Genomic DNA, 115343 nt, shown 5'->3' with positions numbered 1-115343 from the left:
TGATGACCCCGTCCTTGCCCACCTTCTCCATGGCGTCGGCGATCAGGTCGCCGATGGTGCGGTCGTTGTTGGCGGAGATGGTGGCCACGTTGGAGATCTCGGCCTTGCCCTTGGTGGGCTTGGAGATCTTCTTGATCTCGGCGATCACGGTCTCCACCGCCAGGTCGATGCCCCGCTTGAGGTCCATGGGATTGGCCCCGGCGGTGACGTTCTTGATGCCCTCGCGGCAGATGGCCTGGGCCAGCACGGTGGCGGTGGTGGTGCCGTCGCCGGCGATATCGGAGGTCTTGGAGGCCACTTCCTTGACCATCTGGGCGCCCATGTTCTCAAAGGGATCCTCCAGCTCGATCTCCTTGGCCACGGTCACGCCGTCCTTGGTCACCAGCGGCGACCCGAATTTCTTATCCAGGACCACGTTGCGGCCCTTGGGTCCCAGGGTCACCTTGACGGCGTTGGCCAGCTTGTCCACGCCCCTTTTCAGGGCTTCCCGGGCCTTGACATCGTATTCTATCATCTTGCCGTTTGCCATATGATTTTCTCCTTATTCCTCTGTATGATTTTTATTTTTGCTTGTTAATGGAACACGGATGAACCGGATTTTTCTGATCCCCACGGATATTTTATTTTCATCAGCGGCGATCCGGTCGATCTGCGTCATCAGCGTTCAATTTACTTTTCGTGGATGATGGCCATGACGTCGTCGGACGACATGATCAGGTATTCCACGTCGTCGATCTTGACCTCGGTGCCGGAGTACTTGCCGTAAAGGACCTTGTCGCCCTTCTTGATGTCCATCTCCATCCTGGTTCCGGAATCGGATATCTTGCCCGGGCCCACCGCCACCACTTCGCCCTCCATGGGCTTTTCCTTGGCGGTGTCGGGAATGATGATCCCTCCCTTTTTGGTCTCCTTGGCCTCTGCCGGCTTAACCAACACCCTGTCGCCTAATGGCTTGATTTTGGTAACCGTTGACATACCGTCCCTCCTGAATTGTTATGGTTTTTATTCTTTTTTTGAATTTGTGAAATTGACAGCTTATAATTATAATCAAAAATAGGCCAAATTTCAAGCCCTATTATCTTTGCCTCAGACATCTTTGTGCGATTTTGCAGACTTTATTATTGCGATGATGGTTCCGTCAGCCGTCAGCTATAGATCTAACATTTTGTTTTGCAACGGAATACAGATCGATCCTCTCAATATCCGCCCGCCCCTTTTCAATGTCCTGGCCGGTGAGGGCATTGACTATCTGCCCGATCTTGGCCCCGCTGACGTTCATTTTTAGCCGGACGATAAAGCCTCCTTCCGCCATAATGACATCCATCACCTGTTTTTTGATATCGGCTTCGATCAGCAGGCTTTTTTTCATTATTTTGACCGGCCAGACAGGCCGGCCTTCAAGTTTCGACCTTATGGCCGCGGCATCGCCCTGCCATTTGACCATATAATCGGCCGCTTCGGCCAGCTCGGAGATGGACCGGGCGTTGCTCATGATGGGCTTGACGGCCGATATCTCCATCCCCCGGGGCAGATGCGCCTGCAGGGAGCCGATGGCCTCGGAGGCCGCCGGGCGGTCCAGCTGGATGTCCATATACTCCCCCCGGCTGGTGATGCCCAGCGGCAGCGGCGGCCCGAAGGAGACCTTGGGATGGGGGGAAAAACCCTGGGAATAGGCGATGGGCAACCTTGCCCGGCTGATGGCCCTCAGCCAGACCCGGCTTATGTCCAGGTGCGAGATGAATCTTATCTCCGACCCCTTGCTGTATTTCAAGCGGAAGCGGGTCTTGGCCAGCGGGGCGGCCTGGGGCAGCATCTTTCGCGCCCGCCCGAACCCGTCATCCTCTGCATTTTTTTTAACTTCTTGAACTGTTTGAACCTCTTGTGCCTTTACATCCTTGCTCTGCCCATCACCCCGGCACCCTATCCCGCAACCCGCACATTCCCCTGTCCGGCAATCCGGGGTGACGGAACTTTGATAGGCCCGCTCCCTTTCGGCCAGCAGGAATTTTTGACCGACCCCGTAATCGATATGGGCCCAGGCCGGCGGCTGTTTTGGATCCCTGGCTCCGGTATAAGCATGAATATCGGTGCCCGACCCGGCCAGGGCCTCCTGCCACTTGGGCCAGGAGAAATGCTCGCTCCACTGGTCGAACTTGCAGCCCTGGCGCCAGGCGGCTTCTATGGCAGCTGACAATTTCCGGTCGCCCCGCGACAATATGCCCTCCAGGGCCGACGATTCGGGATCGTGCCACTTGAATTGCACCCGGGCGCTTTTGAGCCCTTTGTTCAGATGGCCGATCTTGTCCCTGATGACCTGCAGATCGTCCTGGGCCTCCCACTGGAACGGGGTCTGCGGCTTGGGCACGAACGGCGAGACCGCCACCTTGATGCTGATGCCGAATCCGGCCGCCTTCCGGCACAGGGCGATCATGGCGTCCAGGTCTTCATAGGTCTCGGTGGGCAGGCCGATCATGAAATACAGCTTGACCAGCTTCCAGCCGTTTTCCCTGGCCATCTTGATGACATTCAAGAGATCATCGTCCGACAGCCCCTTGTTGATGACATCCCGCAGACGCTGGCTGCCGGCCTCCGGAGCGAAGGTCAGCCCGGATTTCTTGATCTTTTTCAGGGCCAAGGCCATCTCCCGGCTGAAGGAATCCAGCCGCAATGACGGCACCGAGATGGAGACCCGCTGGCTGGCAAAACAGCCGTTGAGCTTGTTGAGCAACCCCGGAAAATCGGGATAATCGTTGGTGGACAGCGACAGCAGGGAGATGTCGTCCCAGCCGCTGGCGGCAATGCCCTCCTTGGCCAGCTTGACAATGTCCTCCTGGGAGCGGGAGCGCACCGGGCGGTAGATCATCCCGGCCTGGCAGAAGCGGCAGCCCCGGGTGCAGCCCCGGGTGATCTCCACGGTCAGGCGGTCGTGGGTCACCTCCACCAGCGGGACTATGGGTGGATGCGGGGCATCCTCCAGCTTCAGGCTTGGGATGGTGCGTTTTTTTATTATGTCGTTGGACGAATGAAGGGCCGGAACATATACCCCCGATATCCTGGCCAGTCTCACGATTATCGATTTTCGATTCTCGTTTTTTTGCTTGGCTTCTCTGACCTGCCCCAATATCTCAACTATGACCTCCTCCCCGTCGCCGATGACCAGACAGTCGAAGAACTGGGCCATGGGTTCCGGATTGGCGCAGCAGGAGCCGCCGCCGATGACGATGGGGTGGCCCTCCTGCCGGTCGGCCGATTTGATCGGTATCTGGGCCAGGTCGAGCATATTGAGGACGTTGGTATAGCCCAGCTCGGTCTGCAGGGTGATGCCCAAAATGTCGAAATCTTTGAGCGGACGCTTGCTCTCCCAGGCCCACAGGGGAATGTTCTGCTCCCGGAGTTTGGCCTCCAGGTCGATATCGGCCGAATAGGAACGCTCGGCCAAGGCATAGGGCAGCTTGTTGACGATGGTGTACAAAATAGCCAGCCCCAATCCGGACATGCCGATCTCGTACAGGTCGGGAAAGGCCAGCGCCAGGCGCACCTCGGCCTGGTCCCAATCCTTGTGAACGGCATTGAGTTCGTTGTCGGTATACCGCCCCGGCTTGCTTATCTGGGGCAGTATGCCCTCTATGTGGCTTGAATTCTTCATGTTAAGTCGTTATTGTATCACATATAAGATGATTATGCAAATGCATTAAAAAACCGGGCGGCAATGCCCGGGCCGAGGGAAAAGATATCAGCATGGATTAAAATTTCAAATCGGCAATTTTGGTTTTATATCCAATACCTATGCACCATTGGGATCTATCCGCATTCCATATCCGGTTTTTCAGCGACTTCTCGATGGTGACAAATATTGGAGTTTTAGGAACCATGCCCTCCAGGCCTATTGAAATTTCATAGGCTGGGTCAAACCTATTTTGGAAATAGGGTTCGTCACTTTCCCAGGTGTGCATCGAATCATAAAAGGAGATGCGGGTGGTATATGAGTAATAGGTCTGAACCTTCTTAAATTTATATACAATGAAGGCATTGTACTCTTTCCCCGCCCTGAGAAACGATTTACCGCCATAGCTGTAGGTATGCCTGTTTTCATAAACGGTGGTCATGTTCGTAATGTAATCATCATACCAACTATAGGATTTTGAAGGAAATTTGTCAGTTTTCCCGAAATCGGCCGTTACCCCCATTCCAGCCTGCAACAACCCACCCCAGGATAAACCACATTCGCATTGATAAATTTCTCCCTCAAAGCCACCGCTATCCTCAAATTTACCCATGCCGATCTTGGAATCGAATGACAGGGGAAATGCCATCACAGCCATTGCCTGAAAAGGCAAAATCAAGGAGATCAAGATAATCTTTTTCATAGGGACTCCCTCTACGTTGCCGTATACTATAGGCCACTTAACGCATTTTTGTCAAGAACTTTATAAAAAGCCCGGGCCTTTTCCGGCCGGGCTTAATTTGATCGTTCCAACTCCTCCATCTTCTTCTTATAGTCGATATCCGGAGTCTTTGCGTAAAGCCGGGCATATAATTCCATGGCCGCCTTCCGGCATTGGCCGTCCTGGGTCAATTTGAACAGCTCATAATTAATGACCGCCTGCTGATCCGGCTGTTCGGACCCGGCCAAAAGCTCCCGGATAAGCCGGACGCCCTCCGCCCGGTCCTTGACTGCGGCCAGCTTGGCCTGGAGCAGGCGGCATTTGAAAATGGTATCCTGCCTGTTTATCGCCCGGGATATCTCCAGCGATTCCCGGCACAGCTCCCCGGCCTCCTGGTATTCTCCCAGTTCGAAATGCGCCTCGCCGGCCTCCTGCAGGTACATGGTCAGATAATATTTCAGTCCGACCTCCCGGGCCAGGCCGATGGCCCGGCCATAAGCCTCAATGGCCCGGGCATATTCCCGGTTGATGGAGTGAATGCCGGCCAGGTGGCTGTAGCTGAGGCTCAGGCCTTTTTTGTCGCCCAGCTCCCCGGCTATTTTAAGCCGGGCTCTGATGCCATCCATTGCCAGGTGATGCTGCCCCAGCATCACCTGGACCGCCGACATGTTGCCCAGGGCGATGCTCAGCGAATGCTTGTCTCCGAAATATTCCGCCCATCTGGTCAGGTGCTCCCAGCATTCCAGGGCCCGGCGGTGGTCCCCCAGGGACAGGTACACCCACCCCATATTGCCCCTGTCTATGCTGGCGCTCAGCCGGTCGCCGGCCTGCTCGTCGGCTTGGCAGGCTCTTTGGTAATACTCCAGGGATTTGCGGCTGTCGCCCATATCGCCGTGGATATTTCCCAGGTTGTTCATGGCGATGGACATCCCGGCCCGGTCCCGGCAACCGGTCGCCAGCTCCAGGGATCTTTCAAAGCATTCCAGGGCCAATCCGTAATTTCCCTGCTGGCTGTGGCTGTTGCCCATCTTGTTGAGGACCTCGGACAGGCTCCGGGAATCCCCGGTCGACTGGTAATGATCGCGGGCCGCGCCCAGCAGCTCCCTGGCCCGGCCCGATTCGCCCCGGTTGTGCAGCACCTTGCCCAATTTGCTCTGGCTTCGGGCCAGGCGATCGGAATCCCCGGCGGAACGGGCCTGCTCCAGGCTCCGGCCGTAGATCGACTCCGCCTCGGCCCAGCGGCCGGTCAGCTCCAGCACCTCTGCCTTCCTCAGGTGGACCTCAAAGGCATAGTATCCGGGGCGGTTCCCGCCGGAACTGAGCCAATGTATGGCGGGAATATATTTACGCATCGTTAGCCGTTTCCTGTATTTGGTGATCCTTGTCGTTTTCCGGATTGAATGATATGACACATCCCGGCCCTCTGTCAATGATAATTTGCTTCTTGGGGACTTGACAATGGCGACCGGGAAGCGTATAATTAGCATATGCTAATAATTATCCGGAGGGTCTATGCCCCGGCCCTGTAAATTCAGAACCGTCAGCCACCGACCGGAGGCGGTCTACTTCAAACCCCGGGCCATTCCGCTGTCCCTGCTGGACGAGGTGATATTGACCTTCGACGAGCTGGAGAGCCTGCGGTTGGCCGATCTGGAGGAGCGCTATCAGGAGGAGGCCGCCCCCCGGATGGGGATCTCCCGGCAGACCTTCGGCAATATCCTCAAAGTTGCCCATAAAAAAGTGGCCGATGCCCTGGTCAATTCCAAGGCCCTCCGGATCGAGGGAGGGAACATTGCTATTTCGGGTGATAAAAGAACCAACAACTGTATAAGGAGAATAAAATGAAGCTATGCATACCAACCAGCGATGACCTGGGTCTAAAATCGGCTGTCAGCGAACATTTCGGCGGAGCGCCGTTCTTTTTGATCGTTGACACCGAAACCTCGGAACTAACGCCGGTGAAGAACCAGAATGAACACCACTCCCACGGCATGTGCCAGCCCTTAAAATCTTTGGCCGGGAATGAGATAGATGCCGTGGTCTGCACCGGCATCGGGGCCGGAGCGTTGAACAAACTCAATGCCTCCGGGATAAAAGTTTTAAAAGCAACCGGGACAACCGTGGAACAGCTGGTGGCTGCTTTTAAAAACAATTCTTTGCCCGAGTTCTCGGTTCAAACGGTCTGCACCACCCACAATTGTCACTGAAGTCCGGACCGATCAAAAAAGCCGTTGGGGATACCCAACGGCTTTTTTATTATATACTGGCTAACCCAGGTTCTTTAATACCTTCTTGGCCACTTCCTTCAGGGTCTCGAACACCCCGTAGCCCTGATGGGCCACCGTTTCGAAATCCGGCACCCCCCATTTATTGAGCTGGGCCCGCAGCTCGTCCACCGAGGCGATGTTGGGCAGGTCCCGCTTGTTGTACTGGATGACGAAGGGGATGTTCTCGATGTTGAATCCGTTCTCGGCCAGGTTGTCCTGCAGGTTGGCGATGGATTCCAGGTTGGCGTCCAGCCGCTCCACCTGGGAGTCGGCCACGAACACCACCCCGTCCACCCCTTTCAGGATCAGCTTGCGGCTGGCATTGTAGAACACCTGTCCCGGAACGGTGTAAAGATGGAACCGGGTCTTGAAGCCCTTGATGCTGCCCAGGTCCAGCGGCATGAAGTCGAAGAACAACGTGCGGTCCAGCTCGGTGGCCAGGGAGATCAGCTTGCCCTTGGCCTCCGGAGACACCTTGGAGTAGATATATTTGATGTTGGTGGTCTTGCCGCACAGCCCGCATCCGTAGTACACCACCTTGCAGTTGATCTCGCGGGATGAGTAGTTGATTAAAGACACGAATTTTCCTCCCGCTCACTTGAAAAGGTTATCAAGCTCGGACTCGGCCTCCGAGGCGAAGTCGCTGCCCAGGGGGGACGGCCCGCCGGATCCCGGTCCGCCCTCCAGTTTGGAGAATATGGCCTGGAAAAGCTTGATCAGCTCGGCCACCGTCTGCTTGACCCGCACCCGGACCAGGCCCAAAGTGGTCCGCTGGTCGAATACCACCGCCAGCATCACCCGGGCCTCGATGGAGGCCACGTAGATGTTCTGCTTCTCGCCCTGGTGGAACAGGGTGGCGAATTCCTTCTCCCCCACCAGCATGGCCAGCTGGCTGGTGGCGGCGAAGTCCGCCGCCGACAGCGAGGCGAAGGAGGTGGTGTCCAGCTGGCTGATGTCCCCGGCGGTGGTGATCAGCTGGCCGGCCTTGTCGATCAGCAGCACCGACAGGGCATTGGTGTTCTTGAGAAGCTCGTTCAGCTTCTCGCTGATCGTCCAAAAATCGTCTTCGAAGACATTTACATTTTCCGACACTTTTTACTACCTCATTATAAAAGGTAAATTTTTACAGGGAACATTTCTTGTTCAGATGGTCCCAACGGGCGTCAATGTCCTGCTGGATCTGGGCGATGAGGGCCTGGTGTTCGGGCCTCTTCAAATGACGGAAGCGCTCCTGCTGGAACATCCATTCATCAATGGGCTTGCGCTCCTTGGGGGTGTAATTCAGCTTGTATTTGCCGTCCTCCACCTCATACAGCGGCCAGAAATTGGTCTCCACCGCCAGGCGGCCCATTTCGGCGGTCAGCTCCGGCGGATAGCCCCAGCCCAGCCGGCAGGGCTGCAGCACGGCGATGAAGGCCGGGCCGCCCTTGGCCAGGGCCTTCTCCACCTTTTTGGTGAAGTCGGACCAGTTGCCCACCACGCTCTGGGCCACGTAGGGTATGCCGTGGGCCGCCATGATCTCGGTCAGGTTCTTGCGGAACTGGACCTTGCCGGGGATCTTCTTGCCGTTGGGGCTGGTGGTGGTGGAGCTGCCCTTGGGGGTGGCCGAGGAGCGCTGGATCCCGGTGTTCATGTAGGCCTGGTTGTCGTAGCAGATGTAGAGCATGTTGTGGCCCCGCTCCATGGCGCCGGAAAGCGCCTGCAGCCCGATGTCATAGGTGCCGCCGTCGCCGCCGAAGGCCATGAACCGGATGTCCTCGGTGACCGTGCCCTGGCGCTTGAGCGACCGGTAGGCCGCCTCCACCCCGGAGATGGTGGCCGCCGAGTTCTCGAAGGCGCTGTGGATGAAGGGAACGTCCCAGGCGGTGTAGGGATAGATGGTGGAGACCACCTCCAGACAGCCGGTGGCGCAGGTGGCCACCACCGGCTTGTCGCCGGCCGCCAGCAGTGCCTGGCGGGCCACGATGGTGGCCCCGCACCCGGCGCAGGCCCGGTGCCCGCCGGTGAACTTGTCGCCCCGGGCTGCCAGTTCTTTGAGATTTGCCATTTTATATTATCCTCGTATAAAAATTCAAAAGATTTATTGAAACTGCTAAGGACTTTACCACTGAAACATTGAATAACGGAAAACACCGAACCCATTTAATTAATTCCTAGTTTCCTAACTTTCCGTGTTTCCGTGGTTGGTGCCAGAAAATATTAGCTTACTCCCTGACCCCCAGGTAGCTGACCGAATCGGCCTTGAATTTTCCGTCCTTGAGATCCATGAACAGTTTCTCTATCTGCTCCATGTCTATCTCGCGGCCGCCCAGGCCGTAGACGTATCCGGCGATCTGGGGCTTTTTGGCCGAGCCGTAGAGGGCCGAGCGGACCTCGGTGAACACCGGCCCGCCGAAGCCGCCCACCGAATCGGAGCGGTCCAGCACCGCCACCGTCTTGATGTTCTCCAGCGCTTTTACGATCTCTTCGGTGGGGAAGGGCCGGAAGACCCGGATCTTCAGCAATCCGGCCTTGACGCCTTTTTCCCGCAGCTGGTCGATGACCACCTTGGCGGTGCCGCAGGTGGAGCCCAGGGCCACGATGGCCACCTCGGCGTCGTCCAAATGATATTTCTCGATCAGGCCGTAATTGGTGTCGAACTTCTGGCCGAACTCGGCCCCCACCTCCTTGATGACCTTGAGGGCGTTGTTCTGGGCGTCCACCATGGCCCGGCGGTGCTCGAAGTAATAATCGGTCAGGTTGATGGCCCCGATGGTGAAGGGCTTCTTGACGTCCAGCAGATGCATCATGGGGTCGTACTTACCGATGAAGCCCTGGACCTCGGCGTCCGGCAGGGTGTCGATCCGCTCCATGCCGTGGGAGATGATGAAACCGTCGGTGGTGACCATCACCGGCAGGCGGACGTCCCTGTGCTCGGCTATCCGCATGGCCTGGATCATATTGTCGTAGGCCTCCTGGGCGTTCTCGGAGAAGATGTGGATCCAGCCGGCATCCCGGCAGCCCATGGAGTCGGAGTGGTCGCAATGGATGTTGATGGGGGCCGAAAGGGCCCGGTTGACATTGGCCATCACGATGGGCAGGCGCAGGCCGGCCGCGATGTAGACCATCTCGTACATCAGGGCCAGGCCCTGGGAGCTGGTGCCGGTCATGGTCCGGGCCCCGGCCGCGGCCGATCCGATGCAGGCCGACATGGCCGAATGCTCGGACTCCACCGCCACGAACTCGGTCTTGACCTCGCCGTCGGCCACGTACTGGGAGAATATCTGGACGATCTCGGTGGCCGGGGTGATGGGGTAGGCCGCCACCACGTCGGGGTTGACCTGCTTCATGGCCAGAGCCATGGCCTCGTTTCCGGTCTTGGCCAGAATGATCTTCTGCATGCTACTTGACCTCCTCTTCCATGGTGATGGCCTTGACCTTCTTCTTGCCCGGGCACTCGTGAGCGCAGATTCCGCAGCCCTTGCAGTGCTCCAGGTTGAACCCGGCGACCTGGCCGTCCTTCAGTATCACGGCCGAATCCGGGCAGTAGGCCCAGCAAAGGAGGCACTGGATGCAGTTCTCGGGGTGGTAGATCGGGCGGGAGCTTCTCCAGTCGCCGGTCTTGAAATCGACGGCGGTGCCGCTTTTTTCTATATTGCCGCCCAGGGCCAGTTCCTGGTATTTCTTCAGTTCGCTCATGCCGATTTCACCTCCTGTGCCGCCCGTTTCATGGATTGGATGTTGCCCTCGATCACCTCCGGCCGGTGGGCGAATTTCTTGGCCAGCTTCTTCTGGGTGTCCTCCAGCATGCTGTCAAAATCCAGCATTCCGGTGACCTTGACCAGGGCCGCCAGCATCGGGGTGTTGGGTATCTTCCGGCCGATGGTCTCCTCGGAGATCTTGGAGGCGTCCACCGTGAATATCTTGCCGTCGAATTTGACGCTTTTTTTGATCTCCGCCGCGTCCAGTCCGGTGTTGATGATCAGGGTCCCCTCTTTGCCCAGGCCCGCGGTGACGTTGATCGAGGCCATCAGGGTGGGGTCCAGCACCACCACCACGCTGGGAGATTTGACCGGGCAATGCATCAAAATGGGTTTGTCGTCTATTCGGTTGAAGGATTGCACCGGAGCCCCCATCCTCTCCGGTCCGTACTCTGGGAAGGCCTGCACATACTTGCCTACCGCCAGGGCGGCATCGGCAAATAGCAATGCGGCTGTCTTGGCGCCCTGTCCTCCCCGACCGTGCCATCTGATCTCTACCATTGTCGTATATCTAACTCCTGTAATAAGTTTCCAATACCGGGGGCATTTTTTCAAGAATTATTAGTATATTCCAAAACCGATCAAATGTCAATAAATTTCAGCAGGGGCAATCGGGATTCTGTAGTAGTGGCGTGTCTTAGGCCCGCCTTTATAACATTTAAAAATGTTACAGATCCAATCTGATATGCAGGTCCTTCAACTGCCTCTGGTCCACCTCCGAGGGGCTGCCCTCCATCAGGCCGCTGCCCGAGGTGGTCTTGGGAAAGGCGATCACGTCGCGGATGCTGTCCCCCCCGGTGATCATGGCCAGGATCCGGTCCACCCCGGGAGCGATGCCGCCGTGGGGCGGGGCCCCGTACTCGAAGGCCTCCAGCAGAAAGCCGAATTTTTTGGCGGCCTCTGCGGGGGGAAGCCCCAACACCTTCATCACCTTTTCCTGGATGTCGCGGCGGTGGATACGGATGGAGCCCGAGGCCAGCTCGGAACCGTTGGCCACCAGGTCGTATAACTGGCCCAGCACCTTGCCCGGATCGCTGTCCAGATATTCCAGGTGCTCCTCCTTGGGCATGCTGAACATGTGATGCTCGGCCTCCCAGCGTTTCTCCTCCTGGTTGTAATGGAACAGCGGGAAATCGGTGATCCAGGCGAAGGCGAACTTGCCCTGGGGGATCAGGTCCATCCGTTTGGCGCATTCGACGCGCAGCGCGCCCAGGGCGGCCGCCACCACGGATGGCTGGTCGGCCACGAACAGCATGATATCGCCGTCCCTGGCGGACATGGCCCGCATCAGTTCCCTGCCCAGCTCCCCGGCAAAGAACTTGGCGATGGAGCCCTCCAAAGATTCTCCGGAGACCTTGGCCCAGGCCAGCCCCTTGGCCCCGTATATTTTGGCCAACTCGGTCAGCCCGTCGATGTCCTTGCGGGACCATTTGCCGCCTCCCGGCACGCAGATGCCCTTCACCTGCCCTTGGTTCTCCAGGGCCTGTTTGAAGACGGTGAATTCCGACTTGGCGGCCACCGCGGCGATGTTGCACAACTCCAGGCCGAAACGCATGTCCGGCTTGTCCGAGCCGAAGCGGTTCATGGCCTCGGCGTAGGGCAGGCGCGGGAACGGGGTCAGCAAATCTATCCCGGCCACTTCCTTGAATACCTGCTGGAACATCCCCTCGGCCAGGGTGAAAACCTTGTCCTGGGTGGCGAAGCTCATCTCGATGTCTATCTGGGTGTGCTCCGGCTGGCGGTCGGCCCTTAAGTCCTCGTCCCTTAAGCACCGGGCGATCTGGAAATACTTGTCGAAGCCGGCCACCATCAGTATCTGCTTGTATATCTGGGGTGACTGCGGCAGGGCGTAGAACTTGCCCGGCTGGACCCGGCAGGGCACCAGGTAGTCGCGGGCCCCTTCCGGGGTGCTGCGGGTCAGCAGCGGGGTCTCGATCTCCAGAAAGTTCTGGGCGCTGAGATAATTGCGCACCGCCAGGATGAAATTGTGACGCAGGATGATGTTCTGGGCCAGGGCCGGGCGGCGCAGGTCCAGATAGCGGAATTTCAGGCGCAGGTCCTCCGAGGCGGTGGTCTGGTCCTCGATCACGAAGGGCGGGACAGCCGAGCTGTTGAGCAGTTTGACCTCAGCGGCCAGCACCTCTATCACCCCGGTGGCCATGCCGGGGTTGGTCTGCCCCTGGGGCCGGTTGCGCACCGCGCCCCTGACCGCGATCACGTATTCGGACTTGAGGTCCTTGGCGGCCTCGGTCAGCTCGGCGTTCTGGGCCGGGTCGAAAACCACCTGGGTGATGCCGTAGCGGTCCCGCAGGTTGATGAATATCAGCCCGCCATGATTGCGACTGCGGTGCACCCATCCGCAGAGGGTGGTTTGCTGGCCGATATGTTCGGAACGAAGCTCCCCGCAGGTGTGGCTGCGTTCCCAGTTGCCTAAAGTTTCGAGTTTCATAATGCTTTTATTTTATTTAATGGGAATTTATAATCAAGATGTCTATATCTAAATACGTCATCAGGCATAATACAAGACATAGCCCAACGGCGATCCATATCTATTTTACCTGTACCAAGATTAAGCTCTCCAACATCCCATTTAATTGCCAAATTGCCATCTGGCAGTATTTTTATATATGCTTCTTTTTTATTAATCAAGTTTTTACTTAGAGAATAATTACTCTGATAAATGCTTTTTAACTTTGCAATTTCCTTAAATTTTATTTGACTATACATGTTATTAACTGAAGTACCGACACGAATCATTTCAAAACTATCCTGTTTAGTATAATATGTAAAATATACGCATATCAGCAAACCATTGCCTTTAAAATCATCAATACATCTTATCCCTGTTCCCCATTTAAATACACATCTTCCCCATAATGAAGAATTATCATTATAATGGTCATTTGCATATTTATAACTTAACCGTTTTAAAGCTTTTGCCTGGACCAAATTGAAATTTGATTTTAAGTAACTTCCCCGCAAACCATATGCTTCCATTTTTCTTAAAACTTTATATTTCAAAAAACTAATGTCGACGGTATCGATTTTTGGCATCCAATTATGAGATATCGCCACTCTGTCATCGCAGTTGGTCTCAAGCACACCCTCTTTGCAGTCAGAAAATTTGAATTTATATTTATAAATATTATGGCAAGGATAACAGTCAGCTCTAAGGATCGTATCGTAAGACGACAAAACAACCGATGTGTCTTTTGGTGCCGTTAAACTATTTGAATGTCCGGGTAAATATTTATAATCTTTCCATGGCAAATTTGATATGAATAATTGTTTCTTATCAATATCCCATATTATATTATCCTCATATTTAACAGCATTCAGATGTCTCTCTTGATTCAATGTTAATAAACCTAATTGGGCTGTTTTAATATTGTTTTTCTTTACTATTTCGGCAACGGCATCGCAAGATTCTGCTTTTTCGATTAATTTATATATTCTTGTATTTAAAGAAGTGTGGCCCTGTGAGCAACTTTCTTTCCGCTTCCCATATCCATCTATTGCAAATGTAAAATTGTAGGTTATGCCGATTTTTGAAGATGCTTTATTTTCACAATTGAAAATCATTTCCTTTACATTACCCATTAATAACCCGATTATATCATTCCTGCCCCCAAATCCTTCCATATCATATTCTATAGATTTTACTTTGCAGTCATATAAACGCCAGGATATTACAGGGTTTAAATATATCGAATATCTCAATAAAAAAGGTTGCCATAATACTTTAGTAACAATCAAAACTAACGCGAATGACAAACAAAACAACGCAATACTTTTAAATTTATTAATAATATTCATTTCGCGTTCTTTCGTGTTCTTTCGACAGAGTTTACCATGAGCCGTCGAATGGCTCAGGACAAGCTTTCGTAGGGAACCTAGTCGTTATTCCCCCTCGTCCCACATCTCATACGCTTTGCGGATATGCGGTATGGTGATGGACCCGCCCACCACCAGCGAGATGTTCATGATCTCATCAAACTCCGCCTGGCTTACCCCCAGCTTCTTGCACTGGATGACATGATAGCTGATGCAGTCGTTGCAGCGCAGCACCACCGAGGCGCACAGGCCCAGCATCTCCTTGGTCTTGCCCGTCAGCGCCCCGTCCTGGTAGGCGGCGGTGTCCAGGTTGAAGAACCGCTTGATGCCGGTGTGCTCGGCCGCCAGTATCCGGTCGTTCATCTTGGTGCGGTAGGCGTTGAATTCTTTGATCTTGTCAGACATGCTTTCTCTCCCACTAAAGGACACTAAAGTTCACAAAATATTATTTAGACTATTTCGTGTGTTTCGTGGGTAATGGTCTCCTTGTAAGTCGCACTGGCAGTACTTCGGCACATTGATCACCAACTCATCAAAGGCCACCTCGGCCTGCTGGTGCTTGTCCATGTCCTTCAGCGTCACTACGCCCTTACTTATCTCGTCCTCGCCGATCAGAGCCACGTAGCGGGCATTGAGCCGGCCGGCCTCGCGCAGCTGGGCCTTTAAACTGCGGCCCAAGAGCTCCTGCTCGCAGGCCAAACCCTTTTGCCGCAGCTGGGCGCAAAGCAGGCTGCCCTTCTTCACCGCCTCATCGCCCAAAGTGGCGATGTAGACATCGGGCCTTTTCTCCGGCGGCAGGTTGACACCCTGATTTTTGAGCGCCAGAACATAACGTTCCAAACCTGACCCGAAGCCCACCCCCGGGGCCGGATCTCCCCCCAGCTCCTCCATCAGGCCGTCGTAGCGCCCGCCGCCGCCCAGGGCATCCTGGGCCCCCAGGTGCTGTGAGACCACCTCGAATGCCGTCCTGGTATAATAATCCAGCCCCCGCACCAGGTTCTTGTCCAGGGTGAACGGGATCTCCAGGTCCTTTAGCCGGTCCTGCACCGTCTGAAAATGCACCCGGCAGTCGCCGCATAAAAAGTCCTTCATCTCCGGTGCATTCATGAATTTCCCCTGATCTATCTTGCAGTCCAGGATCCGCAGTGGATTCCGGTCGTAGCGTTCCCGGCAGTTGTCGCAGAGCCCCGGCAGCATGGGCTTGAAATACTCCATCAGCTTCTGGCGGTAGGTCGGCCGGCACTGGGCGCAGCCCAGGCTGTTGAGCCTTAAGCTTAAGCCGCCCAGGCCCAGCTTCTGCAGGGTGAAGAACAACAGCGAGATCGCCTCTACATCGGCCACCGGGCTGTCCGTTCCGATGAACTCGGCCCCGAACTGGGTGTGCTGGCGCATCCGGCCGGCCTGGGGCCGCTCGTAGCGGAACATGGGAGCCAGATAAAAGACCTTGATGTACGGCTGTTCCTTGAGCGAGTTGTGCTCGATCAGGGCCCTTAAGACCGGCGGCGTCCCCTCGGGGCGCAGGGTGATGGAGCGCTGCCCCTTGTCGGTGAAGGTGTACATCTCCTTCTGGACGATGTCGGTGGTGTCGCCGGTTCCCTTGACGAACAGCGCGGTATCCTCGAAGACCGGGGTCCGGATCTCCCTGAATCCGTATAACCGGGCCTGTTCCCTGATCACCGTTTCAAGGTGCTGCCAGACATGGACCTGGTCCGGCATCACGTCATAGGTGCCCTTGCTGGCCTGAAACTTCATGTTTTGACCTCGCCCTTTTCGGCTTCCAGGAAGATATCCATCACCTTCTGGGGGTCGTCTGCCGCCAGCAGCCTGGCCCGGATCTCCTCCCGGTTCAGCAGGCGCGACACCAGGGCCAGGGCCTTGACGTGGTCGGCGATGATGCTCTGGGGGGTGGCGATGAAGAAGAATATCTGCACCGGCTGGCCGTCCAGCGAGCCGAAATCTATCTTGTTCCGGCAGAGGCCGAAGGCCCCGGCCATCTTCTTGAGCCCCTTGGTCCGTCCGTGGGGAATGGCCACCCCCTTGCCGATGCCGGTGGACATCAGTCCCTCCCGCTCCATGGCCGAGTCCAGCAGTTCCCGGCCGTCGCTTATCAGCCCGTCCTTAACCATCAGGCCGACAAGTTCGGCGATGATGTCCTTTTTGTTCTGGCCGGACAGGAAAACGCAGGTGCGTTGTTTGTTTAAAATATCTTCGATCTTCATGACAAAACTCCTTGAACCTGATGTCTTTTTGTTGTTGTCATCCTGGGAAGTTATCGTGCCCTGCTGGCTGAAGGATGACAACCAATTTTAAATATCTATTTTTATCGACCGTCATCCGTTCGGTTTGCCAAGCAAGATGCCTGGCTCAGGATGATAAACTTTCAGCAGATCCGCGGCAGGGCCTCGCCCTCCAGCATCATCAGCGGGCGCCGGCTGCCCAGAAAGGTCTTCAGCAGCACCTGGGGTTTGCCGGTCTCGACCTGGCCGATGATGGCCGCCTCTCTGCCCAGCGGGTCCTGGCGCATGGCCTTCAGGATGCCTTCGGCCTCCCCGCTGGGCACGATGGCGATCAGCTTGCCCTCGTTGGCCACGTACAGCGGGTCCAGCCCCAGCATCTCGCAGGCGCCTTTGACCTCCGGCTTGACCGGGATCTTTTCTTCCTCTATGGCAATGGCAACCTTTGATTGCCGGGAGATCTCATTGAGCGTGGTGGCTAGGCCGCCCCGGGTGGGGTCGCGCAGAACGTGGATGATCCCCGCCTTCAGCATCGCCGAGACCAGCCCATTAAGGGGAGCCACATCGCTAAAAAGATCGCCGCTCAGGCCGAAGTTGTTCCGGGCGTTGATCACCGCCGCACCGTGGTCACCGATACTTCCGCTGATGATGACAACATCGCCCGGCGCAGCCAGGGAACCGGAGACATTGACGCCCTCCGGTATCTCCCCCACCCCGGCCGTGTTGATGAACAATACGTCGCAGGCCCCCTTGTCCACCACCTTGGTGTCGCCGGTGACTATCGCCACGCCGGCTTCCCTGGCGGCAAAAGCCATGGAATCGACCACCTTCTCCAGGGTTTCCAGGGAAAGGCCCTCTTCGATGATGAACCCGGCCGAAAGATACAATGGCCTGGCGCCCTTCATGGCCAGATCGTTCACCGTGCCGCACACCGCCAGCCGCCCGATGTCCCCGCCCGGAAAGAACAGCGGTTTGACCACATAGCTGTCCGTTGTGAATGCCATCCTCGGTTTAGGATTTGGGATTTGGAATTCGGCGGCGTCGTCACCCTGGTTGAGCATAGGATTGGAGAACCGGGACTTGAAGACCTTCTCTATCAACTCGTGTGAAAGCCGCCCGCCTGAGCCGTGGGCCAGCAGTATTCTATTAGATACACTCAAAATATTTGATTTTTGATTTTTTAATTCCTTGTTCCGTACTTGTACCAGGCGGCGCAGGCCCCCTCGGAGGACACCATGCAGGGCCCCACCGGGCTTTCCGGCGTGCATTTCTTCCCGAACATAGGACATTCGTCCGGCTGATGAAGGCCCATCATCACCTGCCCGCAGATGCACCCCTGGGGCTCTATGGCCGGAGGAACTTCGACCTGAAATCGTTTTGAGGCATCGAAGGAACTGTATTCTTCCCTGAAGCAAAGCCCGGTCTCCGGTATATTTCCAATGGCCCGCCATTCGGCGGTGCAGGGCATCATCACTTTATCTATTATCGACAGGGCATGGGGATTCCCGGCATCGGGCACTCCCCGCCGGTATTCCGTCTGCACTGAGAAAGTCGAGCCATCTTTTTTGTGCGCCCGGATCTGCTCCAGCAGCATCACAATTGACTCCAGTATGTCAAGCGGCTCGAACCCGGCGATGACGCAGGGGATCTGATATTTGGCCGGTATGAACTGGTAAGGTTTGCTGCCGATGATGGCCGAGACATGGCCCGGACAGAGAAAGCCGTCTATCCTGGTCCGGCCTGATTCCAGTATGGCCTTCAGGGCATGGGGCACGGTCTTAAAAGCCGGGTAGACCGAGAAATTTCCGATCCCTTTCTCCTTGGCCTCCAGCATCGTGGCGATGATGGTGGGCGAAGTGGTCTCGAAGCCCACCCCGGCAAAGACCACCTGTCTCTGGGGGTTCTCGGTCGCGATCTGAATGGCATCCAGCGGGGAATACAAAATTCTGATGTCGGCCCCTTGGGACTTGGCTTCCCTTAAACTGGAATGTGAACCGGGAACCCGGATCATGTCGCCGAAGGTGGTGAAGATCACGTCCTTCTGTCCGGAGATGGCGATCATCCTGTCGATGTCGGACAAGGCGGTGACGCATACCGGACAGCCCGGCCCGGAAAGCAACTTTATGGATTTGGGGATCAGTCCCCTGATGCCGAACTGGGAGATGGCCATGGTATGGGTGCCGCAGACCTCCATGAAGGCCGCCGGGCCGTCGCAAAGGGCTTCGATCCTCTTGACCAGCTTGGCGGCCACCGCCGGATCGCGGAATTTATCGAGATCGATCATTGCCGGCGTCCGTCAGGATATGGTGATGCCGGTGTCTTCCAGCAGCTGGTAGGTTTCCTCGGCCTCCTCCGGATCGATCCGCTGGATGGCGAACCCGGCGTGGACCAGCACGAACTCGCCCACCTTGGCGTCGGGCATCAGTTGCAGGCCGATCTTTCTTTTAAGGCCCCGGATGTCCACCTCGGCCTTGGTGCCTTCGATGGTTTCGATCTTGGCTGGTATGGCTAAACACATATTTTAAAATCGCAATTTGTTAATCGTTAATCGTTTTGGCCTTCTGTTTATTGAGAAAATTTATATACCCATTAACAACTTTAAGAGCATTTTCTATCAATTTCACTCCCTAGCTATTATATTCTTCCTCAGTAATATAATTAAAGTGCAAGCAAGAGATCAGATGGTCCCAAAGTTCATATAATGAGCCCTTTGATTGTCGGCAATATTGGATGTTCTCTTGAAAGTGAAACCGACCATAGCCTTCTGCAATATTGGCCGTTATGGAAATAGCCGCTCTTCTTATATCTTCAGTGATGATGAATTTTTCATCCCTTGGTAGCTTCCTTGTAATTTCAAAGAAAAACATCTTCACATCAAAACATCGTTGCCAAGCATCCAAGTCACGGAAACTCACTATCTTTCGGTCTGCATTCTTTTCAGCGAAAGAACCACTTTCCACCGTGTTCCTCCTCTATTCCAAATTTACTTCTATCATTTTCAATCCACTATTTTCGATTTCCTGTTTTCTATTTTAAATAGGAGGCAAGCACCTGTCCCAATGCAATTCCCCCGTCATTTGCCGGGACCTGCCGGTGCGCCAGAACATCATATCCTTTCCGCTGCAAGCCCTGTGAAATCGCCGTTAAAAGGAAGCGGTTCTGGAATACCCCGCCGGAAAGGGCCACTGTTTTGATGCCGGTTTTTGACCTCAAATTATCGCACATCAGCAAAGTAAAGTCAACGATTGTATTATGGAACTTGGCCGAGCAGACGCCGGCATTCGTCCCTGCCAGAATATCCTCCGTTAACTGCCGCCACATCCTTTTGATTGATATTAATGTCATACCTTTTTCCTCAGTCAAATCAAACCCATATCTTTCGTTGATCCCCAAAGCCAGGCAGTTCTCCAGCAACATGGCCGCCTGGGCCTCGAAAGTAATGCTCCGGCAGACGCCTAAAAGAGCGCTGCCCGCATCGAACAGCCGGCCCAGGCTGGACGTCCAGGCCAGGTTAAAGCCGTTCTCCATTTGTTTTACTATCACCTCCAGCTCCGCCGGGCTATCTTGGGGCATCAGTTTTACGGGAATCTGATTGAGAAGATATTGGCTGTAGGCGGCGGCGATCCGGTAGGGTTTTTTTATTGAGATCTCCCCGCCCGGCAGGGGCAGATATTCCAAATGTCCCGCCCTTTCGATGTTTATGCCGTCGAACACAAAGAACTCCCCGCCCCATATCTTTCCATCCTGGCCGTAGCCGGTGCCGTCGAAAGCCACTCCGATGGCCGGCACCACTTTCCCGTTATCTGCCAACGTGCTTAGGATGTGGGCCTTATGATGCTGGACTGCCTGCAGGATCACTCCGGTCTGTTCCCGGGCCCACTTGGTGGTCAGGTAATCGGGGTGCAGGTCGTGAACAATAATTTCCGGCCTAATCTTGAACCACCTCTGGTACTTATCCGCCATTTCTTCGAAGAATTCCAGCGTGGCAGTGTTGTCCATCTCGCCGATATGCTGGCTGACATAGGCCTTGTCGCCCGAGGCCAGGCAAAAAACATTCTTCATCTCCCCTCCCACCGCCAGGGTGGGAGGCACCGGGACCGGGAGATTGATGGGATTGGGGGCATAGCCCCTGGAATGCCGGACTATCTGGGAATTGCCGGCCTTGGCGTCCCCGGCCTCGGTCCAGAAAACTATGGAATCGTCGTTTCGATTCTCGATCTCCCGGTCATTTAACAAAAAATGATCGGCAATGCCCGATAGTTTGTCCAAAGCCTCCCGATTGCCGATAATGACGGGTTCATCCTGGATGTTGCCCGAGGTCATTACTAAAGCCTTAGATGCCGGGGCTATTTTTTTCAGCGCTTTAAATAAAAGATGATGCACCGGGGCGTACGGCAGCATCACCCCCAGATAATTATTTCCCGGCGCCACTTTATCCGATAGTCTTCCCGGTTTCCTGTTTCCAATTTCCGATTTTCTAAGCAGGATTATCGGGGCCTGGCTGGACACCAGCAGCTTCACCTCTTGGTCGTTCACATCGCAAAAATCCCGCACATCCTCCAGTGACCCGCACATCAGGGCCAGCGGCTTGTCCGGCCGGCTCTTTGCGCTGCGAAGTTTTTTGACGGCCGAATCATTTCCGGCATCGCAGGCCAGATGGAAACCGCCGATCCCCTTGATGGCCAGGATCTCCCCGGCCAGCAGCAGCCCGGCCGTTCTGTCAACAGCCTCATCCGCTTCGGCAATTTTGCTTCCATCGCTGCCGCACAGCCGTACTTTAGGCCCGCAGTCGGGGCAGGCATTGGGCTGGGCATGGAATCGGCGGTCTTCGGGGTCATGGTATTCCTTTTGACACTTGGGGCACATAACAAATGTCGACATGGTGGTATAAGGCCGGTCATATGGAGTGTTTTTTATGATGGAGAACCGGGGGCCGCAGTTGGTGCAGTTGATGAAGGGGTATTCGTGGCGGCGGTCCTCCGGATCCAGCATCTCAGCCAGGCAGTCCGGACAGATGGAAATGTCCGGCGAGATCCGGGTGATGCCTTCGCCGCCCAGGCTTTCCCGGATGGTGAAACCTGAATGGTCGCCCGGAACTGCCTCGTCAACGGAAACTAGGTCGATGGCGGCCTGGGGCGGCAATTCGCCGGGAATGTCCGACAGGAATCCGTCTATGCCCTCAGATGATCCCTGGGCCAGGATCTCCACCCCCCGGCTGGAATTGAGCACCCAGCCGGCCAGATCGTGTTTTTTTGCCAGACGGTAGATGAAAGGCCGGAATCCCACCCCCTGGACTATGCCGTTGATGATTACTTTGACTGCTCTCATTTTAATAAAAATATTTTTAAAAAGGCCGCCCCTGTCGGGACAGCCTTAAGGTATTAACAGGAACTGATATTTGGTTGATTGATGGTTCCGATCAAGTGAACAGGCCGGATTTTTTGTCGATCTGGAGTTCCAGGTCCTCCAGGATCCGTTTCTGCTCGTCGATCTTGCGGGACAGTTCGCGGGATTCCTTCTTCAGGTTCTCCATCTCGGACATCTCCAGGGAGAGCATCTGGAAACGCTTGAGCAGGGAAGCCTCCTCGCTGGTCTTGGCGGCAATTGCCTCCTGCACCGATCTTAGTTTGGCCTGGGCGGACTCGGCCTCCGATGCCAGCTTATCTATCTCCAGCTGCAGGCTCTCCTTCCTGGTGCTGATGCCGGCCATCTCCCTATCGGTCTGGGCGTTCAGCTCCTGGTTGCGGTCCTTCAGGTCGGCCAGGGTCTTCTCCAATTCCTCCCGATGGCGCTCCTTGCTCTCAACCTCCGACACCACTCCCCGCAGTTGATCGCTGATGCCCTCCAGCTTGCGGCTCTTCTCCTCCATCTCCCGCTGGATCTCTTCGACCTGCTGTTTGAGCCGCAGTTTCGCGGCTTCGGTGTCCTGGGACAGGCTCTCCAGTTCACGGTTCTGCTGCTGCACCCGGTCCTCTAATTCCCTCCGGGTCGCCTCCAGCTGGGCATCCAGATTCTCCTTCTGGGTTCTGATATCGGCCACCGCGGTTGCTAATTCCTGCCGCTGGGACTTCAAATCGTCCATTTCCTCCTGCAGGCCGCTTATCCGGCCCGCCACGGCTTGGGATTCATCCCGTCCGGTCTCGATCTGCTGCCTGATCTTTTCCAGCTGGCCGCTTAGATCGGCCAGTTCCGATTCGGCGGTCTGGGCGCTGCGGGCCCTTTCCTGCATCAGGCGCTGGTTCTCGGAGTCGATATCCTCCAGTTCTTTCCTTCCCCGTTCCAGCTGCCGGGACAGTTCCTCCTCCCGGGTGCTCAAACCTTGGACCTCTTCCTTCAGTTTCCTGGACTTGGCCAGCTGTTCCTCAATGGAACTGCCCTGCTGGCTGCGGAACTCCATGGCTTCCTTGATCCACTGTTCCAGGCCGGTCCGTTTTTTCTGCAGGGCATCAAGCTGGTCATCCAGTTCTTCCTTTTCGGCTGTCAGCCGTCCGGTCATCTCCTCTTTTTCAGCCTTTAACCGGCCCAGCAGCGTTTTTTGCTGTTCGATATTCTCCGCCAAAACCTGGTTCTCCCGGCTGTCGGCGTTCAACTTCTCCTGAACATCGTCGTGCCGGCTTTGGACCGATTTGATTTTTGATTCCCAGTCCGACAATTCGTTCCGCCTTCGGCCGACTTCGGAATCCAGATAGGCCTGTTCCTCAAGCATGGCGGAATACCGCTGACGAGCCTCTTCTATCTGCCGGGCGGTCTGGGCCATCAGTTCGGCCTGGGCCTGCTGTTCCTGCTTGGCGCTGGCCAGCCGCTTCTCCAGTTCCTCCTGGCTGGACATGGCCAGGCTGATGGATTCGGATAGATGAAGGTGCTCCTGCTCCCGGCCTTCGATACGTTCCGACAGGTCTTTCAGCTCGCCCTGCCGGGAGGCAAGTTTCTCCTCCAGCTGGCTGATCTCGGCCTGCCTGGCCTTGATGGTGTTTTCGGCGGAGACGATCTGGGCCTGGTTGGACTCCACCGCCCGGGCGGTATCGCTCTTTTGTTTGCTGAGCTCATCTATCTTTTGGGCCATTGACAGACCGTTCTGCCGGAGCGATTCTATCTTCTGCTGAAGCTGGATGATTATCTCCTGCTTTTTCTCTATGCTCCCTTTAAGCTCGGCCAGCCCGGCATCCAGGGCGGACACCTGACGGTTCCTTTCCACCAGCAGGCTGTTGGAGCTGGTCAATTCTATGCTCAGGCGGTCCAATTCAGATTCATTCTTCCGGCGCTGTTCCTCGGTCTTCTCCAGCTCCAGCCTGGCCTGGTAGGCCTGCTGGTTGAGCTGCACCTTCTGGCTCTCCAGTTCGGTAAGCTCCTGGGCGGTGGAGTCCATCCGGGCCTGGTGCTGCTCCGCCGCCTGTTTCAACGATTCTATCTGGCCGGGCAACTCCTGCAGGGAGGCCTGCTTGACGGAGAGGTCCTTCTGCAGTTCGGCCGCCACCGTCTCCAGCACCGCCACCTGGTGCCGTTTTTCCTCCAGGGTTTTTTCCACCTTGGCGGTGGCCTCCGAGGCCATCACCCCCTGCTGAAGTTTGTCCTGTTTGTTCTGTTCGGCATGAATTATCTGGGAGTTCAGGTCCAGCAGGATATTCTCGTTCTCGGTCCGGCGTTTATCCAGTTCAGCCACTTCGGAGCCAAGTCTATCCACCCTTTGCTGGGTCTTCTCCATCAGTTCGTCAAGGGCCTGCTGTTCGTTCTGACGCAGGGCGTATTCGGATGCCACCCGTTGCAGGTTCTGCTCGGTGTCGGCGATCTCCTGCCTGAGCTGATCAAGTTTTGATTCCGAGGATAGGTTCTCCCGTGTCAAATTCCCCTGCCGGGCCGAATTTCTTTCGATCTCCTCCTGCAGAGAAAGGCTCTGCTTCTCCAAGATCTTGACGTCTGCCTCCCGGGCCTTCATGGTGGCAATGGTCTCCTTGAGCTGAGCCCGGTATTTCTCCAGGGAATCCAGGGTTGATTTGCGTTCCTTTTTACTGCGCCTTATTTTCCTGAGTAATCTGGCCTCGTCCTTGCGGCGCTGTTTTATCTGGCCGTCCAAGAAATTCTTCTCCAGCTTTTTTATCTCCAGCACCTGGTCGATCGGCTTCTCCTGCCGGTGAAATATGCGGGACAGGAGCCCTGGGGAGGTGATGGCGGAATCGTTCGGCGGCTCCTGGCTGGAAACGGGCTCCGGAAGTGTCTCCGGGAATACCGCTGTTCCCTGTTCCCCGGAGTCCCCGGGCTCCAGATATTCCTGCGAATCTTCCTCAGCAGGAGCCGGTTCACGGTTTTCCGGCTCTATTGGCTGTCCCTGGCCGGCGATATTCTCCTCGTCATCATCATCCCCATTCCCGGCCGGTTCCGGGGGGGCCTGATCCGGGGCAGGCGGGGAGGTTTTTTTGAACAAACTGCCCAGCAGCCGGGCAATGACGCCCTCCTTGGGCTCCCGGTCCGGTTCGTCACCCCGGGCAGGGTTCTGGTCCTCCGGCTCCGCCCGGGAAGATCCCTCCTGCTCCGGCAGTGCCCCGGGCTCCATGGAGGAGAGGGGTTCTTCCGGAGCCGCGGTTTCCTCTTGGGAATGGGACGGGCTTTCTTCGGAGGACATAGCCTGGGCCGGGCTTTCCGCAGGGGCTTCGTCATCGGCCACCCGGAACTCGTCCTTCACCGACAGGGCCCGGCTGATCCTCTGGGCGGACCGGGCCAATTTGCCGAAAAAGCCGCCCCGGGAAGCTTCCGCGCTATCCACAGGGTGAGCTCCGGACTGCTGGTTATCCGTCACCCGGCTGCCGTTCTCCTGCTGGTGAAAACCTTTCTGGTCCATAAGTTATTCCTCTCCCGACATTTCTTTTAATTTGGCCAGCCTGTTGAGGGCCTCAATGGGGGTCATGGTCTCGGGCTGCAGTTGTTTGATCTCCCGCAGGAGATCCTGCTCCTCCCGGCTGAAAAGCTCCAACCGTTCCTCCTCCTGGCGGATCTGCCCATGCCGGGCCAGGCGTGGCGTGGAATCGGACAGCAGGGCATCCTGTTCCAGGTTTTCCAGGATCTCCCGGGCCCGGGAGATCACCCGGGCCGGAATGCCGGCCAGCCGGGCCACCTGCACCCCGTAGCTCTGCCCGGCGCTGCCCTTGACCACCTGCCGCAGGAAGATTATCTCATCGCCCCATTCCTTGACCGCCATGGAATAATTCTGCACTCCCGGCAGCTGGGCGGCCAGCTCGGTCAGCTCATGATAATGGGTGGCGAACAGGGTCCGGCAGCCGATCTGATCGTGCAGATATTCGCTGACCGCCCAGGCGATGGCCAGCCCGTCGAAGGTGCTGGTGCCCCGCCCGATCTCGTCCAGCAGCACCAGGCTCCGGGCGGTGGCGTTGTTCAGGATATTCCCGGTCTCGTTCATCTCGGCCATAAAGGTGCTGACCCCCTTGGCCAGGTCGTCGGAGGCCCCGATCCGGGTGAAGACCCGGTCGGTGATACCGATATGGGCCTCCCTGGCCGGCACGAACGATCCCATCTGGGCCAGTATGGTCACCAGTGCTATCTGCCTGAGGTAGGTGGATTTCCCGGCCATGTTGGGGCCGGTCAGGATGATCAGCCGGTGGTCGCCGTCGTTCAGCAGGGCGTCGTTGGCCACGAACTGTCCCAGCTGGAAATTCCGCTCCACCACCGGATGCCGGCCACGGATGATGTGGATCCGGGGAGAATGGTCCACCACCGGTCGGACGTAGCGGTTATTGATGGCCGCCAGGGCCAGGCCGCAAACAACATCGATGGCCGCCACCGACTCGCCGGCCTGCTTGATCCGCTGGCCCCAGGCTGATATCTCCTGGTGCAGGCCGGCGAAGAGTTCCGCCTCCAGGGCCTTGATCTTTTCCTCGGCCCCCAGCACCTTGTCCTCGTAGGCCTTCAATTCCGGGGTGACGAACCTCTCGGCATTGCTCAGGGTCTGCTTTCGGATGTAGTCGTCAGGAGCCAATGCCAGATTGGTCTTGCTGATCTCGATATGATATCCGAAGACCGAATTGTATTTCACCTTCAGCGACTGGATCCCGGTGCGCTCCCGTTCGCTGTTCTGGTAATCGGCGATCCAGCCCTTGCTGTCGCGGACCAGGGAACGAAGCTCGTCCAGGGCGCCGTTGAACCCGTCCCGGATGACCCCGCCTTTGGACAACGACAGCGGCGGGTCATCAGCCAGGGCTTTGGCCAGCAGGTCGGTCAGACCGCCGAAATCATGCAGGCCCGCGGATAGGTCCTCCCAGTAGCGCCCTGGCGGCACTCCGGTTTTTATCCGGGGAACTACGGCCAGCGATTGTCCCAGGGCCAGCAGGTCCCGGGGCCCGGCCCTCTGGCAGACGATCCGCCCCAGCAGCCTTTCCAGGTCCTGCACCTTTCCGAGATGCCTCCCAAGTTCGTCCCTGGCGGCCCGGCCCTCCAGCAGGCTCTGGACGGCATCCTGTCGTAAGGTTATTTCATCCAGATCCAGCAGCGGGGCCGTCAGCCAGCGTCTTAACAGCCGACCGCCCATGGCAGTCACCGTATGGTCTATGGTGTTCAGCAGGCTTGTGCCCTGGGGATGCCCCTCGGGGAAAAGGTTGAGGTTTCTGATGGTGGCGTTGTCCAGCAGCATCTGGCCCTGCAGGGAGTAGGGCACCATTTTGGCTACGTGGCTGATGGCCGTCCTCTGGTTTTCCTCCAGATAGCCGATGGCCGCCCCGGCCGCCCCGACGGCCAGTGTCAGGTCCTGGCAGCCGAAGCCGGCCAGCGAGGCCGTTTTGAAATGCCCCAGCAGTTTCTTCAGCGCCCAGCCCTGTTCGAAGTGATGGTCCTCCCGGTCGGTCAAAGGGAACCCGGCCAGGGCCGGCCCGATCTTCGGGCGGCCGGAGACGGACACCAGTATCTCGGAAGGCTGGTTGCGCAGCATCTCGTCGGAAAGTTCCGCCAGGGACATCTCGGCCACCCTCAAATTGCCAGCCGACAGGTCGCACAAGGCCAGCCCGCAGCGGTCCTGATGGCAGTTGACCGCGGCCAGCAGGTTCTCCCTTTTCTCATCCAGCAGGGAGGACCGCATCACCGTCCCGGGGGTGATCACCTCGGTGACCTCGCGCCGGACTATGCCCTTGGCCAGCTTGGGGTCCTCCACCTGGTCGCAGATGGCCACCTTGTGCCCGGCCTTGATCAGCCTGGTGACGTAGCGCTCCAGGGCATGGTGCGGGATCCCGGCCAGCGGGACATCGTTCCCCTTGCCGTGGTTGCGGGAGGTCAGCACTATCCCCAGCACCTTGGAGGTCAGTACCGCATCCTCAAAAAATGTTTCGTAGAAATCGCCCACCCTGAAAAGCAGGATGGCCTCGGGCTGTTCCTGTTTGATCCGGTGGTACTGGGCGATCATGGGTGTCACTTTTTCCATATCACCTTTCGACCACCATCGTTTTCAGCCCGAATTTGTCCTTCAGGGACTGCTGGGCTTTTTTCAGTTCGGACGAATTCTCGTAGGGGCCGGCCTGCAATTTATATATCGTGCCCCTGCCTTCCTGGACCTCCTCCACTACGGTATCAAAACCTTCGGCCCGCACCTTTTTGGCCCAGCCGTCCATGATCGCCTTGTTATTGTATGCCCCTATCTGCAGGTAATAGAAGCTGAGGGGAGCAGGCTCCTCCGGAGCCGGCGGCTGATCGGCCGTTTGGGGTTGGTTCGTTTCGGTCTGGCTGGGGGAATTATCATCGGGCTCGGTCCCCGAAAGGCTCTCTTCATCCTGGTTTTCATGGGTCAGGGCGGCTATCAGATATTCCCGGGCGCTGCCGGATTCCGGAGTCCCGGGGAAAAGGTCCATGATCCTCCTCCAGTACTCCCTGGCCCTGGCATCATCGCCTTTTTTCTGCCAGTACCCGGCCAGGACGTTCAACAGGGCCGCCCCTCCCGGGGCCCGGGGATACTGGTCCAGGTAGGCATTGACATAGGCCTCGGCTTTGCTCAGACTGTCGCTGCCCAGGGCCAGCAGGGCCAGCCTGGACAGGCTTTCCCGTCCAGCCGGGGTGCTGCCGTACCGTGAATAGGTGTAGAGATACCGCTCCCTGGCCTGGGCGGCCGATCCCACGTTCTGCAGGTACTGGGCCGTGGCGTAGGATGCCTGGGAGGCCAAAGAATGTGCCGGATAATTATCCAGGATGAACTGGTAATGACCGAAGGCATTGTTGCCGCTGGTCTCGATACGGGCCAGGGTGAACCTGGCCTCGGGGATGAACTTCCCCCGGGGATGGCGGGAAAGGTATTTTTTATAGGCCTCGGCGGCCTGGGGATATTTTCCGGCCTGGCACAACTGCCAGGCCGCTTCGTATTCCTTCTCCTCGCTGACCCCGAAACAAAAAGAACCGTTCAACAGCAACAGCACGATCAACGGCCAGGCCGATCTCATCGCCGGACCAAATGCCTGCTTTATGTCAGAACCTTTAGTTTGCATCTAGGGTTAATATAGATTCCGGTTATTGGCCACGGTCTGCAGCACCCATTGGAAACCGATGGTCACATACCCTGCGCTCACGCTTCTAGAGACCGCAGTCACCCTGGCGTAATGTACCACATTGTCCGTTTTGACAAAATAACTGTAACCATCCGAAACCGTAACCGGAGAAGTGGTGTATCCGCTATCGGGAGCTGTTGTGCCAGATCCTTCCATTACTCCGTTAGCTTCAAACCCAACCACCTCCGATGATAAGTAAACCAGGGTGATCTTGCCGTAATTCACTCCGCCGCTGACGAAGGAATAGGAGTCGCGGTTATCGCCCAATGATACCGACAACTGGGCCGTCCCGGTTATCACGGTGGTGGTCGGCGCCTCGGTCGGTTTGGGGGTGCAGCCTTCAAAAGACAGGATGAAGGCCAGGGTCGTCGCCACTAATGGCAACAACCATAAAAGGGTGTATTTTCTTTTATCCATAATTGTTTATTCTATCGCATTAAGGGAATAAATTCAACAAAAAACTGTCCTTAAATATTTAATTCAAGGACAGTTACATCATCGAACCGGTCAGGGTGGATTGGGTGGACTTATTTACCCTTACTTTGACGATTTCTCCGGGGCTGACGCCCGATGCGCAGTCAAAGGCCACCGGCTTGTTCCCGGGGCTGCGCCCCATCATCTGCCCCCTCTTGGGGACGGCTTTTTCCACCAGCACGGCAAAAGTTTTGCCGATATCGGCCTGGTTGGATTCCTGCGAAATTTTCTGCTGGAGCGATATCATCCTCGCCAGACGGTCCTGTCTGACATCTTCGGCCAGCTGCCCCGGCATCTGGGCCGCCTTGGTGCCCGGCCGTAGGGAATACTTATAGGTGAAGGCCGAGTCGAACCTGATTTCCTGCATGACATCCAGGGTCATCCGGAAATCCTCTTCGGACTCTCCGGGGAACCCGGCTATCAGGTCGCTGGTCAGGACCAGATCGGGCATCAGCTTCCGGGCGGTGGATACGATCTCCCGGTATTGCCCCAGGGTATATTTGCGGTTCATCAGGGCCAGCACCCGGTCGCTTCCCGACTGCAGGGGCAGGTGCAGGTGCCGGCAGATCTTTTGATTCCCGGCCATGGTCTCCAGCAGTTTTATGCCGCAGTCCTTGGGATGGGAGGTGATGAAGCGCAGCCTCTCTATCCCCGGAACATCGGCCGCTTGGGTCAGTAGGCCGGGGAAATCCGTGCCACCGGAGAGGTAGGAGTTCACGTTCTGGCCCACTAAAGTGATCTCCTTGATGCCCCTCCCGGCCAGGCATTTTATTTCGCCGATGATGTTGCCGGACGGCCGGGAATACTCCCGCCCCCGGACATAGGGGACTATGCAGTAGCTGCAGAAATTGTCGCAGCCCCGCATCACCGCCAAAAAGGCGCTGACCTGATTATCGAACGACGGAACGAGGCTTTCATCGTCTCCGATTTTTTCCATCCCGGTGACGGCGGCCCTGGCCCCTGTTTTCAGGAAACCTTCCAGGTGATGGACGATCTCCCGATACCTCTCGGTGCCAAGGACCAGGTCCAGCTGGGAAAAGCGTTCCAATAAATTTTGACCATTCTCCTGCCCCACACAGCCCATCAGCACCATCAGCCTGCCCGGTTTTCCCTTTTTCCAGGACTTAAGTTCGCCTATGCGCCCCAGCACCCGTTCCTCGGCATGCCCCCGGACGGCGCAGCTGTTGATCACCATCAACTGCGCCTGCTCCGGATCTTCCGTCTCCCGGCAGCCCGTCTGGTCCAATAGGGTCCTCACCGCCGCCGAGTCATAGAGGTTCATCTGGCAGCCGTAGGTCTCTATGTGATATATCAGTCTCAGCATTGCTGGGATATATCCGAAAATTCCATCAATTCCCCCAAAACCCCTTGTTCATGGGGCTCGGACAATTTGACCCGGACCATCTGGTTTTTCATATCGCGGTCCGATCGGAAATACACCTTGTGATAATGCTCCCCAAACCCGGACCATATGCCTCTGTAGTAAGTCTCCGCCAGAACCAGCTCGGTCTTCCCCTTCAGGGCGCTAAAATATTCCTGCTGCAGTTTTTCGTGGATATCCTTCAGGCGGTGCAGCCGCTCTTTCTTGATCTCCTCCGGGATCTGCCCGGCCATCAGGGCGGCCTTGGTGCCCGGCCTTTTTGAATAGGTGAAAACGTGCAGGTGGGTGAACCCCAGCTCCCGGATGTTCCTGACACCCTGTCCGAAATGTTCCTCGGTTTCGCCGGGAAACCCCGCGATGATGTCCGATCCGATGGTGATGTCCGGCATAGCCCGCCTTAATTTGCCCAACAACTCCCGGTAATAGGCCATGCTGTAGGGCCGGTTCATCTTTTTGAGGATGCTGTCGCAGCCGCTCTGCAATGGCAGGTGAAGGTGTCTGGCCAACAGCGGTATGCCCTGCATGGTCTCCATCAGATCGTCGTTCAGGTCGTCGGGCTCCAGCGAGCTCAGGCGTATCCGGTCCAGGCCGGGAATATCTTTTAATGATCTCAACAGTATGCCCAGGGAAGGCTTGAAATCCCCCAGCCGGATCCCGGTGACCACCAGTTCGCGGTGGCCGGAGGCGGTCAGGTTTTGGGCTTCGGACAATATCTCGTCCAGGGGACGGCTGCGGGAGGCCCCCCGGGCCAGAGGCACGATGCAATAGCTGCAGCGGTGGTTGCAGCCGTCCTGGACCTTTATGAAGGCCCGGGTGTGCCCGCGGAACGTCTTGATCCCGCGGGGCAGTTTATCCTGGCTGATACCCAGCCAGCTCAGTACTTGTCCAGCGGCATCACTGCTGTGCCGTCCCAGCACCAAACCCACCCCGTCTATTTTAGCCAGGGGCTCTGCCGCCATCTGCCCGTAACAGCCAATGATGATGATCTTGGCTGACGGATTATTGCGAACGATCTTCCTGACCGTCTGCCGGGCCTGCTGTTCGGCCGCGGCAGTCACCGAACAGGTGTTGACCAGGAAAATATCCGCTTGGCCTTCATTATGGCGCAGGCCGGCATTCTCCAGGGTGGTCCGCCAAAGCTGGGAATCGTACTGGTTGGCCTTGCAGCCGAAGGTGGATATTTGGAACGAAATCTCAGACATAGTAGTGAATTATATTACATCGGCCGGATAAATGCAAACCTCTCCGGGTAAAATTGATTTATCACTTGAAATTAAGAGTTAAATCACTTATCCTTATCCCCGTTATGCCTAAAAAGAGAGATTCGAAAATCCAATCTAATGCTCTGCCGGACAAAGAACCCGGCCGGAGCCTGAAGATATCCATCATCGAGGGATCATTCGCCTCGGTGCACATCGCCATCACCATCGGGGCCCTAGTGACCGGATATGCCCTGATGCTGGGAGCCAACGATTTCCATCTGGGCCTGCTGGCCGCTCTCAACGCCCTATCCAGCGTGGGGGCCCTTTTCAGCGCCTATCTGGTAGGGCTCCTGGGGCATCGCAAGAAACTCACCGTCTGGGCAGCCACCCTGGGGCGCCTGCTGTGGGCGGCCTTGTGCATACTGCCCTTCCTCAATGTCCTGGCCGGATGGAAATTATTGATATTCTTCCTGGTGATCTTCATCGCCAATACCTCGGTCAATATGGCCAACAATGCCTGGCTTTCCTGGATGACCGACCTGGTGCCGATGAAACGCCGGGGTTCATATTTCGGTCTGCGGAGCACCATTCTCGGCGCGGTGACCATGGCCGCCAATTTCGGTGCCGGAAAACTGTACGATGTCATGAAAAGCCAGGCCCTGCAGCAGCAGGCTTTTGCCATCATCTTCGGAGCGGCCGCCTTTACGGCCGTGATCGCCGGGATCATTCTCTCCAAGCAATGGGAGCCACCCCTTACCGGTGAAAAAACCCTGCCCATTTCGGAGCTGTTCCGGCTGCCCTTTGCCAACCGGGATTTCCGCCGCCTGCTGCTGTTCTTCGTCCTGTGGTCCATGGCCACCGCAGTGGCCGGGCCCTTCTTCGCCGCTCACATGATCAAGAATCTCCACATGCCGTTCGCGGTGATCGCCTATTACTCGATCATCGCCGGGATCCTTAACTTCGCCTTCCAGCCGTTATGGGGCCGGATCATAGACCGCCTGGGCAACAAACCGGTGATGATCTTCAATATGCTGGGCATCTTCTCCCTGCCCCTGTTCTGGCTGTTCACCACCCCGGACTTCTACCTGCCGATATGGATCGACGCCTTCATCAGCGGCCTGGTGTGGCCCGGCTTCGCCCTGGCCACCTTCAACCTGCTGCTGGTGACCGCCCCCGAGGAGAACCGCACCGCCTATCTGGCCGTCCAGAGCATGGTCACCGGGCTGGCCATCTTCGCCGCCTCGCTGGTCGGAGGCTGGCTGGCCGACAGCCTGCGCGATTTCAAATTTATCATCTTGGGGCAGACCATCATCAACTTCCACCTGCTGTTCGTTCTGTCCTCCATCTGCCGGATCTCCCTGCTGCCCTTGGCCCTTAAATTGAGGGAGGACCAGGCCCAGTCGGTGGGAACCCTGCTGGACATGGTAGGGGACAAATCCTCCCAGCGTTTCAGCAAGATCCTGGACTCAGGCATAATGACCATAAAAAAGATCCGCAGCCAGCTGCAGTGAATTTGAAGGGCCCGGCGTTACGCCGGGCCCTTTTAGTTTGATCGTTCTTTCCGGTCCGGTTCCCCGGCCCCTATCTTATAAGCGTCAGCCTGCCGGTGGCCTTCTGGCTGCCGGCATCCAGCTGGTATAAATAAACGCCGCTGGGCATCGCCCGGTTCCGGCCGTCCCGGCCATCCCACCTCAGATCGTAGTCCCCGCTTGACAGACGGGAATCCACCAGGGTCCGGACCAGCTCTCCGGCGATGTTGTAGATCTTCAACGAGGTTCTGGCGCTGGACTTAAGCTGGAACCCAATGTTCACTTTCCCGGAAGCGGGATTGGGATAGGCGCCTTTTAACAGGCAGGTTGCCGGTGCAGATACAACGCCCGGCTTCCCGGCCACACCGGTAGGGGCATATCCGGTGATCAGGATATCGTCAACATACCAGCCATCGGCCACGTTGATGGTATCGGTCAACAGCCTAAAGCCCAGCCTGAAGAATTTTTTATTGCCGCAATAACTGGTGATATCAAGGGTGCGTTGGGTCCAGGCGCTAACCGTCCCGCTGTAAAAGGCGGTCAAAGTGCTCCAGGTTGTTCCCAGGCTGTCGGTGGAAACCTCCGGCTGGCACCTATCCCCTGACCAGACATCATACTTTTCATACCAGGTCAATTTTGCCCCCAGGCTGCTGCTCAGGTCCAGGGGATCGATCATCCGGATCCACCGGTTTTGCTTGTTGGCGTAAGTGCCGGATTCGGCGTTGACTATGCAGGTATTGGCGCTATGATAATCGGTCTGGGTGGTATCCCAGTCGATCCCGGTGGTGTAAGCGGTATATCCCACTTTCCAGTTTCCCAGGCCGCCTTCAAAATCCTCGGCATAGATCTGGGTGGGCGCCCCGATGATAAAGCTGACGGAATCCCGGGCGGTCATAGTGTCGTTATACAGGGAATTATAACTCTTCTTGTCGATATAAATTTTGACCAGGTGCCCCTCGGTCATGCTGGCCGATGATTTGATGACAATCTCAAAGGGAAGGGCAACATTGTCGCCCTGGTAACTGGTCCCGATCGGGCCGATATTCCAAAGACTGTTGTTGATCGTTACGAAGGTGTCGGCCGTAGTGGCTTCGACCAGGGCCATGGGTGAAGGCCCGCCCAGATTATGCACTGCAACCGAAAGGATCATGGTTTCCCCCGGCTCATTGAACCCGTCGCCATCATCGTCACCGGAAAGAGAATAGCTTTTTTGGACCAGGTATGATCCGGCCAGCGAAGATCCTTGGATGATCTCCTTGGTGCTTCTTTGGACGAAACCGACAAACTGGCATTTGTAAAAGTTCCAGGCGGGATCAATCAGATAATCCCGGGTTATAACCAGACTGTCCCCTGCCGGAATGGTTATTGATTCTCCGTTCTCATTCGGGATCATATCCCGCACCACGAAATCCACCTCGGTCATCCCCTGCCATATTTGCGGGATATTACGCTCAATGACTACAAAATGAAAATTTCCGGTTTCAGAAATGATCCCGGTGTTTTTGATCTTGATTGAAGCGGTCCCTGTCCTGGCATCCAGGTCGTAGCTGGTCAAATTGATCGTTATTTCAAACGGGCTGGGCACAGCTTTATGGGCATCAAACACCGGCCGATAATAATCATAGTTGTTGTACGCGGCGCCGGATCCCGCACTACCAACGATCGAATCCAGTCCATCAAAGATTACCGTCGGATACCCCGGGATCATGTCGCCGTACCAGACGATGCGGTTGTAGGTCTCGGTGGTCTGGTAGGGATCCCCATAATGGAAGGCCAGCACCACCAGGGAATCTCCTGTCTCATTATACAGCTGGTCCAATCCATTGGCGGCCGCCGGGCAATACTGGCACCAGGTGCCGGTGAAATCCTCGGCCACCACCACCCTTTGGGAGGCAAAAGAGCTGGTTGTTATAGTAACCAGCATAACCAAAAACCCAAGCACTTTTTCCCTGTTCATATTCACCTTCCTTTTATTGTTCGCAGGTAATTTTATACGACTTTATCCTGATTAGCAAGAGGAGTCGAAATTTAATTTTAATCAATAAAAAGCCCCGCTTTACAGCGGGGCTCTGCTATCCTCTTAACAATCGTAATACAACTCGAATTCATAGGGATGGGGCCGCAGGTTCAGGGCCGCCACCTCTTTGGATTTCAGGACGATCCAGGTCTCGATCAGGTCCTTGGTGAATACCCCGCCCTCCAGCAGGAACTTATGGTCATTTTCCAGGGCCCCCAGGGCGTCGGACAGCGAGGTGGGCAGGGTGGGTATCTTCTCCAGCTCGGCCTTGGGAAGGCTGAACAGGTCCTTGTTCAGGGGCTGGCCGGGATCGATCTTATGTTTGACCCCGTCCAGTCCGGCCATCAGCATGGCGGCGAAGGCCAGGTAGGGGTTGCAGGTGGCATCCGGCGGGCGGAACTCATAGCGCATGGTCTTGGGATCGGTCAGGTAGCCGGGGATGCGGACCGCCGCGGTGCGGTTGCCCACCGAATAGCTGGCCCGGACCGGAGCTTCGTAGCCCGGAACCAATCGGCGGTAGGAATTGGTGGAGGGATTGGTGAAGGCCAGCAGTGCCGGGGCATGTTTTAAAAGCCCGCCCAGATAATGCATCGCCAACTGGGACATGTGGGCCAGGCCGTCTTTTTTATAAAATAACGAGTGACCATCCTTGGCCAGGTACTGGTGGACATGCATCCCGTTGCCGGGCTCCCCCACCATCGGCTTGGGCATGAAGGTGGCAGTCAGTCCCGCCTTGAAGGCCGCGTTGTGGACCAAGTATTTCACCAGCATGCTGCGGTCGGCCATCTTGGTCAGGGTGTCGAACATCACCTCTATCTCCAGCTGGCCGGCACCGCCCACCTCATGATGGTGGTATTTGACCGGCACCCCGCATTTTTCCATGGTCAGGCACAGGGCTGAACGAAAGTCGAACGAGGAGTCGTGGGGAGGTGCGGCGTGGTATCCGCCCTTGTGGGGCATCTTGTATCCCAGGTTGGGATCCTCATCCCGCCCGGTGTTCCAGTCGGCCTCCCGGGAGTCGACCTGGTAGAAGCTGTTCTGGGGGAGATTGGCGTAGCGCACCGAATCGAACAGGTAGAACTCGAACTCCGGACCCCAGTAACTTTCGGGTGCGGCGCCGGAGGACTTCAGGTATTTCTCGGCCTTCTCGGCCACATACCGGGGGTTGCGCTCGAACTTCTGTCCGGTGGCCACGTCTATCACGTCGCCGATGAAGGTCATGGTCGGCAGTTCGGTGAAGGGATCCATGAATCCGGTCTCGGCAATGGGGATCACGATCATGTCCCCGGCCTTGACCTGGGTGAATCCGGCCACGCTGGAACCGTCAAAGCCGATGCCCTTGCCCCTTTCGAACAGGGATGGGTTCAGCTGGTGGGCCGGGACCGTTATCTGGTGCCACTTCCCCAGCAGATCTACGAACTTTACCGAAACGAACGCCACTTTGTTCCTTTTGGCGAACTCCAGTACCTGTTTCATGTTCATGGTCTGTTCTCCAGTTTATTGATTATATATTTGAATCGGTAATTCTAAAAATGTTTATATCCCTTATCGGGGATCTTGACGTTCTTGAGGTCGGATCCTATCATTCTTACTCCGTTACCTTTGACGACCTGGCCGATGACGGAACAGGTCGTCCCGGCCCGGCCCAAAATGATCCTGGCCTCGTTCGCCTGCCTGGCCGGCAGGGTGAAGAGCAGTTCGTATTCCTCCCCGCCGTACAGGCAATATTCCAGGGGATCTTTTTTGAGGATATTGGCCGCAGTGACGGCCTCCTCGGCCACCGGCAGGGCCCCCTGGTCTACGACTATGCCCACCCGGCTCTCCCGGGCGATATGATGCAGTTCCGATGCCAGCCCGTCGGAGATGTCTATCATGGCGTGCAGTTTGAACTTTGATGCCAGCAGCCGGGCTTCCCTGACCCTGGGCTCCGGCCGCAGATGCTTTTTAATTAATTTCGAATTTTGAATTTTGAATCCTGAATTAAGAAGATCCAGCCCCGCCTGCGCCGCTCCCAAAGTTCCGGTGACCAATACGGCATCCCCCGCCTTGGCTCCGGAGCGGAGCCCGATGTTATTTTTCCGGCCTTCGCCGTAAACCGCTATGGTCAGCGACAACTCCCGGCCGGCCACAGTATCCCCGCCGCATACCGCCACCCCGTGCTTTTTCGCCAGCCTCTTCATCCCGGCGTATATCTTCTCGATATCTTTAATCGTGCTGTCCCGGGGGATGGTGATTGATACCACCGCCAATACCGGCCGGCCGCCCATGGCCGCTATGTCGGAAAGATTGGCCGCCAGGGCCCTGTGCCCCAGATCCTCAAAGGAGGTATAGGCCAGATCGAAATGTATTTTATCCACCAGGGTGTCGATGGTCAAAAGGCCTGACCTGGTTTTACCGATGGCAAATACCGCGGCATCATCCCCGATTCCGACAATCAGGCCTTTGTTGGCGGTTTGATATCGCCTTTTTATTATATCGATCAGCCCGAACTCGCTGATCCCGGCCTTTTGGTCTTTCATTTTTTCACCAGCCGCTCATAATATTCTGGACGACGGTCTTTGAACAGGTCATTCTCCGGGGTGATCCTTTTGTTGCCTGCCTCTGCGGTATCTATTTCCACGATGCCCACGCTCTCCTTGTCGGCCGGCGCCCGGCATAGCACCCGGGAATCCGGCCCGGCGATGACGCTCTGCCCAATGAATTTCAGATCTTTCCCGCCGCGGTTCTCCCGGCCGGTGCGGTTGGCGGTGACGGTGAACACCCGGTTCTCCAAAGCCCGCACCGGCATGGAATCGGGACAATACGGCAGGACCAGATTAGAGGGATGGCAGATCACCTGCGCCCCCTGCAGGGCCAGGGTGCGGGCCGCCTCGGGGAAGATCCAGTCGAAGCAGATCATCATCCCTATTTTGACCATGCCGACGGAGAAGACCTTGAAGCCGGTATTGCCGGGGGTGAAATATTTTTTCTCGTTGCCGAACAGATGGGTCTTGCGGTAGACATCCGTTTTGCCGTTGGGCCTGACCAATACTGCCGAGTTATATATCCTGCCACCATCCTTTTCGGCAAATCCGGCCACAATATTTATTTTAGTTCGCTTGGATATTTCCCTGAAATGATTGACGGTTTTGCCCTGGGTTGTCTCGGATAAGGCCATGACCTCTTTTTGTGAGATGAAATTATATCCGGCAGTGCACAATTCAGGCAGGACCAATAGATCGGCCCGGCAGTGACCGATAAACTTTTCGATCCGCGACAGGTTTTTATCCACCTGGCCGAATATGGGATTGAATTGTACGAAGCCGATTTTCATTTTAATGATACTGGCCTTTTATTATTTCTATCATTCCCTCGCCATCCTGAGAACTGCCCCTTGTGTGCAAACGATAGATTCTTCGACAGTCAGATAAAAAGCAATCCTCAGAATGACAAATCCCCTAAATCCTACACGTTGAATTTGATGTTCAGTATATCCCCGTCCTTGACGATATACTCCTTGCCCTCCAGACGGACATAGCCCTTCTCCCTGGCCCCGGCATAGCCGCCGGTCTCGATCAGGTGGTCGTAGCTGACCGCCTCCGCCCGGATGAAGCCCCGCTCCAGGTCGCTGTGAATGGCCCCGGCTGCCTGGGGGGCCTTGGTATGGGCCGGAATGGTCCAGGCCCGGCATTCGTCCTCGCCCACCGTGAAGAAATTTATTTTGCCCAGTAATAGGAAGGAGGTCCGGATCATCTTGTTCAGGGCCGGCTCCTCTATCTTTAACTCGTTGAGGAACTCCTTGGCCTCGTCATCGGACATCTGGGCGATGTCCATCTCGATGGACCCGCACAAGGGAGTGATGGTCTCCCCGGTCTGCTTCTCAAATTCAGCGGCCACCGCAGAAGGACCCGCTCCCTCCGGATAATTCAGCACCAGCAGAATCGGCTTTTCGGTCAGCAGCTGAAAACTGCGCAGAGCCTTTGATTCCTCGGGGCTGAGGCCCAGCGCCCTGATGGGTTTCTCCCCTTCCAGGTGGACCCGGCATTTATCCAGCAGGGCCAGTTCCTTCTCCAGTTCCGGTTTTTTGATCTTTCCCAGGTCCTTCTTCACCTTCTCTATCCGGCGTTCGATCATGGCCATGTCGGAAAGCAGCAGCTCGGTGGCGATGGTGGTATAATCGTCCAACGGGTTGGCTTTGCCCTCGGATCCGTCAAAGCCCCGCAGGACCAGAATGACCGCCTCCATGCCATGCATCTGGGTCAGGAATTCCGTGCCCAACCCGCCGTGCCCGGAGGCCCCCTTGGACATGCCCCCGATGTCCACATAGGTGATGGTGGCCGGGACCTTTTTCTTGGGATTGAACATGGCGGTCAGCTTTTCCAATCGTGGGTCAGGCATTTTGACCACGCCAATGTGCACCTCGCACCCGGTGGAGTATTCGCCCACCTTGATACAGGATTTGGTCAGGGCGTTGAAGATGGTGGTCTTGCCCGACTGAGGCAGTCCGATTATTCCTAATTGCAATTATATTCTCCAGCTAAAATTATTAGTCTTCCATATCATCGTACAAATGCCGGCCCCGCCAGAAATACAGGACGAACCGGAACAGCCCGTATCCCAGCAGCAGCCCGGTGATCATCCAAAACCTTTCCTGCATGGGGTTGAAATCATAAACATAGCGCATGACCAGAAAGGCCAGGCCCAAAAGAATGATGATGGCGCTGGAGGTGATATTGAACCACCAGCGGATCCTTCGCCTTTTCTTTTCTACATCGTTTATCATGGAAAATATCGTTACGTAATTTCTGTCATTTTTTACCACGGAAACACCGAAATTTGGGATAATAATTATGAGGAAGATCTCTTTTTGTATTTTCAGTAGTTCCGTGTTTCAGTGGTTGGTTTCTCAGGGGTTTCGTTCTTTTTATTGGCTGTAATAGAGTTTTCTCGCTACGGCCCTGTTTGTGGCTCTGTGTGAAATTTTGGGAAACAAGAGAAATCAGGTCGTGGCCCATTTGGGACCACGACCTTATACTGTTCTATCATATTATCTGGCCAGCGATTTCAGGAACGGCGCGATCACCAGGGCCACCACGCTCATCAGCTTGATCAGGATGTTCAGCGACGGGCCGGCGGTATCCTTGAAGGGATCGCCCACCGTGTCGCCCACCACCGCCGCCATGTGGGCGCTGGAGCCCTTGCCCCCGTGCTGTCCGCCCTCGATGTGCTTCTTGGCATTGTCCCAGGCCCCGCCCGAGTTGGACATGAAGATGGCCAGCAGCACTCCGCTGACCGTCACCCCGGCCAGCAGGCCGCCCAGGGCCTCGATGTTCCACAATCCGAAGATCACCGGGGAGACCACCGCCAGCAGGCCCGGCAGGATCATCCGCTTGATGGCCGCCGCGGTGGAGATGTCCACGCATTTGGCATAATCGGCCTCGGCCCCCGGCTTCCCTTCCAGCAGGCCGGGGATCTCCTTGAACTGGCGGCGCACCTCGGCCACCATCTCGAAGGCGGCCGCGCCCACCGCCTTCAGGGCCATGGAGCTGAACAGGAAAGGCAGCATGCCGCCCATGAACAGCCCGGCGATGACCTTGGGCTGGGAGATATCGATCTTGTCGATCCCGACCGCCGCCTGAAAGGCCGAGAACAGGGCCAGAGCGGTCAGGGCCGCCGAGCCTATGGCAAAGCCCTTGCCTATGGCCGCGGTGGTGTTGCCCACCGCATCCAGCTTGTCGGTGCGCTCCCGGACCTCAGGCGCCTGGCGGCTCATCTGGGCGATGCCTCCGGCGTTGTCGGCGATCGGGCCGTAGGCGTCCACCGCCAGCTGGATGCCGGTGGTGGAAAGCATTCCCACTGCGGCGATGGCGATGCCGTACAGGCCGGCAAACTGGTAGGCGGCCACTATGGCTATGGAGATGCAGGTCATCGGCAAAGCGGTGGACATCATCCCCAGGGCCAGCCCCCCGATGATGGTGGTGGCCGGGCCGGTCAATGCCTGCTTGGCAATGTTTCTGGCCGGGCTTCTGGATTCCGAAGTGTAATATTCGGTCAGCAGGCCGATGGCGATACCGGACACCAGACCGACCACCACCGCCCCGAAGATCCCGCCGGCGTTCAGGGTGATCAGGGTGCCGGTGGGATTGACGCTGAAATTCACCGCGCCGGGCACCAGCCATCTTATCACCGGATACATGAAGATGATGGCCAGAGCCCCGGCCCCGAAGGTGCCCAGGTTAAGGGCCTTCTGGGGGTCGCCGTTGTCCTTCATCCGGACCACAAAGGTTCCCAGGATGGATGCGCCGATGCCCAGGGCGGCCAGCACCAGCGGCAGCATGACCAGGTTGATGCTGTAGAAGACCCCCAGCACCATGGCCCCCACGATGGCGCCCACGTAGGATTCGAAAAGATCGGCCCCCATGCCGGCCACGTCGCCCACGTTGTCACCCACGTTGTCGGCGATCACCGCCGGATTGCGGGGGTCGTCCTCCGGGATACCGGCCTCCACCTTGCCCACCAGATCGGCCCCCACGTCGGCCGCCTTGGTGTAGATGCCCCCGCCCACCCGGGCGAACAGGGCGATGGACGAGGCGCCCAGCGAGAATCCCGAGATCACCGACAGCAGCCGGGCCAGTTGAAATTCGTCGCCGGTGCCGAAACCCAAGACCTTGGTATACAGCAGGAAAAGGATGGTCAACCCGGCCAGGCCCAGTCCCACCACCGACATGCCCATCACCGTTCCGCCGGAGAAGGCCACCATCAGTGCTTTGGGCAGCCCGGTCTTGGCGCCCTGGGTGGTGCGCACATTGGCCTTGGTGGCCACCTTCATTCCGAAGTAGCCGGCCAATCCGCTACAGAAGGCGCCCACCACGAAGGACAGCGCCACCAAGATACTGGAGCCCTCCTGCTTCATATTGATCAGCCCCAGAATGATGGCCACCACCACCACAAAAATGGCCAGCACCCTGTATTCGCGGTTGAGAAAGGCCATGGCCCCCTCGCGGATATGCCCGGCTATCACTTTCATTTTATCATCTCCGGGATCCTGGCGGTCCACCCAGGAGGCCTTGAAAAATGCGAAAACCAGGGCAGCCACTCCGCCCGCCAGTGAAAGGATCAAGAATTTATCCATATGAAAACACCCTTCGCTGTTGTTAGTTGCCGGACCGTATTATTGCGGCCACAGTTTAATGATTCCACCTGCTATTCTACCAAAGAACCGGCCCTTTTTTCAATGTTTTTGTTGCCTGACTCCAGGCTTTGACATTCTCAGACCATCTGCGCAATAAACCCCGGGGGCCTGCGCACCCGGGGTAAGGCTAGATTTTTATCAGATGCCCGTCCACTATGGTCATAACCGCCTTGCCCTTGATCTTGCATCCCTTGAACGGGGTGTTCCGGCTTTTGGATCTGAACTTTGAGGGATCCACTTCCCATTCGGACAGGGGATCAAATATGGTCAGATTAGCCTGGGCTTCAGGCTCTATCGAGTTTTGGATCTTTAATATCCTGGCCGGATTGACGGCCATCTTCTCCACCAGCTGCGAGACCGTCAGGATATTCCTCTCCACCAGGTGGGTCCAGCAGAGCCCCAAGGAGGTCTCCAGCCCCAGCATCCCGCAGGGGGCCTGGTCGAACTCCACCTCCTTCTCCTCGGAGGAGTGGGGGGCATGGTCGGTGGCTATGCAGTCGATGGTGCCGTCCTTGAGGGCGTCGATGATGGTCATAACATCGGCCTTGCTGCGCAGCGGGGGATTGACCCGCATCATGGAATCGTAGCCGATCACCGCCTCCTGGCTTAATATGAAGTACTGGGGGCAGGTCTCGGCGGTCACCTTGATCCCGGCCCGCTTGGCCCGGCGGATGATGTCCACCGTCTCGGCGCAGGAGACATGGGCGATATGGACCCGGCCCCCGGTCAGGTCGGCCAGCATCACGTCCCGGGCGGCCATGGCGGCCTCGGCGGCATTGGGGATCCCCCGCAGTCCCAGCTTGGTGGCCAGGGCCCCCTCGTTCATGGCGCCGTCGGCCGACAGGAACTTGTCCTCGCAGTGGGATATCACCGGGATGTCGAACATCCGGCAGTAATCCAGGGCCCGGCGCATCAGGTTGGAATTGGTGACCGGCTTGCCGTCGTCGGATATGCCTACGATGCCGGACTGATACATGTCTCCGATCTCGGCCAGCTCCTCGCCCAGCGATCCCTTGGTGACGGCGCCCACCGGATAGACCCGGCATTCGGGGATCTGCCGGGATTTTATGAACTGAACCAGCCCCTGGCTGTCGATCACCGGCTGGGTGTTTGGCATGCAGGCGATGGCGGTAAAACCTCCGGCTGCCGCTGCCCGGGATCCGGAGGCGATGGTCTCCTCGTCCTCCCGGCCGGGTTCGCGCAGGTGGACATGCATGTCCACCAGGCCGGGGAAGACATACTGGCCCTTGATGTCGATGACTTCGGCCCGGGCGTTATCCATCTTGGCCCCGATCCCGGTGATCCGGCCCTCCTCGATCAGGATGTCCAGCACCTCATCCCGGTGATTCTGGGGGTCTATCACCCGGCCGCCCTTGAGGTGGATTCTGGATTGTGGATTCTGGATTGTGGATTTACTCATTGTTATGCCTCCTTCTTTATGGCTTCGGCCAGGGGGGCATCGCCGCCCGACAGCAGATAGAGCACCGCCATCCTGACGGCCACCCCGTTGGTCACCTGGTCCAGTATCACCGACCGCTCGCCGTCGGCCACATCGGGGTCTATCTCTATGCCCCGGTTCATCGGCCCGGGGTGCATGATGGTCACATCCCCCTTGGCCTTGGCCATCCGTTCCTTGTCCAAACAGAAGTGCAGTGAATATTCCCGCAGCGACGGCAGCAGGCCCTTCTTCTGGCGCTCCAGCTGAAGGCGGAGGACGTTGATGACGTCAGCCTGGGGGATGGCCTCATCCAGGTTGTAATACACCTTGACCCCCAGCTGTTCGATCCCGATGGGGATCAGGGTGGATGGGCCGCATACCGAGACCTGGGCCCCCAGCTTCAGCAGTCCGTTGATGTTGGAGCGGGCCACCCGGGAATGGGTAACGTCGCCCACTATCAGCACCTTCAGCCCCTCGAACCCGCCCCGTTTTTCCTTGATGGTGAACATGTCCAACAGGCCCTGGGTGGGGTGGGCGTGCTGTCCGTCGCCGGCGTTGATCACTCCGGCCTTGATGCGGCTGGCCAGAAAATGCGGGGCCCCCGAGGAGGAGTGCCGCATCACCACCAGGTCGATCTTCATGGCCTCCAGGTTGCGGGCGGTATCCAGCAGGGTCTCCCCTTTTTGGACGGCTGAGGTCTTGGGCGAAATGTTGACGGTGTCGGCCATCAGCCGTTTGGCGGCCATGTCGAAGGAGGCCGAGGTGCGGGTGGAGGGTTCGAAGAACATATTGACGATGGTCTTGCCCCTAAGGATGGGCACCTTCTTGATGGGCCGGTTGAGCACCTCCCGGAAGCTTTTGGCGGTGTCCAGGATCATGTTCATCTCCTCGGCCGACAGCGATTCCAGGTCCAGCAGGTCCTTTTTATTCCACTTCATCGCTCAGCTCCTTTATGATCACCTTCTCCTCGCCGTCCTCCTCCTGGGTGCGGACCGCGATTATCTCCTTGTGCGAGGTGGGGACGTTCTTGCCCACATAGTTGGCCCTGATGGGCAGCTCCCGGTGGCCCCGGTCTATCAGCACCGCCAGTTCGATGCTCCGGGGGCGCCCGAAATCCAGGATCTCGTCTATGGCCGCCCTGACCGTGCGCCCGGTATATAATACATCGTCCACCAGGATCACCGTCTTGCCGGTCACGTCCAGATGCAGGTCGGTCTGATTGACCACCGGCTGGTGGGCGATGGTCTGCAGGTCATCCCGGTAGAAGGTGATGTCGATGGCCCCGTAGGGGATATCCACTTTTTCGATGTCGCTGATCAGCTTGGCTATCCGCTTGCCCAGGGTATCGCCCCGCCGCTTGATGCCGATGATGATCAGGTCCTTGGTGCCCATGTTCTGCTCCACTATCTCATGGGCGATCCTGATCATGGCCCGCTCCACCTGTTTGGCGTCCATTATGACTGCTTTCTGTTTGGTCATACTGCCTCCGTTTATATGATTAATGTTTTGTCAATTACCCAGTTCTCCCGGAACACGGATTGCGCTGATTGCAACCGATTACATGGATGATAATCGAAAAATATCTTATATTATCGCTTCCCGTCATTACGAGGCTTGCTTTCTGCAATGCGGCCGAAGTAATCTCCGAAAAACTCACCCGTATGTAAGACAGGCATAGATCGCTTCGTTTGCCTTTAAGCATAGCCGCGCGTCATTCCCGCGCAGGCGGGAATCCAGGCATATCATTTATCCCCTTCGAAAACCGACATCAATATTGCTTGCGGTTTTATCCGCCCAGTATTTTTCCGGATGCCTGTTTGCACAGTCGTGACAAAATGTAGAGAGAACGGGCGTAAAAGTGAGCAATCATTGCTGATATCAATTTATGTCTGATTTATTCTGCAACTGATTTACCAGCAGGCATAAAAAAACCTCCACCCCTGTAATCCAGGGCTGGAGGCCAAAAAATCTTTGGGGATTTTCATATTATTTCCTTTCTGACCTCTCGGGATCAGTTTAAAGGGTAAGCGCAATTCAATATATGTATGATACTCTATTTCAGAGTAAAAGTCAAGGGGTAATATCAGAATGACAATTTGATCGGTTCATTTCTCCACCAACCGGTCGTAATGCTCCAGGGCCCCCTTGTTGCCCGGCTCCAGTGCGATCACTTTGGCAAAGGCGTCCCGGGCGCCGTCCTGGTCGCTGATGGCCTCCAGAGTGATGCCCAGATTGTAGTAGGCGTCGATGCACTTGCTGTCCAGGGCTATGGCTTTCTTATATTCCGCCACCGCCTCGTCGAATTTCTGGTTCAGAAAATAGAACTTGCCCACCTCGATGATGGTGTCGATATCCTTTTTTTTCTGGGCCAGTTTTTTCTCCAGTTCCTGGCTGTTGTCGCCGTTCATCAAAATAACCTGTTGGATTGATATTGTTATTGGATCCCCCGGACCTTCTGGATGCCTTCAAAACTGCCGATCATTATCAGGATATCCGAGCGGTTGATCTTCTCCTCGGGGGATGGTTTTATGTTGATCTCCTCACGGAACTCGGTCTCCCCCTCCGCTGTGACCACCGGCACCTTTCGCTTGATGGCCACTATGGATACCATCGCGTTCTCCTCAAATCTCAACTCAGAGATCTTCTTGGTCCAGAATTTTTTGGGAGCCACCAGTTCGACGATGCTGTGGGTATCGGAGATCTCGCTGTAATCCATGACATTGGGAGAGGCCAGGCTCTCGGCTATCCGCTCCCCCATGTCCCTCTCCGGGAAGACCACCCGGTCGGCCCCCACCTTTTTAAGGATGGTGCCGTGAATGGGGGTCACCGCCTTGGCGATGATCTCCTTGACCCCGATCTCCTTGAGGATCAGCACGATGGAGATGGAGGCCTCGATGTCCTCCCCGGTGGACACGATGGCCACGTCGATGTCCTTCATGCCTAAAGATTTCAGCGCTTTCTCGTCGGCGGCATCCACCGTCACCGACTGGCTGACCTGTTCCGAGATCTCATCCACCCGGTCCTGATCGCTGTCTATGGCCAGCACATCGCAGCCCTTTTCGGCCAGCGACAGGGCCACGCTGGACCCGAACTGTCCCAGTCCTATTACCGCAAATTGCCTCATAGTTCCCCGTCAAGTTGGTTATGATTATATCACTAAATCGGAATTATTAGCAATAGACCTTCCGGTCAAACACAGCCCAGGATTAACAATACTCTTCTGGATTCTCTGCCTTTAGTCATCACCCGATCAGCACCTTGGCCTCGGGGTATTCGAAAGGTTGGTCCTTGCGGCGCCATACCACCGCGCTGCCCATGGTCAGCGGCCCCAGCCTCCCGGCGAACATGGTCAGGATGATCAGCAATTTCCCCCAATTGCCGAAATCGTAGGAAAAGCTTAACAGCGGATTGAGGGACGAACCGATGGACAGCCCCACCGTGCCGAAGGCGGAGACCACCTCGAACAACACCGGCATCATCCTCTCGGCGGTAAAATGGGAGATCTCCGCCTGGAGCAGCAACAGGGTGACCAACACCAGCATCATGGCGGCTATGGCGCTTAATACGAAGGCCCGGTTGATTAATGCATGTTCCAGTCGCTTCTTGAAGATCAGCACCCGGCTGCGCCCGGTGAGGGTGGTCCAGATGGAGGCCATCATCACCCCGAAGGTGGTGGTCTTAATGCCGCCGCCGGTGCCGCCCGGCGAGGCCCCGATGAACATCAGGATTATTATCAGCATCAGGGTGGGGAAATGCATCAGGCCGATGTTGACGGTATTGAAACCGGCCGTCCGCGGCGTCACCGATTGGAACAATGCAGCCAGCCACTTGCCGGATGCCGATAAATTGATCAGGGTGTTATTCCGTTCCAGCATATATATCAATATCGTTCCCGTAATAATAAGGCTCAAGGTCATCATTATCACCAGCTTGCTGTGGGCCGTCAGCTTTTTCTCTGTCCTCTGGATGCCGGTCTTATAGATGTCGCTGATGGCAATGAACCCCAGCCCCCCTGACACTATCAGCCCACAGACAGTTAGAGACACCACCGGATCGGCGGCGTAATCCAGCAGGCCGTTGGAGAATAATGAAAAGCCTGCGTTGCAAAAGGCCGAGACCGAATGAAATATTCCCAGCTCCAAGGCTTTGGAAAGGGGGAACCCCAACTTCCACCAGTGCAGGCTCAAAATGACCGCCCCTAGGCCTTCCAGTACAATGGTTACCCTCAGGATCCTGGTGGCGAAACGGGCCAGGCCCTCCAGGGTGAGCACGTTATAGGCCTCCTGGATGATCAGCCGCTCCCGCAAGGATATCTTCCGGCCCACCATCAAAGACAGGACCGTGGCCAAGGACATGTATCCCAACCCGCCTATCTGAATCAGGAAAAGTATTATTATTTTCCCGGCCGGCGTAAAGTCCTTGGCGGTGTCCTTGACGATAAGTCCGGTGACGCAGACCGCCGAAGTGGAGGTGTACAGGGCATCGACAAAGCTGCAGCGGTGGCCGGCGGTGGTGGAGAACGGCAGGTACAGCAGTCCGGCGCCCAGCAGGATGGCAATAGAAAAGCCCAGGACTAGTATCCGGGCCGGGGTCATCTCCACGCGGAAGATCTGGTTGTATATTTTTCTTTCCAGCTTCATTCCTCGGCTTTCTTGAGGGCCTTATATAACGCCTTGGCATCCGGGGCTTCCAACAGCTGGGCGATGAATCCGGGCTTTTTGACCATCCGGGCTATCTCCGCCAGCACCGCCAGATTCTTCACCTTCTCCTCCTGGGGGATCAGCAAAAGAAAAAAAATATGCACCGGTTTGCCGTCCAGTGAGGAGAAGTCCACCCCGTTCTTCGAGCGGCCCAGCAGCAGCACCATCTCCTTCACCAGCTGATTCCTGGCATGGGGTATGGCCACCCCCTCACCGATGCCGGTGGTTCCCAGGGATTCCCGGTATTTGATCCTGTCGAACAGCTCGGTCTCGCCCCGCTGAATGATGTTCCGGCCCATCTGTGAGCCGACCCCGGGGACCATGTCCCGCATCTCCTCGGCCGTCTCCATGGCCGACAGCTTTTTGCTGCCGAAGGCCCTGGCGATAAGCTCCCGCAGGACACTGTCGGCATCCTGCGAGGCAAGTTCGGGGATGACCAGCGATTCGTCTATCAGGTTGAATAATTTTATGGCCATGTTCCTGTTGCAGTCTTATCCGGCTTATTGAGTAATTAGGTCGCTCCGAGTCCGGTATCGGAACGACCTATGGGGCGTATTATATCAGCCTGCTGTCTGTTTGTCAAGATAAATTGATGCCTCCCGAGTTGGCCAGGGTATCCCTCAGAAAATGCCGGTCGTCCTTCTCCGGGTGGTCCTGGGTGTAATGCAGGCCCCTGGATTCCTTGCGGTTGTAGGCACAATCTATCACCAGCCCGGCCAGGCTCACCAGGTTCCGCAGTTCCACCAGGTCGGCCGTCACCCGGTATTTCCAGTAATAATCCCTGATCTCACCGGCGATGGCCTGCAGCCTGTTTTTGGCCATGGACAATCTTTTATCGGAGCGTACTATCCCCACATAGTTCCACATCAGCAGCCTGACGGCATGCCGGTTATGGCTGACCACCACCCTTTCCCGGCTCTGGACCGAGCCCACGTAGTCCCAGGGCGGAATGCTATCGGGGGATCTTGATTCATCACTTGCCGCCCTGGCGGCCCGGACGGCGAAGACCAGGGCCTCCAGCAGGGAGTTGGATGCCAGCCGGTTGGCCCCGTGGGCCCCGGTGCAGGCGGTCTCCCCGGCGGAATACAGCCGGCTGATGTCGCTGCGCCCCCACAGGTCGGTCCTCACCCCGCCGCATAGATAATGGGCGGCCGGCACCACCGGGATCAGCCCCCGGCCCAGGTCTATGGCCCGCTGCTGGCAGCCCTGAAAGATATTGGGAAACCTTTTTTGGAATTTCTCCGGTCCGATGGAGGAGATGTCCAGAAAGACGCACATCTCGCCCGAGGCCTTCAATTCCGAATCTATGGCCCGGGCCACCACATCCCGGGGGGCCAGGTCGGCCCTGGGATGATAGCCGGGCATGAATTTCCGGCCGCCCTTGTCGCACAGCACACCGCCCTCCCCCCGCACCGCCTCGGATATCAGAAAGGAGCGTTCGTTCTCTTCAAATGATGACTGGTACAGGGTGGTGGGATGGAACTGGACGAACTCCAGGTTGGCGATGGTGGCCCCGGCCCGGTAGGCCATGGCTATGCCGTCGCCGGTGGCAATGGCCGGGTTGGTGGTATGCAGGTAGACCTGACCGCCCCCGCCGGTGGCCAGGAAGGTTATTCCGGCGGAATAGCCTTCGATCTCCCCGGTCCTGGTGTCCAGCACATAGGCCCCCAGACAGCTGATTCTTTCGCCCTGCCGGCCGGTGATCAGGTCTATGGCCAGGTGGTGCTCCAGCACGGTGATGTTGGAGTGCCCCCGGGTCTTGGCCACCAGGGCCCGTTCGATCTCGAACCCGGTGTAATCCTTGGCGTGGACTATCCTTCTTTTGGAGTGCCCGCCCTCCTTGCCCAGGTCCAGCCCCCCCTGGGTGTTCATGGTGAAGCCCACCCCCATTTGGGAAAGTTCCCGCACCAGCTCCGGCCCCTCGCTGACCATGGCCCGGACCGCCTCCTGGTTGCACAGCCCGGCCCCGGCCTCGATGGTGTCCCGGATGTGGTCCTCGATGCCGTCATCGGAGCCGAACACCGCCGCCACCCCGCCCTGGGCGTAGTTGGTGTTGGACTCGGTGTCGTCCTTCTTGGTGACAATGGTCACCATGCCGTGCTCCGCCGCCTTGAGAGCGAAGGTCAGCCCGGCAATGCCGGAGCCTATGACCAGAAAATCGGTTGCGGGCATAATAACAATTTATAATTTACGAATAAAGGATTTTACTACAAAGCTAAGAGATAGTCAAAAGGCATATAAGAAGACCCGCGATAAGCGGGACTTCTTTATTGAGCAATTAATTAAAATAGCTTATCACCCACCATCAATGCTAAACGATGCATAAACAAAAAAATATTAGCAATCCCTAAAAACAGGGTGATGCTAAAGCCGGTTAATATAAAAAATCCTGTAATGATTTGTGCATTAATGCTTTTCGATCGACCATATTTGTGTGTTATAACAATACATGCCGTAAAAGAAAGTAACCCAAAGATGTATAAAATAATGTTTCTAATTGCAAATTTTTTAACAGATTTCTTATGCTCTAATATTTCGCGATTTGTAAATCTAAACGCACCCTGTGAAAAAGCTCGTTTTTCAACCACTTTGCCAGATTTATAAAATACATCTATATAGTCACCGGGTTCGGTTTCCAACGGGATGGCATAAGATAACACTTCACTATAATCCATGCCTACCTTATATTTTAGATTGTTAGCCTTCTGCGGCTTTTTATTGAATAGCTTCGAAACTTCCTCTTTTGTCATGCCATTTTGAATAGTTAAATATCTCTTATATTGTTTATCGTAATTTCTAAATATGTACTGGCCATTTAATGATAGGCCGATACATAATAGAACTACTAAAACAATGCCTGTTATTGATAGCCAAAATATCGCCTTCATCTTTATTTACCCCACTTTTTATTACAACATTGTGTAATCCACCGTGCAGGCTCTCTCTTTGCACAAGAGAGGGGGACCAAAGGGGTTATGTCAACCAACAATTTACCCTATCACAAATAGCCGGAAATACCAGTAAACAAAGGGTATCACGAACAGCATGCTGTCGAACCGGTCCAGTATCCCGCCGTGGCCGGGAAGCAGAGTTCCGGTGTCCTTGACCTGTGCATCCCGCTTGAACAGGGACTCCACCAGATCGCCCAGGGTCCCCAGCACCGCCGCCCCGGCGGCCATGATCAGAGAATCAACCGCCGATATCTCCCACAGCCACCATCTCTGGAGCAGCACCGCTGCAACGATGGTCACTACCAGCCCGCCGATAAGCCCTTCGATTGACTTCTTGGGGCTGATATGCGGCGCCAGGGGATGCTTCCCCAGCATCATCCCGGCAAAATAGGCCCCGGTGTCGCACAGCCAGACCAGGGCCATGGAAAAGAACAGCAGTTTATATCCTGTAAAACTATAGTCGGTCCGCAGCAGCAGCATATGTCCGAACAGGAAGGGGATATACAGAACGCCCATGATGGTTATGCCGATGCGGCTGATGGATTCCTTGACCTCGTCCCTGAAGACCATCCGAGACATTATCAGCATCACCCACAGGACCAATAGGGCCAACAGAAACGGCCATCTCAGGCCCAGAAAGGCCAGCAGGATCATCCCCCCGGACAGGCCCCACCAGGCCAGGGGATGCAGCCCCTTGGCCCTGGCCAGTCCGTAGAATTCCCACAGGCCCAAAAACGACAGGACCGCCACCAGCCCGGCCAGCCAGAAACCTCCCAGGTAGGCCATCCCCAGCATCAGGGGGATGCCGGCCAATGCCACCAAAGCACGCAGTCCCAGGGTGGAGAATCGGCTTTGGAAGCTCTTATCCCTGGGCCTGAATTCTTGGCTGTTGTTTTGATCGGTCATATCTCATCCTATCACTTATTAACTAACCTGATCACTATTTATCAGGATTTTTACCACCAAGCATGAACCAAGCAACACCGGAGTGATACTACTGCACCAAATTAAATTTGTTTTTGATTATAGGTTTTAATATACTTTGTGTCTTGGTGCCTTCGTGGTTAAAAAGTCACCCTTTTTTAATATCCGCCGTAATTTGGATCAGATCCCGCCGAAGCGCCGCTCCCGGCCCTGGTATTCCAGCAGGGACCGCATCAGCTCCTCCCGGCCGAAATCCGGCCACAGTACTTCGGTGAAATAGAACTCGGAATAGGCGCTCTGCCAGATCAGGAAGTTCGACAGCCGGTGCTCCCCGGAGGTGCGGATGATCAGATCGGGGTCGGGGATCTCCGGATGATACAGGTGTTTCAAGATCACGGATTCATCTATCTTGTCGGGATTCAAATGTCCGGATTTTATATCCTTGGCCAGACTCTTGACGGCGTCGGCCAGCTCGGCCCTTCCGCCGTAGGAAAGCGCCAGATTGAGCACCAGCCCCTTGTTATGCTCGGTCCTCTTGATGCAGTCCCTGAGGATCTTCAGGGCGGTCTTCTCCAGGTCCTCGATCCGGCCGCTGGCCACGATCTTGACCCCTTTGCCGTCCAGCTCGTCGATCTCCCCCAGCAGGTATTCCCGCAGGATCCTCATCAGCCCGGTGACCTCGGCCTTGGGCCGCAGCCAGTTCTCCACCGAAAAGGCGTAGAGGGTCAGGTATCTGATGCCGATCTCCCCGCAGGAGTTGACGATCTGCTTGACCGACTTCATGCCGGCCCGGTGCCCGGCCAGCCGGGGAAGACCCCGGCGTTTGGCCCAGCGCCCGTTGCCGTCCATGATCACCCCCAAGTGGACGGGGAGGTTCCCGATATCCGGTAATTTTTGTTTGCTGCCGGAGGTCATTGATCTTCCTTTTTGTTTGTCTTGATTTGACAAAAGAGCAAAGGCGCCCCTTTCACCCCGGCCTTGATGCCGGGACCGGGAGCGCCCTTTTGGTCTGCGGTGGTTCTTTTAGCCTTCCTTGATGGCATTGACCGGGCAGGCATCCACGCAGGCCCCGCAGTCAACACAGTCCTCGGTGATCTCAAACTTGTCCTCACCCTCGATTATAGCTCCGTTGGGGCAGGAATCCACGCAGCTACCGCAGGCCACGCATTCTTCGGTTATCACGTACGGCATTTGGCTAATCCTCCAATTATTATACTTCCATTATTTCTTTTTCTTTTTTGGCCAGGATCTCGTCTATCTGCTCGATGAACTTGTTGGTGTATTCCTGGGTCCTGTCGTGGGCCTTTTTCGATTCATCCTCGGATACCTTCTTGTCCTTCTCCAGTTTCTTTACCTCGTCGTTGGCCTCCCGCCGGATATTGCGGACGGCCACCTTGCTTTCCTCGGACATCTTCTTTACCAGTTTGACCAGCTCGTGGCGCCGCTCCTCGGTCAGGGTGGGGATGGGCAGGCGGATCACCTTCCCATCGTTGATGGGGTTCAGGCCCAGTTCGGATTTCATGATGGCCTTCTCTATCTCGGGTATCAGGGTCTTGTCCCAGGGCTGGATCACCAGCATCCTGGATTCCGGCACCGAGATGCCGGCCACCTGGTTGAGGGCCGTCAGATTTCCGTAGCTCATCACCTTGATACCGTCCAATAGTGCCGGGTTGGCCCGTCCGGTGCGGATCCCGGAGTATTCCCCTTTCAGAACATCCACTGCCTTGGCCATTTTTCGTTCCAACTCCTGGTATAGCTGTGGCAACATGGCTTACTCCTTAACAATGGTTCCCAATCTTTCGCCCTGGATTATCCGTTTCAAGGTTCCCGAATTATTGAGATCGAACACGATGATCGGCAGATGATTTTCCATGCACAGCGATACCGCGGTCAGGTCCATCACCGCCAGCTTGTCGGCCAGCACCTGGCTGAAGCTCAATGTCTGGTACTTCTTGGCGGATCGGTCTTTCTTGGGGTCGGAATTATAGACCCCGTCCACCTTGGTGCCCTTCAGCAGCACCTCGGCCTCCATCTCCACCGCCCGCAGGGCGGCTGCCGTATCGGTGGAAAAATAGGGGTTGCCGGTCCCGGCGGCCATGATCACCACCCGGCCCTTGTCCAGGTGCCTGAGGGCCCGCCGTCTTATATAGGGCTCGGCGAACTTGGGCATATCCACCGCCGACATCACCCTGGTCTGGCAGCCTTTTTTGTCCAGCACGCTCTGCAGGGCCAGGGAATTGATCACCGTGCCCAGCATCCCCATGTTGTCCGCGGTGACCCGGCTGATGCCGTTGTCCCTGACCTGGGTGCCCCGGATCAGGTTTCCCCCGCCGATGACCACCCCAATGGAAACGCCCAGCTCCTTAATCGTCAAAACCTCGTCGGCTATCCTCTCCAGCGAGGGGAGATCTATCCCCCGGCCTTCGGCTCCGCCCATGGCTTCGCCAGAAAGCTTTAAAAGTATTCTGCGGTATTTTGAATCTGGGCTCAAAATGGGACCTGCGATTTTTGTTGCTGTTTATTCACCCAACCGGAAACGGACGAACCTTTTGACCGTGATATTCTCCCCCAGTTTGGCTATGGTCTCCTTGATCAGGGTGTCGATGTTCTTCTGCGGTTCCTTGATATAGGGCTGTTCCAGCAGGCATATCTCGGAGTAGAACTTGTCCAGTTTGCCGCCCACTATCTTCTCCACCACGTTCTCCGGTTTGCCCGAGCCGCGCACCTGCTCCCGGTAGATATCCTTTTCCTTTTCTACCATCTCGGCCGGCACCTGCTCCCGGGAGACCACCGTGGGATTTGAGGCAGCCACCTGCATCGCCAGTTCCTTGACCAAGCCCTTGAATTGTTCGGTGCGGGCCACGAAATCAGTTTCGCAGTTGACCTCTATCATCACCCCCAGCTTGCCGCCCATGTGAATGTAGGCTTCGACCAAACCGTCCCCGGTAGCTCGTCCGGTCTTCTTATCGGCCGAGGCAATGCCTTTCTTACGGAGGTACTCCACCGCTTCGTCAATATTGCCGTTGCAGGCTTTGAGGGCCTCTTTGCAGGCCATCATCCCGGCGCCGGTCTTGTCCCGTAGACTCTTGACATCCTCTGCTGTGAATGACATCTATCTGGTCCTTTCTATTCTTTCTTGTCGGCCGGCTTATCGGCCGGCTGTTTGGCTCTGGGTCCCGCACCCGATCCCCGCATGCCACCGCCAACTGCCCGCCTGGGGGCTCCGGTCCTGGGGGCGCCCCTGGGGCCCTCTTTGTTCTCCGGCCGGCGGGCTCCGCGGTCCGACAGGTGTCTGCGGGGCTTGGCATCTTCGCCGGCCCCTCCGGCAGCATGGCTTTCCTTGGACTGGGTCTCCATATCACGCTGATACTTGGCCCGGCCCTCTATGATGGATTCGGATAGTAAATTGACGATCATTTTTATGGAGCGGAGGGCATCATCGTTGGCCGGCACCGGGTAGGTCACCGGATCGGGATCCACATTGGTGTCCACCAGGGCGATCACCGGGATGTCCAACCGATTGGCCTCGGCAATGGCCAGGCGTTCCTTCTTGCAATCGACCACTATCACCGCTCCCGGCATCCGGCGCATTTCCTTGACCCCGGACAGCACCTTCTCCATCTTGGTACGCTCCCGCTCCATGCCCAAGGCCTCTTTCTTGGTGTATCCCTGATAGCTGCTGACGGCCAGTTTGTCCAGGTCCTTGAGCCGCTTGATGCTCTTCTGGATGGTGGAGAAATTGGTCAGCATGCCGCCCAGCCAGCGGTCGGCCACATAATGCATGCCGCAGCGCTGGGCCTCTTCCTTGATGACATCCACCGCCTGTTTCTTGGTGCCCACGAACAGAAACTCATCGCCGCTCTCCGACATCCGGCCCGCCGTCTCGATGGCGGTATTCAGGCATTTGACGGTCTTCTGCAGGTCTATGATATGGATCCCGTTGCGTTCGTCAAAGATGAACTTCTTCATCTTGGGGTTCCAGCGCGGGGCCTGGTGCCCGAAATGAACTCCGGCCTCCAGCAGGTCTTTGATGGTAAAACTAGCCACTTTCCCTTTTCCTTCCGATTAATATGTTGGTTGTTCCTCTGCCCGGCTGCCGCCAGAATCCGGTTTTAAAACCGGACACCACTGGCGGGATTTAACGCCGGACATGTGATTTGGTATTTAGAGGATCCCCTTCCCGCAAATCTAAATGATATTAACGCTTGGAGAACTGGAATCTCTTTCTGGCCTTCTTCTGGCCGTATTTCTTTCTTTCCTTCTCGCGGGGGTCCCGGGTCAACAATCCGGCCGACTTAAGCGGGGGGCGCAGCTCCTGCTCCACCAGGTTGAGGGCCCGGGATATTCCCAGCCTCAGGGCCCCGGCCTGGCCGGCCACCCCGCCGCCTTCCACCTTGGCCCAGATATCGAATTTTCCCAGCTGGGATGTAAGTTCCAGCGGCTGCTTCACCATCATCACCAAGGTGGGACGGCAGAAGTACTCCTCGCAGGTCCTGTTGTTGACCGTCATCTTCCCCTGCCCCGGGGTCATTTTAACCTGGGCTACAGACGATTTGCGGCGCCCGGTCGCCCGAATAACGTTCTGGGTCATCTAACCTCCTACAATAAAATCCATCTGGGCCGGAAGACCGGCCGTGATATTGGAAAATTTCTACTTAGCCAGGGCCTGTGGGGCCTGGGCCACATGGGGATGCTTGTCGCCGGCATAAACATGAAGTTTGCTGAAATTGCTGCGGGCCAGCTTGGTCTTGGGCAGCATGCCCTTGACGGCCATTTCAACCACCCTCTCGGGCTTTTTGCCCTGCAGAACCCTGCCGTAGTTGATGGTCCGCAAGCCTCCCTGATATCCGCTGTGACGGTAAGCCACCTTGTTCTCCATCTTGGCACCGGTCAGGCGCACCTGGGCGGCATTGATCACCACCACATGGTCGCCGCAGTCGGTGTTGGGGGTGAATTGGGGCTTTCCCTTGCCCCTCAACAGCAGGGCTATCTGGGTGGCCAGCCTTCCCAACGATCTTCCCTTGGCATCCACCAAGAACCAGCGGTGCTCTACCTGTCCTTTTTTGGCAACATAAGTCTTCATTAAACCTGCTCCTTATAAACAACTAATAAGCCCTCAAAAACATCCTTGAGGGCTGTTTTTCCAGAATAGACAGGAAGTATACATAAAAATCACCCTTTTGTCAAGAGGAAAAACGACTTACGGTGCCATTGGGTCATGCCCGGGAACCAGCTTTTCTCTTCGGCCGTACCATTTTGCTGAACTTTCGAGCAGTCTTTAATGAAATGATGCCTTTTGCAGCAACTATATATAAGGCTTAAATTTCAGGGGTCTTACATTTGGAGCAATTTTAATATATAATTCTGAACATAAAACGCCAACTCTAAAAATATCAAGGAACGGATAATCATGGATGTTTCAGCCAAAGCGTTGGAAAATTTCGATTCCGGATACAACTGCGCCGAATCGGTGCTGATGGCAATAAGCGAATACCTTAATATGCCCAACGGCCGCAGTTTGCCCAGGATCGCCACCGGATTCGGGGGCGGCATCGCCCGCAACGGAAACCTGTGCGGGGCGCTGACCGGAGGGATCATGGTAATCGGTCTGGCCCTGGGCCGGGACGACAACCAGGGCAGCCGGGATCCCTGTTATCCGGCGGTAGACCGTCTGTTCAACGGTTTCATGGAAAAATTTGGCAGTTCCCAATGCCGCGAGCTGATCGGAGTTGATCTTAAGACCCCCGAGGGTCAGAAGGCCCATGCCAACCGGGACCTTAAAGAGACTTGCCGCTCCTGCGTCAAGTGGTCAGCCCGGACTTCGATGGATCTGATAACCGAATTCTCCCGGGGGGCTTCGGCAAATGCCTGATTCATCTCTGAGGGGCCAAAATAATGACGTTAGCTTAATACTTAAAACCCCATTCCCGAAAATCCCGCTGGGCTGTCCGGAATTTGAAGTCAGACCAGCCGTCACCAGTGTCATTGAAAATGATTTTCTTCTGATCATCAGTGATGCCTTTGGCCCGCCGCCCATGACCCACGATCTTTTTGAACTGGATATCGCCGAAGGTTGGTATAAACGGATGGATTGCCTGGTGATGTATCAGGCCGGAACACCGGTGGCGGCTGGCCAGATCCGGACGGAGGTCGAGCCAAGCAACCAGCCGATGCTGAGACTATTATTGAAATTGGGTTTTACCCGGGCCTGATCAAAAACGAACAAAAGAAACCCCGTCTTAAGACGGGGTTTCTTTTGTTCTGGCGGGGCCGACGGGGTTCGAACCCGCGACCTCCGACGTGACAGGCCGGCGTTCTAAGCCAAACTGAACTACGACCCCACCAGAGACGATGAATTATACAAAATTTTATTCCCGCTGTCAATCTCAAACTAACCGCAAATCGGGGAAGATCATTATTTCTTGCGTTTGGTGGGCGATTTCAATTCCCAATCCGCCACCAGGGCGGAGACCACGAATATCGAGGAGTAGGTCCCTATCACCAGGCCGAACAGCAGCGGTTTGGTGAAGTCCGAAAGCACCCGGCCGGCAAACAACTGCAAAGCCAGCAGCACCAGGAACACCGTGACCACCGTGATCACAGTCCGGGACAGGGTTTCGTTGATGCTGCGGTTGATCAGCTCAGGATAGGTCTCCTTCTGCGATTTGCGCAGGTTCTCCCGGATCCGGTCGGCCACCACGATGGAATCGTTGATGGAATATCCGATGATGGTCAGCAGCACCGCCACCGACTGCAGGTTGAATTCCATATTGGTCACCGAAATGAAGCCCAGGGTGCACAGCACGTCATGGAAGATGGCCACCACCGCGGCCACCCCGAAACGGAAGTCGAACCTGAAAGCCACGTATATAAGGATCAGTACGCATCCTATCAGCACCGCCCAGATGGCGTTCCGCTGAAGCTCCTTCCCTATCTTCGGCCCCACCGTCTCGTTGCTGTCGATGGTGACCTGGTTCTCCGGGAATCTCTGGCCCAGTACGGTCTTTATCCTCTCGCCTATCGAACTTGGTTTGACCTCCTCCTGGCCGGATTTTTCCTCGATCAGCCCGGTGCGGATCATGAAAGCATTTTTGATATTTTCGGTATCCTTGACCTTTTGTATCTCCGTATTGGGAATGCCCCCGTCGTTCAAGGCTTTTCGCAATTGGTCGGTGGGCACCGGAGCCGCAAAGTGGATCTGCATCATGGTCCCGCCGGTGAAATCCACCCCCAGCTTCAGACCGCCGTGCAGGATGACCGAAACGATGGTGACAATCAAGAGGGCGATGGAAAAAGCATAGGCCTTATAGCGGTTCTTGATGAACCCGAAATTAGATTGATGATGGAAAAAAGAAATCATTGTCATATCTCCTTAAATCGGCAGCTTCTGCAGGTTCCACTTGACGGTGATCCAGTCAAAGATCATCCTGGTCACCAGAATGGCGGTATACATCGAGATGGCCAGACCTATCATCAGGGTCACTGCAAAACCCTTGATCGGGCCGGTGCCGAAAAAGTACAGGGCCACCGCCGCCAGCACCGTGGTGATGTTGGCGTCCAGGATGGTGGAAAAGGCCCGCTCATACCCGGCATCTATGGAGGCCCGCACCGTCTTGCCGGCCCGCAGTTCCTCGCGAATGCGCTCGAAGATCAGCACGTTGGCGTCCACCGCCATACCGACCGTCAGAGCGATGCCGGCGATGCCCGGCAGGGTCAAAGTGGTGCGGAAGGCGGCCATTACCGCCAACAGCATGATGATATTGAAGGACAGAGCCAGCACCGCCACCAGACCGCCCAGGGCGTAATATATTACCATAAATAAGATCACCGCAATGGCGCCGATGATGGAAGCCTTTACGCCGTTTGAGATGGAATCCATCCCCAGGGTCGGGCCCACCGAGCGTTCTTCGATGATGGATACCGGGGCCGGCAGGGCGCCCGCCCGCAGGATGATGGCCAGATCCCGGGCCTCCTCGGTGGTGGCGTTACCCATGGTGATCTGCCCGCTGCCGTTGGGTATCCGGCCCTGGATGACCGGGGCCGATTTGACGGTGCCGTCCAGCACGATGGCCAGGCGACGTTTGATGTTGGCGGCGGTGATGCGGGAAAAGGTATTGGCATACTTGCGCACCAGGGTGAAGTCGACCCGCAAAGCGGAGGGATCATCATTGCTCCCCACACCCATCCTGGCCTCGGCCAGAGCCGCTCCGGTGATCTCCGGCTGTTTTTTCAGCATATATAGGGGATAGCGGCGATAACCCTCGCGATCCTCCTTGATCCCCCAGGCGAATTCGAAATCGGGTGGAATGGCGGCCTGCACCAGGGGGTCCTTAAGCGCCTTCACCACCAGTTCCCGGTCCTGCTCCATGACCGACATCTCACTGTTGCTCACGAACTGCAGCAACGAGCTAAAAGGTTTGTCTCCGAACATGGTGCTGTCGGACATCAGGGCCTGGCCCTTTTCTCCCAGCAGGGCCTTGTCTATTTTGTCCAAAACGTCCTGGAGAACCTTGTCCTCCTGCACCAGTTTGAACTCCAGCATGGCGGTGGTGCCTATCAGGGCCCGGGCCCTCTCCTGGTCCACACCGGGCAGCTGCACCACGATGCGATCGTTGCCCTGTTTCTGGATGGACGGCTCGGCTACGCCGAACTGGTCCACCCTGTTGCGGATGATCTCCAAGGCCCGATCGGTGGCATCGGACAGCTCCTTATCGGTGATCTCGTTCGGCTGTTTGCCAGTGGCCTTGGCCATGCCCTGGCGATCTATCTCCAGCACTATGTGCATGCCGCCCTTGAGATCCAGCCCCAGATGGATGGCCTTGGAATAAAGCTTGTTCAGTTCATCACGGGACATCTCGGCCTTCTGCTGTTCGGTGAGGCCCTGCAATTTAAAAGTGGGCACCAGCTGCCAGATGGCAGCCACCAGCAGGACCATGGTCAAGATGAACTTCCACAGATTAGATCTTCTCATCTTGTGTATGCTCCTAAGATAAAATAATAATTTTCAAAGGTTTCAATATTATAGAATTTGTAATTTTATCCTAAATACCATCGCTTTGTCAAGTATAATCGGCCTAATCCCCCTGCGATCAAACAGTGTCCAACAAGCGGGCGGCCTCGTCCAGCAGCAACTCTTTTTTGTTGTTCTCGGGGTGATCCAGCACATAGTCCAACAGACGCCTCAATATCCGCCCCACTTTCGGGCCGGGCCTAAGGTGAAACTCGGCCATGATAATGTTCCCGTCCACCTCCAGATCGTTGATGGTAAATGGGGGATTTTTGTTTATCACCTCAGTGACGGCCTGTTCGAAATGGCCCAATTCGCGACCGTCCTCCTCGGTGCCGCGTCCCTGGGCACGGATATCAGCCCGCCGCAGTTCTATCAGATCGTACACTCCCTTGATGCCGGCCTTGGCAATCAGCCTCCTCAGGCCCTTCTCGGTCTCGGGAAAAGCGAACATGTGCCGGCGTACCAACAGGGCCACCCGGGAGATGATCTGGCCGGAATATTTCAGCCTTTCCAACAGTTCTTTGGCGATCTTCTCTCCCAGCTTGTCGTGTCCGTAGAAATGCGCCCCGCCTTCGAAGACCTCCCGGCACCGGGGCTTGGCTATATCGTGCAGCAGGGCCGCCAGCCGCATCTCTAAACTCTTTGGCGCATAGTCAACGGATTTAATGGAATGCTCGAATACCTTGTAGCGGTGATAGCCTCCCGGCTGGGTGACATTCACCCCGGCCTCCAATTCCGGGAATACCTCTTTGAGCAGTCCGCTGCGCTGCATCAGCCAAAGCCCGATGGACGGTTGGTCGGCCTTGAGCAGCATCTTGTTCAGCTCCTGTTGCACCCTTTCCGGCGAGACGGTCCGGATAAGCCTGGCGTTCCTTTTGATGGCCTTGAAGGTATCCCGCTCAATGGAGAACTGGAACCGGGCGGCGAACTGACAGGCCCGCAGCATCCTCAAAGGGTCATCTTCGAAAGCCCGGGGGTTTACCATCCTGATCAGTCGGTCCTTGATGTCCTGAAGCCCGTTATAGGGATCGATCAAATTTGGTGTTTGGGATTTGATATTTGCCGTTCTCAAAGCAATGGCGTTGACGGTAAAATCCCTCCGGCCCAGATCCTGTTCCACCGGCAGATCGGGGTCAAACTCTATCTCAAAGTCCCGGTGGCCCAAACCGGTGCTGGTCTCTCGGCGCGGCAGGGCGATATCCACGGTTTTCGCTTGACAATTTGCAATATGCAATTTAAACTTTATCACGCCGAAAGATCTTCCCACCAGCTCCACCTGGCCGTAATATCCAAGGCCCGATATCAGGTCATCCATCGGCATGCCGGTCACCAGGTAATCGGCCTCCTCGGCCGGGTAGGACCAGAATTTATGATGGTCAATCATTCCGGCGTCCAGCGACAAGCTGTGGCGGATGCGATCCCGGACCACTCCGCCCACTTCGTAGATCTGACCGAGGGAGTTTACGGAGTCCAATATTTTTTGAGGCAGGTACATATCGGCATTTTAGCGGATTTATCGATCCTTTACAAGCAAAAAACCCGGCCGGAGCCGGGCGGTCGGAGTGTTTTGGCAGGGGTCTCTCATATTTACCGACGGTTGGGCGTTCAGCAGTGGAACACCTTCCTGAAGTGGTAGCCGTAGATGGTCATGGTGATGGCGGTGGGGAACAGCCGGGGTCTTTTGAACAGGGTCCAGAAGACCAAGCCCCAGTACTGAAACCGTTCCTTGCTCCACAACCCCAGCACCACAGTGGAGCCGGCCAGGGCCGCCAGCCGGGAGAAGCTAAACCTGGGCTTTTGTGCTTTGACCGGCCGGTATTCCCGCAAAAAGGTCCTCACCCGCCGGTAGTAGTTCCTCGGGGAGTAAATTGTTTTGACAATTTTCCGGTATCCCTCCAGCAGCGGGCCCGGGCCCATCTTGGGCACGAAATTCAAGTTAAAATCGGTGTTATCGCCGGAAAACTCTTTGGTCAACCGGTCCTGGTCCTTTAGCCGCCAGTAGAGTTTTGTTTTTGGCAGGATGTTGAGCAGGCTGACCATGGCAGTGGCGATGCCGCTCTGCTGGATGAACTTAATCTGGGTGTCAAAGATGCTTTTGGGATCGCTGTCAAAGCCCACGATGAATCCGGCATGGACCTGGATCCCATGGCCCTGGATCTTCTTGACCCCGGCGATCATGTCCCGGTTCTTGTTCTGAAATTTGCTGCATTCCTGCAGGCTGTTCTCATCCGGGGTCTCGATCCCCACGAACACCTGGTCAAATCCGGCCCGGGCCATCAGGGACAGCAGGTCGTCATCGTCGGCCATCTCTATGGAGGCCTGGGTGATAAAGGTGAACGGGTGCTTATGCGCATCCATCCAGGCTATAATCTGCGGCAGGACCTCGCCCTTGAGCCGGGCCTTTTTACCCACGAAATTATCGTCCACGATAAAAACACCGCCCCGCCAGGCCATTTTATAAAGGGCCTCCAATTCGTCCAATACCTGTCGGGTGCTCTTGGTGCGGGGGATCCGACCGTACAGGATGGAGATATCGCAAAAATCACAGTTGTAGGGGCAGCCCCGGGAATACTGCAGGTTCATGGAGGAGTATTTTTTGATATCGGCCAGTTGCCACATCGGGCGCGGGGATTTATTAAGATCAGCCCACTGGTCGGTGGTGTAAATGTGCTGAGGCTGGCCTTTCTCCAGATCGGCCAGGAACAGGGGCAGGGTGATCTCAGCCTCCTTGAGCACCAGATGATCTATTCCCGGAAAATCCTGGGGGTTGGCCGAGAACAGCGGCCCGCCGGCCACGGTCCTGACATTGTGCTTATGACATAGTTCCACGATCCGCTGGACCGATGGCCGCTGGGCGTCCATGGCGCTGATCATTACCATATCGGCCCAGGCGATTTCTTTTTCTTTCAGTTTCCTGAGATTGAGGTCGATCAAGCGCAGGGTCCAGTCTTTGGGCAGCAGGGCCGCCACGGTCAACAGTCCCAGAGGCGGGACATTGGCCTTTTTAAGGATGAACTTTAAGGCGTGCTTGAAACCCCAGAAGGTATCCGGATACTCCGGATAGATAAGAAGGGTGTTCATGGGGTGGCTTTCTATGCCGGGGGATTATTATGGTCAGACCGGGATGGAGCCTTTGCTGCTTTTAATATAGACCCGCGGGGGTGATTTGTCAAGGGCCTTTGAATTAATTTATTCGACCTCCCCAATCATCGTCGTATAAAGCTTCTCCAGACCGCATTTCTCATAAAATTCAATTCCATTCTTATTGTTGACCGAGGTAAAAAGCGCGTACTGCTTGATTCCCTTTCCCTTGAAATAACCTACCGCTCTTTGCAGCAGTTTTTTGCCGATCCCTTTGCCACGATGCTCTTTTTGCACCATCAGCCCGGAGATATCCCCCACATTTTTGATTTTCCAAAAATCAGCTTGTTCCTTGATATAGACTGATATGTAGCCGATTATAGCATCGCTCTCAACCGCCACAAAGGCCTTACGGTCATCAGTACCGATGAACCTGGCAAAGTAGCTGATTATGTCGTTATCCTCTATCTTGTCGATCTTGAAGAAATACGGATGGTATGATTCATATTCATAGAAGAAATCCCTGGATAGCTGCACCAAGGCTTTGAGGTCGTCCCCTTTTTTCAGCTCGCGTATTTCCATTTATAACCATTCCTTCTTGAAGCATTTTGTTTTTCATGGATTCCCGTTGGAATTTATCCCGCGCTTAGACGCGGGTCGGGCCTGCCCGCTTATATAGATTCTTTGCCAATGGCGGGGTGACGTCAAATCTACATTATCTCCTCCAGCGTCTGTTTGCTTGGGTCGAAGTTAAAGAATCTTATAACCGAGGGCACGAATACCAGCACGAAGAAAGCCCCGAAGGTCAGGATGAAGCACCCGGACATCAAAGGCCTTATGGGAAACACTTCGCCCAGCCATCCGCCCACCGCAAAAGCAATGGGGGTCAGGCTGCCGGCCATGGTGCCCAGCAGGCCGAATACCTTGCCCCGCATATCCTGGGGCACCGTTATCTGCATCACCGCGCTGATCAGGGCATTGACCACCGCGATTGACAGCCCTATCAGGGCCGCCATCGCCGACATGTAGATCATGGTGACATGCGCCGGGAACAGGGCCATGCAGGCTGCGCTCATCAGGGCCCCCAGATAAAAGACCAGGAACCTTTTAGCGGTGGGTATTTTTATGGTCGAAGCCAGAAGATAGCCCAAAAATGACCCCCCGGTCAGCACCCCCATCACTATCCCGTATTTACCGGCTCCCAGGAAGGATATCTTCTGAAACATGGGCAGGATCAAAAAGAACCCGATATTGGCGAAAAAGTTCAGCACCCCGAAGATCAGGAAAGAGTATCTGAGCCCTTTGAATCTTTTGACAAACAGCAGCCCGCCCTTCATGTCCTGAAAGAAGCTCAGCTTCTGGGATTGGTGCCTGACGGCCGGGATCTTCATGAAAAGTATGGCCGCCGCCGAGAAGACGTAGGAAAACCCGTCGAACAGGAACATCAGCGGGGCTTTGAGCGCCTGGTACAGGAAGCCGCCGCCGGCCGTGCCGATGATGCTGCTGCCGTTGTAGGCCAGGCTGAACACCGAGTTGGCCTGGACGATCTGCTCCGGCGGCACGATGTCCGGGATGGCCGAACTGACCGCCGGCCCGAAGAACGAACCGCAGACGCTTAAGACTATGCCGGCGGCGAAGACCATCCATATTTCAAGATGCCCGGCAAAGGCCGCCAGACCGATCCCGGCCGAGGCCACTCCCCGGATCACGTCCATGGCGATCAGCAGCGACCGGCGCTCGGTCCGGTCCACCCACACCCCGGCGAAGGGAGAGATCAGCACCCGGGGCAGGGTGGAGACGGCCATCAGGGTGCCCATCAGGCCGGTGGAGCCGGTCTTCTCCAGCACCCAGAAGCCCAGGGCAATGGCGTAAAAATTGTCGCCCAGGGAGGAGACCAGCTGGCCCTGCCACAGCAGCAGGAAATTGCGGTTCCAGAGCGATGGTGTTTTTTGATCAGCCATAAATTGATGTCCTGTTTTATGCTGCTTCTATTTGGGTTTATGCCCTTTTATGGCAAAAAGCTGCCGGGCATTGAACCAATAATATGAACCGTTCTTTATTTGTTGTTCATAGAGTTTTTCCCTTGGCTTATTTTTTTTACGCAATTTCAGGTACTTATCATAATCAGACTGGGTTCCTCCCCCGGCAAAAAATGTTTTTCTGAAGTGTTCATTTGCCTGTTTTTTATAACTGGGCTCCTTGCTCCTGCGAATCGATTCCTTCCTCTCGGCGATTTCATGTTTTTGCCTGGGTGTTTCATATGGCGAAATCCCCAGCGATGCCTGGCTTGCTATCTTGGCGTCAATCTGGCTGAACCCGGCAGCTTTCAGCCACAGCGGCACCCGGGGGGCAGCATTAAAATAACCCTGCCCCAAATTTGCCCTGCCCTGGGTATAAATAAAATCTATTTTCCGGAAAAACATTTCATCCTCCACTGGTAATTCCGGAAGTGACGTGAATGTGTGTTGTAACGACCAGGACAGATTGTCCGGCTCCTTACACAAAACGGTACCACCCGGTTTTAATATCCTATACATCTCATCCACTGATTTCTGAGGATCGGCCAAGTGCATCAGAAGGGTCTGGCACATTACGACATCTGCAGATTCATCTGGATATGGTAATTTATAGGCGTCGCCAACCTTGAATTCCGCTTTCCCGCCCTTGGCCCAGCTTTGGGAAAGCTTCGTGGCCTGGGCTACCAGCTTCGGGCTGACGTCCACCCCGCAATATTTACCACCCTTGCCAAAATGGGGCCAGTATAACGTTCCTAGATATCCTAAGCCACAACCCACGTCAACCACCGTTTGGCCCGGTTTGAAACCCACCCATTTAGCTATAAGGGCAACGTATTCCGGCTCCCACATGAATTTTCTCTGGTCTATGATCGCCTTCTTGTGCAGGCCTTTAGACCATTTGTTCTTGGCCGGTTTTTTCACCGCTGTCTTTTGATTTTTCCCGATCATGTCCCCTCCTCAGGCGATATATTTCAGATCATAGGCCTTGCCCATCCAGGCGGGGGCCTGGGCAACCTTCTCAAATGAGATACCCGGAATATCGCCGGCCCTCTTTCTGACGCTCTCGGTGACCAGGACCTGCCCGGCCTCCGCCACGTCCTCGCCCAGCTTGCTGGCCGCGTTGACCTCGGCCCCGAAGATGTCCGAATCCCCTATCCTCAGCATGGGGCCGTAACCCAGCCCGATACAGAGCAGCACTTTTTCCTCCTGGGACTTGTCCATATTGAATGTTTTGAGTTTCCTCTGCATGGCGACGGCAGCGGTAATCGCCTGGGGCACGTCCCGGAAGACTATCAGCAGGCTGTCCCCGTCGAACTTGAGCACCAGGCCATCGTTCTCATCAATTACCGGCGCCAGGACACATTCCGACTGGTAGATGGTCTGCAGGAAGTGAATTATCCCGAACTGGGCCACGTTGCGGGAGAATCCGGAAAGATCGGTGAACATCACGCAGTACTCCCCGCCGAACAGGTCCCATATCCGGCGGTCGATCTCCTTTTTGTCGGCGCCCGCCGTGAGCCTTTCCTTGACCAGCTTCTCCAGTTTGTCCTCGGAGGATCCCGGTTTGATCTTTTTCAGGTATATCATCAGATACTACCTTTTAATATGTTTGCGTTTATTCCCGATCTGACCTGATCTATCGGTCAGCATTTTCCCGGTTGCTGATCGGCCTCCATCTTCCCACTGGTCGCCCCGGCCCGCCTCCAGCGCATATCTCTGTTTCAGCTTCCCGGCCGCAGTCCGCTCGACGAAAAGGTCTTCACCGGTATAGGGATTTTTACCAGTATGGTACATGGCGGCCGAGGTCGTCATGGGCAGGGGGATAAAATCCTGGACCTGCTCCACGGCTAGGCCGTGCTTCTTAAGGAAGCGCTTCAGCTCCAGCATGTCCTCCAGCCGGCAGCCGGGATGGCTGGAGATAAGATACGGCACCAGGTATTGTTCCTTTTTACTTAAATGGCGGAAGATATCCAGAAACTCAAGGAAAACTTTTATCCCCGGTTTGTTCATCTGCTTAAGCACCAGGGCCGAGCAATGCTCGGGGGCGACCTTGAGATGCCCCCCGGTGTGCTTTTGCACCAGTTCCCTGAGATATTTGTGATCGTGCAGTGCCAGGTCGTACCGCACTCCCGAGGCTATGAAAATATTTCTGACCCCCGGCACCTTCAATGCTTGGTGCCACAGCTTGACGCTGGCATGCTGGCCCGGTTTTAAATTTTCGCACAATTGTGGCGCCAGACAGCTGGGCTTCCGGCAGAATTTCTCCCGGCCACTGACTTTGCACCCGGTGCCGTACATGTTGGCGGTGGGCCCGCCGATGTCGCTGATGACCCCTTTGAATTTTGGGTCTCTGGCCAGCAGTTCGGCTTCATTTATAATTGATTCAATACTGCGCGATTGAATGATAGGCCCCTGGTGAAAGAACAAAGTACAGAAACTGCAGCCACCATAACAACCGCGATGGGAAGTTACTGACCATTTGACGGTTTCAAATGCCGGTATGGGCTCGGTGTAGGACGGATGGACCCGGCGTTGGAACGGCAAGGCATATACGGCATCCAGTTCTTCGGAGTTCATCGGCAGGGCCGGGGGATTGACCAGCAGGTACCGGTCCCCGTGCTTTTGCAGCAGCCTTTTGCCGAAATACGGATTGGCCTCGTGGGAGGCAATGACAAAAGCCTGGTTGAACGCTTCCTTTGAACTTGACACTTCCTCAAACGATGGCAGCTCGGCATATTCCAAAGTTCCGAACTTCGGAAGCTCCGAACTTCGGCAAATAGCCGCCGTTCCGGGTATGCTTTGTAATTCTGCATTTTGCATTCTGCATTCTGCATTCAGCAGTTGAGCTATCCTGCCCACCGCTCTCTCCCCCATCCCGTAGACCAGCAGGTCGGCCTTGGCGTCGAACAGGATCGATCGCCGCACCGCATCATCCCAGTAGTCATAGTGTGCCAAACGGCGCAGGGAGGACTCTATCCCGCCTAAAACGATCGGGACATCCTTGTAGGCCTGGCGGATCAGGTTGGAGTAGACTATGACCGCCCGGTTGGGCCGCAGGCCGTGGCGGCCTCCGGGGGAATAGGGATCGTCGTGGCGCAGTTTCTTGTTGGCGGTGTAATGATGGAGCATGCTGTCGATGTTGCCGGAGGTGACCCCGAAGAACAGCCGGGGCTTGCCCAGGCGGAGGATGTCGGCGGTGGAATGCCAGTCGGGCTGGGCAATGATGCCCACCTTGAAGCCCTGAGATTCCAGCACCCGGCCGATCACCGCCGGGCCGAATGAGGAGTGGTCCATATAGGCATCTCCGGAGACCAGGATGATATCGCACTGTTCCCAGCCCAGGGAGTCCATCTCCGATCTTGTCATGGGCAGATAATTCATAGCTGTAAGGATAGCATCCGGCGTAGACAAATGCAATAAAAAAAACCGCCGGGATCGGCGGTTAATTGCTCATTAAAAGATATCAGAACCCCCCTTTTAATATCTCCTTGTTCCCTATCAGCCCCACCAATTTACCATCCTCCACCACCGGGATCTCCTGCATGTCGTTCTTGATCAGGTGCATCAGGGCCAGCGACAGGCTGTCATCGGCCTTGACCTGGGGGACCTTTATCATCACGTCATGGGCGATAATCAGCCCGCCGGTCTGCTCGTCCTCCAGGAACAGCCGGAGCTGCGACCAGTTGACCGAGGCCAGATACTTATTGTTGTCGTCTATCACCGGCAGTATCAGCTGGTCGGTCCGGCTGATGGCCTTGATGATGTCATGCAGGGACATCTGGGGCAGAATGGCCAGGATGTCCCTTTTCATGGCCTGGCGGCAGGTGGCCGAGGAAAGGTGGCTGTGGCGGCGCAGCTGGTCCACCGGCAGTCCGGCCTTGAACATGGCCTGGGTGTAGACCGAAGAACCCTTCATCCGCTTGGTTATCATGGCCGAGATGGCCACCACGATCATGGCCGGCAGCACTATCTTGTAAGTCCCGGTGATCTCGAAGATGATAAGCCCGGCGGTCAGCGGAGCGTTTAGGGCCCCGGCCACCACCCCGGCGGCCCCGGCCAGGGCGAAGGAGGCATTATAAACAAAGAACCCGGGAAACAAAATCGCCAGCAGCTGGCCGAAGGCCCCGCCCAGCATCGCCCCGATGAAAACGGCCGGGGCAAACGACCCCCCTGGCGCGCCGGAGCCCAGGGTCAATGAGGTGGCCAGTATTTTGGCAAAGACCAGCAGCAGGGCGGTCCACCACAGTATGTTTCCATTCAAAATGGCGGTTACCGAATGATACCCTTCGCCCAGGACCTGGGGCAGAGCCAGGCCCAGCACCCCCACCATCAAACCGCCCACTGCCGGCTTCAGCCAGGAGGAGAATTTATACCGGCCGAACATGGACTGCCCCTTGTAGAGGACATTGATGAAAAGCACCGATATCAGTCCGGATAAAAGGCCCAGGACCAAAAAGGGGATGATGTCATAGAGCGAGCCCAGCGAGGTTACCGCCGTCACCTGGAAGGCCGGCTGGTCGCCCAAAAAGGTACGGGAGATGACCGAGGCCGCCACCGCCGAAAGCACCACCGGTGCAAAGGTATTGATGGCGAATTCGCCCAGGATGATCTCCAGAGCGAAGAACACCCCGCCCAGAGGCGCCCCGAAGACCGCGGCAATTCCGGCAGCGGCTCCGCATCCCGCCATCAGCCTCAATTCATTGCCGGTCAATTTCAGTTTCTGCCCCAGATATGATCCCAGCGAGGAGCCGATCTCCACTATCGGGCCCTCCGGACCGGCCGAGCCGCCCGAGCCGATGGTGATGGCAGAGAGCAGGCTCTTAAGGCCCATCCTGGGATTGAGCAGGCCGCCTTTCAGCGAGACTGCGGCCATCACTTCGGGAACTCCTGATAACGGCTCCTCCTGGCGGAAGAAAAGGTACATAATGCCGCCCACCAACAGACCTCCGATGGCCGGTATCATGAAAGCCAGATAGCGCCACCACCGGCCGATCAGGAATATCTGATGCGGATCGTGGGGAAAGAACAGGCTGTTGGAGAAGATGATCAGGCTGCGGAAGGCCACCGCAGTCAGACCGGTGATGATCCCCAAGCCGACCCCCAAGAGCAGTATCCTGGTGGGGCGGCCTATCTGAGAAATACGCTCGGTAGCCCTAAGAGCATATTTTTTAAATTTGGCGATCAAGGAAGTCCTTTCGATTGAATCAGGGATTTTAAAAATGTCAGCACTTTGGCCGGGGATGCCAGCCGGAATTCTGCTGCGGTCCGGCCCTGGGGTTTCTCCCGGTTCTCCACCAGCAAGGTAAGGCCGACCCCCCGCAATGCCCGGAAGGCGTCCTCGTCGGTAGTATCATCGCCGATATAAATTGGGAATGGCTTCTTATTATAAAGTTTTTTCACCAGCAGTTTGACGGCCCGCCCCTTGTCCCAGGATACATTGGGCCTGAAATCATAGACCTTCCGGCCCGGCTGGCAGAGCAGACGGGGATATTTTTTTTGCAACCCGGAGATCTGTTCGTTCATAGAAGGAATATATTCCCCGGTCACGTTACGGAAGTGGAGGGCCACCGACAGCCCCTTGTCCTCTATCAAGGCCCCTGGCAGTTTGCTTTCCAAACCCTTCAGATCTTTGAGCAGGGATTTCAGATGGGGGATGGCCGCCCTGGCCCGGGGATGGGTGAATTTAAATCCCGGCCCGCTGATCTCCAGGCCGTGACATCCGGCATAATACATGCCCCGGACCGGCACCAGTTTTTTCAGCTCGGCCAGCTTCCTTCCGCTGATGATGGCCAGTGTTATATCAGAAGACCGGCCCAGGCTGTCAAGCAGTTTAAGGGTGCCGGACGGAAGCCTGGCCATTTCGGGGCGGGGGCGGATGGGGGCCAGGGTCCCGTCGAAATCCAGCATCAGCAGGATCATAGGTATATCTTCTTTTGCCCGGAGAACCTGGTGGAAAGCATCACCAGCATATAACGGCGCAGATGGCGGGTGATCAGGAAATTGCCCCGGACGAACTCCTTGCCGGCCTTGCCCAGGGCCGCAGCCCAGTCCGGATTGGCCAGCAGATAGCGGATGGAATAGGCAAGCCCCTCGGTGGAATGGACCAGCAGACCGGTGACATCGTGCAGCACCTGCTGGGTGATGCCCCCCACCGGCCGGCTGATGATGGCCTTGCCCTTCCACAGGGCCTCGGAAACCGTCAGGCCGAAGCCCTCCTTGATGGAATTCTGAACGATGATGGAGGAGCCCCTCACCAAGGCGTTGATCTCCAGGTCGGCCCCCGGGGCCAGGTGGAGAATATGGATGTCCGGACGGCCTTCGGCCTCGGCCTTGACCTCCTCCAGCACCAGCAGGCCCTCGGGATCGTCGGTGGCCCCGCCCCCGGCCAGCACCAGCTGGCAGTCCAGTTTTTTGTGGGCCATCTTAAAGGCTTTGATCAGGCCCACCGGGTCCTTCAGGCGGTCGAACCTGGAGATCTGGGTTACGATCGGCCGCTGGCGGTCAATACCGTATTTTTCGAATACCGAATTGATGAATCGCGGCTCCAATTCCTTATTCTTGTCGGCCAGCGGATCGATGGAAGGCGGGATCAGAAACTGGGGAACCGACAGTCTCTGGGAAAAGCTGGGAGACGAGATGACCGCTCCCTCATACCGCTCAACGTAATTTTTAAGGAACTGCCACAGGTCGGGTTGGGGGGTGGAAATATCGATATGGCACCTCCACACCCAATGGGCCTTGGATTTGGTCCTTTTCTCTATCAGGCAGATGGGCTGGGGATCGTGAATGAAGACAAAATCGTCCTGCGAAAAGTCCATCTCCTCGGCATTTTTACGGTTGTAATCCGCAAAGACCCGCAGCATCTCCGATGTTATATTTTCCGCTTTGCCGTGGAGGGCATTATGAAAAGCCTTGGTGATATTGAAAAAATCGTCGCCTCCCTTGATCACCTCCCACCTGGCCAGTATTCCCATCTCATTGAGCAGCGGCACCATCCGGTGCAGGATCTCCGCCACTCCACCGCCCACCGAGGTGGAGTTGATATGTTTCATCCGGGCGCCCTTCAGCTGGCGGGCAATGGCACGCATCTCCTCAATTTCGGGATCGCCCACCACCTGGCGATAATCGTCCAGTTTGGCTAAAGCCATATCACTTATCACCTCCCTTTCGGTTATTGCCTCTGGCCCGGAGATCGGGCAGGTCCTTTAGTTTTATCTGGTCATCAAAAAAACGGTTAAGGCTGCGGGCCGGATAGGATATGGTATCCATCAGCAGTTCTATCATCTCGGCCGGCAGCTGGACCACTTTTTTCACCAGCTCCCTGGGAGGCACGCCCCGGTGTCTCCCCAGGATGATGAACAGGTGGCCCCTGATCTGCTCCAGGCTGTACACCGAAATGTCCAGCTTGGAGATCTCATCGGCTATTTCCGGGGCCTCCAGGTGCTCCCTGAGCCAGATGGAAAAGTCGTTGTCAAAACGGTGCAGCCTGATCCTGGCCTCGAAAAGGTGGTAATACAGGGAGCGTCGGGTGATCATTCCCAGGGCCTGGATGAATTCATCCAGGTTCCCGGCCTTGGTGCCGGTATCCAGGATCACCGAAGTTGACTCGCAGAAATTGAACTGGCTCCCCGGGGGGGCCTGGTTTATTATGGGATCGCTGGCCAGATGCTCTTCAATTATTTCCGCCAGGCGGTTTCGGAAACTCCTGATGTCGTCGTACTGGGTGGGGTCCACCGCCGCCAGCCTTTCCCCCAGCCCCTTTTCCCGGATCACCTCACCCACCCAGTATCCGAAATCGTGGATGGGCGGACGTCCGAAGGTCTGCCATTCGCGGTATACCTGGTGGCTGTGGTGGTAGATGGACGACCCGCTGACCTCGCGGATGCCCTCCAGCAGCTCTTTGATATTGCCAGCCCGGCGGTCGGTGATGGTCACCAGGGAGGACGAGGTCATGAAAATGAAGGGGCTTTGGGCCGTGTTTCGCATATCATCACCTGAATAATAATATTATACTCTTACTGCACTGAGCTCTCTGATCAGGCTGGCCGCCCAGAGGTAGATGTTATGCTTCAGCAGATGCTGGCGCATGTTCCCCATCCTCTGTCTCCTCTCCTCTGACGGCATCTCCAGGGCATACCTGATGGCCTCGGCGGTGCGTTCGATATCGTAGGGGTTGATTATCAGGGCATCCCTCATCTCCCGGACCGCCCCGGTGAACCGGCTCAGGATCAGCACCCCGTCGCCTTCGCTGCGGGAGGCGATGAATTCCTTGGCCACCAGGTTCATGCCGTCATGCAGTGAGGTGACCATGCACAGGTCGGCCGCCTGGTAATAGGGGGCGATCTGCTGGTGGCTGTGATGCTCCTTCAGGAACAGGATCGGCTTCCAGTCCTTGCCTTTGAACCGCCAGTTTATCCTCTCGATCTCCTTCTCCACCTCGGACACCAGGTCGGAATAACGCTTGATATGGGTCCGGCTGGGAGCCCCCAGCTCCACGAAGGTGAATTTACCCTGATATTCGGGACATCTCTCCAGAAAATTCTCCACTGCCAAAAACCTCTCCATCAGGCCCTTGGTATAATCCAGCCGGTCGACGCCCACCCCCATGAATTCGGCCTTGATGCCGTGTTCCTTGAACAGGTCCTCCTTGGTGGCCTGATGTTCTGGAACCCGTTCCATATCCAACAGGGTAAAGGCGATGCTGATGGGAAAGGGTTTTACCAGGGTGGTATGTCCGCCCACCCTGACGGTAAAATTATCCCAGTTGATCTGGGATTCCACGGCCCGGGCCATGGTATCAAGAAAATTGTTGCAGTGGAACTGGGTATGAAACCCTATCAGGTCGGCCCCCTGCATGCCGTACAGCAGCTCCCTCTGCCAGGGGCAGATCCCGAAGGACTCGGGATTGGGCCAGGGGATGTGCCAGAAGATGGCCACCCGGGCATCGGGTCTTTTAGATTTCAGCATCTGCGGCAGCAGGGCGAAATGGTAGTCCTGGATGAGGATCAGCGGCTCCTCCAGCCCTGCGACCTCATCCAGCACGGCATCGGCGAATTTCTGGTTGACCTGCTGGTAGTACTGCCAGTCCTCCTTGCGAAATATGGGACGGGTGTGGGCGATATGACACAGGGGCCACAGCCCCTCGTTGGAAAAGCCGTAATAAAATCCCTCCTCCTCCTCCTTGGACAGCCACAGCCTCTTCAAATTATACCGGGGATCATCGGGCGGCACCCGGACCTTGTCGTCCTGATCTACCACATCCCGGTCGGCATCTCCGGTGCCGGAGGCTATCCAGGTCCCCCCGCAGGCTTTTAGGATCGGCTCTATGGCGGTGACCATCCCGCTGGCCGGCATTATCCATTCGATGCTCTTGCCGTTCCGGTTGTGCATGTAAGGCTCCCGGTTGGAGACCACCACCAGCTGCTTGTCATCCAGCAGGGTCCGCATCTCTTCCTTGAGCCTTTCCGGGGTCCATACCGATTCTCCCATGGCCCGGAGCCGGGCCTCCTGCTCGGCCGCCTCCCTGGCCTCCAGAATACTCTCGGCCATGTGGGACACCTCCCGGCTCAGGGGGGAGAAGAAATCCTGGGAGGGCATCACGGCCCCGGCTGAAGGCTTTTGTTCCCTCAGGTTCTGCATCCATTCCACCATCCGGGTCATCGGTGCGAAGATGCTCCACCGGATCACCAGCATGGTCACAGAAGCAACCGCCAGAGCCAAAACCAGCAATCGGATGAAATTATTTCTCCAGATATCTTCAAGCCTCTTTTGTACATAATCGATATTCTGCAATATTACAGCGGCTCCGACCAGTTTGTCCTCATCATGGATAGGCATGGCGTATAAATAAAAATGCAGGGAATCTAATTTGTGTTGCCGGCCGAAACTTTTGTCGGAATCCAGTGCTACCTTGAATGGATCCTGGGTAAATGACAGGTATGCTTCAATGCCGGGAGATAGTCCCACCAGGCTGTCCTTGACGTTATAAATAGCCAAACCAAGCAGTCTTTGTTTCTGATTGAACTTGGTCACCAACTGTCTGATTTTTTTATAATTTTCTTGGGACAGTTGATCGGATATACTTTCAGACAAAGCTTCACCCAGCAGGTTTGATCTTTGTTCCAGTTCAATATCCAACCTCTGCCTTTCCTGGTAGACCTGAGCCAGGGTAAACCCCAGCACCACCAGACTGACGGCGATGAATATCGAAATTATTATGGTAAAGTTGAACTTCATATTATATTATCAAAATAAGATTTTTAAGGGATTCACACTTTCTGCAAACCCTCCGCACCCAGCGGCGTAGGATAGATGAAGACCACCAGGTAGGAGGAAATGACCATGGTGAAGATGGTCACAATCTGTATCGTCTGCCAGGCCCTGCCGTCTATATGGCCCAACCCGAACAGTGCGGCGGCGATGATCAGGGCGAACTCGCTGGACTGTGAGAACCTGACGCCGGCCTCCCGGGAAAATTTTTTCGTCTCCCCCGCCAGCCGGAAGAGTGTTTCAAAGCTGAATATTTTGATGGCCATTACCGCCAGGGACAGCATCAGGGCCGGAATTATTATGGAAAGGGATTGGGCAAAATTGAACTGGGCGCCCAGTACGAAGAAAAAGAAGACCAGGAAAAAGTCCCGGAACTGCTTTAGCCCCTCGGAAAGGAACAGAGCCAGCGGTTCCCTGGCCAGGGCCACCCCGGCGATGAAGGCCGCCGCCTCCGGGGAGAATCCTATCAGGTGCGCGGCCAGGGCCAGCCCCAAACCCCATCCCAGGGCCATCAGGAAAAGAACCTCATGAAAGTGCTGGACCCGGCTCATTATTTTTCGCAGCAGAAAGTGTTCAAAAGCCAGGGCCGCCGCCGCCAGAACCAGCCCCTTCACCAAAAGCCACAGAGGATGGCCGGTGCCGCTGATCAGCGCCAGAAAGCCGACCGCAATGATATCCTGGGCGATCAGGATGGCGATGGCGAAGGCCCCCATCCGTTGGTGGTGCAGGGTGGTGGTGGGGATCAGTTTGACCACCAGAATGGTGCTGCTGAAGATCATGGTCAGACCGATGATGATTCCGGACTTCAGGCTGTAGCCGAAAAGCAGGGACAATAAAAACGCCCCAGCCCATACCAGCAGGCTCTGTCCCAGGGTTATCAGGACCGCCGGCCTGAACAGTTGTTTCAGGCGCCGGGGATGCAGGACCAGTCCGGCATGGAATAACAGCAGGATTATCCCCAGCTGGGAGACTGCGTTGACAAAGCTTACGTCCTTCACCAGTTTAAAGCCCCAGGGGCCGATCAGGGCACCGCAGACCAGATAGCCTATGATCAGCGGCTGCCGGGAGATTATCGCCAGCCACGACAGCACCGCCGAAAACACCACTATCACGCTTATGTCGCTGATGTATCTTTCCATCGATGATGATCCTGCAATGTTTGCTTAATTGATCAACCCAGGGTCAGGCCCATCTTGAAGATAACATATATCCCCAAAAGGTACAGGCCGAAAATAACCGCCGCATCCCAGCCCACCTTGATCAGCCCCTTTCTCTTGGCTGGAAACAGCAGTCCGGTCAGGGCCACTCCCATCATGGCCAGCGTCAGGAAGGCGGTGAATATGTGGGTGGGAGAAGCATCGGCCATTATTGCACCATGATAGAAGATGTCATCAATGAAGATCAGGCTGATGTTGAATATGCAGCTGCCGAAGAGGTTACCCAGGGCCATTCCGGCCTGGCCCATCCGGAGGGCGCTGATGGAGACCACCAGTTCCGGGCTGGTGGTGGCCAGCGACATGAATACGGTGCCTACGAAAGACCGGCCCCAGCCCATGACCCCGGCCAGTTCATCAGCCACCATCGGCAGATACAGTCCGGCGGCCACGATCACAGCCGCCGCCAGGCAGAACCGGATCACCGCCCCTCTCAGGGTGATATGTGAATACTGGACCTCACCCCGCTGGCTGGGATTCTCTTTCTCGTGCCGGAATATCATCTGCTGGGCCACCAGATAGAATATGAATATGGCGAAGGAGAACAGGCCCACGTCGAACAGCGATATCGGCAATATCCGCCGGCTGACGAACAGGCCGATACCGGATAGGGCCACGGCGATTATGCCCAAGGCGGCGCTCAGCGACTGCTCCCGGCCCACCCTGGCCGATATCGGGCCCTCGGTATGCAAGGTGCTGATCACCGCCACCACCACCAGGTTCATCACACAGGCCCCGTAGATGTTTCCCAAAGCCAGATCCGGCTGGCGCACCAGGGCCGAGGAGGAGATGCCCGAGAACAACTCGGGCAGGGAGGTCACCGCTGCCAGCAGCACCACTCCTATCCAGCTGCCAGAAAGCCCCAGCTTCTCGCCCAAAATGTCGCCGTAGCGCGACAGTCTGGAGCCGGCGAGGACGATCACGGCTACCAGCAATACCAGTTTGAACCAAATTAAAAACATATCAGGGCTCTTTAATGTTTAACATTTCACAATTTGACATTGGTTTCAATTAGCGCCATCCTTACAATAATTGATCCCGTTGCAAAAGAAACGCCACAGATGTTCGAATTTGCTGATGGGCGGAACATCGTAGTTCCGCAGGGCAAAATCGGTGGCCGCGGTCTGGATCAGCCCGTAAAACATCAGGCTGGCATCCTTGATGCCCATCTCCGGCTGGACCAGGCCCCTGGATCGGGCCTCGTTAAGCAGCCCCCCGATGCGGTTTGTATAGTTGTCTATCACCTTCAGTATCTTTTTCCTTAACTGATCATCATTCAGATGGATGCATTCCGAGGTGATGACGAACAGGCCCCCTTTCCTCTTCTCGGTAAAAATTAGATGGGACCTCATGATATCCTTCAGTTTTTTGAAGGGATCGGAGTCCCGGACCACCGCCTGGTCAAAGGCTTCCATCATTTTGACCTCCACATCGTCAATGATGGCTGCCAGTATATCCCGCTTGCTCTTGAAATGCCGGTATACTGCCGCTTCGGATATCCCGTTAAGGCAGGCGATATTCTTAAGAGTGATAGCGTAAACCCCCCGCTCCATCATGAATTTCTGGGCGGTGGCCACGATCTCCTTCTTTCTGGTCTCTGTTGGTTTGCGGGTCTTGGGCTTCGGCATGGGGATCTTCCCTATGTTAGTTAACACTTACTTACATTATATCAAAAGACTCAAGCCATGTCAACCCAGATAGAAAAGAGCCGCTTTGCAGCGGCTTCATTTTACCCTCACGATTGCATCATCTCCCGCCCTTCAGCTTGAAATCACGGAACCACCCGAACCCGAAGTTTTCAAATTGCTTTAGAAAACGGTCATTCCCCTGGGCCATCAGATCGGCCACGTAGTGCAACCCGAAATAGCGCTGCACCGGGCTGAAATATCCCTGTTTTTTGACCCGGCCCAGGCATTTATCCGCAAACTTCCTGCCCCCCACCTTTAGACAGACTTTTTCGAACCGCTTCAAGCGCTCGGGGGTTATTTCGATTTTTACCTCCGGATATTTATCGCTAAAAGCCTTCAGTAATGAAGCATCCGCCAGTTCTGAATATTTTTCGTTATGCACCACCGCCGAAGGGGTAAGTTTCTTCCTGGGTTTCGGTTTGATCTTGGGATAGCCCATGGTCAACAGGACCACCGGAAACACCCCTTTCGGGAGCTTGAACATTTTTTTCAGCGTCGGGAAAAACTCCATCACCGTCCCGATGTACACCGACCCCAGGCCCAGGGAATCGGCCGCCGTGCAGATATTCTGGGCGCAGATCATGGTGTCTTGAATGGATATCCAGAAATGACGGAAGGAGTTATGGGCGGTAAACGGCGCGCCCTCCAGTTTGGCCCACCGTTCCAGGCGCCGCCAATCTATGCAGAACAACAGGTTGACCGGAGCCTGCCCTATAAAGGGCTGCTGGCACATTTCGGCCAGTTTTTTATTGGTCCCGGCCTTGTCTATTTTTATGATCGAATAGGGCTGCAGGTTGCCGCCGGTGGCGGAGTGAATCCCGGCCCTTAATATATGATCCATGATCCTGGGCGGGATCTTTTTACCGGTGAAATTCCGGCAGCTTCCCCGCTCTATCAGCAGTTTGAGGGTAGGGTTGGGATATGTGGCCCTGATCTCTTCCTTAATGCCATGATGAGACGGCATTTTGTTGCTTGGCATTTGATTCTCCTGCTTTTATCTTTTATTCCTTCGACAGTAGTTGTAGATGTCGCCGTAGGAGTGAAACAGGGCCCCGGCCAATATGTTCCTTTTCCCGGCCCCGGCGTCATCCCGCCTGAGATAATTATTGATCACCTTGCCGCTGCCGGTCTTTTCCCGGTAGGGGGAATTGAGGTTCATCCTAAGCCTTTGGACCCCGCCTGCGCTGTAGTGCAGTACGATGACCGTGCCGTCGGGCTCAATTTCCTCAACCAATCCCATATGGGTTATCCGATCGTAGACCACATCAGTGGTATTCTTGAAGAACACCGCATCCCCTATATGGGGCTGATATTCCTGGTAGGCCAGGCCTTTATCCTGCAGGCTTAAGAACAGCATTTCAGACAGGGACCGGTTCTTCCGGTGCGATCTGATATCCACCCGGTAGCCCATCAGGCGATATACTCCTATGGCGAAACCGGAGCAGTCGTTCTTGAAGCACTTGTTCAACCCCGCCAGATCCCTGGTTCCCACCAGTCCTTTGGCGCATTCCACGATCTCCTGCCGCCGCTGCATCTCCTCCCGGGGCATCTCCCGGCTCCTGATATACGGCCCGGCGCAGGATGCCGTTAATAAAACCCCGACGGCAAATGATACGCTCTTCAATGATCTCATGTTTTTATTGTAACTTATTTACTGGCAGAATACAAGGGAAAAGCCGCCGGTTGGCGGCTGTCAAGCTATCGGGATTCATCCAATCCCAAGGCGGATTTTATGCGACCCAGGGCAAATTCATCCGGATCGAAATGCCATTCATCGGTCAAAAGTTTTTCCAGATATTTACCCGCTGCGGGATTTTGGGGAAAGGCCGATATCAGTTTTTTATAAATATCCGGCGTGTATTGATAGACCTTGGCCAGATCCTCCAGCCGGTACTTGGCCTGAGCGATATCAGCCGGGGCGGCCATACATTTCTGGGCCATCAGCGGACAGGTGATGTTAGCACGCTGGGTGGAGAACTCGAAGAATTTGCGGCACATGGGACAGTGGTACTTTCCGGACGGGGCATCGCCGGTGACCTCCAATTCGTCGAGGTTGATTGTCTGGCTGATGCTCAAAACATCCTTGAATAGGGAAATTACCGGGTTCAGCAAAGCGAACAGCTTATCCTTATCCCAGATTTTTCCCAGGTCGGTGATTATAAAAGTGACCTCCTCCGCCGTTACCCGCTGGGCTGTTTCACAGCCGCTCACCATGATGATGAAGCTTTTTATGGTCTGAAGTTTTTCGTTCCGGTATTTTACCCCCCAGTCGTTCAAAAACCCCAGGTAGGCGTTAAACAATCCGTCACCGCTCTGGCCAAAATCGCCGACAACCAGAAAGGACATTATTTTCTGGGGGATCTTGGGGTAAAAAAGTCCCAGTTTTTCCAGGCAGAGGGACGACTCCAGGGGCATCACCTCAATGGGGATGGGAGTATTGATGCACATCTTGGGCATGTAGGGGCATACCGGATGATCGATGCTGAACAGCATCTTGCAGGTAAGACACCAATAGCGGCGGCTGGGCGAAAGGCTGCCCTTGGGGAGTGACGCCACTTTCTGCATCAGTTTTTCCTTGTTATCAAACATAACTCCTCCGTTAACATGGTTAGAGGCCGCTGATGCCGGCTTAAAGGATCAATCGACCGGGGCGGGTTTTCTCCGGCCGTCCTTTTTAAGCCCCTGAAGATGTTTCCCCTCCAGCCGTTTCAGCTTGGATCGATAGCTGGGCCTGGTAGCCACCCTTTTTTTAGGGCTGGCTGATGCCCTCAGGATCAGGGCCCGCAGACGGTCAAAGGCGTCCTGTTTGTTGCGCTCCTGGGTGCGGTACTTGCGGGCATCAATTATTAGGATACCCCGGGCATTGATCCGGTTCCCGGCCAGCTTGAAGATCCCCTGTTTCACCGCCTCGGTCAAGGCCCGGGTGCGGACAATGTCGAATCTCAGCTGGACCGCTGTGGCGACCTTGTTGACGTTCTGCCCGCCCGGTCCGGAGCTGCGGACAAAATGATATTCGATATCACTGCTATCCGGTTTGATCTCGCTAAAGGACATTTTTATTTCAGCCCCGGTCCTTGCGCACCCCGGCGATGCCGGCAAATACCACCACCAATATGGCCACTTTCAGTGACGTCAGCCAGGAGATGCTTTTCACCACCAGTCCCTGCTCCACCGCGCCGGGGAACAGGTCGGGGATGGTCCAGGCCCACAATATTTTTACTATCAACAGGGCCACCACCAGAGAGATGGCCATCAGCGCCAAAGCGCCCGGGAATACCGCCAGCAACCAATTTTTCTTCATAAAAGATCCTTTATTATATTTTTCATTAAAATACCACGTATCTCAAATGATTTCAATAGTAAAAATAAAATCGCCCTAAAGATAGGGCGATTTCAAGCATTACAGATTACTTAAGAATGCTCAGCTTCCGGGTGACCCTTTGATTGCCATAAACCAACTGATATAGGTAAATCCCGTTGGGCAGAAAGTTTGCTTTATTATCCCTGCCATCCCAGGGCACAGCATTAGGGCCAGACTGGCTGTGGCCAACATGAATCGTTCTAACCTCCTGCCCCAGAATGTTGAAAATCTTGATGGCCACATACCCCTCTTGCGGCAAGGAATATCTGAACGTTACACCACCCCGGCTGGGATTGGGATAGCAGGGCAGTAACGCCAGTTCCGATCTTTTCACAAAGGACGAAACCACGATATTCACCGGTCCGAAGGGTGTTTTTTCGCCGTTGACATCCACCTCCGTAAGCAGGTAATAATAGCTCCCTCCCTCCGACAGGCTTTCATCGGTATAACTGTATTCCTGAGGCTGGTTGGAGGTCAAACTACCGGGTATCTTGGCCAGCAGTTTGTATTCCCCCTCAGAATCCTTGGTCCGGGATATCTCCCACTGTGAACAGTAATACTCGCTCTCGGTTCGCCATGATAGCAAGGGCTTATTGCCGGAGATCGTACCGGTAAAATAGCTCAGTTCCACGGCTTGAACCGGCGGCTGCCCCGGTATCACATACAAGGTGCAAAACATGGCCTTGCTGAAATCCCCTCCCTTGCCCGCCGCCGGTATCTTGCGGACCGCGGTACCGGAACGGCTGGTCCCGTCGTTTAAGTAAGTAATTGGATATGCCGTGCCGGTGCTGTCGAAATTGGCCTGGGTGGTGCTGTTCCACATGTCGGCCGCATCGCCCTGGTTGGTGCCGTTGTACAGCTCCGAGGTATAGCTGGCCGAGGTCTGGTCGGTTTCCTCCAATGCCACGCCGTAGGCCCGGGTATTTGAAGCGTTGACGGTATTGGCATTCAGATAGGTGGTGGTAGTATAGGTGCTGTCGATATGGTAAATTGCCAGTCCGGAACTGTAAATATACTGATCCCAAGCCACTCCGCTCACCGGGCCGGTGGCCACCGAACGGCGGTCCTCAATAAGCCAGAACTGAGCGGTGGCCATGCTGCCAAGTTTTGAAAGCCGGGCGGTAGTGTGATGGGAATCGGACAGGGTGGCGCTGAAAGAAAAACCCTGGTTTTTGGTGATATTCAAGGGCGTGATCCAGCCCAAAAAGCGCTTGCACCAGACGTCCATCTGGACCGGAGTGGCGTTGGTGATGCCATTGCCGCCCCAGCTGCCGCCTGCCATGATGGACCAATTACCGATCCCCGGTCCGCTGTCTCCTGTGTCGTAAAGATCCGGCAGTCCCAGGGCATGCCCAAACTCGTGGCAGAAAACACCAGCCCCGATCATTTCGGTGGTTCCGCTGTTGCCATCGGCGTAATTGGTACGCTCGGGCATTATGATATAGTCATTTATCCGCACCGCAGTGCCGGTGTAGGGGCTGATATCTTTGGTGGTGTAATAAGTACCCCCGGTGAATCCTGTCAGATAAAAGCTGTGGGACCAGATGGTTGTGACACCCTCTTCGGCCCCTTTGCCGGCATGAACCACCCACAGCACGTCAACATAACCGTCGTGGTCTTGATCAAAATTGGCGTCGGCAAAGTTAGTGAATGAATCGGCATGAACCAATACTTTGTTTATAAACTCATATGTGTTCTGGGTGGTGCCGTTTTTCATACCATAATAGGTTCCCTGGGTATAATAAGCAACCGTGTTGTTGCTGGTGCGCCAGTTGTCCACCTTACCGGAACAGCTCATGGCGTTGTAGGACATATCCCGGTAATAATTGTTGACCGACTTGACCCCTGTGCCCCGGTTGAACAGCATGGCCTGAAACTCGGCCTGGGTGTTGGTGGCCGCCAGGTCGGTGAAATATCCCAGTATCACCGGATAACTGCGGCTGCCCGAGATCTTGGCCTCGCCGCCCTTGGCTATCAATTGCTGAAGCAAGCCACGCTTGGGACTGTCCATTCCTTTCAGCCGCATAGCCTTTAAGGCCTCTGGTTCCTTGATCCCCTCCAGTGGGGGCATAGCCCAGGATAAATTAGTCAAAGCAAACAAAAACAGCAAAGCAGACATTACTGTTTTCATACTTTTCTCCTTAAAATAATTTCAGTATTGTAAAAGTTTTCTTCATTATTAAAATATTCATGCATATTTTATGCCCATATCAATTATTAATGAACATATAACATTATGGGAATTAACACGTTAATAATATAAAAAACGCCCTGAGATAAAGGCTACTACTCCCAAGGCTTGCAATATATATACACTTGTCAACACTATATCATAACCATATGGGAATAAACGGTTTATGATGCAAGCAGATTTTGCATTGCTTTATTATATTTTTACCACTTTGGTTCTTCGGTGATCTGATAGGTCCCCATGCAGTAGGGGCAATTAATGAATACGGCTCCTTCCTTGACCTCCACCGAGTTCCTGTCCAACGGAGCCCCGCATTGTTTGCATTTCATCTCCTCGGGCTTGACCGAACCGGAGAGTTCTATCTTCTGGATGATCTCGATCTTCTGTTTTGGCTGGTTGCGTTTTACCATCACCGCCCCAAATATGCCGGTCCCTATCAGTACCAGACCGGTGATGATCCGGCTTCCCGGATTAGCGGTGTACTCGGCCCGGGCCGACATCAGGAACAATATTCCGAAGAATATCAATACCCCAGCTATGATATATACCGCCACTGATTTTCCAGAGACTGACATACTCATCCTCCGATCTTGTTATTTTCCGATTAACGCTAAGGCCTGTCTTTTTAGGCCCAGAAAGAACCTCACCGCCTCGGGATCCCGGAACTTCTGGCTCCAGAGATGCTCCGCCAAGCCCGCCTGGCATAGGCCGTAGTATCCGAAAACGATCTGTCCCACCGCGATGTAGCCGGTGGCCAGCTGCCCCATCCCGAACAGCAGGGCTACCGCGATCTGGGCGATGGCCGTGGTTCCCAGGATGATCTGCCCGAAGCCGAACACTATCCCCACTCCGAACTGGGCGATGGTTATGGCGCCGATGCCGAACTGCCCGATGGCGATCCAGCCCCTGGCCACCCGAAGCTTGCCGTGGCGGTCCTTGCCCACCGAGATGTGGACCAGCGGCCAGCCGTAGTAGGAGGTTTTGGACTTCCAGTCGAACCCCCACCCGTTCCAGCTTTGGTTGGCCGGCTGGGGCGCCCCGCAATGGGGGCAGCTCCGAGCGTTGGGGCTGACCGTCTTTTGGCACTCCCGGCAGGAGATCAGATCGTTCGGCGTCCGGTCCATGAATTACTCCTTAGGCTTGTTATTTCCTTGGGAAGAATTGTCCGATATGTCCAAGGCCGGCTGCAGTTCCTCCCGGGCCTCCTCGATAAGCTGACGGATCTTGGGAGCCATGGATTGCTCCTCGATCTGATGACCGGCCAGGATCTGGGACAATATTTTTATCTGTTCCTGCGGCCCCAGCCGCTGGTTGATGATTATCCGCTGGCTGTCCTTGACCCGGCACCAGCCGCCCCGCCCGTCGAATTCGTCGAATTTGATATTGAGGCCCAGTTTTTCGGCCAGCAGGGCCATTTCTTCGATGATCTGTTTTTGTCGCATGATGATATATTTTATATTTTATTTTTTGAATTCTGCATTTATCTGATATCCTTTTCCTCCAGCACTTCCGCCTCAAACACAAACAACTTCGTCTCCTTATCCTTCCAGGCGTTGGCCGGCAGACCGGCCTTGTGCAGGCACAGGTAGGACAAGGTCTCCTCGCGGGTCCAGCCCTCCTCGGCCGCCACCTGCGGTAAAAACACCCCTGAGCGCCCTCCCCGCTGGACTATGATCCCATGTTTGCCTACCATGAACTCCTCGGGCGAATCTATCTGCCTCTTGGGGGTCAATACCGATATCTCATACTCCAATTCCGGCAACTCTCTTGTTGTCACCGGAGGGAAACGGGGGTCCCCGGTGGCCGCCGCTACCGCCATCTCCGCCACCGCCTGATACAGCGGCCTTATGCCCTCTATATATCCGATGCAGCCCCGCAGATTGCCGCCCTCTTTCAGGGTGACGAAAACGCCCCGCAGTTCGGCCAGCCTGGCGGTCAAAGGCTTGAATTTTGGCGCATCCTTCCCCTTAACCTCGGCTTCTATTGACTGGTGCGCTATCCGGAAAAGCTCCCTTTTCTCTTCCGCTGTCAACCTGTCTTTCATTTCAACCTTTCGAACCTTTATAACTTTAAACCTTTGCTACCCTGCTTTTATAAAGCCCCGCCGCCAGGTACCCCACCACCTGGCCCTTGTCTCCGGTCACATCGCCGGAGGTCCGGTAGTCATAGACCACGGATTTATCCGCCCCCAGATAACGGCATGCCAGCATTACGGTCACTATCGGGCCGCCTCCGCAGGCCTCGCATTTTTCAAAGGCCAGGTCTCCGGCCAGCTTTTCCGGGTCATATTTCTTCACGTCGTCCACTACCAATTTATCGAGCTTTTGGGCCTCGGCCTGGGAATGGTAGTGCGACAGGTCGCTAGAGGCCAGCAGCAGGACATCGTCCCGCCCCTTGACCGTCCCGGCCATGGCCTGGGCCAAGCGGTCGCAGGAGGCCAGTGACTGGTCGTAGAGCATTATGGGCACGATCCTGAACCCCGACCTCAACACCGATTGCAGGAACGGAAGCTGTATCTCCAACGAATGCTCCTTAGCATGGGCTCCGGGATTGTCATTGATATATTTTGGATCATGGGAAATTATCTCTTCGGCCAACTTGGAGTCTATCTCGGTCTTTCCCAGCGGCGTCTCCCAGGCACCGAAGCCATAGACCGCCGCCCCCTCGAAATAGGCACTATGGCTGGGGCCCACCATGATAACGGTGGAGATGTTTTCAGGATCGATGTTCTTGTAGGCATAGGCCGCGGTCGGTCCGGAATACATGTATCCGGCATGGGGGACTATGATGCCCGTCAACCGGCCTTCGCTTTCGACCTTCGTTGCCGCAGCAAGATATTTTTTTATCTGGGCCGACAGCTTATCGGCTTCTCCCGGATACCAGCTCCCGGCGATGATGGAACTTCTTATATCCATTGCTTGTACCTCCTTATCGGGTTGAGCGCTGCAGAACCCCAGCCATAAAAAAGTTAGGCACCACTGGCAGGCAAATATATTTCATGATCCACAAAAACAAGGGTAATATATCCGGGAAAATCTCACCCGATCCGTGTTATCCGTGTGCAATTATGCCCTATCGGCGAACTTGGGGTAATCCATGCCGAACCGCCATTTGTGGTAGAACTTCAGGGCCAGGAAAGTAGCTATCAGTATCGGAATAAACACCGGGAATAGCATGCCGGAAAGGACCACCAGCATCAGCGAGCCGGCCTGGTAGGACAGCATGGTCCATTTCATATTGCCCGAGATCACGGCCATCACGAACAACGGCAGGGCCGCGCCTGAAGCCGCCAGGCAGAGATGGTCTTTAAAGTGGATCGACAGCAACAAGCTGCCCAGCATCAGGGCCAGGGCCAGCCAGCGGGTGGCTTTGATGCCCAGAAAGACCCCGGTGGTGATATTGTTGGTGGCCTTGTCCGAGCTATGATCCGGGATGGTGGTGTTCAGGTATACTGCGGAGACAGCCAGCACATATGGCATGGAGAACAACCATAGATTGGCATTGTCGCGGCCGGCCGATAGCCAGCCGACGGCAAAGGCCAGCAGGCCGTATCCCAGGCCGTTGGCCAGCATATCCAGGAAAGGTTTGGCCTTGAACTTGAACGGCGGCACCGAATAAAGCAGCCCCAATATTCCCGATAGCGTGATAATGACCCCGAACAGAACGGAGTATCTCCAAAAGCCAACGATCAACGCCAGGGCAAAAAGCAGACAAGCCTCAATAATAATGGCCTTTTTGCTGACATAGCCCTCGGCCACCAGGAACAGTTTTTTATTCAGCCGGTCGGTCTCCACGTCGAATATCTGGTTGACTATGTAGACCGCCCCCATCAAGCCGCTGTATAGCAGCATGGCCAGCCAGAATTTGCCGGGCAGCATAAGGGTGATCGAAAGATGCCCCTGCGCCTGGCAATAGCCCACCAACAGCATGGTCCAGGCCGGCACCAGCAGGATGGGACGCAGGACGAAAAAATAGTCCAAGAAGTGTGATTTTTTGCGGTCCATGATTTTATGTGTATAAAAATTTACGAACAATCATAGTAGGATTATATCAGCGGGCCCCTATGTTGTCAAGAAAAGAAGAACCGCATCTCTAGCAGAGGGTCGACGGAAAAGCAAAGGCCCGGTTTTAACCGGGCCTTTGGCTATGACCCCAGCCATGGACACCGCCGGGGAATGATTATAAAGAAGTATTCTATACCTATTTCAATATCATTAGTTTTTTCACCGATGAATAATCTTCGGTCGAGAGTTTATAGAAATATATCCCATTGGACAATTTTTGTCCATTATGGCCGTACCCTTTCCAATTTATTTTATGAACCCCGGCCTCCTGCCTTTCACTCACCAAGGTCTGCACCAACCGTCCGCAGATATCGTAAACTCTCAGGTCGACCTGTTGGGAGACACCCAGATCATAACTGAATACCATCTGACCGCCGGAGGGGTTGGGAAAGCACGGCAACAATTGGGTCCTTGATTCCAGGCTTGAATCATTGGGTTTGCCGGTCACGCCGGTAAGCTCCGATAATTGGATCTCCCCAGCCTGCAGGTTCTCCTTGAGCCCGCGGCTCTCGGCCCAGACCACAAAGGACAGTTCACTGGCATTCCATCCCGCATTTATTGTGAAAGGATAGTTCCTGCTGACCGTTCCCCCGGTCACACTGAAGGTGTCGCCGGCCGAAGCCGGCAGTACATCGCGCACGAAGTCATATATACTGTCCTGTGGTAAGGCGCTGGCCACCGTCGGCCAGTGGGTGTGCTTGCTGGCTTCGATGACGGCCACCCAAACGGTGACCGGGATGGGCGTGGCTCCGGGATAGTTGGTGGTAACATTCAAAGTTCCGGTGCCTCCGTTATATGTGCCGTCAAGCGTGAAATTGAAAGGGGATCTGATCATTTTCCGTTTATCAAAGCTGGAGCGAAAAGCGTTGTACTGCCCGAGGCCGGCTCCGGAGGTATCCGAGCCGACCCAGGTGATCATCCCATCCATAATGGAGGTCGGCAGTCCGGTGCCAAGGGCATAATAATTTTTCAGATCGGCACAGTGGGCCACATAAAAACTGTCCCCGGTGCTGCTGGAATGAAGGCCCATCACGCACAGGGAGTCGCCTACCTCCTCCTTTAACATCTTCCAGGCCACCTGGTGCCAGGGGCACCAAGTGCACCACAGGGCAGTATAATCCATGCCCAGCACCGTCCGCTGTTCGGTGTAGCTGTTGAAACTGCAGGCCAGGGTATCGTTGCCGGGATCTCCGTCGCCTGCCAGAAGAGTGTTGAAGGTAGCGGTATAGATGTTGCCATTGCCGATGGCCGGAGCGTAGGATGCGAAGACCACGCTCTGCTGGGCCCCGGACGCCAGGCTGCTGACAAATTTTGAATCGGCGTAGACTTCAGTTCCCGCCGAGTCGATGGTGCAGATTACCTCGAAGGTCTCGGTCCCCGCTCCCTTGTTGACGACCACGGCCGCCGGGGAGGCCTCTTCCGGCATGGATTTCCCGGGGGTCAAGATGCTGACCATTCCCACATCCTGAACCGGGCGCCTGCCTATCCGGACCTCGTCGAGGCTCATATTGGAGGCTCCGTAATCGCTCTTGGCCCGGAACCTGACCTGGATGGTCTGCCCGGCATAGGAACTTAAAGAAAGGGCTTGGTAAGACCACGCATTGATATCACCGGTCACCAGCGCCAGGTTGGACCAGTTCCCTCCCCCATCCCCGGTGATCTGAACGAATAGGGAATCGAAATTATAGCCCGGGGTGGAGTAATAATGATTCCAGACGTAAAAACTCAGGCTGCAGTCATCAGCCGGATTGGGCAGTGTGATCTCCGGGGAGATGATATCACCGATCACGCCCACCGCAAAGTCCCAGGAATCGAACTCGGCGAAGTTCAGGGTCCCTTGGCAGCCGCTGTCCGGGGAGACCCCGCTGCCCATCTCCAGGGACCCCTGCAGCCAGGCCCCGTCACCCGAGATCGGATCCATCGTCCATCCGCCGTTGGGAGGCCAGGCACTGAAGGAATTGGCGGTATAATCCCCGGCCTTGGCCCCGGTTGGCCCGGCGTCAGCCAGATATACTTCAGGGGAGAAAGTTTTATTTACGGCACCATTGATGCCGATCGCCATGATCGGCGAAACACCAACCGCTAAAAGAATGGCCGCTACCAATATTCGTCGCTTCACAATGCTTTCCTTCATTTTATTCTCATGGATTGCTGTTGACAGGTCATCCTCATTAGAACTTCCAGTTCCAAACCGCCTTAAACCCCTTGAAGGCCGGCTCCCAGCGGCAGAACCCGCCGGAACAGACCAGCCCGCCCTTGGTCCGGCCGGCCGAGACCTTCAGCTGCTGGCGGCCCTGGTCGAAATCTATGGTGCATCCGGCCTCACCCCAGCTTTTCTGATCGTCATACTCGGCAATGGGCTTGTCGGCCAGATCGGCGGTGGCGAAGACATTCAGCCATCCCAATGGCACCCAGCCCAGTTCGGCCAGAACCTCGTCATAATAAAGTTTTTCGACATCGTAGATGTTCCTATAGCGGTTGCCTCCGGCCTTGACCGATAGAGTTCTGGACCCTTCGTATTTCCAAACCACACCGGCCGAAGCCCCCATATATTCTTTTCTGATGATATCAGGCTGCAGGTTGTCCTCCTGCCTCTGGCGTCCTTCGGCATTAAGAATGATATCCTCCCGGGCCTCCCACCGCCCCTCCACAAAAACATCCTGCCATTTCTGGGTGCCGGGGTAGACTTGTCCGTCGGATGTTATCAATTCGCCCCTTGCCTCGCCGGTCCGGGCCCAGGAGTAGTTGCCCCGGAATTCCCAGGCCATCCAGGGAGTGGCCGTCAGGTCGGCCTGAAAACCGTATTCGTCCTGACCGTTGTTCAACAGTCGGCCCTCCCGGTTGCAGGACGGCGGCGCATTTATGGCGGCATCGAAGTCCTGATATTTTTTAAAATCCATCGCCACTCCCAGCCCGGTGTAGGCGGCCGTCAGGCTGCCATAAAAGGCGTGGCCGTTAACGTCCTCTATCCCCACCCAGCCGGCCGAAGGTGACAACCTCCCGTAGGTGCGCCGGCCGGCGTACTCCCCGTAAAGGTCCACTGGGCCGAACGTTCCGCCCAGGATTCCGCTGTATTGCTCGTCCGCCGGTTTGCCGAAAGAAGGATCCAGGGCCGGACCGGCGGCGTTAGCCCTCAAATAAGTCAACCCCGGAGTAATAAAAGCAAATCTGGTCATCTTTATTTCTGTCCCAAAATACGTCTTTGACGTATCCAGTTCCACAGTATTCTCCCTGATCCGCCCGAAAAGCAAACGGGCATCACCCAGGTCTTCCAAAGAAGCGGAGACCAGCGCTCCGTCCAGATAACGGTCTATCTTGGCGGCCTGTTCGTTGGCGCAGTTCAGCACCAGGCCCCGGCCCAGGGTGGCGTAATAGGTCCCGGCTCGGGCCGATAGATCTTCGGTCCTCAGCTGAAGATACCGTTTGGAGATCCCGGAGAACACCGGCTGGTCGTCCCAGCGCTCCTGGTCGTATAAAAACTTCAACCCGGCTTCAACCTTGATGTCATCCTTGAGACTGCCGGACAGCCGCAGGTCGCAATCTTCCTTATAATGAAGCACATTATAGGCATTAGTGGAATCGGCCTGCGAGGCCCATATGGTCGCTTGGTTGCCTCCGGAAATATCCCAGGCCCGGGCGCTGCCAGATAACATAATCAAAGCAGATAGGGTAATTATTATTCTCATGGAGTCACCTCAAGATAGAGATTGCGACTCATGACTAGGCTGGGGTTATCTGTGGTCCATGCTAGTAATTTAAAACTATACATTCCGGCTGGAGGATATTGAACGGTAAAAAATATATGCACTGTCCAATACTGGGTGCTGTTCCCGTTAATCTGAGAAGAAAGGGGGAAACCGGATGGTCCGCAAATCCCGGAAACACACAATTGTCCTCCCGGCATCAGCACCGTGTCGGAACAAAGTTCTTTGGGTGCGTGATTATATAAGGTAAGACGGGTAGACTTCAGGTTCGTATAATACATATTGAATCCGGGAATCTCTGGATGCGTAAGAGTGTCCTGAAGGTTGAAGGTAATGAGAGTGTCAGGCAACCAGCTTATCGTATCGGGCACGATGACACGAGAGAAACTGTAACCCCGCGATTCGGTGAAGGCCCGGGACGCTGACCAATTTGATGTTCCGTTTGCATTTGTAGCGTTGACGCGCCAGTAATACGTAGTCAGGGAGTCAAGTCCGGTGCCGGTTCGGCTGGTATCAGGCAATCCGCCTTGATTGTAAACTAAACCCCTGAAATCGCTGTAAGGCGAGATATGCAAAGTATAACTGGAAGCTTCGTAACTTGCATTCCAGACCAACTCCGGACTGGTGCCTGAATTCAGTTCGCCATTGACCGGCCAGATCAAGGCCGGAGGTTCGGGGGCCGGATTGGTAGTGGTGGTAAATGACCAGGTCTCCGACCAGGCTGAAGCCCCGGCGATATTAGAGGCGTTGACCCTCCAGTAATACGCAATCCCGGGATCAAGCCCCAAGATCGATTGAGTGGTGCCGGTCAATCCTGATCGGGAATAGGTCATGCTGGCGGGATAGAATGAATTGCTGGTGGCCACCTGCAGGCCGTAGCTGGTGGCTCCGTTGACAGCATTCCAGCTTAGGGCCGGGCTTTTGCTGACCCCGGTGTCGCCGTTCGCCGGCGCGGCCAAGATGGGATTGCCCGGCAGCAGAGTGGCGGTGGTGGTAAAACAACGAATTGCCGACCACCCTGATGCCCCGGCATTATTGCTGGCATTGACCCGCCAGTAATAGGTGGTGGCATTGCTGAGGCCTTTGATCTGCAGGCTGGTCCCGGTCAGCCCGCTCTGGGAAACCGCCCCGCCGAAGAGGCTGTCGGTGTCGTATTGCAGGGTATAGCTGGCCGCTCCGCTGCTGGCCAGCCAACTCAGAGTCGGGCTCAGGGCCAGATTTAGCGCATTGTCGGCCGGCAGATTCAAAACCGGCACTGCCGGAGCGGTAGTGGCGGCATAGATGCGGACCCTGGCCGCCTGAACGATCTCCCGGGTGTCATTGTTGCGTACGTAAGCTATAAGCGACAGCCGCCAGGGCAGCCATCCTGAATTTTTGGGGATGCTGCCCGATCGGGAAACAGTCGTTGCCGGCAGAATATCCAACTGGTCTCCTTGGGTATTGGGGGTCAGCGAACGAGCCACATAACGGAACACCTTGCCGTAGGCATTCACCGAATCCTCCACCACCAGCAGGACCAGGCCCAGGTCGCCGGTCGGCGACAGGGAGCCGTCGGCGGTTATCTGGGCGGAGTAGATTATGGCATCCTGGTCCAACTGAGCGGTAAGAGCTATTTTGAACTGACTTTTCTGTAATTTTCGAACATCAACCATCTCCCGATATTTTTGGTAGGCTTCATCGATAGTAAGCGCCCTGAACCGTTTGTCAAGCCCGTCGCAGACGAAAAGTGGCAATGAGCCTGCCTCGGCCTCGCCGCTCCAATATTGGGTAATCAGTTGATCGGTCGCATCAATTCCTATACTATCGCTAAATGGCGGTAATTCTTTTGGGTGCATCTCTACCAGACATAACGAATCACCCATCTCCGTAGACAGGCTTTCAGCGGCGGCGTCAGCGTTGGGGCAGTTGGAGCAATTTTCCGAGGTGAACAGCTCCACCAGCACCGTGCGGGGATATCCCTGACTGGCAGTCACAGCCGTGGGAAGTTTTTTGCCGCAACTGATAAGGGACAACGCCAAGGTGATGGACAGCACTACCGTCGCCAGGGTCTTTTTAAAATTCATTTATCCTCCTTGACCGGACAACAGGAAGAATCTGCTCCGCAGGCCACCGAATCACAAACAGCGGGAGCGATTGATCTCGGAGCGAGTTTAATGATCGTTCTGACGTTCTCCTCCAGGGCTGCCTCGTCTCCGGGCTTATAGCCGGTATGCTGATAAAGCAGCTTCCCGTCCCGGCCCAGGATATAGACCCCGGGAACGTTGGCCAGGCCGAAGTTCCTCATCGCCTCCTGCTCGGGGTCCAGCAGGATCGGCAGGGTGAACCGTTTCCCCTTGGCCACCGCCTTGACCCTGCCGGCGGTCTTGGCGTCGTCGATGGAGACGGCGTAAAATGACATCCCGCTGTCGGCGTACATCTGGTAAAGCTTTTGGATGTGGATCAGCTCCTCCTGGCAGGGATGGCACCAGGTGGCCCAGAAGGCAATCAGGGCCGGGCCGCTTTCCAGCACCCGGGCCAACTCGACCTTCTTCTTCCCCTCCAGCGGTTTGAGCTTGAAATTGAGCTCCCCGGCGGTGGAGATGGCTGTGATTGTCACCAGTAGTCCTGCCACCGCGAGCATGATTGATGCGAATTTTCTCATCGTATCCTCCGATCCTACCTGAGCACCGTGATCTTCCTGGTAGCGGTGTGTTCCCCGGCCGTCATCCGGAAGAAGTAGACCCCGTTGGCCGCCGGTTTTCCGGTGTTATCGCGCAGGTCCCATACCGCCTGCTGAAGCCCGGCATTCTGTGGGCCCATCGGCAATGTGCTGACCAAACGGCCGCAGATGTCGAAGATCCTGATCGACACCTCGCCCGGCTGGGGCAGGGCGTACTCAAAAGTTGCCTGGTCCCGGCAGGGATTGGGCCGCCCGGCGGCCAGCCAGAACTTGGTGATGGCCACCCCCTGGCTGGTGATCAGCACCGTGCTGTTCCAGGTGATTTTGCCGTGGATGTCCTTGTCACCCAGGCGATAATAATAGTCGGTGTAGGGCTGGGTGGTCCGGTCGGTGTAGCTGTAAATATGCCCGTTGGGATTGTTCTCGGCCGCAACTTCGGCTATTCGAATGAACCCCTCGCCCGGAGAGGTCGATCTCTCGATGAGCCATTCGGCATTTTCGAACTCGCTGGATGTCCTCCACTGCAGGGCTATCCCTCCGTTCACCGCCATTCCGGTAAAGGCGCATAATTCAACGGCCGAGGGTGGTATGGCATTCAATCCACAGGTGGCGCTCTGCAGCACCTCCTTGGTGACATCGTTCTGTACATAGACCACAAACTGGCAGTTCTTCTCGGTCCAGGTGTAGGGAACCACCCCGCCGGTGTATATTGTGTACTTTTGCGAATTGACCACGGTCTGGTCCTTGTCGATGGCGATCGGGACCCCGTTGTTATCCGGGATCATATCGCGCAGCACCTGATGATGGATCGGGTCGCCGTTGGTACCGGTATAGAGACTGCTGTCCTCGGTAATGGCATAGCGCAGGGTAAGCGAGGCTTTGGAAGCCGCGAGGAATCTTCCGGTGGCTTTTATTACTGCAGTTATGACCCCGGAATCCCCGCTGGCGTCATACCAGCCTTCCAGGCTTATTGTCAGGGGCTGGGCGATCTTTTTTTGGCTTAATATATAAGCTCTGGCTTCGGTGTAATTGGGATGAACTATCCCCCCCACCGTGATCCAGGGCACATAGGAAACGGTGTTATAGGTCCGGCGGGCCCGGTTCTCCATGGTATCCGGTCCCCGTCCCAGGTAATAGGGATCGTTGTTGGTGGGCCACCAGACATGGGTGCGGATCAGGGTCAGGGAGTCCTTGAGGTCCCGGTATACGTCGTTCATGGTGTCGTTCCCCGCTACGCAAGGGGCACAGCTGGTGCAGGTGAACTGGTCCACCATCACCCGGTTGGGGGAATAATAGGCCGAGGGGGTGCTTTGGTTGGTATCATTGGCGGCATAAAGGTCCCCGGCCAGGCTGGTGATGCCGGAAACTGTGTACATCTCCCCCGAGTCGGGGGACCAGCTGGGAAAGGTCAGGGTCTGGGTGGCCCCGGCCGCCAGGTTGGTGACCGGCAGGGTCTGGCTGTAGACCTGGCTGCCTCCGATCGGAGCGATGTTGCAGGTGGTGTTGAAACTCTCGGTGTTCTGGCCCATGTTCTTCACCAGCACCTGGGGTGACACCGACGCTTTGGGAGTGATCGGTCCGGCCGGAGCCCGCACGCTCATGGCGCAGACGTCATGGGCCGGGGAGGGCGAGGAGATCTTGACGTTGTCTATGTACAGATTATTCCCGGCGGCCGATTTCGCCATGAACTTTATCTTGTTGGTCCCGGTCGGAATGGTGTACATCTTGGTGGCCCACTGGGCGGCGGTGGGAACAAAATCAGTCGCGGTATATCCCCCGGTATTCAGGGGCCCCAGCCGTCCCCCGATCAGGGTTATCAACTCAGTCCAATTCGAACCTCCATCGGTGGAGGTGGAGATCCTCAGGGTGTCCTTCTCTCCCCCGCTGGCTGAAGAATAGCAAGCATAGGCATGATCGAATTTAAGCGAATCGCTGGCCCCGGTCGGCGGCACATCCAAAGTTATCAGGTCCTCCCATCTGCCCGCCACCGTCCATATGTAATACGTATTGTAAAAATCAGCCTTGGCGGACGCCACCCCGGTGCCGTAGCCGCTACATTTGGTGGAGCGTGACCAGATGGGAAAGTTATAGCTTTTCGACCAGCCGTCAGGCGGAAAGGTGGCCGGCTCGAAATCCTCCACCCAGACCCCGGCCAGTGCCGGCAAAACAGCCAGCGTTACGAGGACCATTGCGATCAAGGTTTTTTTCATGGTTCCTTCTCCTTTGTGGTTTTTTATCATAAACCCTATAGCTGCCGGCTGTGGTTATTTATCGGATATACTGCATTTTCTTTACAAAGCTGCGGTCCCCGGTGTTCAGACAATAGATATACAACCCGCTGGCGACCTTTTGCCCCTTGTTGTCCCGGCCGTCCCATCTGGCGGTATACCGCCCGGCAGGCTGGGTGCCATCGGCCAGGGTCTTTACATGCTGCCCGGCGATATTATAGATCTTCAGGCTGACCGTTCCCGGCTTGGGGATCTGATAATTGATGGCTGTCTGCCCGGTGAAGGGGTTGGGAGCGTTCTGATAAAGTCTGAAGTCCGTTACGACAGGTCCGCCATCCGGCCTGCCCCCTGCAACCCCGGCCACGCACGAAAGCACACCGGAAAGATGCGTTTCGTAGCAGGTGTCGATCGAACTGACCGCAGTCACTGCGTAGTAATATTCGGTATCGTCATAGGTGGTGGTGTCGGAGTAACTGGTATCGGAAATAATGTCCTGGTTGACCCGGGAAAACGGACCGGCCATATTTTCGGCCCGATAAAGGTTATATCCGGCACAGGCCGTGTCCACCCAGAAATCATGCCAATAGACATCGATCAGGCTACCGCCGTATTTTGAGCCGTTGGTGGTCAGGGACGACATCTCCGGCAGATAGTCCTCCCATTCTTTTAAGACCCAGCTGTCAGGATCTAATTTGATTTTAAGGATCGGCTGGTCATCGTTGACCAGAATATCCTGAACCGCCAGGCTGTCCCAGACCACAATGGTGCTGTCCGGGCCGACGCCGGTACTGCAGGCCAGGGCCAGCGGCATCATGTAAAGCTCGCCGGTGTTGGAGGTGTGCTTCAGATTGACCCAGGCCGAGTTGCTGTCATCATGGGTCTTGTAATAGATGATGGTGGAATAGATGGGATGCCCCGCCCGGTACACCCACTGGTCAAAGAACCAGTTCAGCGAGTCTCCGTAGTGTTGTTCGGCGATCCTCTGGAAATCGCTGGTGACGGCGTTGCCATAGCTGAAGCTGTCGCGGTAGGCGGCCAGGGTTTCAAAGAACGGAGCATCGCCCATCACCCAGCGCAGGCCCTGCAGCACCCAGGCCCCCTTGGCATAGACCATCGATGAGGCGAAAAGCGACTCGGGCGGCGGATTGTAGATAGCATAGCCGGTGGCGTTCAGGGCCTTGGTGAAGGTCTGCATCATATAGATGCCGGGCTGGTTGGCATTTTTGTATTCGTCATAAATGGCCTCGCTATAGCTGGCGAATCCCTCGTTGAGCCAGATATCCGACCAGTATCCGCAGGTGACCTGATCGCCCCACCACATGTGGGCCAGTTCGTGAAGGATCCCCCTCTGGGAATTCCCGGTCACCCAACTGCGGTTGATGGTGGTCATGTCCTGGTGCTCCATTCCCCCGAAGCCGAACGGGTATGCCGCCGCCATCCCGTATTTCTGGAAGGGATAGTGCCCGAACTTTTGCGTCAGGCATTCCAGCATCACCGAGACCGAATCGAAGACCAGGGCCGCCTGGAGGGAATCCTCCGGCCATACGAAATAGTTCAGGGGGATGGTGTCCCCGATCGAGGTATAGGCGGTATCGGACCAGAAAGCGTAATTGGAGACGGCAAAGGACATCAGGTAGGTGGCTATGGGCCTGTCCTCCTGCCAGTGCCAGGTAAGGGAATCTCCGGAGCGAACGGTGTCCACAAGGATCCCGTTCGATGCCACCTTATAACTGTCGGGAACCGTGATATAAAAACTGCAGCCCTGGGTGGTCTTGAACCAGGGCTCGTCCATGCAGGGCATCCAATACCGGGCATCCTGCGGCTCGCTCATGGTGTAAGCCATGGTATGAAGCTGGCTCCCGCCCTGCAGGAAATGATGATATCCCTTGGCAAAACCGCCGCCCCGGTAGTAGATATTCACCACAAAACAGCTGGGGGTTTTGAAACTGACATTGATATTCATCACTCCGGCACCGGTGTCGTAATCGCAGGGGAACCCGTCCATGTCCATCACCGAGTCGATCACCAGGTCGCCATAGTTAAAAGTGACGGTCACCGCCCCGCCGACATTGGTGCACATGGAAACGGAGGATCTCCCGTAGAGCGAATCGTTGTACATCGGCAGGTTGAGGTAAAGTTTGTAATCGTCGATGAAGTAATCCAGCGTGGTGTCGAATTTGGCCCCTCCGGGGTCCAATGAATAATTGTAAACCGGTGGACGGGTTTCCAGATCACTGGCCGAGGCCGCCAGCGGGGCCGCCAGCGCCAGCATTACTAACATTAAAATTCTTTTCATGGTCCCCCTTTGTGATTGTTTGCTTGAACGCCTTTATTGCTCAGAGAATATAATCTGTCATTTCCCGGTAAGATAATCGTCGAGCTTGGTGGTCTTATAAGCTCCGGAAGAAAAGAAATTCAACATCTTTAAAAAATTGGTGGCATCTATATATCCGGCCCTCTGCTCCAGGACCTTGCCCTCCTTGTCCAGGAACATAGTGGTCGGGAACCCTTCCACCTTCATGCTCAGGGTGAAGTCCGACTGGGTCACGGTCTTGCCCAGATAGGTTATCTTCTCGGGGCTTTCCCCGTCGATGGGGACCGCCAGGAATTTTTCTTCGATGGCCTTGACCACCTGGGGATCGGTGTAGGTCTTGGCCAGCATCACTTTGCACCATTTGCACCATTCGGTGGAAAAATCAACGATCACGATGCGGTCCTCCTGGGCAGCCCGGGCCATGGCCTGGTCGAACCCGATCCACTCGGTCTGGGCTCCGCCCTCCCCAGCTCCGGCCGTCTTGTTCTCGGCCGCTTTCTTGCCGGTGCAGGAGATGACCAGGGCCAGAGAAGCCGCTAATGTCGCCAGTAACAGAGACCTTTTCATCAATCGCGCCTTAATCAATGGTATTATAAATAACTATTGAGACCTGTTTAGGACCGGTTTATGGCCTGCTTGATGATGGCGACCACCTTGGATACATACGCAGTGGAGGCCGGGATCACCAGCACCGTGCAATACCCGCCGATGGTGGCCAGGATCTCCTTGCGGTTGAGCTGTTCTACATACCGGGCCACCCCCTGAGCCCGGCCGGCTAGGGTGTGGATCACCACCATTGATTCGTTGTTCCTGACGCTCAGGATCTCGGACCTCAGCAGCTGGTCAATATGCTTGCCCGTCTCATCCTCGTCCATCAGGTAGCGCGGCCCGTCGGGGGTGACGGTGCGCATCACGCCCATCTCGGCGAAGTCGCGGCTGAGGGTGGCCTGGGTGGCCTTGATGCCCATTCCAGCCAGGGCCCGGGAAAGCTGGCCGTAGCCGGAGATCACCCGCTCGCTCAAAAGTTCCTTGATGACGTTCTGTCTTTTGATCTTTGCTGACATAAACTCGCTTTACAATCATTTTGGGAAGTATATTATAATACCCATATCGTGTCAACATCTTTTTGCAATTAATTGCAGTTAATTTATTTATATATACATTTTAAAACAAGAAAAATGTAATTTATTGCAATAGCTGGGCTTAAACAACCGACCCTGCCATTTTCGCAGATCTGCCGATCCCTGGAGAGCAATAAAAAGGCTCCGGGATATCCCCGGAGCCCCGATCCACACGGTCGAAACTATTTGCCTGCCCTCAGCACCAGGCTGTCCGGCGAACTGCCGTCCACCCGGACCATCCGCACCCTGGCGGTGCTGTCGCCGACCTCCACCTGGCAGTAATGCAGGCTGGACTCGGCGTGAAAAGTGGAATCTCCCGGGTTGACGTCGTACAGGGGGGCCCCGCCCCCGCCGGTGATGATATAGTTGACCCCGCCCCGCTGCTGCCTCTCGTAAAAATGCTCGTGCCCGCAGAACACCACATCCGGCCGGTATTTCCGGAACAGCGGTTCCAGATTCTCCAGGATATCCTGGTCGCTGCCCCGCTTGCCGGAGGAGTAGGTCTGGCGGTGCTGCAGGACGAACAGCCACTTGTACATCGGCCGGGTACGTTTTATCTCGGCCTCGAACCACCGGTATTGCTGGGAACCCTTTTGGTAATGCTCCTCGTTGTTCAGCACGATGAAGTGGGCGTTCAGATAATCGAAGGCATACCACCGTTCGTTGCCGGGCAGGGCGAACAGTTTCACGTAGTTGTCGTAGGTCCGTTCGTGGTTGCCGATCACCGTATACAGGGGGATGAAGGAGGAGAAGGGCCGGCTGGCGTCGAAGAACTCCTGCCACATGGCCCAGATCCGCCCGTCCTGGATGTAATCGCCGGTATGGATCAGGAACTCCGGGTTGTACTGGGTTATGGCCGCGATCACCTTTTTGTGCTGCTCCGGAAAGGTCCGGGTGTCGCCGTAGATAACGAACTTGAAGTCCCGCATCTCCCGGGGCGCGGTCCTGAAACTGCAGACCGGGGCCGACAGGTTCAGCAACTGGTAGTAGTAGCGGGTGTCGGGCTTGAGGTCTTTTATCCTAAGGTGGTGCAGGGTCCCGGCCTGGTCGTCCCGCAGGATGTAGTTCATCTTGCCCCGGGGCCCGTAGGCCAGTTTCCCGGAAACAGGAGTATTGGTCTCCCAACTGACGGTCATGGTGGTCCGGGGATCGTCGTCCCAGGAAAGGTAGGGGCCTTTCTGGATGGCTGGTTTTGGCTGTTTCCCGAATGACCCGGCCAGGGCCAGGGAGACAAGCCCGGCAAGGAAAGCCGAAATTAAAATGTTCTTTTTCATATCTGGATATCAATGTTATTCATTAAATTTAATAGGATTATAACAACCCCGGCGCGGCATGTCAAGCCAGGATCTGCCGCATTGCGGGCATTAAAGATATTGACTAACCCTCTATCGATATGTTATCATTACCGCACTTTGTGGGCCCTTAGCTCAACGGTTAGAGCAGCGGACTCATAATCCGTTGGTTCAGGGTTCGAATCCCCGAGGGCCCACCAGTTTGACTTCTCGCTAGGCAGTAGTCCGCCTTGAGCGGGCACCAGAAATATTTAAGGGACGATCATTTGATCGTCCCTTTTTATTTGACCTCACCCCTGCCCCTCTCCAATGTGGAGAGGTGTTTATTATTACGCACAATAACGTTCAATTAAAATATGTCATCTAATAGTCCCCCTCCGCAGCGGAGGGGGTTAGGGGGCGGTCAAATACCAAGATGTATGTGTATTGCCCCGCATTAAGCGGGGCAATACATTACCTATTTGCTAATTCTACCAACTTTTCTTTTAATAAAACATAACCTTTTAGATTTTTTATTTGTGGCATTTTATCTATCTTTTTTATGATTTCTTTTACTTCTTTTGGGTCTTCTGGTGTTGTATTATAAATAATTCTTACACTCTCTGAATCCGGTAAGTTGATGACGGCCTTAATGAAATCTTCCTCTGGTTTTTGCCAATGCTTTTCAATCATATCCGCGAAAATCTCACCTAATTCAGCATTGTTTTTATTGATAAGAGCCATTTTTATTGTATAGGTGATATTTAAATTGCCTTTTAAAATTATACCAATAAATGTATTTAAGAGTTGTTCGTCTTCTTGCGTTTCTGGGAATGACTTTGCTTTGCTTCCAATTTTATTATTTTCATTTAATTCATAATACTTTATAACAGAATCAATATTATTTGACGTATTATGTGCTATTGTAAAATTTTCAAGATTGTATTTTAAAGCACAATATATTGTTGAGTCTTGTATAGTTTGCGCATTACTTTTAATATCAACTTTTGTATTATTATTTTCTTCTATTTTACCGCACGAATAAAATATTGCTGCGATGATTACGAATATTATTGTATTTCTCATATAACCCCCAATAATTAATATTTTAAATTTCTCTCCCGCCGATGAAAGTCCTCCTCACCTTTATCTTATGAATCTCCTCAGGCTTAACTTTGAAGATATCTTCCGAAAGACAGATGAGATCCGCCGCTTTGCCCGGCTCCAGCGTCCCTTTCCAGCCCTCATCCCCCGAGGCATAGGCCGCGTCCACGGTATAGGCTTTTATGGCATTCCATAATGAAACCCTTTGCTCCGGATGGAACGGCGGACGGTCCGGCGGGATCCTCTGCCGGGTGACGGCCGCCTGAATGGCCCGGAACGGATCCGGCGTTTCGATGGGACAATCCGAGCCGAAGACCACCCTGGCCTTTTTCCTGGACAGATCGCCGAAGGGATAGGCGTAGGCCCCCCGTTCACCCCAGTATCTTTCAATGAGATCAAGATCGGAGGGGCAGTGTATGGGCTGCACCGAGGCGATGATGCCCAGCTCCTTGAACCTGGCAATATCTTCGGGATGGACCAGCTGGCAGTGCTCTATCCGGTGCCGCAGATCTATATTGAGATCCTTGGCCTTCTGGAAGGTATCCAGCGCCAGGCGGTTGGCAGCATCGCCGATGGCGTGGATGGCGCAAGCCAGCCCGTTCTGTGAGGCCCGGCTAACCAGGGCCAGCAGTTCCCCGGGCGGCACGGTGTTCATGCCCCGCGAGGCGCTGTTGCGGTATGGCTCCAGCATCAATGCCGTCTGGGAGCCCAGCGAACCATCGACAAAAAGCTTGACCCCTCCGATCTTCAAGTTCCTGCCGCCGAAGCCGCTTTTTATCCCGGCCGAGATTAGCCCATCCAAAGCCTTGATGTTATGGTAAAGCGTCCCCCTTAAGAATAATTTATTCTGCCTTGACAATGATTGCAGAATATTGAATTCCTCCACCCCCTCCATGGTATGGAACCCAGTCAGGCCCAGTTTGGCGAACATCCTCTGGCCCTGGATCACGGCCTGGGAATATTCTTCTGTTGATGCCTTGGAAGCCAGGCGATAGTAGTGATTGGCCGCCTCTTCGCGGAGCAGGCCGCTGGGCCGGCCCTTGGTGTCGCGCTCGATTGTTCCGCCGGGGACCTCCGGGGTCTGGGAGTGGATGTCCAGGGCCACCATGGCCGCCGAGTTCAGCCAGATGGTGTGCCAGTCCTTGCTCCACAGCATCACCGGATTGTTGATGGACACCGTGTCCAGGTCCTGGGCGGACGGCAGGCGGCCGTCGCTCCAGAGGTTCTTGTTCCAGCCCCCGCCCAAGACCCACTGCCCGGGCGGATTCCCGGTGACATATCTGGCCACCACCTGGAGGCATTCCTTGATGGACCGGATGCCGTCCAGGTCCGGCCGGGAGGCCAGCAGGCAGTAATTGCAGAAATGGGTGTGGCAGTCGGTGAAGCCCGGCAGGACCACCTTCTCCTTGAGGTCGATGACCTCGGGCTTGAGGGCCTTGTATCTGCCCAGTATCTGGCTGTTCCCGCCGATATCCAGGATCATTCCGCCCCCGGCATCGCAGGCCAGGGCTCTGGACCTCTGCCGGCCCTTCATGGTATGAATGTCGGCGTTGATGATGACGGTGATGGAATTCTTCATCTATTGGCCTTTCGCCTGATAGTGTTCCCAGCGGTCCAGCAGCCGCTGCAGCTCCTGCTTGTTGGAGTCGAACTCGTTCATCAGCCTCTTCATCCGGTCGCCGTTACGATAGACCTCGGGATCGGCCAGGCCGCCGGAGGGCGACTCCAGCTGCCTCTGCCGGGCCTCCAGTTTGGCGATGCGGTGCTCCAGCTCGGAGATCAGCCTTAGCCGCTTGCGCTCCTCGGCCGCCTCCCGGGCCTTGCGCCGCTTGGCCTCCTGCCAGTCCGACTTTTCCTCGCTGGCCGGTTCGGATCTGGGGGCATTGCTGGCTGCCTGGGAGGACTGGCGGTCCAGCTCCTTTTTATACAGATATTCGGAATAGTTGCCGGGATAGATCTTTAGCGCCTGGTCGGCCACCTCGACGATGGTGTCCACCACCTGATCGATGATATAGCGGTCGTGGGTCACCAGCACCACCGTCCCCTGGAACTCTTTTAACGCCTGCTCCAGCACCTCCTTGCCCTTGAGGTCCAGATGATTGGTGGGCTCGTCCATGATCAGCAGATTGGCCGGCAGCAGCAAAGTGCAGCACAGGGCCAGCCGGGCCTTCTCCCCGCCGGACAGCACTTTGACCGGCTTGAAGACATCATCCCCGGAGAACAGAAATGCGCCCAGGATGGTCCGCACCCGGCCGGGGGTCTCGGTGGGGATCACCGACTCCACCTGCTCCATCACCGTCTTGGCGGGGTCCAGCATCTCAGCGGTGTGCTGGGCGAAATAAGCCAGGCTGACGTTGGGATAAAGCGTCTTCTCCCCGGAGGTCACCTCCTCCACCCCGGCCATCATCTTCAGCAGGGTGGTCTTGCCCGCCCCGTTGACCCCCAACAGGCCTATCTTGTGGCCCTTCTCCACCAGGAAATCGATGTCCTTGAGCACCACCTTGTCGCCGTAGCCTTTAGTGACGTGGGACAGCTCCAGCATCCGCCGCCCGCAGTGGGGCGCCTCCGGCAGCCCCAGCCGGAAGCTGCGCCGGCTCTGGGGTATCTCTATCCGCTCCGCCAGCAGCCGCTCCAGCATCTTCTCCCGGCTGTGAACCATGGCCCGCTTTATGAAGTTGCCCCTCCAGCGGGCGATGAACTCCCGGATATGTTCGATCTCCTTGGCCTGCTCCTCCTTCTGTTTGACCAGCATTTCCCGGCGCTTCTCCTTTTCCTCCAGGTAGCCGGAATAATTGGTGTGATAGAGCGAAAAGCGCCCCAGGTCCAGCTCGTATATCTTTTTTATGGTCCGGTCGATGAAATAGCGGTCGTGCGAGATCACCACCATCGAGCCCCTGAAGCCTTTCAGATAGCCCTCCAGGAAGTCCATGGACTCAATGTCCAGGTGGTTGGTGGGCTCGTCCAGGAACAGGTAGGAGGGTTCCTCCAGTAAAAGCTTGGCCAGGGCCAGGCGCATCTGCCAGCCGCCGGAAAAATTCTCCACCGGCTGGTCCAGGTCGGCCGGGGAGAATCCCAGCCCCTGCAGCACCGAACGGGCCCGGGTCTCCAGCAGGTAGCCGTCGAACCCTTCGAACATCTGGTGCAGTTCGCCGTAGCGTTCCACCACCGGGACCAGTTCGGGATCATCCTGATCCATGGTGGACATCAGGCTGGAGAGCTGGTCTATCTCCTCCTGGATGGAGCGCTGGTCGGCAAAGACCGACATGGCCTCCTCCAGAACGGAGCGGCCGGCCAGCACCACCTCCTCCTGGGGCAGATATCCGGTGCGCATGCCGTTGGAACAGGACCGCTGGCCCTGGGTGGGAGTCATCAGCCCCAGGGCCACCTTGAACAGGGTGGTCTTGCCGGCCCCGTTGGGGCCCACCAGGGCGATCCTCTCGTTAAGGCCGATATTCCACCCCAGGTTCTTGAACAGGGCCTTTTCGCCGAAGGATACGTTTATGTTGGAAAGCTGGATCATAGTATTGATTTTACCATAAAATACAAGTCGATTGCAAAGGGCTTGACTTTTCGACTGTCAGGGTTGATAATTAGGTCGTTAAACTAAAGGAACTGACATGAAAAACATTAAATTCTTCTTGTTGGCTATTTCAATAGAAATGTTCACTGCCGGATTGGTTTCCGCCGGGACCGTCCCGCCGGACTCCACCATTTTCCCCGGGCAGACCGGCGCTACTCTGCGGAATTCGTTGATCTCGGCCTATAAATCAACCTCCAACCTGGGCTACGATGCCGGCAGGGATGTTATGTATGGGGAGATCGACAAGCTGAACGACAGCCTGGAGTGTGTCTACAGCGGATATAGGATATATATGGATCCCGGCCAGGATCCCAGCACCTGGGCCTATGACCACGGCATCAACTGCGAGCATACCTGGCCCCAAAGCATGCTGTCGTCCAGCACCGCCGTCTCCGACCTGCACCATCTGTTCCCGACCGATATCGAAGTAAACGGAGCCAGGGATAACAACCCTTTTACGGAGATTCCCGATAACCTGACCACTGCCTGGTATTACAACAACACCACGACGTCTGCCATACCGTCCACGAATATCAGTCTCTATGCCGAGAATCGATCGAACAATGAGTTTGAGCCGCGCGAAGCACAAAAAGGCAATACTGCCCGGGCCATGTACTACATGCTTACCTTCTGGCAGCTGGGCGACACCAGTGATTCCTGGTGGACCGACCAGAGGGATGTTTTGTATGCCTGGCATGTCAGCGACCCGGCCGATGCCCGGGAGATAGCCCGCACCAAGAAGATCGCCGCCTACCAGCAGAACAAGGTCAATCCCTTCGTACTGGACAGCACTTTGATCCGCCGGGCCTATTTCCCGGCTTTGGGAGTAACCGGCAAGCCAACGGCCACCATAGCCGATAGAAACAGATTGTACCAGAACAATCCGAACCCCTTCCGGGACAGGACGGTCATAAGCTATTCCCTGGCTTCGCCGGGCCGGGCCCGGATCGAGATCTTCAACCTGCTGGGACAGGCGGTAAGGACGGTGGAAGTGATTAACCCGGCTCCGGGCGAATATGATCTGGAATGGAACGGCGCCGATCAGACAGGCAATATGCTTCCGCCGGGAATATATTTTTACCGGCTCTCGGTCAAAGGCAGGACGGTTGACTTGAAGAGAATGGTAATGCTGAAATGAGTAAAGGGCCGGATTTCCGGCCCTTTTTGTTTTGGTCTGTTCAACTAAAAGAGATCCCTGCGGGACAGCATCCTTTTTATGCCCGACTGGACCACGTCCAGCTCGGCCGAGGCGCAGTTCTTGTCCAGCCCCCGGACCCCGTAGAAATTCTTGTTCAGCGGCCGCCAGAACTCCGGCTCGCTCCGCCCGAAGATGGCGAAGGTGGGGGTGCCCAGCGCCGCGGAAAGGTGCATCACCCCGGTGTCGTTGCAGACCATCAGCCTCAGCGGTTTTATCACCGAGGCCAGCTGGCGTATGTCCAGCCCGGACAGAAGTTTGACCTCGCTCTTCACCAGCCCCATAAATCTCTCCCCCAGCTCCTCCTCCCCCGGACCCCAGAACACCGCCACCTGGAACCCGAAATCCTTGACCAGCCAGTCGGCCAGAGCCGCATAATTCTGATACGGCCAGCGGTTGCAGACATTATAGGCCCCCAGGTGGAGGCCCACCGTCCGCTCCGGCATGATGTGATTCTTGTAAAGGATGTCCCGGCCCTGTTCCTCCTCCTGGGGCGATAGGGCACAGCTCTCTCCCATATCTTTGGTTCTGATGTTCAGGTATTCCAGGATCCTCAGGTTGCGGCGGGTCTCGTGAACCCGCTCCCCAAAGCCGGGAGCCAGCAGGTTGTAAAACAAATTTGGCCGGGCCCCCGGGAAGGGGTTTTCGGCCGAGCCCAAAATGAATTTGGCCCCGGTGAGGCGGGCCAGAATGTCGCTGGACAGCGAATGGGAGATGGTGTTGAGCACCACCGCCAGGTCGCAACCCTGCCTCAGGCCCTGCCACAGCCTCCACAGCTTGGCCGGGGTGGCCTGATATAATTTTTCCGGAAAGACCAGGATCCGGTCGATGTCGGGATTGTGCTCCAGCACCCGATAGGTGTACTGCCGGGCCACCACGGTGATCTGGGCCTGGGGCAGGGCCTGCCGGAGGGCCCGGAAGGCCGGGGTGGACAGCAGCAGGTCCCCCAGCTGGTCATGCTGGCGGATCACTATCACCCGCCTGATCAGCGACAGGTCCACCTCCCGGGGTTGGTGACGCCGGTCAGGCAGCAGCAGCCCCAGGGCCTTAAGCAGGGCAGCCTTAAAATATTTCTCTACTGCCGGCAGCCTCATATCGCTATTGGCTGGCCTCCTATTTGTTGAATTGGATATTGTAAAGTCTCCAGTACAGGCCCCGTTTTTCCAGCAATTCCTGGTGTTTCCCCATCTCCATGATCCGACCCTGGTCCAGCACCGCTATCCGGTCGGCCCGCTGGACGGTGGACAGGCGGTGGGCTATCACTATGGCGGTGCGGTTGGACATCAGGCGGTCGATGGCCTGCTGCACCAGCACCTCCGAATGGGCGTCCAGGGCCGAGGTGGCCTCGTCGAATATCAGGATGGGCGGGTTCTTCAGGATGGCCCGGGCGATGGATATCCGCTGGCGTTCCCCCCCCGAGAGCCTGACCCCCCGCTCCCCGATGACGGTCTGGTAGCCCTCCGGCATCTGGGATACGAATTGATGGGCGTTGGCGGCCCGGGCGGCCTCCTCCACCTGTTGCTGGGTGGCATCCCGCTTGCCGTAGGCGATATTATTGAATATGGTGTCGTGGAACAGAATGGTCTCCTGGCCCACGATGCCCATCATCTGGCGCAGCGATTTCGAGTCCAGCTCCCGCAGATTTTTCCCATCCAGGTAGATCGCCCCCTTGACCGGGTCGTAGAACCGCGGGATCAGGTCCACCAGGGTGGATTTGCCGGCCCCCGACGGCCCCACCAGGGCCAGCATCTCCCCCCGCTTGATCTCCAGGTCGATGCCCCGGAGGACCAGCTCCGGAACATTATTTGATGGCTCCCCGGCGGAGGCCGGATGGGGGCTGTAGGCAAAATCCATCTGCTCGAATTTTATGGATTGACGGAATTCATCCACCACCGCGGCTCCGGGCCGGTCGATGACCTCCGGGGCCTGGTCCAGCAGGCCGAAGATCCTCTCCGAGGCAGCCAGGCCCTGCTGCACCGTGGAGTTGACGCTGGCCAGCCCGTTGAGCGGCTGGATCATGGAGAAGGCCGCCGCCAGGAACACAAAGAACCTTTCGGGGCTGAGGGCGTCGGCTCCGGCGATGTAATCCTTGGCCACCCAGATGATCAGCACCCCCACTGCCGCCCCCAGGTATTCGGTCAGGGGAGAGGACAGGGCGGACATGGTCTCGAAACGGAAGATGGTCCGGTAATAATCCCGGTTGTATCTGGTGAATTTCTGCTTCTCGTATTCCTCGGCGGCAAAGGTCTTGACCAGGCGGATCCCGGCGATGGTCTCGGTCACCACCGCGGTCAGATCGGCTATCCTCTCCTGCAGCTGACGGCCCCTTTTCCTAAGGCGCCGTCCGATGAGGGTGATCAGCAGCAGGCAGCCGGGCAGCACCAGCATGGCGATCAGCGACAGTTTCCAGGCCGCGATGATCACGATGGCCAGATAGACCAGCACCTGGAGAGACTGCCTGACGATGGACAGCGACCCCTCGGTGATGGCCCCCCGCACCATGTTGACGTCGTTGGTCAGCCGGGAGACCACCTGCCCCACCTTGTTGCGCTGGAAATAGCCCAGCGACAGCTGCTGGAGGTGGCCGTACATCTGGTTGCGGATGTCCATGGTGATATGCTGTTCGATATGCACCGTCAGCAGTCGCTGCAGGTAGTTGAACAGGTTCTTGACAAAGAACACCGCCAGTATTATCCAGCACAGCTTGGCTATCCCGGAGATCCGTCCCCCGCTGGTCAGCCACCACAGGAACCAGTTCTTGAGCTGCTCCAATGAGCCGCTAATGCCCGAGGAGAGGGCTATCCTTGCCGGCTGCTGGGCGACCTGCTCCGGCTGGAGAAACAGCACCTTCATGAACGGGGCGATCACCCCCAGCGAAGCCCCCGAGAACAGGGCCAGGAACATCATGCAGACAATGGACAGGGCGAACTGTTTTTTGTAGGGCCCCAGGTAGCTCAACAACCGCAGATAAAGACGCATAATATTTCTTGACCTTATTGATTTTTTATGATATTTTTGAGGCATGGATATTTTATCACCGCCCAAAACAGCCCAGGGTCGTTTCAAGAACAATTTCCTTACCGGGCTGGTGGCCATCCTGCCGGTGGGGCTGACCGCCTATTTCTGCTGGCTGCTGTTCAAATGGAGCGGGCGGCTGTTCGGCGAACTGCTGATCTACATCCCCTATCTCCAGACCCTTCCCCAGATCGCCCGCTGGGGCATCGGTTTTATTTTATTGGTCGGCTTGATCTACCTGGTGGGCCTGCTGGCCTCGCACCTGCTGGGAAGGCGCCTATTGAGGTTCTGGGAGATTATTCTGACCCGGATCCCCCTGGTCAGAATAATCTACGGCACCACCCGGCAGTTCACCGATAATTTCTTCACCAACAAATATGCCTTCCGCGAAGTGGTGGCGGTGGAATACCCCCGCCCCGGCACCTATGCCCTGGGCTTTCTCACCTCGGAGGTCCTGTGGGATATGCAGCAGGATCAAAAGGGTTACTCGGTTTACCTGCCCAACACCCCCAATCCCACCGGAGGCCGGGTGATGATCGTTCCCCTGGAGCGGCTGTTCCGGGTAAGCCTTACCGTGGAGGAAGCCATAAAATTGATAGTTTCGGGGGGCATGGTCTCGCCCCAGAGCCTGAAAATAATGACCCCCCTGGACCAAGATGGCTGATATTCTGAAGGTCATACACAAATATTTCCAGCGCCAGCCGGAGCTGTCCCACCATCAACTGCAGGCCCTGCTGACCCGCGCCATGAAGCATCGGGTCCTCTCCAAGGAGGAGGGGTCCATGATGCGGAGGATACTGAACCTGGCCGATACCCCGATATCCTCTATCATGATACCCAAATCGCAGATGGTGTGTCTGGAAGCGTCGGCCACCATGGGCCAGATCGTGGACGCTTTTTTACAATGGGGTTTCTCGCGCCTTCCGGTATATGACACCGACCCGGATAATATCCTAGGGATCATACACGTAAAAGAGCTGCTGCGCTTCTGGCATCGTTCGGCCAAAAATATAAGGGCCGTGGAATTCATTCGTCTGCCCAATTATTTTCCCCAGACTATGAAAGTGGCCCAGGCCCTGTCGGAATTCCAAAAACGCAATATCTCAATCGCCATTACCATAGATGAGTACGGTATCCCGTCGGGGATGATAACCACCGAGGACCTGGTGGAACAGATAGTCGGGGAGCTCTACGACGAGTATAATGTGGAGCTCAGGCAATACCGGATGATGGAGAACGGCCATTACCTGGTGGACGCCGGCATCCCCTTGGACAAGTTTCAGGAGCTGTTCAAACTGAACCTGGAAAGCCAGGCCCATACGCTATCGGGATATATTCTGGAAAAACTGCAACGGATCCCCCTGCCCGGGGAAAAATTCCGCATTCATGATTTGGAATGCGCCGTGGAAGAGGGCTCTCCGTCAAAGCTAAAGAAACTGGCTATCCACGACAAACGAACATAACTGGTGATCTGGATCCCTTGGGTAGCTATTCAACGGGGTCGGCCTGGCCGGGATCAGTATCCTGCTGGGTGGGTTCATCCGACTCCGGCTCCTGTCCCCCCTCCATCTTATTGAAGGCAACTTCTTCCTGCACCCCGTGGTTCGGGATCTGTTCCTTCCTCAGCTCGGCGTCTATCTCCTGGTCTATCTTTTCCCGCTCCTCTTCCTTTTCCTTCAGATACTCCTCCAATTCCTCTATTTTGGGCAGGTCCGAGAGGGTGGCCAGGCCGAAGTACCGCAGGAACTCCGGGGTGGTGCCGTACAATATCGGCTTCCCGGGACGCTCGTCCCGGCCCACCACCGCCACCAAATTGCGCTCGGCCAGGGTGGACATCACCCCGTCGACATTGACCCCGCGGATGGCCTCTATGTCGCCCCTGATGATAGGCTGTTTGTAGGCTATGATGGCCAGCGTCTCCAGAGCTGCCGCCGTCAGCCGGGAGGCCCTTTTGCCCCGGAAAAGTTCCTGAACCCATTTGGCGTATTCCGGACGGGTATATATCTGATATCCGCCGGCCACCTCCACCAGGGAAAAGCTATGGCCGTCGCGCTCGTATTCAACCTTAAGCTCGGTTATCAGCTGCCGAAGTATTTTTTGGTCCAACTCCCCCAGCAGGGACTTTAATTTTGACGGAGCTATCGGCGTATCGGTGGCGAACAGCAGGGCTTCGATCACCCTTTTGGCTTCACTTCTATCCATTAAGCATGTCCTTTAATTTCGCTTCCGGTTGTATTTTGAATATAATGCTTGACTTTTATATGAATGATATGATATTTTTATATGTTTGTAAAGCATAAAATTATCAACAACATATAAAATTTGGAGGAATTATCGTGGCAGAGATCAAAAAGGTGGTTAAGAAGAAGAAAAGTTCGGTAACAAAAAGAGCCCGGCAGGCCTTGGCCCGCAGAAAAAGCAACTCGGCCGTAAAATCCAAGATGCGCAAGGTGGTCAAGAAATTCAAGCTTGAGGGGAAAACCCCCGAGTTGCTGTCAACGGCCTATTCGGAGATAGATCTGGCCGCCAAGAAAGGCACCATCCATAAAAGGACCGCCGCCCGCCAGAAATCGCGGTTGGCCAAGACCCTAAATAAAAAGCAGCCCGAATAAACATATCTGTATTTCATAAAAGAATCGTCCCGAAGCAGTTCGGGACGATTCTTTTTTAAGCGGTGAGCCGTTATTTTGATTTTATTATATGCGGCGTCAGGAATATCAGGATCTCGCGCTTGGCGGTTGAGGTGGTGGTGGATCTGAACAGGGCGCCGATGAACGGGATATCCATCAGAATGGGAATGCCGCTCTGGGATTTGCCGGCCTTGGTCTGCAACAATCCGCCGATCACTGCCGTCTCCCCGTCGTTCAGCACGATCTGGGTGCTGGCCTCATTGGTCAGGATCACCACACCGCCCAAGATGGTGGCCGTGGGATCCAGATCGCTGATCTCGGTCTTGACATCCAGGGTCACATTTTCCGAGGAATTGATGTGGGGGGTGGTGGTCAGCACCATGCCGATGGTGTACATCTGGGTAACGGTGTTCCCGCTTTCATCCCTCAAGGAAATGGGTATCTTCTTGCCGCCCACGATCTTGGCCTCTTTGTTATTGACCGTGGTGATCCGGGGATTGGAGATGGTGTTGGCTTTGCGCTTGGCCTCCAGTACCGACAGGGTGGCCGATATCTGGGCGAAGGAGCGGATGGTCCCCACTGTCATCGATGGCCTGGTGCCAGCCGGCAGCAGCTGGGGAACGCTGGCGTTCTGCAACTCGGCATTGGCATCATAGCTGGCGATATTGGAGACGTTCCAGTTGATCCCCAGATCCTTGGTCACGTCCATATCCACATCCACGATCCGGGCCATGATCTCCACCTGCTGGGTGGCCGTATCCAGCAATCTGATCAGTTCGGCTATCTCGGTCTGCTTGAAGGACACTTCGTTGATCACCAGCGAATTGGTGCGCTTGTCAACCTGGATGGAAC

At 55.8% G+C, this 115343-nt stretch carries 106 protein-coding genes and 2 tRNA genes (2 of these 108 only partly in view); 10 read left to right on the top strand and 98 right to left on the bottom strand.

The window, feature by feature from the left end; all coding sequences use genetic code 11:
* The 5 genes from groL to RDU76_04640 all read right to left on the bottom strand — a co-directional run.
* Positions 1 to 529, bottom strand: partial view of a chaperonin GroEL gene (groL, locus tag RDU76_04660; GenBank protein ID MDQ7798223.1) — the 5' end (the start) only. 1109 nt of this gene lie to the left of the window's left edge; the window shows 529 of its 1638 coding nt (coding positions 1-529); the start codon lies at positions 527 to 529; the stop codon falls past the left edge of the window.
* A gap of 140 nt (positions 530 to 669) precedes the next feature.
* Positions 670 to 975 (bottom strand): co-chaperone GroES, encoded by a 306-nt coding sequence (gene groES / locus RDU76_04655; protein ID MDQ7798222.1) that lies wholly within the window; start codon positions 973 to 975, stop codon positions 670 to 672.
* Positions 976 to 1138: 163 nt separating this feature from the next.
* Positions 1139 to 3646 (bottom strand): TIGR03960 family B12-binding radical SAM protein, encoded by a 2508-nt coding sequence (locus RDU76_04650; protein MDQ7798221.1) that lies wholly within the window; start codon positions 3644 to 3646, stop codon positions 1139 to 1141.
* A gap of 97 nt (positions 3647 to 3743) precedes the next feature.
* Positions 3744 to 4367 (bottom strand): hypothetical protein, encoded by a 624-nt coding sequence (locus RDU76_04645; protein MDQ7798220.1) that lies wholly within the window; start codon positions 4365 to 4367, stop codon positions 3744 to 3746.
* Positions 4368 to 4459: 92 nt separating this feature from the next.
* Positions 4460 to 5737, bottom strand: a complete 1278-nt coding sequence (locus tag RDU76_04640; GenBank protein ID MDQ7798219.1) for a tetratricopeptide repeat protein — start codon at positions 5735 to 5737, stop codon at positions 4460 to 4462.
* A gap of 160 nt (positions 5738 to 5897) precedes the next feature.
* On the opposite strand from RDU76_04640, the gene RDU76_04635 reads away from it, so the two are divergent.
* On the top strand, positions 5898 to 6230 hold the full coding sequence (locus RDU76_04635) for a DUF134 domain-containing protein (protein MDQ7798218.1): 333 nt from the start codon (positions 5898 to 5900) through the stop codon (positions 6228 to 6230).
* Positions 6227 to 6592, top strand: coding sequence for a NifB/NifX family molybdenum-iron cluster-binding protein (locus RDU76_04630; GenBank protein ID MDQ7798217.1), 366 nt, complete (start codon positions 6227 to 6229; stop codon positions 6590 to 6592). The genes RDU76_04635 and RDU76_04630 overlap by 4 nt, the downstream gene beginning before the upstream one ends.
* Positions 6593 to 6652: 60 nt before the next feature.
* On the opposite strand, the gene RDU76_04625 is transcribed toward RDU76_04630, so the two are convergent.
* The 22 genes from RDU76_04625 to mtaB form a co-directional block, all read right to left on the bottom strand.
* On the bottom strand, positions 6653 to 7231 hold the full coding sequence (locus RDU76_04625; protein ID MDQ7798216.1) for an ADP-ribosylation factor-like protein: 579 nt from the start codon (positions 7229 to 7231) through the stop codon (positions 6653 to 6655).
* Positions 7232 to 7246: 15 nt separating this feature from the next.
* Complete coding sequence (locus RDU76_04620) at positions 7247 to 7744, bottom strand: roadblock/LC7 domain-containing protein (protein ID MDQ7798215.1); 498 nt, start codon at positions 7742 to 7744, stop codon at positions 7247 to 7249.
* A gap of 31 nt (positions 7745 to 7775) precedes the next feature.
* Positions 7776 to 8699: a thiamine pyrophosphate-dependent enzyme gene (locus tag RDU76_04615; GenBank protein MDQ7798214.1), complete on the bottom strand. Its 924-nt coding sequence runs from the start codon at positions 8697 to 8699 to the stop codon at positions 7776 to 7778.
* A gap of 157 nt (positions 8700 to 8856) precedes the next feature.
* Entirely contained in the window at positions 8857 to 10032 is a 1176-nt protein-coding gene (locus RDU76_04610) for a transketolase C-terminal domain-containing protein (GenBank protein ID MDQ7798213.1), read from the bottom strand.
* A gap of 1 nt (position 10033) precedes the next feature.
* Complete coding sequence (locus RDU76_04605; protein MDQ7798212.1) at positions 10034 to 10330, bottom strand: 4Fe-4S dicluster-binding protein; 297 nt, start codon at positions 10328 to 10330, stop codon at positions 10034 to 10036.
* Complete coding sequence (locus RDU76_04600) at positions 10327 to 10893, bottom strand: 2-oxoacid:acceptor oxidoreductase family protein (protein ID MDQ7798211.1); 567 nt, start codon at positions 10891 to 10893, stop codon at positions 10327 to 10329. The genes RDU76_04605 and RDU76_04600 overlap by 4 nt, the downstream gene beginning before the upstream one ends.
* 166 nt (positions 10894 to 11059) lie before the next feature.
* A complete protein-coding gene (aspS, locus tag RDU76_04595; GenBank protein MDQ7798210.1) occupies positions 11060 to 12841 on the bottom strand; it encodes an aspartate--tRNA ligase in 1782 nt (593 codons plus the stop codon).
* On the bottom strand, positions 12838 to 14208 hold the full coding sequence (locus RDU76_04590; GenBank protein MDQ7798209.1) for a hypothetical protein: 1371 nt from the start codon (positions 14206 to 14208) through the stop codon (positions 12838 to 12840). The genes aspS and RDU76_04590 overlap by 4 nt, the downstream gene beginning before the upstream one ends.
* An 84-nt stretch (positions 14209 to 14292) precedes the next feature.
* The gene (locus tag RDU76_04585) at positions 14293 to 14631 is read right to left on the bottom strand and encodes a carboxymuconolactone decarboxylase family protein (protein MDQ7798208.1); all 339 of its coding nucleotides are present in this window, start codon (positions 14629 to 14631) and stop codon (positions 14293 to 14295) included.
* A gap of 30 nt (positions 14632 to 14661) precedes the next feature.
* The gene (gene hisS, locus RDU76_04580; GenBank protein ID MDQ7798207.1) at positions 14662 to 15978 is read right to left on the bottom strand and encodes a histidine--tRNA ligase; all 1317 of its coding nucleotides are present in this window, start codon (positions 15976 to 15978) and stop codon (positions 14662 to 14664) included.
* Positions 15975 to 16445, bottom strand: a complete 471-nt coding sequence (locus tag RDU76_04575) for a PTS sugar transporter subunit IIA (protein MDQ7798206.1) — start codon at positions 16443 to 16445, stop codon at positions 15975 to 15977. Before RDU76_04575 ends, hisS begins: the two co-directional genes overlap by 4 nt.
* Before the next feature lie 161 nt (positions 16446 to 16606).
* Positions 16607 to 17620 carry a hydrogenase expression/formation protein HypE gene (gene hypE, locus RDU76_04570; GenBank protein ID MDQ7798205.1) on the bottom strand — a complete coding sequence of 338 codons (1014 nt, stop codon included), beginning with the start codon at positions 17618 to 17620 and terminating at the stop codon, positions 16607 to 16609.
* A 20-nt stretch (positions 17621 to 17640) separates the two neighbouring features.
* Positions 17641 to 18744 (bottom strand): hydrogenase formation protein HypD, encoded by a 1104-nt coding sequence (gene hypD, locus RDU76_04565; protein ID MDQ7798204.1) that lies wholly within the window; start codon positions 18742 to 18744, stop codon positions 17641 to 17643.
* 12 nt (positions 18745 to 18756) lie between these two features.
* Positions 18757 to 18978: a HypC/HybG/HupF family hydrogenase formation chaperone gene (locus RDU76_04560; GenBank protein MDQ7798203.1), complete on the bottom strand. Its 222-nt coding sequence runs from the start codon at positions 18976 to 18978 to the stop codon at positions 18757 to 18759.
* Between the two features lie 109 nt (positions 18979 to 19087).
* On the bottom strand, positions 19088 to 19420 hold the full coding sequence (locus RDU76_04555) for a four helix bundle protein (protein MDQ7798202.1): 333 nt from the start codon (positions 19418 to 19420) through the stop codon (positions 19088 to 19090).
* Positions 19421 to 19487: 67 nt separating this feature from the next.
* On the bottom strand, positions 19488 to 21788 hold the full coding sequence (gene hypF, locus RDU76_04550) for a carbamoyltransferase HypF (GenBank protein ID MDQ7798201.1): 2301 nt from the start codon (positions 21786 to 21788) through the stop codon (positions 19488 to 19490).
* A gap of 91 nt (positions 21789 to 21879) precedes the next feature.
* Complete coding sequence (locus RDU76_04545) at positions 21880 to 25293, bottom strand: hypothetical protein (GenBank protein MDQ7798200.1); 3414 nt, start codon at positions 25291 to 25293, stop codon at positions 21880 to 21882.
* Between the two features lie 3 nt (positions 25294 to 25296).
* Positions 25297 to 27876: a DNA mismatch repair protein MutS gene (mutS, locus tag RDU76_04540; GenBank protein ID MDQ7798199.1), complete on the bottom strand. Its 2580-nt coding sequence runs from the start codon at positions 27874 to 27876 to the stop codon at positions 25297 to 25299.
* Between the two features lies 1 nt (position 27877).
* On the bottom strand, positions 27878 to 28882 hold the full coding sequence (locus RDU76_04535) for an SPOR domain-containing protein (protein MDQ7798198.1): 1005 nt from the start codon (positions 28880 to 28882) through the stop codon (positions 27878 to 27880).
* 51 nt (positions 28883 to 28933) lie between these two features.
* On the bottom strand, positions 28934 to 29404 hold the full coding sequence (locus tag RDU76_04530; GenBank protein MDQ7798197.1) for a hypothetical protein: 471 nt from the start codon (positions 29402 to 29404) through the stop codon (positions 28934 to 28936).
* A 73-nt stretch (positions 29405 to 29477) separates the two neighbouring features.
* On the bottom strand, positions 29478 to 30785 hold the full coding sequence (gene miaB / locus RDU76_04525; protein ID MDQ7798196.1) for a tRNA (N6-isopentenyl adenosine(37)-C2)-methylthiotransferase MiaB: 1308 nt from the start codon (positions 30783 to 30785) through the stop codon (positions 29478 to 29480).
* Positions 30779 to 32044 carry a tRNA (N(6)-L-threonylcarbamoyladenosine(37)-C(2))-methylthiotransferase MtaB gene (mtaB, locus tag RDU76_04520; GenBank protein MDQ7798195.1) on the bottom strand — a complete coding sequence of 422 codons (1266 nt, stop codon included), beginning with the start codon at positions 32042 to 32044 and terminating at the stop codon, positions 30779 to 30781. The genes miaB and mtaB overlap by 7 nt, the downstream gene beginning before the upstream one ends.
* A 104-nt stretch (positions 32045 to 32148) precedes the next feature.
* On the opposite strand from mtaB, the gene RDU76_04515 reads away from it, so the two are divergent.
* Positions 32149 to 33555 carry an MFS transporter gene (locus RDU76_04515; protein ID MDQ7798194.1) on the top strand — a complete coding sequence of 469 codons (1407 nt, stop codon included), beginning with the start codon at positions 32149 to 32151 and terminating at the stop codon, positions 33553 to 33555.
* A 70-nt stretch (positions 33556 to 33625) separates the two neighbouring features.
* Here the strand turns inward: RDU76_04515 and RDU76_04510 are convergent, their stop codons facing one another.
* The 25 genes from RDU76_04510 to rplM form a co-directional block, all read right to left on the bottom strand.
* A complete protein-coding gene (locus RDU76_04510) occupies positions 33626 to 35530 on the bottom strand; it encodes a FlgD immunoglobulin-like domain containing protein (protein ID MDQ7798193.1) in 1905 nt (634 codons plus the stop codon).
* 123 nt (positions 35531 to 35653) lie between these two features.
* Positions 35654 to 37072 (bottom strand): type I glutamate--ammonia ligase, encoded by a 1419-nt coding sequence (gene glnA, locus RDU76_04505; protein ID MDQ7798192.1) that lies wholly within the window; start codon positions 37070 to 37072, stop codon positions 35654 to 35656.
* Positions 37073 to 37116: 44 nt separating this feature from the next.
* Positions 37117 to 38109 (bottom strand): thiamine-phosphate kinase, encoded by a 993-nt coding sequence (gene thiL, locus RDU76_04500; protein MDQ7798191.1) that lies wholly within the window; start codon positions 38107 to 38109, stop codon positions 37117 to 37119.
* Positions 38106 to 38903 (bottom strand): nitrilase-related carbon-nitrogen hydrolase, encoded by a 798-nt coding sequence (locus tag RDU76_04495; protein ID MDQ7798190.1) that lies wholly within the window; start codon positions 38901 to 38903, stop codon positions 38106 to 38108. Before RDU76_04495 ends, thiL begins: the two co-directional genes overlap by 4 nt.
* A gap of 131 nt (positions 38904 to 39034) precedes the next feature.
* Entirely contained in the window at positions 39035 to 40093 is a 1059-nt protein-coding gene (gene ychF, locus RDU76_04490) for a redox-regulated ATPase YchF (GenBank protein ID MDQ7798189.1), read from the bottom strand.
* A 22-nt stretch (positions 40094 to 40115) separates the two neighbouring features.
* Positions 40116 to 40352, bottom strand: coding sequence for a hypothetical protein (locus tag RDU76_04485; protein MDQ7798188.1), 237 nt, complete (start codon positions 40350 to 40352; stop codon positions 40116 to 40118).
* Between the two features lie 264 nt (positions 40353 to 40616).
* Positions 40617 to 42701 (bottom strand): sodium-translocating pyrophosphatase, encoded by a 2085-nt coding sequence (locus tag RDU76_04480; GenBank protein ID MDQ7798187.1) that lies wholly within the window; start codon positions 42699 to 42701, stop codon positions 40617 to 40619.
* Positions 42702 to 42888: 187 nt separating this feature from the next.
* Positions 42889 to 44181, bottom strand: coding sequence for a dihydroorotase (locus RDU76_04475; GenBank protein MDQ7798186.1), 1293 nt, complete (start codon positions 44179 to 44181; stop codon positions 42889 to 42891).
* 2 nt (positions 44182 to 44183) lie between these two features.
* Positions 44184 to 45137, bottom strand: a complete 954-nt coding sequence (locus RDU76_04470; protein ID MDQ7798185.1) for an aspartate carbamoyltransferase catalytic subunit — start codon at positions 45135 to 45137, stop codon at positions 44184 to 44186.
* Positions 45124 to 45678, bottom strand: coding sequence for a bifunctional pyr operon transcriptional regulator/uracil phosphoribosyltransferase PyrR (gene pyrR / locus RDU76_04465; protein ID MDQ7798184.1), 555 nt, complete (start codon positions 45676 to 45678; stop codon positions 45124 to 45126). Before pyrR ends, RDU76_04470 begins: the two co-directional genes overlap by 14 nt.
* Before the next feature lie 626 nt (positions 45679 to 46304).
* Positions 46305 to 46607, bottom strand: a complete 303-nt coding sequence (locus RDU76_04460; GenBank protein ID MDQ7798183.1) for a tetratricopeptide repeat protein — start codon at positions 46605 to 46607, stop codon at positions 46305 to 46307.
* Positions 46608 to 46633: 26 nt separating this feature from the next.
* Positions 46634 to 47323 carry a TrkA family potassium uptake protein gene (locus RDU76_04455; protein MDQ7798182.1) on the bottom strand — a complete coding sequence of 230 codons (690 nt, stop codon included), beginning with the start codon at positions 47321 to 47323 and terminating at the stop codon, positions 46634 to 46636.
* A gap of 118 nt (positions 47324 to 47441) precedes the next feature.
* Entirely contained in the window at positions 47442 to 48839 is a 1398-nt protein-coding gene (locus RDU76_04450; protein ID MDQ7798181.1) for a TrkH family potassium uptake protein, read from the bottom strand.
* A complete protein-coding gene (locus RDU76_04445) occupies positions 48836 to 49375 on the bottom strand; it encodes a PTS sugar transporter subunit IIA (GenBank protein MDQ7798180.1) in 540 nt (179 codons plus the stop codon). The genes RDU76_04450 and RDU76_04445 overlap by 4 nt, the downstream gene beginning before the upstream one ends.
* Before the next feature lie 103 nt (positions 49376 to 49478).
* Positions 49479 to 51074, bottom strand: coding sequence for an L-aspartate oxidase (gene nadB, locus RDU76_04440; protein ID MDQ7798179.1), 1596 nt, complete (start codon positions 51072 to 51074; stop codon positions 49479 to 49481).
* Positions 51075 to 51181: 107 nt separating this feature from the next.
* Positions 51182 to 51787, bottom strand: coding sequence for a hypothetical protein (locus RDU76_04435; protein MDQ7798178.1), 606 nt, complete (start codon positions 51785 to 51787; stop codon positions 51182 to 51184).
* 102 nt (positions 51788 to 51889) lie between these two features.
* On the bottom strand, positions 51890 to 52756 hold the full coding sequence (locus RDU76_04430) for a phosphatidate cytidylyltransferase (GenBank protein MDQ7798177.1): 867 nt from the start codon (positions 52754 to 52756) through the stop codon (positions 51890 to 51892).
* A gap of 198 nt (positions 52757 to 52954) precedes the next feature.
* Positions 52955 to 53689, bottom strand: coding sequence for an isoprenyl transferase (locus RDU76_04425; GenBank protein ID MDQ7798176.1), 735 nt, complete (start codon positions 53687 to 53689; stop codon positions 52955 to 52957).
* Between the two features lie 108 nt (positions 53690 to 53797).
* A complete protein-coding gene (locus RDU76_04420) occupies positions 53798 to 53965 on the bottom strand; it encodes a 4Fe-4S binding protein (protein ID MDQ7798175.1) in 168 nt (55 codons plus the stop codon).
* 19 nt (positions 53966 to 53984) lie between these two features.
* A complete protein-coding gene (gene frr, locus RDU76_04415) occupies positions 53985 to 54542 on the bottom strand; it encodes a ribosome recycling factor (protein MDQ7798174.1) in 558 nt (185 codons plus the stop codon).
* A 3-nt stretch (positions 54543 to 54545) separates the two neighbouring features.
* A complete protein-coding gene (gene pyrH / locus RDU76_04410; GenBank protein ID MDQ7798173.1) occupies positions 54546 to 55265 on the bottom strand; it encodes a UMP kinase in 720 nt (239 codons plus the stop codon).
* A gap of 27 nt (positions 55266 to 55292) precedes the next feature.
* Complete coding sequence (gene tsf, locus RDU76_04405) at positions 55293 to 55886, bottom strand: translation elongation factor Ts (GenBank protein ID MDQ7798172.1); 594 nt, start codon at positions 55884 to 55886, stop codon at positions 55293 to 55295.
* A 14-nt stretch (positions 55887 to 55900) separates the two neighbouring features.
* On the bottom strand, positions 55901 to 56821 hold the full coding sequence (gene rpsB / locus RDU76_04400; GenBank protein MDQ7798171.1) for a 30S ribosomal protein S2: 921 nt from the start codon (positions 56819 to 56821) through the stop codon (positions 55901 to 55903).
* A 151-nt stretch (positions 56822 to 56972) separates the two neighbouring features.
* Positions 56973 to 57365, bottom strand: coding sequence for a 30S ribosomal protein S9 (gene rpsI / locus RDU76_04395; protein ID MDQ7798170.1), 393 nt, complete (start codon positions 57363 to 57365; stop codon positions 56973 to 56975).
* A 60-nt stretch (positions 57366 to 57425) separates the two neighbouring features.
* Positions 57426 to 57857 carry a 50S ribosomal protein L13 gene (rplM, locus tag RDU76_04390; protein ID MDQ7798169.1) on the bottom strand — a complete coding sequence of 144 codons (432 nt, stop codon included), beginning with the start codon at positions 57855 to 57857 and terminating at the stop codon, positions 57426 to 57428.
* Between the two features lie 327 nt (positions 57858 to 58184).
* Here rplM and RDU76_04385 point away from each other — a divergent pair, with 327 nt between their 5' ends.
* Both RDU76_04385 and RDU76_04380 read left to right on the top strand, forming a co-directional pair.
* Complete coding sequence (locus tag RDU76_04385; GenBank protein MDQ7798168.1) at positions 58185 to 58646, top strand: C-GCAxxG-C-C family protein; 462 nt, start codon at positions 58185 to 58187, stop codon at positions 58644 to 58646.
* On the top strand, positions 58639 to 58986 hold the full coding sequence (locus tag RDU76_04380) for a hypothetical protein (GenBank protein MDQ7798167.1): 348 nt from the start codon (positions 58639 to 58641) through the stop codon (positions 58984 to 58986). Before RDU76_04385 ends, RDU76_04380 begins: the two co-directional genes overlap by 8 nt.
* Positions 58987 to 59036: 50 nt before the next feature.
* Here the strand turns inward: RDU76_04380 and RDU76_04375 are convergent.
* The 39 genes from RDU76_04375 to RDU76_04185 all read right to left on the bottom strand — a co-directional run bounded on the left by RDU76_04375 (position 59037) and on the right by RDU76_04185 (position 102970).
* Positions 59037 to 59115: transfer RNA gene (locus tag RDU76_04375), tRNA-Asp, on the bottom strand.
* A gap of 74 nt (positions 59116 to 59189) precedes the next feature.
* Entirely contained in the window at positions 59190 to 60134 is a 945-nt protein-coding gene (gene secF, locus RDU76_04370) for a protein translocase subunit SecF (protein MDQ7798166.1), read from the bottom strand.
* A gap of 12 nt (positions 60135 to 60146) precedes the next feature.
* Positions 60147 to 61745, bottom strand: coding sequence for a protein translocase subunit SecD (gene secD, locus RDU76_04365; GenBank protein ID MDQ7798165.1), 1599 nt, complete (start codon positions 61743 to 61745; stop codon positions 60147 to 60149).
* Positions 61746 to 61863: 118 nt separating this feature from the next.
* Entirely contained in the window at positions 61864 to 63279 is a 1416-nt protein-coding gene (locus RDU76_04360) for an HD domain-containing protein (GenBank protein ID MDQ7798164.1), read from the bottom strand.
* Positions 63280 to 63389: 110 nt separating this feature from the next.
* Positions 63390 to 64865: a B12-binding domain-containing radical SAM protein gene (locus tag RDU76_04355; protein ID MDQ7798163.1), complete on the bottom strand. Its 1476-nt coding sequence runs from the start codon at positions 64863 to 64865 to the stop codon at positions 63390 to 63392.
* 108 nt (positions 64866 to 64973) lie between these two features.
* Positions 64974 to 65447, bottom strand: coding sequence for a GNAT family N-acetyltransferase (locus tag RDU76_04350; protein ID MDQ7798162.1), 474 nt, complete (start codon positions 65445 to 65447; stop codon positions 64974 to 64976).
* Positions 65448 to 65575: 128 nt separating this feature from the next.
* Entirely contained in the window at positions 65576 to 66826 is a 1251-nt protein-coding gene (locus tag RDU76_04345; protein MDQ7798161.1) for an MFS transporter, read from the bottom strand.
* Between the two features lie 27 nt (positions 66827 to 66853).
* Complete coding sequence (locus RDU76_04340; GenBank protein ID MDQ7798160.1) at positions 66854 to 67831, bottom strand: methyltransferase domain-containing protein; 978 nt, start codon at positions 67829 to 67831, stop codon at positions 66854 to 66856.
* A 9-nt stretch (positions 67832 to 67840) separates the two neighbouring features.
* Positions 67841 to 68470, bottom strand: coding sequence for an adenylate/guanylate cyclase domain-containing protein (locus tag RDU76_04335; protein MDQ7798159.1), 630 nt, complete (start codon positions 68468 to 68470; stop codon positions 67841 to 67843).
* Positions 68471 to 68476: 6 nt separating this feature from the next.
* Entirely contained in the window at positions 68477 to 70264 is a 1788-nt protein-coding gene (locus RDU76_04330; protein MDQ7798158.1) for a YgiQ family radical SAM protein, read from the bottom strand.
* A gap of 82 nt (positions 70265 to 70346) precedes the next feature.
* Positions 70347 to 72068, bottom strand: a complete 1722-nt coding sequence (locus RDU76_04325) for a chloride channel protein (protein ID MDQ7798157.1) — start codon at positions 72066 to 72068, stop codon at positions 70347 to 70349.
* Positions 72065 to 72802, bottom strand: a complete 738-nt coding sequence (gene otsB, locus RDU76_04320; GenBank protein ID MDQ7798156.1) for a trehalose-phosphatase — start codon at positions 72800 to 72802, stop codon at positions 72065 to 72067. Before otsB ends, RDU76_04325 begins: the two co-directional genes overlap by 4 nt.
* Complete coding sequence (locus RDU76_04315) at positions 72799 to 74031, bottom strand: glycosyltransferase (GenBank protein ID MDQ7798155.1); 1233 nt, start codon at positions 74029 to 74031, stop codon at positions 72799 to 72801. Before RDU76_04315 ends, otsB begins: the two co-directional genes overlap by 4 nt.
* A 1-nt stretch (position 74032) precedes the next feature.
* Entirely contained in the window at positions 74033 to 74869 is an 837-nt protein-coding gene (locus RDU76_04310) for a DUF5752 family protein (GenBank protein ID MDQ7798154.1), read from the bottom strand.
* Positions 74870 to 74890: 21 nt separating this feature from the next.
* Complete coding sequence (locus RDU76_04305) at positions 74891 to 77119, bottom strand: trehalose-6-phosphate synthase (GenBank protein MDQ7798153.1); 2229 nt, start codon at positions 77117 to 77119, stop codon at positions 74891 to 74893.
* 32 nt (positions 77120 to 77151) lie between these two features.
* A complete protein-coding gene (locus tag RDU76_04300; GenBank protein ID MDQ7798152.1) occupies positions 77152 to 78291 on the bottom strand; it encodes a cation:proton antiporter in 1140 nt (379 codons plus the stop codon).
* A gap of 32 nt (positions 78292 to 78323) precedes the next feature.
* Positions 78324 to 79328, bottom strand: coding sequence for a sodium:calcium antiporter (locus RDU76_04295; GenBank protein ID MDQ7798151.1), 1005 nt, complete (start codon positions 79326 to 79328; stop codon positions 78324 to 78326).
* Between the two features lie 45 nt (positions 79329 to 79373).
* Positions 79374 to 79994, bottom strand: coding sequence for a TetR/AcrR family transcriptional regulator (locus tag RDU76_04290; GenBank protein ID MDQ7798150.1), 621 nt, complete (start codon positions 79992 to 79994; stop codon positions 79374 to 79376).
* 118 nt (positions 79995 to 80112) lie between these two features.
* Positions 80113 to 81033: a nitroreductase family protein gene (locus RDU76_04285; GenBank protein ID MDQ7798149.1), complete on the bottom strand. Its 921-nt coding sequence runs from the start codon at positions 81031 to 81033 to the stop codon at positions 80113 to 80115.
* A 15-nt stretch (positions 81034 to 81048) separates the two neighbouring features.
* Positions 81049 to 81687 carry a hypothetical protein gene (locus tag RDU76_04280; protein MDQ7798148.1) on the bottom strand — a complete coding sequence of 213 codons (639 nt, stop codon included), beginning with the start codon at positions 81685 to 81687 and terminating at the stop codon, positions 81049 to 81051.
* A gap of 65 nt (positions 81688 to 81752) precedes the next feature.
* Entirely contained in the window at positions 81753 to 82643 is an 891-nt protein-coding gene (locus tag RDU76_04275; GenBank protein ID MDQ7798147.1) for a hypothetical protein, read from the bottom strand.
* A gap of 48 nt (positions 82644 to 82691) precedes the next feature.
* The gene (gene arfB / locus RDU76_04270) at positions 82692 to 83108 is read right to left on the bottom strand and encodes an alternative ribosome rescue aminoacyl-tRNA hydrolase ArfB (protein MDQ7798146.1); all 417 of its coding nucleotides are present in this window, start codon (positions 83106 to 83108) and stop codon (positions 82692 to 82694) included.
* A gap of 7 nt (positions 83109 to 83115) precedes the next feature.
* On the bottom strand, positions 83116 to 83355 hold the full coding sequence (locus RDU76_04265; protein MDQ7798145.1) for a hypothetical protein: 240 nt from the start codon (positions 83353 to 83355) through the stop codon (positions 83116 to 83118).
* A 106-nt stretch (positions 83356 to 83461) separates the two neighbouring features.
* On the bottom strand, positions 83462 to 85546 hold the full coding sequence (locus RDU76_04260) for a M6 family metalloprotease domain-containing protein (GenBank protein ID MDQ7798144.1): 2085 nt from the start codon (positions 85544 to 85546) through the stop codon (positions 83462 to 83464).
* 263 nt (positions 85547 to 85809) lie between these two features.
* Positions 85810 to 86181 carry a hypothetical protein gene (locus RDU76_04255; GenBank protein ID MDQ7798143.1) on the bottom strand — a complete coding sequence of 124 codons (372 nt, stop codon included), beginning with the start codon at positions 86179 to 86181 and terminating at the stop codon, positions 85810 to 85812.
* 18 nt (positions 86182 to 86199) lie between these two features.
* Positions 86200 to 86730, bottom strand: a complete 531-nt coding sequence (locus RDU76_04250) for a zinc ribbon domain-containing protein (protein MDQ7798142.1) — start codon at positions 86728 to 86730, stop codon at positions 86200 to 86202.
* Positions 86731 to 86733: 3 nt separating this feature from the next.
* On the bottom strand, positions 86734 to 87048 hold the full coding sequence (locus RDU76_04245; GenBank protein MDQ7798141.1) for a hypothetical protein: 315 nt from the start codon (positions 87046 to 87048) through the stop codon (positions 86734 to 86736).
* Between the two features lie 38 nt (positions 87049 to 87086).
* Positions 87087 to 87650 (bottom strand): AmmeMemoRadiSam system protein A, encoded by a 564-nt coding sequence (gene amrA, locus RDU76_04240; protein ID MDQ7798140.1) that lies wholly within the window; start codon positions 87648 to 87650, stop codon positions 87087 to 87089.
* Positions 87651 to 87675: 25 nt separating this feature from the next.
* Complete coding sequence (amrB, locus tag RDU76_04235; protein ID MDQ7798139.1) at positions 87676 to 88521, bottom strand: AmmeMemoRadiSam system protein B; 846 nt, start codon at positions 88519 to 88521, stop codon at positions 87676 to 87678.
* A gap of 150 nt (positions 88522 to 88671) precedes the next feature.
* Positions 88672 to 89610: a UbiA family prenyltransferase gene (locus RDU76_04230; protein ID MDQ7798138.1), complete on the bottom strand. Its 939-nt coding sequence runs from the start codon at positions 89608 to 89610 to the stop codon at positions 88672 to 88674.
* A gap of 196 nt (positions 89611 to 89806) precedes the next feature.
* The gene (locus RDU76_04225; protein MDQ7798137.1) at positions 89807 to 91804 is read right to left on the bottom strand and encodes a T9SS type A sorting domain-containing protein; all 1998 of its coding nucleotides are present in this window, start codon (positions 91802 to 91804) and stop codon (positions 89807 to 89809) included.
* A 37-nt stretch (positions 91805 to 91841) separates the two neighbouring features.
* Positions 91842 to 93356: a DUF6029 family protein gene (locus RDU76_04220; protein ID MDQ7798136.1), complete on the bottom strand. Its 1515-nt coding sequence runs from the start codon at positions 93354 to 93356 to the stop codon at positions 91842 to 91844.
* Positions 93353 to 95437: a hypothetical protein gene (locus RDU76_04215; protein MDQ7798135.1), complete on the bottom strand. Its 2085-nt coding sequence runs from the start codon at positions 95435 to 95437 to the stop codon at positions 93353 to 93355. The genes RDU76_04220 and RDU76_04215 overlap by 4 nt, the downstream gene beginning before the upstream one ends.
* Positions 95434 to 96015, bottom strand: a complete 582-nt coding sequence (locus RDU76_04210; protein MDQ7798134.1) for a TlpA disulfide reductase family protein — start codon at positions 96013 to 96015, stop codon at positions 95434 to 95436. Before RDU76_04210 ends, RDU76_04215 begins: the two co-directional genes overlap by 4 nt.
* Before the next feature lie 14 nt (positions 96016 to 96029).
* Positions 96030 to 98243 carry a FlgD immunoglobulin-like domain containing protein gene (locus RDU76_04205; protein ID MDQ7798133.1) on the bottom strand — a complete coding sequence of 738 codons (2214 nt, stop codon included), beginning with the start codon at positions 98241 to 98243 and terminating at the stop codon, positions 96030 to 96032.
* A gap of 58 nt (positions 98244 to 98301) precedes the next feature.
* The gene (locus RDU76_04200; protein MDQ7798132.1) at positions 98302 to 100557 is read right to left on the bottom strand and encodes a M1 family aminopeptidase; all 2256 of its coding nucleotides are present in this window, start codon (positions 100555 to 100557) and stop codon (positions 98302 to 98304) included.
* Positions 100558 to 100614: 57 nt separating this feature from the next.
* On the bottom strand, positions 100615 to 101142 hold the full coding sequence (locus RDU76_04195) for a thioredoxin family protein (protein ID MDQ7798131.1): 528 nt from the start codon (positions 101140 to 101142) through the stop codon (positions 100615 to 100617).
* Positions 101143 to 101189: 47 nt separating this feature from the next.
* Entirely contained in the window at positions 101190 to 101639 is a 450-nt protein-coding gene (locus RDU76_04190) for an arginine repressor (GenBank protein ID MDQ7798130.1), read from the bottom strand.
* Positions 101640 to 101878: 239 nt separating this feature from the next.
* Complete coding sequence (locus tag RDU76_04185) at positions 101879 to 102970, bottom strand: metallophosphoesterase (GenBank protein MDQ7798129.1); 1092 nt, start codon at positions 102968 to 102970, stop codon at positions 101879 to 101881.
* Positions 102971 to 103112: 142 nt separating this feature from the next.
* Between RDU76_04185 and RDU76_04180 the strand changes: the two genes are divergently transcribed.
* A tRNA-Ile gene (locus tag RDU76_04180) sits at positions 103113 to 103188 on the top strand.
* Between the two features lie 253 nt (positions 103189 to 103441).
* On the opposite strand, the gene RDU76_04175 is transcribed toward RDU76_04180, so the two are convergent.
* From RDU76_04175 to RDU76_04165, 3 genes are read right to left on the bottom strand one after another with little or no spacing between them, the layout of a single operon-like run.
* Positions 103442 to 104053: a hypothetical protein gene (locus RDU76_04175; GenBank protein ID MDQ7798128.1), complete on the bottom strand. Its 612-nt coding sequence runs from the start codon at positions 104051 to 104053 to the stop codon at positions 103442 to 103444.
* A gap of 22 nt (positions 104054 to 104075) precedes the next feature.
* Positions 104076 to 105650: an amidohydrolase gene (locus RDU76_04170; protein ID MDQ7798127.1), complete on the bottom strand. Its 1575-nt coding sequence runs from the start codon at positions 105648 to 105650 to the stop codon at positions 104076 to 104078.
* Positions 105651 to 107591 (bottom strand): ATP-binding cassette domain-containing protein, encoded by a 1941-nt coding sequence (locus tag RDU76_04165; protein ID MDQ7798126.1) that lies wholly within the window; start codon positions 107589 to 107591, stop codon positions 105651 to 105653. It lies immediately after the preceding gene.
* Between the two features lie 97 nt (positions 107592 to 107688).
* Between RDU76_04165 and RDU76_04160 the strand changes: the two genes are divergently transcribed.
* Complete coding sequence (locus RDU76_04160; GenBank protein ID MDQ7798125.1) at positions 107689 to 108789, top strand: endonuclease; 1101 nt, start codon at positions 107689 to 107691, stop codon at positions 108787 to 108789.
* 44 nt (positions 108790 to 108833) lie between these two features.
* Here RDU76_04160 and RDU76_04155 read toward each other — a convergent pair whose 3' ends face one another.
* Together RDU76_04155 and RDU76_04150 are read right to left on the bottom strand one after the other, a co-directional pair.
* Positions 108834 to 109940 (bottom strand): glycosyltransferase family 9 protein, encoded by a 1107-nt coding sequence (locus tag RDU76_04155; GenBank protein MDQ7798124.1) that lies wholly within the window; start codon positions 109938 to 109940, stop codon positions 108834 to 108836.
* A 19-nt stretch (positions 109941 to 109959) separates the two neighbouring features.
* Positions 109960 to 111825, bottom strand: a complete 1866-nt coding sequence (locus RDU76_04150) for an ABC transporter ATP-binding protein (GenBank protein MDQ7798123.1) — start codon at positions 111823 to 111825, stop codon at positions 109960 to 109962.
* 43 nt (positions 111826 to 111868) lie between these two features.
* Between RDU76_04150 and RDU76_04145 the strand changes: the two genes are divergently transcribed.
* Positions 111869 to 112525, top strand: coding sequence for a DUF502 domain-containing protein (locus tag RDU76_04145; GenBank protein MDQ7798122.1), 657 nt, complete (start codon positions 111869 to 111871; stop codon positions 112523 to 112525).
* Positions 112518 to 113324, top strand: a complete 807-nt coding sequence (locus tag RDU76_04140) for a hemolysin family protein (protein ID MDQ7798121.1) — start codon at positions 112518 to 112520, stop codon at positions 113322 to 113324. The genes RDU76_04145 and RDU76_04140 overlap by 8 nt, the downstream gene beginning before the upstream one ends.
* A 25-nt stretch (positions 113325 to 113349) precedes the next feature.
* On the opposite strand, the gene scpB is transcribed toward RDU76_04140, so the two are convergent.
* A complete protein-coding gene (gene scpB, locus RDU76_04135) occupies positions 113350 to 114063 on the bottom strand; it encodes an SMC-Scp complex subunit ScpB (GenBank protein ID MDQ7798120.1) in 714 nt (237 codons plus the stop codon).
* 134 nt (positions 114064 to 114197) lie between these two features.
* On the opposite strand from scpB, the gene rpsT reads away from it, so the two are divergent.
* Positions 114198 to 114473: a 30S ribosomal protein S20 gene (rpsT, locus tag RDU76_04130; protein ID MDQ7798119.1), complete on the top strand. Its 276-nt coding sequence runs from the start codon at positions 114198 to 114200 to the stop codon at positions 114471 to 114473.
* A gap of 70 nt (positions 114474 to 114543) precedes the next feature.
* Here the strand turns inward: rpsT and RDU76_04125 are convergent, their stop codons facing one another.
* Positions 114544 to 115343, bottom strand: partial view of an AMIN domain-containing protein gene (locus RDU76_04125; protein ID MDQ7798118.1) — the 3' end only. It continues 1162 nt past the right edge of the window; the window shows 800 of its 1962 coding nt (coding positions 1163-1962); the start codon falls outside the window, past its right edge; its stop codon occupies positions 114544 to 114546.

The sequence above is a fragment of the Candidatus Edwardsbacteria bacterium genome (assembly GCA_031082425.1).
Classification (GTDB): Bacteria; Edwardsbacteria; AC1; order AC1; family EtOH8; genus UBA2226.
Note: the sequence above shows the minus strand (reverse complement) of the source record. Positions and strands in the feature narration are given on the sequence as shown.

Excerpts from the sequence above, each read along its gene's own strand:
- RDU76_04515 (MDQ7798194.1), top strand. The coding sequence starts at position 32,149 with ATGCCTAAAAAGAGAGATTCGAAAATCCAATCTAATGCTCTGCCGGAC.
- frr (MDQ7798174.1), bottom strand. The coding sequence starts at position 54,542 with ATGTTGCCACAGCTATACCAGGAGTTGGAACGAAAAATGGCCAAGGCA.
- RDU76_04425 (MDQ7798176.1), bottom strand. The coding sequence starts at position 53,689 with ATGACCTCCGGCAGCAAACAAAAATTACCGGATATCGGGAACCTCCCC.
- thiL (MDQ7798191.1), bottom strand. The coding sequence starts at position 38,109 with ATGAAAGACCAAAAGGCCGGGATCAGCGAGTTCGGGCTGATCGATATA.
- RDU76_04420 (MDQ7798175.1), bottom strand. The coding sequence starts at position 53,965 with ATGCCGTACGTGATAACCGAAGAATGCGTGGCCTGCGGTAGCTGCGTG.
- RDU76_04630 (MDQ7798217.1), top strand. The coding sequence starts at position 6,227 with ATGAAGCTATGCATACCAACCAGCGATGACCTGGGTCTAAAATCGGCT.
- glnA (MDQ7798192.1), bottom strand. The coding sequence starts at position 37,072 with ATGAACATGAAACAGGTACTGGAGTTCGCCAAAAGGAACAAAGTGGCG.
- secD (MDQ7798165.1), bottom strand. The coding sequence starts at position 61,745 with ATGAGAAGATCTAATCTGTGGAAGTTCATCTTGACCATGGTCCTGCTG.
- miaB (MDQ7798196.1), bottom strand. The coding sequence starts at position 30,785 with ATGCTGAGACTGATATATCACATAGAGACCTACGGCTGCCAGATGAAC.
- rpsI (MDQ7798170.1), bottom strand. The coding sequence starts at position 57,365 with ATGACCCAGAACGTTATTCGGGCGACCGGGCGCCGCAAATCGTCTGTA.
- RDU76_04190 (MDQ7798130.1), bottom strand. The coding sequence starts at position 101,639 with ATGTCAGCAAAGATCAAAAGACAGAACGTCATCAAGGAACTTTTGAGC.
- otsB (MDQ7798156.1), bottom strand. The coding sequence starts at position 72,802 with ATGATCCTGCTGATGCTGGATTTCGACGGGACCCTGGCCCCCATCCGC.
- RDU76_04200 (MDQ7798132.1), bottom strand. The coding sequence starts at position 100,557 with ATGAAAAGAATTTTAATGTTAGTAATGCTGGCGCTGGCGGCCCCGCTG.
- RDU76_04645 (MDQ7798220.1), bottom strand. The coding sequence starts at position 4,367 with ATGAAAAAGATTATCTTGATCTCCTTGATTTTGCCTTTTCAGGCAATG.
- RDU76_04305 (MDQ7798153.1), bottom strand. The coding sequence starts at position 77,119 with ATGAAGTTCAACTTTACCATAATAATTTCGATATTCATCGCCGTCAGT.
- RDU76_04155 (MDQ7798124.1), bottom strand. The coding sequence starts at position 109,940 with ATGAGGCTGCCGGCAGTAGAGAAATATTTTAAGGCTGCCCTGCTTAAG.
- RDU76_04210 (MDQ7798134.1), bottom strand. The coding sequence starts at position 96,015 with ATGAGAAAATTCGCATCAATCATGCTCGCGGTGGCAGGACTACTGGTG.
- mtaB (MDQ7798195.1), bottom strand. The coding sequence starts at position 32,044 with ATGTCTGAGATTTCGTTCCAAATATCCACCTTCGGCTGCAAGGCCAAC.
- RDU76_04480 (MDQ7798187.1), bottom strand. The coding sequence starts at position 42,701 with ATGGATAAATTCTTGATCCTTTCACTGGCGGGCGGAGTGGCTGCCCTG.
- RDU76_04330 (MDQ7798158.1), bottom strand. The coding sequence starts at position 70,264 with ATGAATTATCTGCCCATGACAAGATCGGAGATGGACTCCCTGGGCTGG.
- RDU76_04530 (MDQ7798197.1), bottom strand. The coding sequence starts at position 29,404 with ATGGATAAAAGAAAATACACCCTTTTATGGTTGTTGCCATTAGTGGCG.
- RDU76_04255 (MDQ7798143.1), bottom strand. The coding sequence starts at position 86,181 with ATGTCAGTCTCTGGAAAATCAGTGGCGGTATATATCATAGCTGGGGTA.
- RDU76_04450 (MDQ7798181.1), bottom strand. The coding sequence starts at position 48,839 with ATGAAGCTGGAAAGAAAAATATACAACCAGATCTTCCGCGTGGAGATG.
- groES (MDQ7798222.1), bottom strand. The coding sequence starts at position 975 with ATGTCAACGGTTACCAAAATCAAGCCATTAGGCGACAGGGTGTTGGTT.
- RDU76_04430 (MDQ7798177.1), bottom strand. The coding sequence starts at position 52,756 with ATGACCGATCAAAACAACAGCCAAGAATTCAGGCCCAGGGATAAGAGC.
- RDU76_04445 (MDQ7798180.1), bottom strand. The coding sequence starts at position 49,375 with ATGGCCATAAAATTATTCAACCTGATAGACGAATCGCTGGTCATCCCC.
- RDU76_04335 (MDQ7798159.1), bottom strand. The coding sequence starts at position 68,470 with ATGATATACCTGAAAAAGATCAAACCGGGATCCTCCGAGGACAAACTG.
- RDU76_04510 (MDQ7798193.1), bottom strand. The coding sequence starts at position 35,530 with ATGAACAGGGAAAAAGTGCTTGGGTTTTTGGTTATGCTGGTTACTATA.
- RDU76_04290 (MDQ7798150.1), bottom strand. The coding sequence starts at position 79,994 with ATGCCGAAGCCCAAGACCCGCAAACCAACAGAGACCAGAAAGAAGGAG.
- RDU76_04315 (MDQ7798155.1), bottom strand. The coding sequence starts at position 74,031 with ATGGCTTTAGCCAAACTGGACGATTATCGCCAGGTGGTGGGCGATCCC.
- secF (MDQ7798166.1), bottom strand. The coding sequence starts at position 60,134 with ATGATTTCTTTTTTCCATCATCAATCTAATTTCGGGTTCATCAAGAAC.
- RDU76_04455 (MDQ7798182.1), bottom strand. The coding sequence starts at position 47,323 with ATGAGGCAATTTGCGGTAATAGGACTGGGACAGTTCGGGTCCAGCGTG.
- RDU76_04635 (MDQ7798218.1), top strand. The coding sequence starts at position 5,898 with ATGCCCCGGCCCTGTAAATTCAGAACCGTCAGCCACCGACCGGAGGCG.
- RDU76_04615 (MDQ7798214.1), bottom strand. The coding sequence starts at position 8,699 with ATGGCAAATCTCAAAGAACTGGCAGCCCGGGGCGACAAGTTCACCGGC.
- RDU76_04185 (MDQ7798129.1), bottom strand. The coding sequence starts at position 102,970 with ATGAAAAAGAACATTTTAATTTCGGCTTTCCTTGCCGGGCTTGTCTCC.
- RDU76_04310 (MDQ7798154.1), bottom strand. The coding sequence starts at position 74,869 with ATGCGAAACACGGCCCAAAGCCCCTTCATTTTCATGACCTCGTCCTCC.
- RDU76_04220 (MDQ7798136.1), bottom strand. The coding sequence starts at position 93,356 with ATGAGAATAATAATTACCCTATCTGCTTTGATTATGTTATCTGGCAGC.
- RDU76_04545 (MDQ7798200.1), bottom strand. The coding sequence starts at position 25,293 with ATGGACCAGAAAGGTTTTCACCAGCAGGAGAACGGCAGCCGGGTGACG.
- RDU76_04160 (MDQ7798125.1), top strand. The coding sequence starts at position 107,689 with ATGAAAAACATTAAATTCTTCTTGTTGGCTATTTCAATAGAAATGTTC.
- RDU76_04435 (MDQ7798178.1), bottom strand. The coding sequence starts at position 51,787 with ATGAAGGCGATATTTTGGCTATCAATAACAGGCATTGTTTTAGTAGTT.
- RDU76_04385 (MDQ7798168.1), top strand. The coding sequence starts at position 58,185 with ATGGATGTTTCAGCCAAAGCGTTGGAAAATTTCGATTCCGGATACAAC.
- aspS (MDQ7798210.1), bottom strand. The coding sequence starts at position 12,841 with ATGAAACTCGAAACTTTAGGCAACTGGGAACGCAGCCACACCTGCGGG.
- RDU76_04175 (MDQ7798128.1), bottom strand. The coding sequence starts at position 104,053 with ATGAGAAATACAATAATATTCGTAATCATCGCAGCAATATTTTATTCG.
- RDU76_04170 (MDQ7798127.1), bottom strand. The coding sequence starts at position 105,650 with ATGAAGAATTCCATCACCGTCATCATCAACGCCGACATTCATACCATG.
- RDU76_04470 (MDQ7798185.1), bottom strand. The coding sequence starts at position 45,137 with ATGAAGTGGAATAAAAAGGACCTGCTGGACCTGGAATCGCTGTCGGCC.
- RDU76_04230 (MDQ7798138.1), bottom strand. The coding sequence starts at position 89,610 with ATGGACCGCAAAAAATCACACTTCTTGGACTATTTTTTCGTCCTGCGT.
- RDU76_04205 (MDQ7798133.1), bottom strand. The coding sequence starts at position 98,243 with ATGAAAAAAACCTTGATCGCAATGGTCCTCGTAACGCTGGCTGTTTTG.
- scpB (MDQ7798120.1), bottom strand. The coding sequence starts at position 114,063 with ATGGATAGAAGTGAAGCCAAAAGGGTGATCGAAGCCCTGCTGTTCGCC.
- hypF (MDQ7798201.1), bottom strand. The coding sequence starts at position 21,788 with ATGAGAGCAGTCAAAGTAATCATCAACGGCATAGTCCAGGGGGTGGGA.
- RDU76_04585 (MDQ7798208.1), bottom strand. The coding sequence starts at position 14,631 with ATGTCTGACAAGATCAAAGAATTCAACGCCTACCGCACCAAGATGAAC.
- RDU76_04350 (MDQ7798162.1), bottom strand. The coding sequence starts at position 65,447 with ATGGAAATACGCGAGCTGAAAAAAGGGGACGACCTCAAAGCCTTGGTG.
- amrA (MDQ7798140.1), bottom strand. The coding sequence starts at position 87,650 with ATGAAAGACAGGTTGACAGCGGAAGAGAAAAGGGAGCTTTTCCGGATA.
- RDU76_04605 (MDQ7798212.1), bottom strand. The coding sequence starts at position 10,330 with ATGAGCGAACTGAAGAAATACCAGGAACTGGCCCTGGGCGGCAATATA.
- hypD (MDQ7798204.1), bottom strand. The coding sequence starts at position 18,744 with ATGATCGATCTCGATAAATTCCGCGATCCGGCGGTGGCCGCCAAGCTG.
- RDU76_04195 (MDQ7798131.1), bottom strand. The coding sequence starts at position 101,142 with ATGAAAAGGTCTCTGTTACTGGCGACATTAGCGGCTTCTCTGGCCCTG.
- RDU76_04650 (MDQ7798221.1), bottom strand. The coding sequence starts at position 3,646 with ATGAAGAATTCAAGCCACATAGAGGGCATACTGCCCCAGATAAGCAAG.
- RDU76_04610 (MDQ7798213.1), bottom strand. The coding sequence starts at position 10,032 with ATGCAGAAGATCATTCTGGCCAAGACCGGAAACGAGGCCATGGCTCTG.
- RDU76_04140 (MDQ7798121.1), top strand. The coding sequence starts at position 112,518 with ATGGCTGATATTCTGAAGGTCATACACAAATATTTCCAGCGCCAGCCG.
- RDU76_04360 (MDQ7798164.1), bottom strand. The coding sequence starts at position 63,279 with ATGTACCTGCCTCAAAAAATATTGGACTCCGTAAACTCCCTCGGTCAG.
- RDU76_04150 (MDQ7798123.1), bottom strand. The coding sequence starts at position 111,825 with ATGCGTCTTTATCTGCGGTTGTTGAGCTACCTGGGGCCCTACAAAAAA.
- tsf (MDQ7798172.1), bottom strand. The coding sequence starts at position 55,886 with ATGTCATTCACAGCAGAGGATGTCAAGAGTCTACGGGACAAGACCGGC.
- RDU76_04340 (MDQ7798160.1), bottom strand. The coding sequence starts at position 67,831 with ATGATCGGGAAAAATCAAAAGACAGCGGTGAAAAAACCGGCCAAGAAC.
- RDU76_04250 (MDQ7798142.1), bottom strand. The coding sequence starts at position 86,730 with ATGGACCGGACGCCGAACGATCTGATCTCCTGCCGGGAGTGCCAAAAG.
- RDU76_04295 (MDQ7798151.1), bottom strand. The coding sequence starts at position 79,328 with ATGTTTTTAATTTGGTTCAAACTGGTATTGCTGGTAGCCGTGATCGTC.
- RDU76_04215 (MDQ7798135.1), bottom strand. The coding sequence starts at position 95,437 with ATGAATTTTAAAAAGACCCTGGCGACGGTAGTGCTGTCCATCACCTTG.
- RDU76_04590 (MDQ7798209.1), bottom strand. The coding sequence starts at position 14,208 with ATGAATATTATTAATAAATTTAAAAGTATTGCGTTGTTTTGTTTGTCA.
- RDU76_04495 (MDQ7798190.1), bottom strand. The coding sequence starts at position 38,903 with ATGAAAATCGGCTTCGTACAATTCAATCCCATATTCGGCCAGGTGGAT.
- pyrR (MDQ7798184.1), bottom strand. The coding sequence starts at position 45,678 with ATGACCAAACAGAAAGCAGTCATAATGGACGCCAAACAGGTGGAGCGG.
- RDU76_04355 (MDQ7798163.1), bottom strand. The coding sequence starts at position 64,865 with ATGAACACCCTTCTTATCTATCCGGAGTATCCGGATACCTTCTGGGGT.
- RDU76_04560 (MDQ7798203.1), bottom strand. The coding sequence starts at position 18,978 with ATGTGTTTAGCCATACCAGCCAAGATCGAAACCATCGAAGGCACCAAG.
- amrB (MDQ7798139.1), bottom strand. The coding sequence starts at position 88,521 with ATGGATATAAGAAGTTCCATCATCGCCGGGAGCTGGTATCCGGGAGAA.
- RDU76_04245 (MDQ7798141.1), bottom strand. The coding sequence starts at position 87,048 with ATGCGACAAAAACAGATCATCGAAGAAATGGCCCTGCTGGCCGAAAAA.
- RDU76_04380 (MDQ7798167.1), top strand. The coding sequence starts at position 58,639 with ATGCCTGATTCATCTCTGAGGGGCCAAAATAATGACGTTAGCTTAATA.
- RDU76_04280 (MDQ7798148.1), bottom strand. The coding sequence starts at position 81,687 with ATGAGATCATTGAAGAGCGTATCATTTGCCGTCGGGGTTTTATTAACG.
- RDU76_04485 (MDQ7798188.1), bottom strand. The coding sequence starts at position 40,352 with ATGATAAACGATGTAGAAAAGAAAAGGCGAAGGATCCGCTGGTGGTTC.
- RDU76_04535 (MDQ7798198.1), bottom strand. The coding sequence starts at position 28,882 with ATGAGATCGGCCTGGCCGTTGATCGTGCTGTTGCTGTTGAACGGTTCT.
- RDU76_04300 (MDQ7798152.1), bottom strand. The coding sequence starts at position 78,291 with ATGGAAAGATACATCAGCGACATAAGCGTGATAGTGGTGTTTTCGGCG.
- RDU76_04285 (MDQ7798149.1), bottom strand. The coding sequence starts at position 81,033 with ATGCCAAGCAACAAAATGCCGTCTCATCATGGCATTAAGGAAGAGATC.
- RDU76_04145 (MDQ7798122.1), top strand. The coding sequence starts at position 111,869 with ATGGATATTTTATCACCGCCCAAAACAGCCCAGGGTCGTTTCAAGAAC.
- rplM (MDQ7798169.1), bottom strand. The coding sequence starts at position 57,857 with ATGAAGACTTATGTTGCCAAAAAAGGACAGGTAGAGCACCGCTGGTTC.
- RDU76_04475 (MDQ7798186.1), bottom strand. The coding sequence starts at position 44,181 with ATGAGTAAATCCACAATCCAGAATCCACAATCCAGAATCCACCTCAAG.
- RDU76_04345 (MDQ7798161.1), bottom strand. The coding sequence starts at position 66,826 with ATGGCTGATCAAAAAACACCATCGCTCTGGAACCGCAATTTCCTGCTG.
- RDU76_04640 (MDQ7798219.1), bottom strand. The coding sequence starts at position 5,737 with ATGCGTAAATATATTCCCGCCATACATTGGCTCAGTTCCGGCGGGAAC.
- RDU76_04575 (MDQ7798206.1), bottom strand. The coding sequence starts at position 16,445 with ATGAAGATCGAAGATATTTTAAACAAACAACGCACCTGCGTTTTCCTG.
- mutS (MDQ7798199.1), bottom strand. The coding sequence starts at position 27,876 with ATGGAAAAAGTGACACCCATGATCGCCCAGTACCACCGGATCAAACAG.
- RDU76_04260 (MDQ7798144.1), bottom strand. The coding sequence starts at position 85,546 with ATGAAAACAGTAATGTCTGCTTTGCTGTTTTTGTTTGCTTTGACTAAT.
- RDU76_04600 (MDQ7798211.1), bottom strand. The coding sequence starts at position 10,893 with ATGGTAGAGATCAGATGGCACGGTCGGGGAGGACAGGGCGCCAAGACA.
- RDU76_04275 (MDQ7798147.1), bottom strand. The coding sequence starts at position 82,643 with ATGTTTGATAACAAGGAAAAACTGATGCAGAAAGTGGCGTCACTCCCC.
- RDU76_04225 (MDQ7798137.1), bottom strand. The coding sequence starts at position 91,804 with ATGAAGGAAAGCATTGTGAAGCGACGAATATTGGTAGCGGCCATTCTT.
- hisS (MDQ7798207.1), bottom strand. The coding sequence starts at position 15,978 with ATGAAGTTTCAGGCCAGCAAGGGCACCTATGACGTGATGCCGGACCAG.
- RDU76_04265 (MDQ7798145.1), bottom strand. The coding sequence starts at position 83,355 with ATGAAGAAAAATTGGTTGCTGGCGGTATTCCCGGGCGCTTTGGCGCTG.
- RDU76_04460 (MDQ7798183.1), bottom strand. The coding sequence starts at position 46,607 with ATGAACGGCGACAACAGCCAGGAACTGGAGAAAAAACTGGCCCAGAAA.
- RDU76_04165 (MDQ7798126.1), bottom strand. The coding sequence starts at position 107,591 with ATGATCCAGCTTTCCAACATAAACGTATCCTTCGGCGAAAAGGCCCTG.
- arfB (MDQ7798146.1), bottom strand. The coding sequence starts at position 83,108 with ATGTCCTTTAGCGAGATCAAACCGGATAGCAGTGATATCGAATATCAT.